The sequence below is a fragment of the Jeongeupia naejangsanensis genome, assembly GCF_016865585.1.
GTDB lineage: Bacteria > Pseudomonadota > Gammaproteobacteria > Burkholderiales > Chitinibacteraceae > Jeongeupia > Jeongeupia naejangsanensis.
In genome coordinates, this window is record NZ_JAESND010000007.1 from 115,344 (window position 1) to 212,078 (window position 96,735).

General features: G+C 63.8%; 103 protein-coding genes and 1 pseudogene (1 of these 104 cut by a window edge). 51 read left to right on the forward strand and 53 right to left on the reverse strand.

Annotated elements, in window-relative coordinates:
* The 7 genes from dagR to dagF form a co-directional block, all read left to right on the forward strand.
* On the forward strand, positions 1–1,113 hold the end of the coding sequence (gene dagR / locus JMJ54_RS13890; protein WP_203539157.1) for a transcriptional regulator DagR. It extends 1,701 nt beyond the left edge of the window; only the last 1,113 of its 2,814 coding nucleotides appear in the window; the start codon falls outside the window, past its left edge; it ends in the stop codon at positions 1,111–1,113.
* Positions 1,114–1,488: 375 nt separating this feature from the next.
* Positions 1,489–1,896, forward strand: a complete 408-nt coding sequence (locus JMJ54_RS13895) for a PTS sugar transporter subunit IIA (RefSeq protein WP_203539158.1) — start codon at positions 1,489–1,491, stop codon at positions 1,894–1,896.
* A 30-nt stretch (positions 1,897–1,926) separates the two neighbouring features.
* Complete coding sequence (locus JMJ54_RS13900) at positions 1,927–2,412, forward strand: PTS sugar transporter subunit IIB (RefSeq protein WP_203539159.1); 486 nt, start codon at positions 1,927–1,929, stop codon at positions 2,410–2,412.
* 25 nt (positions 2,413–2,437) lie between these two features.
* Positions 2,438–3,184: a PTS mannose/fructose/sorbose/N-acetylgalactosamine transporter subunit IIC gene (locus tag JMJ54_RS13905; RefSeq protein ID WP_070527780.1), complete on the forward strand. Its 747-nt coding sequence runs from the start codon at positions 2,438–2,440 to the stop codon at positions 3,182–3,184.
* Positions 3,185–3,186: 2 nt separating this feature from the next.
* Positions 3,187–4,041, forward strand: coding sequence for a PTS system mannose/fructose/sorbose family transporter subunit IID (locus JMJ54_RS13910; protein WP_189462114.1), 855 nt, complete (start codon positions 3,187–3,189; stop codon positions 4,039–4,041).
* Between the two features lie 10 nt (positions 4,042–4,051).
* Positions 4,052–5,185: a D-glucosaminate-6-phosphate ammonia lyase gene (gene dgaE, locus JMJ54_RS13915; protein ID WP_239000100.1), complete on the forward strand. Its 1,134-nt coding sequence runs from the start codon at positions 4,052–4,054 to the stop codon at positions 5,183–5,185.
* Positions 5,182–5,931 (forward strand): 2-dehydro-3-deoxy-phosphogluconate aldolase, encoded by a 750-nt coding sequence (dagF, locus tag JMJ54_RS13920; protein WP_203539160.1) that lies wholly within the window; start codon positions 5,182–5,184, stop codon positions 5,929–5,931. Before dgaE ends, dagF begins: the two co-directional genes overlap by 4 nt.
* Positions 5,932–6,001: 70 nt before the next feature.
* Here dagF and JMJ54_RS13925 read toward each other — a convergent pair whose 3' ends face one another.
* From JMJ54_RS13925 to JMJ54_RS13950, 6 genes are all read right to left on the reverse strand, one after another.
* Positions 6,002–7,231 (reverse strand): dicarboxylate/amino acid:cation symporter, encoded by a 1,230-nt coding sequence (locus JMJ54_RS13925; RefSeq protein ID WP_203539161.1) that lies wholly within the window; start codon positions 7,229–7,231, stop codon positions 6,002–6,004.
* Between the two features lie 387 nt (positions 7,232–7,618).
* Positions 7,619–8,407, reverse strand: coding sequence for a class I SAM-dependent methyltransferase (locus JMJ54_RS13930; RefSeq protein ID WP_203539162.1), 789 nt, complete (start codon positions 8,405–8,407; stop codon positions 7,619–7,621).
* A gap of 138 nt (positions 8,408–8,545) precedes the next feature.
* Positions 8,546–8,962, reverse strand: coding sequence for a GFA family protein (locus tag JMJ54_RS13935; protein WP_203539163.1), 417 nt, complete (start codon positions 8,960–8,962; stop codon positions 8,546–8,548).
* Positions 8,963–8,968: 6 nt separating this feature from the next.
* Complete coding sequence (locus JMJ54_RS13940) at positions 8,969–10,537, reverse strand: erythromycin esterase family protein (protein WP_203539164.1); 1,569 nt, start codon at positions 10,535–10,537, stop codon at positions 8,969–8,971.
* 224 nt (positions 10,538–10,761) lie between these two features.
* On the reverse strand, positions 10,762–11,163 hold the full coding sequence (locus tag JMJ54_RS13945) for a GFA family protein (protein WP_203539165.1): 402 nt from the start codon (positions 11,161–11,163) through the stop codon (positions 10,762–10,764).
* 37 nt (positions 11,164–11,200) lie between these two features.
* Positions 11,201–11,641: a hypothetical protein gene (locus tag JMJ54_RS13950; RefSeq protein ID WP_203539166.1), complete on the reverse strand. Its 441-nt coding sequence runs from the start codon at positions 11,639–11,641 to the stop codon at positions 11,201–11,203.
* Positions 11,642–11,945: 304 nt separating this feature from the next.
* Between JMJ54_RS13950 and JMJ54_RS13955 the strand changes: the two genes are divergently transcribed.
* Positions 11,946–13,397 (forward strand): MAC/perforin domain-containing protein, encoded by a 1,452-nt coding sequence (locus JMJ54_RS13955; protein WP_203539167.1) that lies wholly within the window; start codon positions 11,946–11,948, stop codon positions 13,395–13,397.
* Between the two features lie 188 nt (positions 13,398–13,585).
* Here the strand turns inward: JMJ54_RS13955 and JMJ54_RS13960 are convergent, their stop codons facing one another.
* The 4 genes and pseudogenes from JMJ54_RS13960 to JMJ54_RS13970 form a co-directional block, all read right to left on the reverse strand.
* Positions 13,586–14,593, reverse strand: coding sequence for a glycoside hydrolase family 18 protein (locus JMJ54_RS13960; RefSeq protein WP_203539168.1), 1,008 nt, complete (start codon positions 14,591–14,593; stop codon positions 13,586–13,588).
* Positions 14,594–14,627: 34 nt separating this feature from the next.
* Positions 14,628–14,759: pseudogene (locus tag JMJ54_RS19265) on the reverse strand (hypothetical protein); the annotation flags it as partial.
* Positions 14,760–15,277: 518 nt separating this feature from the next.
* Positions 15,278–15,649: a hypothetical protein gene (locus JMJ54_RS13965; RefSeq protein ID WP_203539169.1), complete on the reverse strand. Its 372-nt coding sequence runs from the start codon at positions 15,647–15,649 to the stop codon at positions 15,278–15,280.
* A gap of 406 nt (positions 15,650–16,055) precedes the next feature.
* Complete coding sequence (locus JMJ54_RS13970) at positions 16,056–17,129, reverse strand: linear amide C-N hydrolase (RefSeq protein ID WP_203539170.1); 1,074 nt, start codon at positions 17,127–17,129, stop codon at positions 16,056–16,058.
* 586 nt (positions 17,130–17,715) lie between these two features.
* Between JMJ54_RS13970 and JMJ54_RS13975 the strand changes: the two genes are divergently transcribed.
* A complete protein-coding gene (locus tag JMJ54_RS13975) occupies positions 17,716–18,114 on the forward strand; it encodes a RidA family protein (protein ID WP_203539171.1) in 399 nt (132 codons plus the stop codon).
* A 219-nt stretch (positions 18,115–18,333) separates the two neighbouring features.
* On the opposite strand, the gene JMJ54_RS13980 is transcribed toward JMJ54_RS13975, so the two are convergent.
* The 7 genes from JMJ54_RS13980 to ppa all read right to left on the reverse strand — a co-directional run bounded on the left by JMJ54_RS13980 (position 18,334) and on the right by ppa (position 24,186).
* On the reverse strand, positions 18,334–19,536 hold the full coding sequence (locus JMJ54_RS13980; protein WP_308438006.1) for an ammonium transporter: 1,203 nt from the start codon (positions 19,534–19,536) through the stop codon (positions 18,334–18,336).
* Between the two features lie 412 nt (positions 19,537–19,948).
* On the reverse strand, positions 19,949–20,257 hold the full coding sequence (locus JMJ54_RS13985) for a putative quinol monooxygenase (protein WP_203539172.1): 309 nt from the start codon (positions 20,255–20,257) through the stop codon (positions 19,949–19,951).
* Positions 20,258–20,469: 212 nt separating this feature from the next.
* Positions 20,470–20,820 (reverse strand): MmcQ/YjbR family DNA-binding protein, encoded by a 351-nt coding sequence (locus tag JMJ54_RS13990; protein ID WP_203539173.1) that lies wholly within the window; start codon positions 20,818–20,820, stop codon positions 20,470–20,472.
* Between the two features lie 71 nt (positions 20,821–20,891).
* Positions 20,892–21,194 (reverse strand): hypothetical protein, encoded by a 303-nt coding sequence (locus JMJ54_RS13995; RefSeq protein ID WP_203539174.1) that lies wholly within the window; start codon positions 21,192–21,194, stop codon positions 20,892–20,894.
* A 50-nt stretch (positions 21,195–21,244) separates the two neighbouring features.
* Positions 21,245–21,571 (reverse strand): hypothetical protein, encoded by a 327-nt coding sequence (locus JMJ54_RS14000; RefSeq protein WP_203539175.1) that lies wholly within the window; start codon positions 21,569–21,571, stop codon positions 21,245–21,247.
* Between the two features lie 538 nt (positions 21,572–22,109).
* Positions 22,110–23,249: a porin gene (locus JMJ54_RS14005; RefSeq protein WP_203539176.1), complete on the reverse strand. Its 1,140-nt coding sequence runs from the start codon at positions 23,247–23,249 to the stop codon at positions 22,110–22,112.
* A gap of 406 nt (positions 23,250–23,655) precedes the next feature.
* Positions 23,656–24,186 (reverse strand): inorganic diphosphatase, encoded by a 531-nt coding sequence (gene ppa / locus JMJ54_RS14010; RefSeq protein WP_070527721.1) that lies wholly within the window; start codon positions 24,184–24,186, stop codon positions 23,656–23,658.
* A gap of 170 nt (positions 24,187–24,356) precedes the next feature.
* On the opposite strand from ppa, the gene JMJ54_RS14015 reads away from it, so the two are divergent.
* Positions 24,357–27,032 carry a bifunctional acetate--CoA ligase family protein/GNAT family N-acetyltransferase gene (locus JMJ54_RS14015; RefSeq protein WP_203539177.1) on the forward strand — a complete coding sequence of 892 codons (2,676 nt, stop codon included), beginning with the start codon at positions 24,357–24,359 and terminating at the stop codon, positions 27,030–27,032.
* Between the two features lie 73 nt (positions 27,033–27,105).
* Positions 27,106–28,323: a class C beta-lactamase gene (gene ampC, locus JMJ54_RS14020; RefSeq protein WP_203539178.1), complete on the forward strand. Its 1,218-nt coding sequence runs from the start codon at positions 27,106–27,108 to the stop codon at positions 28,321–28,323.
* A 114-nt stretch (positions 28,324–28,437) separates the two neighbouring features.
* Here ampC and JMJ54_RS14025 read toward each other — a convergent pair whose 3' ends face one another.
* Complete coding sequence (locus JMJ54_RS14025) at positions 28,438–29,136, reverse strand: pirin family protein (RefSeq protein WP_203539179.1); 699 nt, start codon at positions 29,134–29,136, stop codon at positions 28,438–28,440.
* Positions 29,137–29,249: 113 nt separating this feature from the next.
* Between JMJ54_RS14025 and JMJ54_RS14030 the strand changes: the two genes are divergently transcribed.
* The gene (locus JMJ54_RS14030; RefSeq protein WP_203539180.1) at positions 29,250–30,161 is read left to right on the forward strand and encodes a LysR family transcriptional regulator; all 912 of its coding nucleotides are present in this window, start codon (positions 29,250–29,252) and stop codon (positions 30,159–30,161) included.
* Between the two features lie 46 nt (positions 30,162–30,207).
* Here JMJ54_RS14030 and JMJ54_RS14035 read toward each other — a convergent pair whose 3' ends face one another.
* The 5 genes from JMJ54_RS14035 to JMJ54_RS14055 all read right to left on the reverse strand — a co-directional run bounded on the left by JMJ54_RS14035 (position 30,208) and on the right by JMJ54_RS14055 (position 32,905).
* On the reverse strand, positions 30,208–30,663 hold the full coding sequence (locus JMJ54_RS14035) for a YgiW/YdeI family stress tolerance OB fold protein (protein WP_203539181.1): 456 nt from the start codon (positions 30,661–30,663) through the stop codon (positions 30,208–30,210).
* 175 nt (positions 30,664–30,838) lie between these two features.
* A complete protein-coding gene (locus JMJ54_RS14040; protein ID WP_203539182.1) occupies positions 30,839–31,405 on the reverse strand; it encodes a YceI family protein in 567 nt (188 codons plus the stop codon).
* Positions 31,406–31,420: 15 nt separating this feature from the next.
* The gene (locus JMJ54_RS14045) at positions 31,421–31,750 is read right to left on the reverse strand and encodes a DHCW motif cupin fold protein (RefSeq protein ID WP_189462094.1); all 330 of its coding nucleotides are present in this window, start codon (positions 31,748–31,750) and stop codon (positions 31,421–31,423) included.
* A gap of 2 nt (positions 31,751–31,752) precedes the next feature.
* Positions 31,753–32,322, reverse strand: a complete 570-nt coding sequence (locus JMJ54_RS14050) for a YceI family protein (RefSeq protein ID WP_203539183.1) — start codon at positions 32,320–32,322, stop codon at positions 31,753–31,755.
* Positions 32,323–32,356: 34 nt separating this feature from the next.
* Positions 32,357–32,905, reverse strand: a complete 549-nt coding sequence (locus JMJ54_RS14055) for a cytochrome b (protein WP_203539184.1) — start codon at positions 32,903–32,905, stop codon at positions 32,357–32,359.
* Between the two features lie 275 nt (positions 32,906–33,180).
* On the opposite strand from JMJ54_RS14055, the gene JMJ54_RS14060 reads away from it, so the two are divergent.
* Positions 33,181–33,843 (forward strand): carbonic anhydrase, encoded by a 663-nt coding sequence (locus tag JMJ54_RS14060; protein ID WP_203539185.1) that lies wholly within the window; start codon positions 33,181–33,183, stop codon positions 33,841–33,843.
* On the opposite strand, the gene JMJ54_RS14065 is transcribed toward JMJ54_RS14060, so the two are convergent.
* Positions 33,830–34,747: a LysR substrate-binding domain-containing protein gene (locus tag JMJ54_RS14065; protein ID WP_203539186.1), complete on the reverse strand. Its 918-nt coding sequence runs from the start codon at positions 34,745–34,747 to the stop codon at positions 33,830–33,832. The genes JMJ54_RS14060 and JMJ54_RS14065 overlap by 14 nt on opposite strands.
* A 107-nt stretch (positions 34,748–34,854) precedes the next feature.
* Between JMJ54_RS14065 and JMJ54_RS14070 the strand changes: the two genes are divergently transcribed.
* The 3 genes from JMJ54_RS14070 to JMJ54_RS14080 are packed head-to-tail and all read left to right on the forward strand — an operon-like array spanning position 34,855 to position 36,193.
* Positions 34,855–35,178, forward strand: a complete 324-nt coding sequence (locus JMJ54_RS14070; protein WP_203539187.1) for a carboxymuconolactone decarboxylase family protein — start codon at positions 34,855–34,857, stop codon at positions 35,176–35,178.
* A gap of 5 nt (positions 35,179–35,183) precedes the next feature.
* Entirely contained in the window at positions 35,184–35,600 is a 417-nt protein-coding gene (locus JMJ54_RS14075) for a tautomerase family protein (protein WP_203539188.1), read from the forward strand.
* Positions 35,597–36,193 (forward strand): DUF4865 family protein, encoded by a 597-nt coding sequence (locus JMJ54_RS14080; protein ID WP_203539189.1) that lies wholly within the window; start codon positions 35,597–35,599, stop codon positions 36,191–36,193. Before JMJ54_RS14075 ends, JMJ54_RS14080 begins: the two co-directional genes overlap by 4 nt.
* Here the strand turns inward: JMJ54_RS14080 and JMJ54_RS14085 are convergent.
* The 3 genes from JMJ54_RS14085 to JMJ54_RS14095 form a co-directional block, all read right to left on the reverse strand.
* Positions 36,172–36,636, reverse strand: coding sequence for a tetratricopeptide repeat protein (locus JMJ54_RS14085; RefSeq protein ID WP_203539190.1), 465 nt, complete (start codon positions 36,634–36,636; stop codon positions 36,172–36,174). The genes JMJ54_RS14080 and JMJ54_RS14085 overlap by 22 nt on opposite strands.
* Before the next feature lie 92 nt (positions 36,637–36,728).
* The gene (locus tag JMJ54_RS14090; RefSeq protein WP_203539191.1) at positions 36,729–37,526 is read right to left on the reverse strand and encodes a Cof-type HAD-IIB family hydrolase; all 798 of its coding nucleotides are present in this window, start codon (positions 37,524–37,526) and stop codon (positions 36,729–36,731) included.
* A gap of 124 nt (positions 37,527–37,650) precedes the next feature.
* Complete coding sequence (locus tag JMJ54_RS14095) at positions 37,651–38,301, reverse strand: DUF924 family protein (RefSeq protein ID WP_239000101.1); 651 nt, start codon at positions 38,299–38,301, stop codon at positions 37,651–37,653.
* Positions 38,302–38,390: 89 nt separating this feature from the next.
* Between JMJ54_RS14095 and JMJ54_RS14100 the strand changes: the two genes are divergently transcribed.
* Positions 38,391–39,566, forward strand: coding sequence for a BaiN/RdsA family NAD(P)/FAD-dependent oxidoreductase (locus JMJ54_RS14100; protein ID WP_275411116.1), 1,176 nt, complete (start codon positions 38,391–38,393; stop codon positions 39,564–39,566).
* A gap of 267 nt (positions 39,567–39,833) precedes the next feature.
* On the opposite strand, the gene dapB is transcribed toward JMJ54_RS14100, so the two are convergent.
* Both dapB and JMJ54_RS14110 read right to left on the reverse strand, forming a co-directional pair.
* Complete coding sequence (dapB, locus tag JMJ54_RS14105; RefSeq protein WP_203539192.1) at positions 39,834–40,634, reverse strand: 4-hydroxy-tetrahydrodipicolinate reductase; 801 nt, start codon at positions 40,632–40,634, stop codon at positions 39,834–39,836.
* A 4-nt stretch (positions 40,635–40,638) separates the two neighbouring features.
* The gene (locus JMJ54_RS14110) at positions 40,639–41,097 is read right to left on the reverse strand and encodes an outer membrane protein assembly factor BamE (protein ID WP_203539193.1); all 459 of its coding nucleotides are present in this window, start codon (positions 41,095–41,097) and stop codon (positions 40,639–40,641) included.
* Positions 41,098–41,235: 138 nt separating this feature from the next.
* Between JMJ54_RS14110 and fur the strand changes: the two genes are divergently transcribed.
* Genes fur through JMJ54_RS14125 form a run of 3 tightly spaced genes read left to right on the forward strand, consistent with a single transcriptional unit; the run spans position 41,236 to position 43,086 of the window.
* A complete protein-coding gene (fur, locus tag JMJ54_RS14115) occupies positions 41,236–41,655 on the forward strand; it encodes a ferric iron uptake transcriptional regulator (RefSeq protein ID WP_203539194.1) in 420 nt (139 codons plus the stop codon).
* Positions 41,656–41,671: 16 nt separating this feature from the next.
* Entirely contained in the window at positions 41,672–42,373 is a 702-nt protein-coding gene (gene aat / locus JMJ54_RS14120) for a leucyl/phenylalanyl-tRNA--protein transferase (RefSeq protein WP_203539195.1), read from the forward strand.
* Positions 42,370–43,086, forward strand: coding sequence for an arginyltransferase (locus tag JMJ54_RS14125; protein ID WP_203539196.1), 717 nt, complete (start codon positions 42,370–42,372; stop codon positions 43,084–43,086). Before aat ends, JMJ54_RS14125 begins: the two co-directional genes overlap by 4 nt.
* Here JMJ54_RS14125 and JMJ54_RS14130 read toward each other — a convergent pair whose 3' ends face one another.
* From JMJ54_RS14130 to JMJ54_RS14140, 3 genes are all read right to left on the reverse strand, one after another.
* Complete coding sequence (locus JMJ54_RS14130) at positions 43,087–43,410, reverse strand: hypothetical protein (RefSeq protein WP_203539197.1); 324 nt, start codon at positions 43,408–43,410, stop codon at positions 43,087–43,089.
* Positions 43,411–43,466: 56 nt separating this feature from the next.
* The gene (locus JMJ54_RS14135; protein ID WP_203539198.1) at positions 43,467–45,167 is read right to left on the reverse strand and encodes a M30 family zinc metallopeptidase; all 1,701 of its coding nucleotides are present in this window, start codon (positions 45,165–45,167) and stop codon (positions 43,467–43,469) included.
* Positions 45,168–45,400: 233 nt separating this feature from the next.
* On the reverse strand, positions 45,401–47,443 hold the full coding sequence (locus JMJ54_RS14140) for a M3 family metallopeptidase (protein ID WP_203539199.1): 2,043 nt from the start codon (positions 47,441–47,443) through the stop codon (positions 45,401–45,403).
* 94 nt (positions 47,444–47,537) lie between these two features.
* On the opposite strand from JMJ54_RS14140, the gene JMJ54_RS14145 reads away from it, so the two are divergent.
* The 7 genes from JMJ54_RS14145 to JMJ54_RS14175 all read left to right on the forward strand — a co-directional run bounded on the left by JMJ54_RS14145 (position 47,538) and on the right by JMJ54_RS14175 (position 52,163).
* Entirely contained in the window at positions 47,538–48,080 is a 543-nt protein-coding gene (locus JMJ54_RS14145) for a gamma carbonic anhydrase family protein (RefSeq protein WP_203539200.1), read from the forward strand.
* Positions 48,081–48,099: 19 nt separating this feature from the next.
* Positions 48,100–48,762, forward strand: a complete 663-nt coding sequence (tmk, locus tag JMJ54_RS14150) for a dTMP kinase (RefSeq protein WP_203539201.1) — start codon at positions 48,100–48,102, stop codon at positions 48,760–48,762.
* Entirely contained in the window at positions 48,759–49,790 is a 1,032-nt protein-coding gene (holB, locus tag JMJ54_RS14155; RefSeq protein WP_203539202.1) for a DNA polymerase III subunit delta', read from the forward strand. Before tmk ends, holB begins: the two co-directional genes overlap by 4 nt.
* On the forward strand, positions 49,787–50,155 hold the full coding sequence (locus JMJ54_RS14160) for a PilZ domain-containing protein (RefSeq protein WP_203539203.1): 369 nt from the start codon (positions 49,787–49,789) through the stop codon (positions 50,153–50,155). The genes holB and JMJ54_RS14160 overlap by 4 nt, the downstream gene beginning before the upstream one ends.
* Before the next feature lie 76 nt (positions 50,156–50,231).
* Entirely contained in the window at positions 50,232–51,008 is a 777-nt protein-coding gene (locus JMJ54_RS14165; RefSeq protein ID WP_203539204.1) for a TatD family hydrolase, read from the forward strand.
* The gene (locus JMJ54_RS14170) at positions 51,005–51,796 is read left to right on the forward strand and encodes an MBL fold metallo-hydrolase (protein WP_203539205.1); all 792 of its coding nucleotides are present in this window, start codon (positions 51,005–51,007) and stop codon (positions 51,794–51,796) included. Before JMJ54_RS14165 ends, JMJ54_RS14170 begins: the two co-directional genes overlap by 4 nt.
* A complete protein-coding gene (locus JMJ54_RS14175) occupies positions 51,789–52,163 on the forward strand; it encodes a DUF2237 family protein (RefSeq protein WP_203539206.1) in 375 nt (124 codons plus the stop codon). The genes JMJ54_RS14170 and JMJ54_RS14175 overlap by 8 nt, the downstream gene beginning before the upstream one ends.
* Before the next feature lie 57 nt (positions 52,164–52,220).
* Here the strand turns inward: JMJ54_RS14175 and JMJ54_RS14180 are convergent, their stop codons facing one another.
* The 9 genes from JMJ54_RS14180 to JMJ54_RS14220 all read right to left on the reverse strand — a co-directional run bounded on the left by JMJ54_RS14180 (position 52,221) and on the right by JMJ54_RS14220 (position 59,674).
* Positions 52,221–52,646, reverse strand: coding sequence for a DUF2541 family protein (locus tag JMJ54_RS14180; RefSeq protein WP_203539207.1), 426 nt, complete (start codon positions 52,644–52,646; stop codon positions 52,221–52,223).
* A gap of 128 nt (positions 52,647–52,774) precedes the next feature.
* On the reverse strand, positions 52,775–53,377 hold the full coding sequence (locus tag JMJ54_RS14185; RefSeq protein WP_203539208.1) for a PqiC family protein: 603 nt from the start codon (positions 53,375–53,377) through the stop codon (positions 52,775–52,777).
* Positions 53,374–55,014, reverse strand: coding sequence for a PqiB family protein (locus JMJ54_RS14190; protein ID WP_203539209.1), 1,641 nt, complete (start codon positions 55,012–55,014; stop codon positions 53,374–53,376). The genes JMJ54_RS14185 and JMJ54_RS14190 overlap by 4 nt, the downstream gene beginning before the upstream one ends.
* On the reverse strand, positions 54,998–55,642 hold the full coding sequence (locus JMJ54_RS14195; protein WP_203539210.1) for a paraquat-inducible protein A: 645 nt from the start codon (positions 55,640–55,642) through the stop codon (positions 54,998–55,000). Before JMJ54_RS14195 ends, JMJ54_RS14190 begins: the two co-directional genes overlap by 17 nt.
* Positions 55,639–56,271, reverse strand: coding sequence for a paraquat-inducible protein A (locus JMJ54_RS14200; RefSeq protein ID WP_308438011.1), 633 nt, complete (start codon positions 56,269–56,271; stop codon positions 55,639–55,641). The genes JMJ54_RS14195 and JMJ54_RS14200 overlap by 4 nt, the downstream gene beginning before the upstream one ends.
* A gap of 153 nt (positions 56,272–56,424) precedes the next feature.
* A complete protein-coding gene (locus JMJ54_RS14205) occupies positions 56,425–57,198 on the reverse strand; it encodes a MetQ/NlpA family ABC transporter substrate-binding protein (RefSeq protein ID WP_203539212.1) in 774 nt (257 codons plus the stop codon).
* Positions 57,199–57,261: 63 nt separating this feature from the next.
* Positions 57,262–57,930 (reverse strand): methionine ABC transporter permease, encoded by a 669-nt coding sequence (locus JMJ54_RS14210; RefSeq protein ID WP_203539213.1) that lies wholly within the window; start codon positions 57,928–57,930, stop codon positions 57,262–57,264.
* Positions 57,923–58,945, reverse strand: a complete 1,023-nt coding sequence (locus JMJ54_RS14215; RefSeq protein WP_308438007.1) for a methionine ABC transporter ATP-binding protein — start codon at positions 58,943–58,945, stop codon at positions 57,923–57,925. The genes JMJ54_RS14210 and JMJ54_RS14215 overlap by 8 nt, the downstream gene beginning before the upstream one ends.
* Before the next feature lie 171 nt (positions 58,946–59,116).
* On the reverse strand, positions 59,117–59,674 hold the full coding sequence (locus JMJ54_RS14220) for a DedA family protein (RefSeq protein ID WP_203539214.1): 558 nt from the start codon (positions 59,672–59,674) through the stop codon (positions 59,117–59,119).
* Between the two features lie 186 nt (positions 59,675–59,860).
* On the opposite strand from JMJ54_RS14220, the gene guaA reads away from it, so the two are divergent.
* Positions 59,861–61,450 carry a glutamine-hydrolyzing GMP synthase gene (gene guaA / locus JMJ54_RS14225; protein ID WP_203539215.1) on the forward strand — a complete coding sequence of 530 codons (1,590 nt, stop codon included), beginning with the start codon at positions 59,861–59,863 and terminating at the stop codon, positions 61,448–61,450.
* A 106-nt stretch (positions 61,451–61,556) separates the two neighbouring features.
* On the opposite strand, the gene JMJ54_RS14230 is transcribed toward guaA, so the two are convergent.
* Positions 61,557–62,444 carry a LysR family transcriptional regulator gene (locus JMJ54_RS14230; protein WP_203539216.1) on the reverse strand — a complete coding sequence of 296 codons (888 nt, stop codon included), beginning with the start codon at positions 62,442–62,444 and terminating at the stop codon, positions 61,557–61,559.
* 92 nt (positions 62,445–62,536) lie between these two features.
* Between JMJ54_RS14230 and JMJ54_RS14235 the strand changes: the two genes are divergently transcribed.
* A complete protein-coding gene (locus JMJ54_RS14235) occupies positions 62,537–63,466 on the forward strand; it encodes a DMT family transporter (protein WP_239000102.1) in 930 nt (309 codons plus the stop codon).
* 180 nt (positions 63,467–63,646) lie between these two features.
* Here JMJ54_RS14235 and JMJ54_RS14240 read toward each other — a convergent pair whose 3' ends face one another.
* Complete coding sequence (locus tag JMJ54_RS14240; protein ID WP_203539217.1) at positions 63,647–64,447, reverse strand: alpha/beta fold hydrolase; 801 nt, start codon at positions 64,445–64,447, stop codon at positions 63,647–63,649.
* Between the two features lie 146 nt (positions 64,448–64,593).
* Between JMJ54_RS14240 and JMJ54_RS14245 the strand changes: the two genes are divergently transcribed.
* Positions 64,594–65,505: a LysR family transcriptional regulator gene (locus tag JMJ54_RS14245; protein WP_203539218.1), complete on the forward strand. Its 912-nt coding sequence runs from the start codon at positions 64,594–64,596 to the stop codon at positions 65,503–65,505.
* A gap of 132 nt (positions 65,506–65,637) precedes the next feature.
* Here the strand turns inward: JMJ54_RS14245 and JMJ54_RS14250 are convergent, their stop codons facing one another.
* From JMJ54_RS14250 to JMJ54_RS14260, 3 genes are all read right to left on the reverse strand, one after another.
* Entirely contained in the window at positions 65,638–66,381 is a 744-nt protein-coding gene (locus JMJ54_RS14250; RefSeq protein ID WP_203539219.1) for a hypothetical protein, read from the reverse strand.
* A 123-nt stretch (positions 66,382–66,504) separates the two neighbouring features.
* Complete coding sequence (locus JMJ54_RS14255; protein WP_203539220.1) at positions 66,505–67,092, reverse strand: hypothetical protein; 588 nt, start codon at positions 67,090–67,092, stop codon at positions 66,505–66,507.
* Between the two features lie 93 nt (positions 67,093–67,185).
* Positions 67,186–67,791, reverse strand: coding sequence for a TetR/AcrR family transcriptional regulator (locus JMJ54_RS14260; RefSeq protein WP_203539221.1), 606 nt, complete (start codon positions 67,789–67,791; stop codon positions 67,186–67,188).
* A gap of 123 nt (positions 67,792–67,914) precedes the next feature.
* Here JMJ54_RS14260 and JMJ54_RS14265 point away from each other — a divergent pair, with 123 nt between their 5' ends.
* Positions 67,915–69,207 (forward strand): MFS transporter, encoded by a 1,293-nt coding sequence (locus JMJ54_RS14265; protein ID WP_203539222.1) that lies wholly within the window; start codon positions 67,915–67,917, stop codon positions 69,205–69,207.
* Between the two features lie 15 nt (positions 69,208–69,222).
* Here JMJ54_RS14265 and JMJ54_RS14270 read toward each other — a convergent pair whose 3' ends face one another.
* On the reverse strand, positions 69,223–70,440 hold the full coding sequence (locus tag JMJ54_RS14270) for a DUF1501 domain-containing protein (RefSeq protein WP_203539223.1): 1,218 nt from the start codon (positions 70,438–70,440) through the stop codon (positions 69,223–69,225).
* The gene (locus JMJ54_RS14275; protein ID WP_203539224.1) at positions 70,433–71,887 is read right to left on the reverse strand and encodes a DUF1800 domain-containing protein; all 1,455 of its coding nucleotides are present in this window, start codon (positions 71,885–71,887) and stop codon (positions 70,433–70,435) included. Before JMJ54_RS14275 ends, JMJ54_RS14270 begins: the two co-directional genes overlap by 8 nt.
* A gap of 539 nt (positions 71,888–72,426) precedes the next feature.
* On the opposite strand from JMJ54_RS14275, the gene JMJ54_RS14280 reads away from it, so the two are divergent.
* From JMJ54_RS14280 to JMJ54_RS14310, 7 genes are all read left to right on the forward strand, one after another.
* A complete protein-coding gene (locus tag JMJ54_RS14280; protein ID WP_203539225.1) occupies positions 72,427–73,089 on the forward strand; it encodes a DUF3302 domain-containing protein in 663 nt (220 codons plus the stop codon).
* A complete protein-coding gene (locus tag JMJ54_RS14285) occupies positions 73,089–74,240 on the forward strand; it encodes an HlyD family secretion protein (protein ID WP_203539226.1) in 1,152 nt (383 codons plus the stop codon). The genes JMJ54_RS14280 and JMJ54_RS14285 overlap by 1 nt, the downstream gene beginning before the upstream one ends.
* Before the next feature lie 12 nt (positions 74,241–74,252).
* Complete coding sequence (locus JMJ54_RS14290) at positions 74,253–75,650, forward strand: TolC family protein (RefSeq protein WP_203539227.1); 1,398 nt, start codon at positions 74,253–74,255, stop codon at positions 75,648–75,650.
* A gap of 279 nt (positions 75,651–75,929) precedes the next feature.
* Entirely contained in the window at positions 75,930–76,121 is a 192-nt protein-coding gene (locus tag JMJ54_RS14295; protein ID WP_203539228.1) for a hypothetical protein, read from the forward strand.
* A gap of 375 nt (positions 76,122–76,496) precedes the next feature.
* On the forward strand, positions 76,497–77,585 hold the full coding sequence (locus tag JMJ54_RS14300; RefSeq protein ID WP_203539229.1) for a sigma-54 interaction domain-containing protein: 1,089 nt from the start codon (positions 76,497–76,499) through the stop codon (positions 77,583–77,585).
* Positions 77,586–77,700: 115 nt separating this feature from the next.
* Positions 77,701–78,906: an MFS transporter gene (locus JMJ54_RS14305; RefSeq protein WP_203539230.1), complete on the forward strand. Its 1,206-nt coding sequence runs from the start codon at positions 77,701–77,703 to the stop codon at positions 78,904–78,906.
* 254 nt (positions 78,907–79,160) lie between these two features.
* On the forward strand, positions 79,161–79,496 hold the full coding sequence (locus JMJ54_RS14310; RefSeq protein ID WP_308438008.1) for a DUF2325 domain-containing protein: 336 nt from the start codon (positions 79,161–79,163) through the stop codon (positions 79,494–79,496).
* Between the two features lie 41 nt (positions 79,497–79,537).
* On the opposite strand, the gene JMJ54_RS14315 is transcribed toward JMJ54_RS14310, so the two are convergent.
* Entirely contained in the window at positions 79,538–79,930 is a 393-nt protein-coding gene (locus tag JMJ54_RS14315) for a VOC family protein (protein WP_203539231.1), read from the reverse strand.
* Between the two features lie 209 nt (positions 79,931–80,139).
* Here JMJ54_RS14315 and JMJ54_RS14320 point away from each other — a divergent pair, with 209 nt between their 5' ends.
* Positions 80,140–80,544 carry a VOC family protein gene (locus JMJ54_RS14320; RefSeq protein ID WP_203539232.1) on the forward strand — a complete coding sequence of 135 codons (405 nt, stop codon included), beginning with the start codon at positions 80,140–80,142 and terminating at the stop codon, positions 80,542–80,544.
* 66 nt (positions 80,545–80,610) lie between these two features.
* Here JMJ54_RS14320 and JMJ54_RS14325 read toward each other — a convergent pair whose 3' ends face one another.
* From JMJ54_RS14325 to JMJ54_RS14340, 4 genes are all read right to left on the reverse strand, one after another.
* Positions 80,611–81,954: an LLM class flavin-dependent oxidoreductase gene (locus JMJ54_RS14325; protein ID WP_203539233.1), complete on the reverse strand. Its 1,344-nt coding sequence runs from the start codon at positions 81,952–81,954 to the stop codon at positions 80,611–80,613.
* A gap of 82 nt (positions 81,955–82,036) precedes the next feature.
* Complete coding sequence (locus tag JMJ54_RS14330; protein WP_203539234.1) at positions 82,037–82,960, reverse strand: TauD/TfdA dioxygenase family protein; 924 nt, start codon at positions 82,958–82,960, stop codon at positions 82,037–82,039.
* Between the two features lie 124 nt (positions 82,961–83,084).
* The gene (locus JMJ54_RS14335; protein ID WP_203539235.1) at positions 83,085–84,050 is read right to left on the reverse strand and encodes a TauD/TfdA dioxygenase family protein; all 966 of its coding nucleotides are present in this window, start codon (positions 84,048–84,050) and stop codon (positions 83,085–83,087) included.
* A 26-nt stretch (positions 84,051–84,076) separates the two neighbouring features.
* A complete protein-coding gene (locus JMJ54_RS14340; protein WP_203539236.1) occupies positions 84,077–84,343 on the reverse strand; it encodes a hypothetical protein in 267 nt (88 codons plus the stop codon).
* A 69-nt stretch (positions 84,344–84,412) separates the two neighbouring features.
* On the opposite strand from JMJ54_RS14340, the gene JMJ54_RS14345 reads away from it, so the two are divergent.
* The 12 genes from JMJ54_RS14345 to JMJ54_RS14400 all read left to right on the forward strand — a co-directional run bounded on the left by JMJ54_RS14345 (position 84,413) and on the right by JMJ54_RS14400 (position 96,360).
* Positions 84,413–85,861 carry a putative porin gene (locus JMJ54_RS14345; RefSeq protein ID WP_203539237.1) on the forward strand — a complete coding sequence of 483 codons (1,449 nt, stop codon included), beginning with the start codon at positions 84,413–84,415 and terminating at the stop codon, positions 85,859–85,861.
* Between the two features lie 10 nt (positions 85,862–85,871).
* Positions 85,872–86,945 (forward strand): ABC transporter substrate-binding protein, encoded by a 1,074-nt coding sequence (locus JMJ54_RS14350; RefSeq protein WP_203539238.1) that lies wholly within the window; start codon positions 85,872–85,874, stop codon positions 86,943–86,945.
* Between the two features lie 82 nt (positions 86,946–87,027).
* A complete protein-coding gene (locus JMJ54_RS14355; RefSeq protein WP_203539239.1) occupies positions 87,028–88,089 on the forward strand; it encodes an ABC transporter substrate-binding protein in 1,062 nt (353 codons plus the stop codon).
* A 7-nt stretch (positions 88,090–88,096) separates the two neighbouring features.
* On the forward strand, positions 88,097–89,143 hold the full coding sequence (locus JMJ54_RS14360) for an ABC transporter substrate-binding protein (RefSeq protein ID WP_203539240.1): 1,047 nt from the start codon (positions 88,097–88,099) through the stop codon (positions 89,141–89,143).
* Positions 89,140–90,342: an MFS transporter gene (locus tag JMJ54_RS14365; protein ID WP_308438009.1), complete on the forward strand. Its 1,203-nt coding sequence runs from the start codon at positions 89,140–89,142 to the stop codon at positions 90,340–90,342. Before JMJ54_RS14360 ends, JMJ54_RS14365 begins: the two co-directional genes overlap by 4 nt.
* A 2-nt stretch (positions 90,343–90,344) precedes the next feature.
* On the forward strand, positions 90,345–91,190 hold the full coding sequence (locus tag JMJ54_RS14370; protein WP_203539241.1) for an ABC transporter permease: 846 nt from the start codon (positions 90,345–90,347) through the stop codon (positions 91,188–91,190).
* A gap of 17 nt (positions 91,191–91,207) precedes the next feature.
* Positions 91,208–92,071 (forward strand): ABC transporter permease, encoded by an 864-nt coding sequence (locus JMJ54_RS14375; RefSeq protein ID WP_203539242.1) that lies wholly within the window; start codon positions 91,208–91,210, stop codon positions 92,069–92,071.
* A 45-nt stretch (positions 92,072–92,116) separates the two neighbouring features.
* Complete coding sequence (locus tag JMJ54_RS14380) at positions 92,117–92,923, forward strand: ABC transporter ATP-binding protein (RefSeq protein ID WP_203539243.1); 807 nt, start codon at positions 92,117–92,119, stop codon at positions 92,921–92,923.
* Between the two features lie 25 nt (positions 92,924–92,948).
* A complete protein-coding gene (locus JMJ54_RS14385) occupies positions 92,949–93,767 on the forward strand; it encodes an NADPH-dependent oxidoreductase (RefSeq protein ID WP_203539244.1) in 819 nt (272 codons plus the stop codon).
* An 8-nt stretch (positions 93,768–93,775) separates the two neighbouring features.
* Positions 93,776–94,576 (forward strand): class I SAM-dependent methyltransferase, encoded by an 801-nt coding sequence (locus JMJ54_RS14390; protein ID WP_203539245.1) that lies wholly within the window; start codon positions 93,776–93,778, stop codon positions 94,574–94,576.
* 31 nt (positions 94,577–94,607) lie between these two features.
* Positions 94,608–95,225 carry a glutathione binding-like protein gene (locus JMJ54_RS14395; protein WP_203539246.1) on the forward strand — a complete coding sequence of 206 codons (618 nt, stop codon included), beginning with the start codon at positions 94,608–94,610 and terminating at the stop codon, positions 95,223–95,225.
* A gap of 91 nt (positions 95,226–95,316) precedes the next feature.
* On the forward strand, positions 95,317–96,360 hold the full coding sequence (locus JMJ54_RS14400; RefSeq protein WP_203539247.1) for an NADP(H)-dependent aldo-keto reductase: 1,044 nt from the start codon (positions 95,317–95,319) through the stop codon (positions 96,358–96,360).
* Positions 96,361–96,735 lie beyond the last annotated feature (375 nt).

The window sequence follows — 96,735 nt, forward strand, 5'->3', positions numbered from 1 at the left end:
CAGCGCCACGCGCACCGGCTGCAGCAGGATTGCGGCGTGATCCTGATCTCGCACGGCGACAGCACCGCGAGCAGCATGGCCGGTTACGTGAACCGGCTGATCGGCCGCGAACTGGTCACCGCCATCAACATGCCGTTCGAGCAGTCCGTGCACGACACGCTGGCGCTGTTCCTCAAGGAAGTGGCGCGCTACCAGTACAAGAAGCTGATCCTCGCGGTCGACCTCGGCTCGCTGGTGCACTTCGGCGCCGTGGTGCGCAAGATGTTCAAGGTCGAAACGCTGCTGATCCGCAACGTGACGATGCTGCGCCTGCTCGAGGTGGCGATGAACCTGTCGTACGAGACGACCGAGCTCAAGGCGCTGGGCGAACTGCTCGAATCGCAGGGCTTCGAATACGACCTGTACGACGCGTCCGGCGCCGACGAGGTGCGCGTGGTCGTCGTTTCCTGCGTCACCGGGCTCGGCACCTCGGTGAAGATCCGCAAGATGATCGAGGACGTGTTCGAGGACATGATCACCGACCGCGTGCGGCTGGTCACGCTCGACTACGCCGAGATCGAACAGCTCGACCGGCTGAGCCTGCACATCGGCGAAAACGAGCGGCTGGCCGGCATCATCGGCTCCTTCCTGCCCAAGCTGCAGGACGTGCCCTTCCTGTCGCTCGAAGAGCTGTTCTCCGAGCACGGCGCCGAACTGGTGATGGACATGCTCGACGTGGACATGGCGCCGGACGAGCGCGAGCTGATGCTCGAAAAGGTGTCGATGAAGTTCATTTCGACGGTGACGATCGAAAGCATCATCAAGCAGATTTCGGTGCTGAACCCGCATCGCGTGCTGCAGGAAATCGAGGGCGTCTTTCACCGCATCTGCGGCGAGCTCGACATCAAGCCGTCCCGGAAAGTGACACTGCGCTTCATGATCCACTGCTGCTGCATGGTCGAACGCATCGTCATCGAGCGCAAACCGTTACAGATGACGCTGCCACCCGGCGCCATCGTCAACGATGCGGCATTTGCCGTCATCAAGGCCGCATTCGCACCGATCGAGACCGCCTACAACATCCGGCTCTCGGATACCGAGCACTTCTACATCTACGAACTGCTGTTCCGCTAGGCCGGGCGCCATCCGGCCGGCATGGCCGCATGGCCGGACGCACCGTCCGCGATCCGGCCGCGCCGGCGGCTGACCCTGTCCCGCGCCGTCGCCGCGGGCGTCCACACCGATCGGCGTACGCCGGGGGCACGACACTAGGCCTGCATTTGCCCCTGTCGGCCCGTCTGCATCTGTCATGTTTCACGGCGCATCTGGCATCGAAGCGGTGTTTTCCGGTACCGGATGCATCCGTTTTGTTTGCAGGTGACTGATTTTGCTGGATTTTAATTGTCATCCCGAACGGGGTGACAGTAGCTGGCACGCATCTTGCCCTTATCGGGTCAGGGCGGCGCAACGATGCATCCGCGCTGCAACGAACCGATAAGGAGACCCGCAATGACCCAACCCGTATCCGAAATCCTCACGCTCACCCACGGTGGCTGGGGCGCAAACCTGATCGACTGCCTGAAGATGGTCGCCGGCGAAATCCACGGCGTATCCGATCTGGCACTGATGCCGGTCGACACCATGGGCGAGTTCTACGAGAAGGTGAAAGCCCGGGTCGAGGCGATGCCGGCCGGCTCGCTGATCATCGCCGACTTCACCGGCGGCTCGACCTCGAACGTCGCCGCGCGCCTCTCCGCCGATTTCGACATCGGCGTGATCACCGGCCTCAACGCCACGCTGATGCTTGCCGCGCTCGATATGCGCGACGAAGGCCGGCTGGCCGATCAGGTCGACGACCTCGTCGACGTCGGCCGCAACAGTTTCAAGAACATCGTCAAAAGCCTGCAGCAACGCTGAACCACTCATTCAATTCCAGGGAGAACCATCATGGCCAAAATCGTCCTTTGCCGTATCGACAGCCGCCTGATCCACGGTCAGGTCGTCACCAAGTGGGTCGGCCAGTCTCAGGCCAACCGCATCGCCGTGGTCAGCGACGAGCTCGACGCCGATCCGTTCATGAAGAACATCTTCATGATGGCCGCGCCGCCCAACATCAAGGTCGACTGTTTCGGCGTCGCCGGCTTCTGCCAGCAATGGCGCGAGGACCAGCTCGGTGCCGGCAACGTGCTGGTGCTGTTCCCGAATCTGGCGTCGGTGCGCCAGGCCGTGATCGACGGCTTCGACATCGCGCAGATCCAGGTCGGCGGTCTCGGCGGCGGCCCGGGCCGCAAGGTGGTGTTCCAGAACATCACGCTCGACGATGCCGACGAGACGGTGCTGCGCGACCTGCAGGAACGCGGCGTCGACGTGTACTTCCAGACGATCCCGGAAGACAAGCCGCAGAAGCTGGCCGACATCCTCAAGCGCCTGTAACCCACCCTGAACGAGGAGCCTCGTCATGAGTACCCTGATGCTCGCGACCCTGATGGGTCTGTACTACTGGTTCGCCCGCCTGCGGCTGGGTTACACCTTCTCCGGCATGCTGGTGCAGCCGATCGTGATCGCCGTGTTCGTCGGCCTGATCACCGGCGACATGCAGACGGCGATGATCGTCGGTGCCGGCATCCAGCTGGTCTACCTCGGCGTGACGTCGACGCCGGGTGGCAACGTGCCGTCCGACCCGGCGCTGGCGGCGTGCATCGCGCTGCCGATCGCGGTGAAGACCGGCATGGACGCCAATCTGGCGATCGCGCTGGCGATTCCGTTCGGCGTGATCGGCGTCTTCGTCGACCAGCTGCGCCGGACGATCAACGCCGCGTGGGTCCACATGGCCGACAAGCACGCCGAGACCTGCAACACCGCCGGCATCATGCGCTGCGCCTTCCTGTGGCCGGCACTGATGGGCTTCGTGATCCGCTTCCCGGTGGTGTTCGCAGCCAACTACTTCGGCCAGTCCGTGGTCGAGCAGTTCCTCGCCTTCATGCCGCGCTGGCTGACCCACTCGTTCGAGATCATGGGCGGCATCCTGCCGGCGCTGGGCTTCGCGATCACCATCATGGTGATCGGCAAGAAGACGCTGATTCCCTACTTCGTCGCCGGCTTCTTCGCCGTGCTCTACCTGAAGGTCGACATCATGGCAGTGGCCATCTTCGGCACCTGCATCGCCTTCCTGATCCGCAGTTTTGGCAAGAACGAGGAAGCATGATCATGAACGCTACCGTTACCGACAAAGCCGTCTCGGACGTCCAGCACGGTCCGCTGCTGACCAAGGCCGACATCACCAAGTCCTGGCTGATCTACTACATGGGCGCCGAAGTCTCGAATTCGTACGAGCGTCTGCAAAGCCTGATCTTCTGCGCGTCGATGACGCCGGTGCTGAAGAAGCTCTATCCGAACAAGGAAGAGCAGGCCGAAGCGCTGAAACGCCATCTGAACTTCTTCAATACCGAAGGCGTGATGGGCGGGATCATCCAGGGCGTGGCGATCGCGATGGAAGAGCAGAAGACCCGCGGCGAGCCGATCACCGATTCGTCGATCATCGGCATCAAGACCGGGCTGATGGGCGCGCTGGCCGGCGTCGGCGATTCGATCATCTGGGCGGCGCTGATGCCGCTGCTGATCGCGCTGTTCATCCCGTTCGCCGCCAAGGGCAGCGCCATGGGCGGGATTGCGCCGCTGGTGCTGTACACCGGCATCACCATCGGCATCAGCTACGCGCTGTGCCACAAGGGCTACAAGCTCGGCCGCGAATCCATCGTCACGCTGTTGCAGGGCGGCAAGATCAAGGAACTGATCTACGGCGCCAACGTGCTCGGCCTGATCATGATGGGCGCGCTCGCCGCCAGCTACGTCAAGCTCTCGACGCCGCTGAAGTTCAGCTTCCTGCAGGGCTCGGAAGTGGTGGTGCAGCAGGTGCTCGACTCGATCGTGCCGGGGCTGCTGCCGCTGGCCGCGGTGTTCGCGATCTACCTGTACATGCTCAAGAAAGGCCCGCGCTACACGGTGATCCTGCTGTCGGTCGTGGCCTTCAGCCTGGTCTGCTCGATCACCGGCATTCTCTAAGGGGATCATGATGAACATTTACGAGCGCATCGGCCTGAAGCGGGTGATCAACGCCTGCGGCAAGATGACCATCCTCGGTGTCTCGGCCGTCGACAGGACGGTGATGGACGAAGTCGCCGAGGCCGCATCGAACTATGTCGAGATCGACACGCTGATCGACCGCGTCGGCGAGCTGATCTCGACGCATACCGGCGCCGAAGACAGCTGCGTCACCTCGAGCGCATCGGCCGGGATCGCGATCTCGGTCGCCGCGGTGATCTCGAAGGGCGATCCGAATCTGGTCGAGCGCTTGCCCGACAGTTCGGGCCTGGCCAACGAGGTGATCCTGCTCAAGGGCCACAGCGTCAACTACGGCGCGCCGGTGACGACGATGGTCCGCCTCGGCGGCGGCGTGCCGGTCGAAGTCGGCCAGGCCAACGAGTCGGAAGCCTTCCATGTGGCGTCGGCGATTACCGGGCGCACTGCGGCCATCCTGTACGTGAAGTCGCACCACGCGGTGCAGAAGGGCATGGTGCCGCTGGCGGAGATGATCCGCATCGCCCACGAACACGGGCTGCCGCTGATCATCGATGCCGCCGCCGAGGAAGACCTGAAGAAGTACGTCGCCGCCGGCGCCGATCTGGTGATCTACAGCGGCGCCAAGGCGATCGACGCGCCGACCTCGGGCTTCATCACCGGCCGCAAGGCGCTGATCGCCGCGTGCAAGGCGCAGTACCACGGCATCGGCCGGCCGATGAAGATCGGCAAGGAATGCATGCTGGGTCTGGTCAAGGCGCTGGACCGCTACGCGGTGCACAAGCACGACGGCCGCGCCGACATTCCGGCGCTCGAAGCGGCGATTGCCGAGATCAACGGCATCCGCGGCCTGTCGGCCGAACTGGAGCAGGACGAAGCCGGCCGCGAGATCTACCGTGCCCGCGTCCGTGTCCATGCCGACGTGCTCGGCGTCGACGCGGCGGCGATCGAAGCGCAGCTGCGCGGCGGCAGTCCGGCCATCTACACCCGCAAGTACTACCTCAACGCCGGCGTGTTCAGCATCGACCCGCGACCGCTGCAGGGCGACGACCTTGCCGTCATCGTCGCGCGGCTGCGGCAGCTGGCCGGCGCGTGCTTGCAGGAGAACACCGCGAAGGAGAATGCATGATGCAGCAAGCCATTTCGTTCTATCACGATCGCGTCGCGATCAACGTGCTGGCGCGCGACCTCGACAACGCCGCCGCCGCGTTCGAAGCCGCCGAAGGGCATGCGGCCATCGGTCTGCTGTCGGCGCGTTTCGACACGGTCGAGGAAGGCGTCGTCGCCGCAAGGCAGTGGCAGGACCGGGTCTGCGTGTCGGTCGGCCTCGGCGCCGGCGATCCGACCCAGTTCTACAAGGCGGCGATGATCGCCGCGGCAACCGCGCCGGGCCACGTCAACCAGACCTTCAGCGGTGCCGGCTTCGCCGCCGGTGCGCTGGCGGCGCGCGGTGTCGCCAATACCCGCATCAACGCGCTGATCCGCCCGACCGGCACGCCGGGCAAGGTGATCGTCTCGACCGGCGTTGCCGGCAGCGGTGCCGAAGTCCCGGCGCTGGTCGATACCGACACCGCCGTGCTGATGATCCGGGATCAGGGCGCGCACGCGGCCAAGTTCTTCCCGATGGGCGGGCTGAAATCGCTGGCCGAGCTGGAAGTGCTGGCGAAAAGCTGCGCGCGCCACGGGCTGGAAATGATCGAACCGACCGGCGGGATCGACCTCGCCAACTTCGGCGAGATCCTGCAGGTCTGCCTCGACGCCGGCGTGCCGAGGGTCATGCCGCACGTCTACAGCTCGATCATCGACAAGGAAAGCGGCAACACCCGGCCCGCCGACGTAGCCGAGCTGTTGCAGATGGTGAAGCAACGGGTGTGATACCCCCCACGACCCGTGATTGACGCCGCCGGCCTTGCCGGCGGCTTTTTTTTTGCGCGCTGGGGACGCCTTACTCGGTCGCCTCGGCGTTGTAGGTGTTGCGGTCGAGGTCGCCCTCGCTGCGTGCAACGATGACCGCTGCCAGCGTATCGCCCGAGACATTGGTCGCGGTGTTCATCATGTCGATGATGCGGTCGACCGCGGCGATGACGGCGATGATCTCCAGCGGCAAGCCGACCGACGACAGCACCAGGCTCATCACGATCAGCGCGGTGCCCGGCACGCCGGCCGCGCCGATGGCCGCCAGCGTCGTCGTCAGGATCACCATCACCATCTGGCTGATGCTCAGGTGCACGCCGTAGGCGTTGGCGGCAAAGATGGCGACGGCGCCGAGGTAGGTCGACAGTCCGTTCATGTTCACCGTGGCGCCGAGCGGGAGCACGAAGGACGCGATCGAATTCTTCACGCCGAGCTGGTGTTCGGCGGTTTCGATATTGAGCGGAATCGTCGCGCTCGACGAACCGGTCGAATACGCGAACAGCTGCACCGGCAGCATCTTGCGGATGAAGCGCAGCGGGTTCAGGCCGGCGACGCGCAGGATCAGCGAGTACACGCCGAACAGCATGATCAGGCAGGCCAGATAGATGGTGCCGACCAGCGAGGCCAGCTCGCCAAGCACTGCAAAACCGTTGTCGGCGGTGACATAGGCCATCAGCGCGAACACGCCGATCGGCGCGAACGACAGCACCAGCAGGATCAGCTTGAACACCACCTCGTTGAGCGAGGTGAAAAAGCGCGCGACCGGCTCGCCGGCTTCACCGGCCAGATTGATCGACAGCCCGAAGAAGATCGAGAACACGATGACCGGCAACACGTCGCCATTGGCGAGCGAATAGAACACGTTGGACGGGAAGATCGACACGATGGTCTCGGTGAACGACACGCTCTTGCCGGCGACCGGTGGCGCGCCGGCGATCAGGTGGTTGAGCCCGGTGCCGATGCCGAACAGCGTGGCCAGCCCCATGCCGAGCGCTGCGGCGAAGGCCATGGTCAGTGCGAAGACCAGCAGGGTCTTGGCGGCGATGCGGCCCATTTTCGAGAGGTCGTGCAGCGACAGGATGCCGCACACCAGCGAGACGAAAATCACCGGCTGCACCGTCATGCGGATCAGCGACATGAAAATGTCGCCCAGCGGCTTGAGCATTTTGGCGTAGTCGCCGAAAAGCAGGCCGGCGCCGACGCCCAGTGTCAGCGCGATCAGGATTTTCTGCCACATCGGCATATGTTTGAGCTTGGACATGCGTCCTCCAGAATGTCGTTTGTCTTGTCGATTTTGCCGGCCGCAGCCTAGTGACAAAGCGGGGAGGACGCATTGAGGGAAACCGGCAACATTGTTGCAAATTGCAACATGTTCGGCGAAAGTCAACCGACGGATTGCCGCTGTTGGCCGGTAATCCGTCACGGTGAAGCGGGCCGCGGAAATATTTACGCCCGATGGGCGGGCGGCGCGGTCTCGGCCAATGGACTGACGTCGAAGAAGCGCGCCCGTGATCGTGAATCACGGCGCGCCGACCGGCGTCCGGCGATTACGTGGACGAAACCGCCGTTGCCGTCGTTGCAGAGGGTGACGCTGCGGGAGCGATTCCCCGCAACCGGTACTGGATGCCGCCGCTGCCGGCGGTGCCTCTCATGCAGGCCGGATGGCGCGCGTTGCCAGAAAGGTCGGCATGTACTGGTCGAGCAGGAAGCGCGGTCGCGGCTGGGTGTCTTCGTAGAAACCGGTGATCGCCAGGCCGGCATCGGTCTGGCCGGCGATCAGGTCGGTCAGGCTGTGGCCGAAGACCAGAGCCTCGCCGTTCTGCCGCTTGGCGTCGAGCGCTTCGGCATCCAGATCGGCGACGTCGGAATAGGGCAGGTTGTAGCGAGGTTTGACCACGCCCTGTGCCAGCCATGCCGGATCGCGGTCACCGACAAACACCACCGGGTTGTAGAAGCTGGCGAGCAGGGCACCGCCGGGCGCGAGCACGCGATGGCATTCGCGCCAGACCGGACGGACGTCGGGCACGTACAGGTTGGAAATCGGGTGGACGATCAGATCGAACGACGCATCGGCCAGCGCCGACAGGTCACGCATGTCGCCCTGCACGGTGGTGAGCTGCAGCCCGTCGCGTTCGGCGACGAAGCGGTCCTGCGCCAGCTGTTCGTCCGACAGGTCGAACACCGTGACCTCGGCCCCCGCGGCGGCCAGCACCGGCGCCTGCTGGCCGCCGGCCGCGGCAAGGCACAGCACGCGCCGACCGCGGACATCGCCGAGCCAGTCGGCCGGCAGCGGGCGCGGCGTGATGTGGATCTGCCATTGGCCGGCCTGCGCGGCGGCGATGACATCGCTGCCGACGGGAAGCGACCACTCGCATTGCTGCCTGGCCTGCCGGTTCCAGGCGGCGCGATTGTGGCTGCCGATTTCGAAGGGGGACATGGCGGCTCCGGTGTGCGTGGGCAAGCGGGCATCATAACCCCGCTGCTCCGCTTGCCGAACACCGGGCCGGCGGGCCGCTGTCGGTCTGGTGCAAGTGCTACGTATCGCGCGATATGCCTTGGTGCCGGACTGCCAGCTTCAGCCAAATTCGTGGTGCTGCGGCAGGTCGTCGGTGATCGTGAACCACGGTGCTTTCGAGCCGACGAACAGATGTGCCGACGGGCGTATGCCCGGCGTGTCGACCAGCGTGCCGAGCGTCACGTGCACGAAGGCGCCCTCGCGTACCAGCGAATAGAGCAGCGAGCCGCAACGGCCGCAGCGCACGTCGTGTGCAAGCGCTTCGCCATAGATCAGCAGTTCGTCTTCTCCCTGCGTGATGTTCAGCTTTTCGCGCTCGATGCCGGCAAACGCTTTGAATGCCGAACCGGTTGCGCGCCGGCATTGGGCGCAGTGGCAGTTGAGCGCATAGACGAATTCGTCGGCCACGGTGTAACGCACCGCGCCGCAGAGGCACTGGCCATTCAGGGAGAGGGGGGAGTGCGGGGTGGTGTGCATGGATGGTCAGTCGGTCTGGGTCTGGGTTTTGTGGAAAACGAGGTAGTCGAAGTCCCGGGACGGAAGCACCGTTTCAAACTGCCGCTCTTGCACGGTTGCATTGCTGTCAGCGGGAATGTTGCGCATCGCCATCGGATGGCTGAACCATCCGCGGGCTGGTTCCGGCAAGTCCGATAGCGGCAAGAGATACCCGGATTGCAGCGGCGAGCGATCAAGATAGCTTTCCAGTGTTTCTGGTGGCGGCGCAGCAGTCCGGTAGGTATTGACGCGATAGCCGCTCCCATATTCGATTGCGCTGAACTTGCCCCGTCCAAATGACCCGGCAATAGCAATGTAGCGTTTGCCGTATTTTTCGGACAGATGATTCCCGAGCCGGTTTCCGAGATAGCCCGTGTCCGATTTGCTGATATGAGCGTTATGGCACAACACCAACAGTATTTCCCGAGGGGGAAGCTTGCGTTCCAGACTTGTTACGACCTCCGCCATTGCCTTGTCGCGCAGGCTATACGACTCGGGAAATGGCTTGCGGTAGTCCGCTAGCATGCGGGTACGGGCATTTGTCGCGAGCCAGGCGTATTCGTATTCGACAGGGCTCGTTGCCTTGATCCAGTCGGTTTCGTTGGTGCTGAAGCTTGCCAGTAATGCGTTACCCTGAGCGACCGGCCCATCAAGCGCCTGTGCGTCTCCTGCGTTCCCTTTACCTTGCAGCAGCCGCACCGCCATGGAAGCCCATTGCGGGTCGAACAGTTTTTCGAATGCCTCTTTATCGGCGGGGCTGACTTTTGCAATGAACTGAAGCAACTGCTCGTTGTTGCCACTTGTTCGAGGGTCGATACCGACGAGCCGGACTTTGTTTTTTGTGCCCGTATTGTATTCCCGAAGTCCGTCGAAAAACGCCATGACGCCATCGGCCTGCCAGAGTGGGAACTGCAGTGCGGCTCTTGCTTTGCGCCGACCGACATCATCACCTTGGATGTAGCCGTTCATGGGTGACAGCTCATCATGCGGCAGCTCGATTGCGATTGAATGCAGTCGGCCTGTTCTTGCAAGCGCCAATGTCAAGGCGAGACGATCCTGCCAGAATTCTGTGCCGCCATGGCTGGGTTCGCCGAGGCCGACAATTCGTGTCGTGGCGAGCTGTTCAGTGGCAAGGTGTTGCCACGTTTCGCGGGTGAGTGGTTGCGCGGCATTGCTCAGCCATTTTTCGAAGTCGACCATTCGGGCCCGATGCTCGGCCGGGCCCTTTTGCTCGGTTATTTTCAGCATAAATGGCGTTGTTTCGGACGTGCTCCAATTCTGGACCGAAACGCCATACATGCCTGCATCTGGGGCAATGAACCGGCGGGTATAGGAATTCGTACCGTAGATCGATGTCGTATAATCGGCAAGACGGGTACCGTCCGGTGTTTTGGCAACCACATCCATGACCCAGCCCGGCGCAGCCAGATCGAGCTGCACCAGTTCACCGGCTTGAAGCGGTAACGTAAAAACGGCAATGCTTTTGGGTTCCAGTCGGCCACTTGTTCCCTCTGAAGGAAGCGGTTCGGCTGCGTGGACTAGGGTGATGGCCAACATACTTGTCCATATCGAATGTATTTTTAGCTGCATTGCCATTCAGTCCGCTTTGAAATTAAAACTTGATATGCATCGAAAACACCGAGGGCAGTTTCCATGGTAATGGCAACTGAGTGCGACAGGGTTTGTGTTTTTTATTGTTTTGACTTTTGCAAATTGGAAATTGAAGATTACATTCAATGATGCCCATCGTAGCCAATATCGACTCAGGGCGTTGATACGGATTACCGATGCCCGGGTTCCCATTCGGCGTGGCTCTTTATATCGGCCTCGTACTCCAGCCAGGGGACGGCATGGGAGGCCCAGATCCGGTGCGACGGCCGCTGGCCGGGGTCGTCGTCCAGAGTGGCGATCCGCAGGACCAGGTGCGCCTTGCTTTCCTTTTGTGCGACCAGATGGCTGCCGCAATGGCCGCAGAAGTAGCGTTTCTTGCCCGGCGACGATTCGTAGTGTTTCAGCAGCTCGACGCCCTTGAGCCAGCGGAAATGCGCGTGCAGGACGCCGGCGGTGGTGTTGAAGGCCGCCGCGTGCGCCTTGCGGCAGGTATGGCAGGCGCAATGGCCGATTCCGGTGTCGAGCCGGTCCACTTCGTATTCGATGGACTTGCAAAGGCAACTGCCGCGCATGGGGCGACTCCTGAGGGGATGAGTGGAAGAGGGCCCGCTAGGCGCGCGGCGGATCCTTGTCGTCGGCTTGTGCCGGTTTGTCCTGCTCGGCCAGGCGTTGCGCGCAGCGCGTGCGGGCCTGAACTTCAAAATGGTTGGACCAGTACGGATGACGACCCCGGCACAGCTGGATCAGGCTGGACGCCGGATAAGCCAGCAGGAACACCACGCCCCAGCGCTCGTACTGTCTCACGTGTTCCAGCTCATGCGTGCGGAGTTGCGCGAGTGTCGCCTTGCTGCCGCCGAGCACCACATGGCCGAAGGTGATCGCCCCGAGCCGGCGCCGCATGTATTCGGTGCCCGGTACGGCCACTTCCAGCACCCCGTGGCGGATCTGCGCCTTGCCGCCGAGGAGCAGGGCGGGCATCGCCAGCAGCAAGCCCAAAGCCGAACAGGGCGCGGCCCAGAGATAACGGAGCACATCAGCAAGCAGGCGCATTGCGTTCACTCGCGGATGGCGCTGGCACCGGGGCCACGCCGTGATGACGCCGGTACGCACGCGGGTTTCACCGCCAGTCCCTGCTGTTCGTCGGTTTGCGCTGGCGCCAGGCATGCGTCCGGCACCCCGCTATCCATTGCACGACAACGCCTGCGGCACGTTTGGCGACGCATCAGAATATAAATCACGAGAAAGATTTCAATAATTGTATTGCATGAGTTTATTTCTTGTTCATAAGCTTTTCCTTGCTTATGCAGAAAGCATAAGTCGATTGCACATCAATTTCACTTTCAAGGAAATCGTCATGCAGAACGTCGACTTGCCGAAGGCCCGCGTCAACTTCTCCGCCAACCACTCCCTGCAGCTGCTGCGGTTGCAGGCGGGTCTGGACGAAGCGGTGCTCCCCGGCGTAGAGGCCATCGGGCTTGGCTACAACCCGTTCCTGGGGTACGCGACCGTGAACAGTGGGACCGTCCAGCTGTTCGACTGGGCGAACACGAAAATGAAAAAAGTGTCGTTCAACCCCGGTTTTGTCGTGCCCGAAATCGTCGATGTGCAGCAGAACGACAGTGCAAGCTACACCAACGTCACAGGCAGCACGATCGCCGAATACCAGAAAAACCTTGCAACCAGCGTGGCCATCGAAGGCAGGTACAACTTCTTCAGCGGCTCGCTTTCCACCGACTACGAAGAGAATTCGCTGCGCAACGCCGAGAGCGAGTTCTCCCGCATCCAGCAGTCGATCAACCTCTGGTCGTTGCGACTGCCATCGGTGAAAGCGCTGCGTGATCTGATGCTGCCGTACCTGCGTGCGCAGCTCGACCAGCTGGACGTGAAGAACCCGGGGGCAATCAGCAGGTACTTCGACACCGTGGGCAGCCATTTCCTGACCGGGATCGTGATGGGCGGGCGCGCGGTACTGGCGTCGTCGACGAACAAGCTGAAGGTCAAGCGCGATTACTCGGTTTCGGTGGTGGCCAAAGCCAGCTACGAAGGACTGACCGGCCAGCTGAGCGCGGAAGCCAAGGCCAAGTACGGCGAATCCATCAGCAGCTTCACCCAGTACTCGAATACCCACCAGGAGGTCCTGGGTGGCGACGGCACCAAGGCGCAGGCCGTGTTCAGCGGCAAGGAAGGCTATCAGGCGTGGGTCGACAGCGTCGGCACGTCACCGGATTTCGTCGATTTCGTCCCGACGATTCCGATGCTGGAAATCTGGAGCCTGTGCGAGACCGACGAGCAAGCCAATGCAATGAAACTGCATTACGAACAGGTGTGGGCGCCTGCGCAGTCGGCCAAGTACCAGCTCAAGCCGAACTATATCGACCAGCTGGTGGTGATCTCTGGCGGCAATTCGTCCATCGAGCCGCCAGCCGGCTACTCGAAGATCCCGTACGACCTCAATACCGGTGCCGGCGGCGATTTCATCTACCTGTGCTATCACGAGCAGGCGTGGGACGCGGGCAATCCGAGGAAGGCGGTGACGGCGATCAAGATCATCTACAACCGCGAGCCGACGCCGGACGGCTACATCAAGCTGCCGCAGGACCTGAACAAGGGCGCTGGCGGTGACGACGTGTATCTCTGCTACAAGCCCGACGACTACAACATCAGCAGTGCGATCAACAAGGTCTCCGTCATTGGCGGCAACAATGCCGACATCAATGCTCCTTATGGCTATGAAAAAATCCCGGGCGACCTGAACAAGGGGGCGGGCGGTGAATTCATCTACGTCTGCACGTTTGTAAGCAAGTAAAACCGGACCCGCGAGCATGAGGCCCCGCTCCCTTTGGGGGCGGGGCTTTGCTTGAGGCGACTCCGTACGATGACTCCCTTTTCCCCGTCTCGTGACGGGGTTTTTTGTTTGTCGCAACCGGGGCCCGTCGCGGGTAGCCCGGTTGATGCCGCGGGAGTCCGGCCCGGCTTGCGCCGGGCCGGACAGGCTTACTGGCCGAGGTTGGTCAGGAAGCGGTTGGTGAACGCCAGATTGGCGCTGCCGTTGGTGCCGGCAATGTCACGGTCGAACGACCAGTGGTGCACGCCGGCCAGGCCGTTCTGCTTCACGAAGGCCGACACGACATCCGCATCGGCCAGGGTGAAGGTTTCACCGCCGACGTCATTGGCGGCGATCATCGGCGTCACTTCGATCTGGCTGTACGGCAGCTTGTAGAAGTTGTGCAGGTCCATTGCCGCCTGGATGGCCGACTGGCCCATCTGGCACTGGCCGCCACTGACCACGCAGATCCCGTTGGACGGCGGGTTGCCGTAGTCCATGGTCATCAGGTTGATCGTGTAGTTGGTCAGGCCCTGGCTCTGGATCGCGTTCATCACGACCTTGCCGGTATCGCCGAGCGGATTCGGCGAATTCGCACCCATGTCGGTGGCCACGGTGGCCCCGGCCGGGCTGGTCGCCAGCGTGGCGAGGGTGAAGCTGAAGCGCAGCTGCGGGTAGGTCTTCTGCGCCACGATCACCCGTTTGACCAGCTCGATGATCTGCGCCTGGCTCTGACCGGCTTCGATGTCGAAGTCGATCCCGATCATGTTGGCCGAGTAGTAGTTGTTGATGAACTTGGTGAAGCCGGCGTCGCTGCCGCAGGTGAACGCGCCGGCTGCACCGCCGGTCGACACCACGTACTTCTTGCCGGCGTTGACGAACATCGGGATGTTGGTCGCGGCAAAGGTCGCCGGCAGCATGCCGGCGAGGTTTTCACCGACCGGCGATGGCGACGAGGAGCCGCATTCGCCGGTGACGAAGGCCCAGGTCAGCGTCGACAGGTTGGCCGGCATGGCGCTGGTGACGTCCACGACGGTGCCGTTGGCATTGCGGCTGCGCATGCCGTCGGTATTCCAGTCGGTGTTGACGGTGACGTCCTTGTACGGACTGTCGATGAACTTCGGCGCCGTGCCGCTCGGCGTCGGAGCCGACGCCGACGCCGACACCGACGCCGACATAGGCGGTGTGGGTCACCAGCGCCTGATAGTCGTTACCGCTGTAGGACACGTAAGTGCCCGCGGTATAGGTCTGGCCTTCCTGCCAGACCGGGTACGCCGCGAATGCGTACGACGCTGCGATTGCGACAGGCAGAACGGCCCACGCCATCTTCTTGGTGTGCATCATTTCGAAACATCTCCACTCAGGTTTTTATGGCCAATCGTTTCCGTCTGCCTGCTGGCAGCGTCACCCGGAGCGGAATCGGAAAAGCCGTCCCGAAGCGAGATTGACCTTCGTTGCTTTCAACACCGGAGCACGGTGCCCCGCCATTAACCTGAAGTGGCTTGTAGTGCGTCAATGACCGCCGGCAGGAGACAAGCCGTGTCAACCAAATGCAGCGTTGCTTTGGTGTCTGCCCCTTGCGGGGCCCGAGTTGGGAAGCCGCGTCTTTTCCCGCGTTGCGGGCAGTGCCTCCGTTCCGGCAGATCCGGTCAGCGGCTGGCAGACGCGGGCGGCGACCGCCCATCCCGGACGGGTGGCAGGCCGGATGGGCGTCCTTGGGCGTTTGCGCAACAAGGCATCAACAGACCGGCGTGCGGCCTGATTGCCTTGAGATCGGCGGGCGTTCGGTTCGTTTGGTGAAGCCGGTCAGCCCGCCCGGGCACCGGTTGCCGGGTCGCCAGCAGTGGACTGCCCGGACTTGTCTAACCGCAAAGATTGCTGCCGAGTCGTTCGCCATCGAACCAGTTGAACACGCATGTCGTCGGCGGGCCGAGCGGCGCCTGTTGCGGATCAACGCCCGAAAGCTGCTGTACCTGAGCCCTGAACCAGCAGTGGAATTCTTCCGACGCATTGGCGTAGCACGCTGCCGCCGCTGCCGGATCGTCGACCATGCTGATCGCGATCACCCACGGGCCGTTCCCGGTCTCCTGCAGGTGCCAGGATTCGTGCGATACCCCGTAATGACGGAAGAACTGCTCGGCTTCCTGTTTGCGTTCACCGGCGAGCGCGGCGATGAACGCATTCATCGCTTCGACGGGCTGGAGCAGCGGAAAGGCGCGGACGACGATCGGCATGGGACCTCCTCGCAAGGGCTGGCGGGTACTGGACATCTTCCCAATCTAGCGGCTGCCGGGTGGCCATACGTCGCGTGATGCCGCCGGTGCGCGCACACCGGGGCCGCACAGACCGCGAACCTTGGTCAAGTTCGTTGAACGCTTCGGGATCGTCGGTGATTTTGGGTCATGGCGCTGTCGGTCCGGCGAACAGATACGCCGACGGGCGGATGCCCTGCGTGATCACCCGCTGTCGCGCACGATCTTCGTGGCGTACGGCGACCGAGGCAGCCATGCGAAGGGATAACGGACCGCCAGCGTCGAGCGCGCCGTCGCCCCTGTCGCCCCCGTCAGCCCTGCGGTACCGGATTGTGCGCGCGAGGCCGTGAGCGTGTGGTGCGGCGCTGTTACAAGGTCCGCTTCCGGTTCAGGTGCTCAGACCGAGGAAGCGGAACGGCTTGGCCGGTTTGAAACGGGCGGTTGCATCGCCGGCGTACGTGTGGTCCTGATCCTTGCCGAGGTCGAGTTTCAGTACCGGTGCGCCGGCCGACAGGTCGAGGCGCTTGAGGTCGACCCAGAAAGTGTTCGGCGTCAGCGCCGATTCGAAGAAGTACAGCTTGCGCTGGTGATCGACGACGGTGCGCCAGCGGGTGGACGAGATGTTCGGCTCGCCCGGCGTGCTGATGCCGTACGGCACCGAGACGTTGCGGATCACGCTGAAAACGCTGGCCACCGCGCGGTTGGGGTTGTCGTCCTTGGGAATCGCGTTGACGTAGAACGCTGCACGGGCAAAGCGGTCCGATGCGCGGTTGGTACCGGGCAGCATCACTGTGCCGCCGATCTGCTGCCAGTAGCTGTTGAGGGCGAGCTGCTGGTCGAACGTCGGCGAATTGGTCATGACCTGATACTGCCGGCCATGGTGGATGACCTGCTTGCCGCCGATGTATTCGATGATGGCGCTGTCTCCGTCGGCATCGGACAGCGACAGGTGCAGCGTGGTCAGGCGCTCCTCGCCGGGCACGTTGTCGGTGACGATGGTGAAGGGCTGCTTCTCCAGCGCGGCGACGGCTTCGGCCACGGTGGCGAAGTTGTCGAGCGCGTACTGCGCCCACAGTGCGATCGACAGGCCCGGTTTGCCCTTGCCGTCGTATTCGGGGTACTGCGATTCGGCCAGCCACAGCACATTGGCGACGAGCCCGGCTTCGTTGAGGCCGTCGGTGGTCGAGACGTCGTAGCCGGTGGCGATGACGCTGCCGTACTTCGAGGTCCAGCGCAGCGAATTCGGCCCGGCCTCGCCGGTCCGTGGCGTCCCGCGCGGCATGACCCACAGGTTGGTGGCCACGTCGCTCTTCCAGTCCATCGAGCGGGCGGTCACGACCTGACCGTGCGCGCCGAAGTAGACCAGCCGGGTGCAGGCGTCCGCCTCCTGCAGGGGCAGCAGCATCAGGCTGCTTGCGAGTACGCTTGCCAGCGCGGCACGGGGAAAACGGACGGCAATCATGAGCGGACCTCTTCAGACGGATGAGAGGCCTACCAGTATGCGACTGACCGGGCGATCAGGTCAGTTGCAGTCAGACAACCAGCTTCAAGTTGGTCATCGTGCTGTCGGTGCGTCAAGCCACCGCGTTCAGGGCTTGTGCGGTGTTATCAGCAGGCGGGTGAATTGTTGCCGGGTGAAAATTGACCGGACCCGCCTACTGCGGCCCGGTGAGCAGCGGCATCCCTAAAGGGGGCTTCCCGGTGGATACAGCGCCTGCGCGTCATCATCGGCCGGGTCACCCGCCCGGATGCCATGGGAATGCAGTACTGCGAATTCACGAGGTGCAATCGGGCGGGCGAATGCCCTGCAGCAAGGCGGTGTTCCCTGCGCTTCCCCATTGGCGCCGATCGATCGGCCGGTTGCGGCGTGGCGCCGGGCGTCGACGTGGCGCAAGGGGTTGCCGCTTTGGGAGGTGCTTCCGGTCCGGAGGGGCTTGGCGCGAGATTGCGCCGGTGAACTCTCGCGCAGCGGCCGGGTCTGCCGGTGGGGCGCAGCCGGGGGCCGTCCTCCATCGCTGCTGCGCCGACACACAGACCAGGAATCGATCATGACCAAAACCGTCCTCAATCCAGATAGCGTATTCAACACGCGGCAATACGGCTTCAGTCAGGCTGCCATTGTCAGTGGGCAGCGCCGGATGCTGCTGTCCGGACAGGTCGGCGTTGACGCCTGCGAGCGAACCGTCGGGCCCGGATTGCGGGAGCAGACCGAGGCGGCGTTCGACAATATCGAGCGCGTGCTGGCCGCCGCGGGCGCCGGGCTGGAACAGGTGGTGATGCTGCGGATCTACATCTGCGAAGCCGCGAGGGAGGAACAGGACGTGATCGTGGCGGCATTGCGGCAGCGCTTCCCGAACGATCCGCCGCCGTCGTCGTGGATCATCGTCAGCGGGCTGTCCTTGCCCGAATGGCTGATCGAAATCGAGGCGGAAGCCGTGCTCGACTAGCCGGTTGTCGCGTGCGGTCTTCGCGTCGCGTATTCATGGACATCGGCGCGACCGCCGCAATCATCCTGTCCCGCAGTCATTTCGCGTTGGCGCCCGGCCGGCGCATGACGATGCGGGTGGTCGGGTCGACGCGGCTGAACCGGATGGCCGGACACCGGGCGCCGCGCCTGTGTCGTGGGCAGCCCGCATGCCCGCGCCGGCCATACCCTTGTGACCGGCTTACCAGCTCGATTCGCGCTCCGGCGTTGCGGTGATCTTGTGGATCGACAGGTCGGCGCCGTTGAATTCCTCCTCGTCCGACAGCCGCAGGCCGACGGTTTTCTTCAGCACGCCGTAGACGACGAAGCCGCCGGCGAAGGCGATCGTGCAGCCCATCAGCGTGCCGACCAGCTGGGCGAGGAAGCTGACGCCGCCGGCGCCGCCGAGCGCTTCCAGACCGAAGAGGCCCGCTGCGATGCCGCCCCACGCGCCGCAGATGCCGTGCAGCGGCCAGACGCCGAGCACGTCGTCGATCTTCCAGCGGTTCTGTACCACCGTGAACAGCCAGACGAAGCCGGCACCGGCGACACCGCCGACGACCAGTGCGCCGAGCGGGTGCATCACGTCGGAGCCGGCGCAGACGGCGACGAGGCCGGCGAGCGGGCCGTTGTGGATGAAGCCGGGGTCGTTCTTGCCGGCCCACATCGCGGTCAGCGTGCCGCCGACCATGGCCATCAGCGAATTCATCGCGACGAGGCCGGAGATGCCGGCGATCTTTTGCGCGCTCATCACGTTGAAGCCGAACCAGCCCACGATGAGGATCCACGCACCGAGTGCGAGAAAGGGAATGCTCGACGGCGGGTGCGCGGCCACGCCGCCATCCTTGTTGTAGCGGCCGCGGCGCGCGCCGAGCAGCAGCACCGCTGCGAGGGCGATCCAGCCGCCGACGGCGTGGACGACGACCGAGCCGGCGAAGTCGTGGAAGGTCGCGCCAAAGGTGGTCTTGAACCAGTCCTGCACGCCGAAGTTGTTGTTCCACATCATCCCCTCGAAGAAGGGGTAGACGAAGCCGACCAGCAGAAAGGTCGCCGCCGATTGCGGGTGGAACTTGGCGCGCTCGGCAATGCCGCCGGAGACGATGGCCGGGATCGCCGCGGCGAAGGTCAAGAGGAAGAAAAAGCGAACCAGTTCGTAGCCGCTGTTGCTGGCAATCTCGTGCACCGGACCGAAGAAGTGCGTGCCGTACGCGATGCCGTAGCCGATGAAAAAATAGGCGATGGCCGAGACGCCGAAGTCGGTGAGGATCTTCACCAGTGCGTTGACCTGGTTTTTCTTGCGGACGGTGCCGAGCTCGAGGAAGGCGAAGCCGGCGTGCATCGCCAGAATCATGATCGCCCCGAGCAGGATGAACAGCACGTCGGTGCTGGTTTGAAATTGGCTCACTGCGTGCTCCCGGATGTTTTGGATTGGCGCATCGATCTTCAGACGCCTTGTGCACGTGCACCGAAAGCAAGCGGTGTGCCGATATGATTAATGGTCTGATTATTATGAATATTTGTTCGTATTTGTCGCGGATGGCCGGGCTGACTCGCCCCTTGATGGTGCGTTGGTGCGGGCGAGGTCTTGATGGGTGCACATTAACAGTGCCTGGTGGCTGAAATGGTGCGTGCACGGAACAGGCCTCTGGTACGGACCCCGCCGGCACGCGCGAGGTCCGTTCCTGAAGCCCATTTCGAAGGTTGCCGGCTTTGAAAATGAAGTGACAGCACCCGAATTGAGTCGTGCCGCGAACGACGAGGCTTGGGGCTCGGGCCTGAAACCGATGCCGCAAAGCGGCGTCGGCTTGAGCGAATGATCAGGCTTCTTTGGACCAGACCGGCGTCAGCGCCGTCACTTGCGGCGGGCCAGACAGCAGCGGCTCCACTTCTTCCAGATAAGCCGCATAACTGTCCGTTTTCAGGAAGGCAGCGGACGCCTCTGCACTTGCGTATTGCTGAAAGGCGTGGATTGAATCCGGGTCGGCATTGTCAAAACAATAGAAGTATGCGGTATGACCCGGATTGGCCGAAATGGCTGGGGCCATGTGTTTTTCCCATACTTTCCGGACCTCCTCCCGTTTTCCCGGGAGTGTTTTGTGCTTGATGATGAGTGCAAAAGAAGTCATTAGAACTCCATCTGTCGTGATGCTGGATAAGGCGCCTGACATTTGTATTCGGCGGGAAGAGTGGATGCGTAGGCAGTTTTCCACGTGTCGAAGTGAATTTCTGCAATCGAGCGAACATCTTCAGGTAGGGCACGCAGGATCTTCATGATGGCTAGCGCCCGAGTCAGGCCAAGGCGTGAAGCGGGTTCGGCGTGAATGATTTGTGAGGCCGCTTAGCCATGACGGCGATTGGCCTTCCTAGGACGAGTTATCGCCCAGGTATAAGACCATTCAATCAGCTCCTTAAGGTAGTCAACGGGAAAGGCGCCGACATCCACAATCGTGACCCAGTGGAATCTGGCCATGTAACGGGCCGGCTTGATACCGGGCACGTCAGTCAGCTCCAGAAAGCGCTCGGGGGTTGTGCGAATGCTGAAACGCCACTGCTCCGGTTCGCTGGTCTTGAAGTACGCAAACTTCTTGCCGCTAGCGTAATAGACGAGCACGTTGCTGGGCGGCCCGTACAACGTTGAAGTCGCGCCGGGAAAGCGGCTGCAATGCTCTTTGACAGCGGCAACATCCAATTTGCGCTCCTTGTGCAGCCTAACGTTTGAAGTGGCGGGGCCGCTTTTGCTGGCTCAGGTTGACTGCCGTGCTAGGCGTCATCATTCGCGCCACTTGGCTGAAAAAAGGACGAATCGAAATCATGACGTAGCTTAATTTCGTCATAGCAATGGGAGCAAACTACTGCATGATGGGTAAATGAACGAAAGCGCTCTGTTTTATCCTCTTCCTGCAAATAAACCAATTCACATGCATAGCACCAGCCTTGTTTGTTTTCCGGATCGTCACTATTTTCGATGAACCCCAAGGCGATGCCTGGGTTTTGTACAAGATGGCCACATACAGAAGATATTATCTGCGATCCCCCGTGGCAAGGGCAGTCAATTTCAAGCATGCCAGCTCCCTCCTGCTCTCATGACGCTAAACGTTTGAGTTGGGCTGCCTCTAGGAGGGGGCGCGACCGCAATGCCTGCATGGTAAACATTTTTCGAAACTAGAATAAACCTGTTTGATGGGCATGTTTTTACCATTTTTGAATTTAGCCAGATTTTTGTGGCAGTGAGGGCATTTCACAAAATGAAATAGGCTTATACGTGCAACTGTGTCGACAAGGAAGGCCATGCCGAAAGAACACAGGGCACCAATTGGTAGCTCAAGAACACCAGTATATGCAAGTATAAAAGACAGCAACAAGCCAACGATTAAAAAGAGGCGACTTGCCAGTTCCAGTTTTGGAATCCACTGTTTGTGAAGTAACTGCAGCGTATTCATTTAGGCCTAACGTGGTGTATACACCACGGTGCATAAAATAATATTTCGGTAACTGTTGGATAGTGCTGCCAACTCGCCATGACCTGCGCTTGCAGGTACAGGTGGAAGTTTGCCTGCGCTACCGTCGCTATAGCCCCTAAACCAATAAAGCTTACATTTACTACATAGAATACTTTATCAGGTTTGACGGGGCATGCCATCTGCAGGAAATGGGGCGGCCGGTGCGGGTGTGTTTTCTGGTTCACCCGTCAGTCGAGGGCCGTCTCCCTGGGGGGCGCAGACCCGGTGTTTCGGCGGGAGGATCAGTCCTCCGTCAGGATGGGGCTGGCTGGCCCCGATGGCCGACATGCGGATAAATTTTCGCGAGCCGATAGCGCAGCAGCCCGCATATGAGAAGACGATGGGTTGATCATGAGACCGCAGGCTGAATGGTCAGGGTTGCCGGAGATCTTGGCGTGTGCAAGGCGCAAAAAAAAAAGCCCGCGTGTGCGGGCTGCGGGCTTTGAAGTTGCGTGCATTTCCTCGAAACGGCGCTGGCTCAGAAACCCGTCCAGGTGCCGATCAGCAGCCGGTACGAATCGGTGCCCGGCTTGTACGACGTGCCGTAGGTGGCGCCGATGGTGCCATTGGTGTCGTTGGTGCTGAAACGGGTATCGAAGTAGGCCGAAGTGTTCTTCGACAGCGCGTAGGTGTAGCGCGCCAGCAGTGTCTGGCTGTCACTGTCGTCGATCCGGTTGCCGTTGATGTCCTTGGCGCCCCAGAAGTAGTTGTAGCCGACGGAGAAGCTGTGCTTGCCGGTGGTGTACATCCCCTGCAGCCAGGCTTGCTGCTGTTCCGGACCGGTGAAGTAGTTGCAACCGCCGACATTGTCGGCAAAGCCGTCGCCGGTGCCCGCTGCCGCGCCGGCCTTGGCCGAACCCGAGCAATCCCACCACTTGTAGCCGCCGCGAACGGTCCAGCCGCTGTCGCCGAAGGTGTAGCCGCCGGCGATGAAGGCGAATTTGTCCTCGTCGCCGACGCTGCCGTTTTGCAGCCGCGCCTTGGCTTGCTGGTAGCCGACGTTGATGCTGGCATTGTGGCCCGAGTAGCCGCCGGTGAGATCGGCAAAGTACTCGTTGCCGTCGCCCTGGTTTTGCTGGGTACGCAGTGCGTACATGCCCGAGAAGGTGAAGCCGTTCAGGTTCGGCGAATCGTAGACGATCGAGTTGTCGATGTTGAAACCGAGCAGGCCGACTTCCTCGACGTGCATCGAGCCGCCCTGGGCAGCGTACGGCCAGTCGAGCACCAGGTAGGACGGCGAATAGATCTTGCCGAGGCGGACGCTACCCCAGTCGCCCTTCCAGCCGCCCCAGGCTTCACGGTTGCCCCAGCTGCGCGAGCCGTTGCCGGAGTTGTTGTCGTTGTTGTGGGCGGCGTCGCTGCGGTAGTTCTCGGCGCCGGTCCAGATCTTCCAGATCACGCTCGAGCCGTTGTCGAGCTTGTCGTCACCCTGAAAGAAGATGCGCGGCTCGACGTCGAGCTGGACGTTGTCGCTGAACCCGTCGGCATTCGAGCCTTCGAGCAGGATGTCGGTTTCCATCGAGCCGCCGATGGTGACGGCGGCCATGGCCGGCGTGGCCAGACCGGCGGCGAGCAGCAGGGCGGACAGGGTGCTGAGGTAAGGTTTGCGGTGTTGCATGAATCGACTCCTTCTCTGTGCAGTTCGGTTTTTCGCCGCTTGTGCCGTAAAAAGCAGCGGTCGTTTGTGTAAAAAGTTGTTGAAACCAACAGAGTGGACTCTATGCCTGTGTAAATCTTGTTTCGTGTGTGATTAGATCGTGTTGAAACATTCTTGATAAACAACTTGTCATGCGATGGTGCTCTGGCTGCTTGCGGCCGAGGACACGAACGGCCAGCAATGGCGGGGCCTGGGCCGGGGTGCGGGGCAGAGGGGATGGGCATCCGTCCGCGGGCGCAGCCGGGAGTGGGCCGCGTGACGGGGCGTTTGAAGTCCCCGGGCGGGGCGTCATGCTGATGCAGCGGCACAACACGGACGTAAAAAAAGCCGGTCGATGACCGGCTTTTTCTGCAGGGCGGATATGCAATCAGCCTTTCTGGGCGCGCTCGAAGCTCGTGACGATCTCGGCCTGGGCTGCGGCCTTGTCGCCCCAGCCGGTGACCTTGACCCACTTGCCCTTCTCCAGATCCTTGTAGTGCTCGAAGTAGTGCTTCACTTGCGCGAGCAGCAGCTCCGGCAGGTCTTCCAGCTTCTGGATGTGGGCGTACATCGCGCACACTTTCTCGACCGGTACGGCGATGACCTTGGCGTCCTGACCGGCTTCGTCTTCCATGCCCAGCACGCCGATGGCGCGGCACTTGATGACCATGCCCGGCGACAGCGGGAACGGGGTGTGGACGAGGACGTCGACCGGATCGCCATCCAGCGACAGGGTATGCGGCACGAAGCCGTAGTTCATCGGGTACGACATCGAGGTGCCGACAAAACGGTCGACGATGATGCAGCCGGCTTCCTTGTCGAATTCGTACTTCACCGGCGGCGCATTGGCCGGGATTTCGATGATGACGTTGAAGTCGTTCGGCAGGTCCTTGCCGGCCGGGATCTTGCTGATGTCCATGCTGCTTCCTGATGCGGGTTATTTGGAAAACCCGAGAATTATAACGGTAGGTGATTTCGGCCGCATCCGGCGTGATCGGGCAATGGCAGAATGCGTCAGAGTTGATCCGTCGCAGCGCGTGCCACTTCGCTGCCATTAGAATGACGGCATAACCGGCAAAGGCTTGGGCCATGAAAAAACACTACCTGACCCCTCTGTTCGATCCGCGCTCGGTGGCGGTGATCGGCGCGTCGGACCGCGCCGGCTCGGTCGGGACCGTCGTCCTCGCCAACCTGCTCGAATCGGGATACGGCGGCAAGGTCTACCCGGTGAACCTGCGGCACGCAAAGGTGCAGGGTGTGGCGGCGTTCAAGCACGTGCGCGACATCGGTGCGCCGGTCGAGCTGGCGCTGATCACCACGCCGTCGAAAACACTGCCGGACGTGATCGAGGAGTGCGGCCGGGCCGGCATTCGCGCCGTGGTGATCATGAGCTGTGATTTCGTCGGCACCGACGCCAAGACCCGCAAGCTGCTCGACCGCATTCTGGTGCGGGCGCGCCAGTACGGCATCCGGCTGATCGGGCCGACGGTGTTCGGCATGGCGCGTGGCGCCAGCAAGTTTGCCGCGGCCAATTACATCGGCAAGATCAAGCCCGGCAGCATGGCGCTGGTGTCGCAGTCGTCGTCGGTGACCTCGGCCATTCTCGACTGGGCCGAGTCGCACGACATCGGTTTTTCCTCGGTGGTGTCGCTTGGCGTAGCCGCCGACGTCGATGTCGGTGAAACGCTGGATTATCTCGTCGCCGACAACAAGACCAAGAGCATCCTGCTGTACATCGAAGACGTGCATGACGCGCGCACGCTGATGTCGTCGCTGCGTGCCGCCGCGCGTTCCAAACCGGTGCTGGTGCTCAAGGTCGGCCGCTACGACGACGAGGTCAAGCTGGGGCGGACCCACTCGGAACGGCTGATCGGCCGCGACGACGTGTTCGACAATGCACTGCGCCGCGCCGGCGTGCTGCGGGTGCGCTCGATCAACCAGATTTTCACCGCCGCGCGGGTGCTGACCAACAACCAGCGGGTCAAGGGGCGCCGGCTGGCGATCCTCACCAACGGCATCGGCGCCGGGCTGATGGCGGTCGACCGGGCGCGCGACCTGAACGTGCCGCTGCCCAAGCTGTCGCCGGAGACCGTGGCGCGGCTCGACGCGATCATCCCGGGCCAGACCAGCCGCGACAATCCGGTCGACATCCTCGGCAACGCGCCGGCATCGCGCTTCGAAGCGGCGACCAGCATCATGCTCGAGGACCCGCAGATCGACGGCGTACTGGTGATCTTTACCCCGCAGGCCGGCACCGACGACATGGAAACGGCGCGGGCGCTTGCGGCGCTGCGCAAGGCGCATGAAAAGCCGATCCTGTTCGCATGGATCGGCGGCAAGAAGGTCGAAGCCAGCCGCAAGCTGCTCGCCAAGGCGGGGTGTGCGTATTTTCACGCGCCCGAGCAGGCGATCGAGGTGTTCTATTCGCTGGCCGCGTGGCAGTACAACCAGCAGTTGCTGCTGCAGACGCCGGGCCCGCTGGGCGAATGGGACGCGCCCGATCTCGAGACTGCGCGCATGATCATCGACGGCGTGCTCGCGGGTGGCCGCAGCGTGCTCGACGAGATCGAATCCAAGGCCATCCTGCGTGCGTTCAATATTCCGGTAACGCTGACGATGCGCGCCGCCAGTGCCGACGAAGCGGTCAACGCCGCGATGGGCATGGGTCTGCCGGTGGCGCTGAAAATCGATGCCGAAGGCGTACTGCACAAGACCGACGTCGACGGCGTGGCGCTGGGGCTGACCAGTCTGGTGCAGGTGGCAGCCGAGGCGAACAAGATGCTGGCGCGGGCGCGCGACCGGCTCGGCGACAAGCTCCGGGGGCTGACGGTGCAGCCGATGCACGGCAAGAAGAACGCCCGGGAGCTGATGGTCGGCGTCGCGCACGACCGCGCGTTCGGACCGGTGATCACCTTCGGCGCCGGCGGCATTGCCGTCGAGGTCTTCAACGATGTGGCGGTGGCTCTGCCGCCGCTGAACGAATACCTGGCCGAAAACCTGATCCGCCGGACCCGGGTGAAGAAAATGCTCGAGACCTTCCGCAACCAGCCGGCGGCCGATCTCGATGCGGTCAAGGGCGTGCTGCTGCGGGTGTCGGAGATGGTGTGCGAGCTGCCGCAGATCCAGCATCTCGACATCAACCCGCTGGTCGTCGACGAGGCCGGCGTGATCGCTGTCGATGCGCGAATCATTGTCGCGCCGGTGGACCCCGAGGCGCGCCGCTATGCGCACATGGCGATCCATCCTTATCCGTCGCATCTGGTACAGGTCACGCAACTGAAGACCGGCATGCCGGTGACGATCCGGCCGATCCGCCCCGAAGACGCCGAGCTGATCATTTCCTTCGTCGGCAACCTGTCGGAAGAGACGCGCTACAACCGCTACATGAGCACGCTGAAATCGCTGCCGCAGATCCAGCTCGCCCGCTTCACCCAGATCGATTATGCCCGCGAGCTGGCGCTGGTCGCCGCGGTCGAGTCGGGCGGCGGCGAGGCCATCGTCGCGGTCGCGCGTTTTGTGGTGAACCCGGATTACGACAGCTGCGAATTCGCCATCGTCATCGACGACGCCTGGCAGGGCAAGGGGCTGGGCAACCGGCTGATGAATGCGCTGTTTGACGCCGCGCGCGACATGCGTTTGTCGGAGGTCGAGGGCGAAGTGCTGACCAGCAACAAGACCATGCTGTCGTTCATGAAGTCGCTCGGTTTCGAGGTCAAGCCGCATCCGGACGACGACGGCCTCAAATGGGTAGTCAAGCCGCTCTGACGGTGCCTGGGGGGGCGGGAATTTGCCGGATTGTCGGTGGCGGGCAAACCGGTCACGCTTTGCCGCTCGGCGAATGGCGCCGACCGCCGAAGCCCTGCTGAAAAAGGAAACCAGCTTGACCGTCCTGCCCAAACTCCTTGGCCTGATCGCGCCCGTCGTCGCGGCCTGCCTTCCCTTCGTTGCTCACGCAGCCGACGACGACGCCAGAATCCGCAGCATCGTCGATGCGGCAATCCGCCCGGTGATCCAGCAGTACGACGTGCCCGGCATGGCCGTCGCGGTCATCGTTGACGGCAAGCCCCGCTTCTTCAATTACGGTGTCGCGTCGCGACAGGACCATACCCCGGTCAGCGAGAACACGCTGTTCGAACTCGGCTCCGTCAGCAAGACGTTCACGGCAACGCTGGCGTTGTACGCGCAGGAAACCGGGAAGCTGTCGCTGGCCGATCACCCCGGGCGATACATGCCCGCGCTTGCGGGCTATCCGGTCGACAAGGCCAGTCTGCTCGAACTGGGCACGTACAGCGCCGGCGGCTTGCCGCTGCAGTTTCCGGACGCCGTGTCGGACGACGCGCAAATGATCGACTATTTCCGGCAATGGAAGCCGGATGCCGAACCCGGCGTGCTGCGCCGCTATTCCAATCCCAGCATCGGTCTGCTCGGGCATGTCACCGCGATCGCACTGAAAAGCAGTTTTGCCGACGCGGTGGAAACCCGGCTTTTCCCGGCGCTCGGCCTGAACCAGAGTTATGTCCGTGTGCCGCAAGGCGAGATGGCCCGCTATGCATGGGGCTACGACAAGACGAACAAAGCCATCCGGGTGAATCCGGGCATGTTCGATGCGGAAGCCTACGGCATCAAGTCTTCGGCGGCCGACATGGCCCGTTTCGTGCAGGCAAACATCGATCCGGCCAGGCTTGAAGGCCCGATGCGACGCGCCGTCGAGGGCAGCCATACCGGCTACTTCAGGATCGGCGAGATGGTGCAGGGCCTGGGCTGGGAGCAGTATCCGTACCCGGTTTCGCTGCAGCGACTGCAGGCCGGCAACTCGCCGGAGGTGAGCATGAAGCCCAATCCGGCAGTGAAGCTGACCCCGCCGCGCAAACTGTCAGGCGCGACGCTGTTCAACAAGACCGGCGCAACGAACGGATTCGGCGCCTACGTGGCTTTCGTGCCCGAGGAGAAGATCGGCATCGTGATGCTGGCAAACCGGAACTTCCCGATTCCGGCCCGGATCGATGCGGCGCATGCAATCCTGAGCCGGCTCGCGCCCGGTTCGACGCAGCGCTGAACGTCGGGCGTGAACATCCGCCCGGTCGTTGATTCGGTCAGCGAAGCCCCCGGCTGCGACGGCCCGGGGTTTCGCCGGCCGACAACCTGAACCGTACGGGCCAGGCGCCGGTCGTCAGGCGAGGTCGAACACCAGTACCTCGGCCTGCTTGCCGGCCGCGACGGTGACCGACGTCTCGTCGCTGAGCATCAGTGCATCACCCGTCTCCAGTGCAATGCCGTTGACTTCGGCGTTGCCGCGGGCGACATGCACATAGGCGCGCCGGCCGGCCGCAATCGGCTGCGTCGCTGTTTCCTCGCCGTCAAACAGCCCGCTGTAGAGCCGCAGATCCTGGTGGATCGTCACCGAGCCATCGGCGCCGTCGGCACTGGCAACCAAACGCAGGCGGCCGCGTTTTTCGTCGTCGCCGAAATGCGTTTCCTCGTACGACGGCTTCACGCCCTTGCGGTCCGGGATGACCCAGATCTGCAGGAAGTGCGCGGCGTTCTGCTTCGACGGGTTGAACTCCGAATGCAGCACGCCGGTGCCGGCGCTCATGCGCTGAACGCTGCCGGGACGGATCACCGAGCCGTTGCCCATGCTGTCCTTGTGCTCCAGTTCGCCTTCGAGCACGTAGCTGATGATTTCCATATCGCTGTGCGGGTGCGTGCCGAAGCCCATGCCGGGGGCGACGCGGTCGTCGTTGATGACGCGCAGCGCGCCGAACTGGACATGAGCCGGATCGTAGTAACCGGCAAACGAGAAGCTGTGCCAGGAGTCCAGCCAGCCGTGGTTGGCATGGCCGCGTTCGCCGGCTTTGCGCAGCTTGATCATGGTGTACTCCTTCTAAGTTGTTGAACCAGTAACGCTATGCTATTCCTTGACTTAATGTGTTGATAGCGAAAAGATATGGATATCTTGTTCGAATTTATGAATGGATATTTTCCATGCTCAGGCTCAATCTCGAATCGCTGGAAATCATCGACGCCATCGCCCGCAAGGGCAGCTTTGCGGCCGCGGCCGAAGCGGTGCACCGGGTGCCGTCGGCGGTCACCTACATGGTCAAGAAGCTCGAGGATGAACTCGACGTGCAGCTGTTCGACCGCAGCGGCCACCGCGCCCGGCTGACGCCGGCCGGCGAGACACTGCTCGAGGAAGGGCGGCATCTGCTACGCGCGGCCGGCGATCTGGAGTGCCGGGTCAAGCGGGTGGCGACTGGCTGGGAAACCGAGCTGAATATCGCCATCGATGCGCTGATGCCGCTGTCGCTGATGCACGGGTGGATTGCCGAGTTCGACGCGCTCGAATCCGGCACGCGGCTGCGCTTCTCGCGCGAAACGCTCGGCGGTGTGTGGGAAGCGCTGGTCGACCATCGTGCCGACCTTGTGATCGGTGCATCGCTCGAGGGGCCTCACGGTGGCGGCTATGCCACGCACTATCTGGGCGACTGCGAGTTCATTTTCGCCGTTGCGCCACAACATCCGCTCGCGGCGCTGCCCGAGCCCTTGCAGGCCGCGCAGATCCAGCAGCACCGCTCGTGCGCGATCGCCGACAGCTCGCGTCACCTGATGCCGCGCACGGTCGGCATCCTTTCGGGGCAGGCGACGCTGACGGTGCCCGATCTGGCCGCCAAGCTGGACGTACAGCTGGCCGGGCTGGGCTGCGGTTATCTGCCGCACTGCGTTGCTGCGCCCTATCTGGCGGACGGGCGGCTGGTGCAAAAGGCGATCGAGGAGGTGAAGCCGCCGACCCGGCTCTACGCCGCCTGGCGTACCAGTGGCGCGGGCCGGGCCTTGCGCTGGTGGCTGGATGCGCTGGCGGCGGACGAGCGGATCGGTCGCTGGCTCGCCGGGCGCTAGGCCCAACAAAGGTGGCTGCCGGATCGGCGGCCACCATGCTGGACCATCAGTTGCCGGTTTTGGTCTTCTTGGCGACCACGGCGGGCTTCTTGGCCGATGTGGTCTTCTGCGGTGCCGATTTGGCCGGTGCGTCAGCGTCGGCCGGCACGATTTCAAGCGATTGCACCGAAACGCCGATGCAGCTGAGGGCACGGTCGATGTCGCCGATCACACGAACCTTGGTACGGTCGTTGACGGCTTCCTTCGGCCACTGCTCCTCGTCGATATCGATGCCGATGGCACCGCTCTTGTCGCGAAACTCGTAACGGTCGCCCTTGAGTTTGCGCAGGATGTAGCCTTCGAGGCTGACTGCGGTCTTGTCCGGCGCCTGCAGTGCGGCAGCGGCAGTGTCGACGTCGGTGGCTTCGCTGCCAGGGCCGTTGTAGCCGGCCTGGGCCGACGCTAGCCAGAGCCCCGACAACAGGGCCAGACAGACGATGGGGGTGTGCGTGCCTGTGCTCATGATGACCTCCTGGTCCCATACAGGGCTCGTACGCGCGTGTTTTTCGCTGCACTGTGAAAACTTGTCGCTGGCCCATGTGCTTACAGTGTAGGCAGCGCCATTGGCGGGGAAGGGGGCCGGAAAAGCAAAAACCCGCGGTGATCGCGGGTTTTTGCGGGCGGGCAGACAGGCGGTTTTATTGCTTGCCGGCTTCGACCTGGATCGTCAGTTTGACTTCATCACCCACGGCCGGCAGGTAAGCCTTCATGCCGAAATCGCTGCGCTTGAGCACGGCGGTCGCGGCGGCACCGCACCACGGCTTCTTCATCATCGGGTGCTGGCCACACTTGAAGTCGCCGACGGCCAGCGTCAGCGGCTTGGTGACGCCGAGCAGGGTGAAGTCGCCGTCGACTGCGACCAGCTTGTCGCCGTCGAACTTGAAGTTCTTCGACTTGAACGTCGCGGTCGGGTACTTGGTGACGTTGAAGAAGTCTTCGCCCTTCAGGTGCTTGTCACGCGCATCCCAGCCGGTGTCGATGCTGGCGGTGTCGATGGTGATGTCGACGCTGCCGGTCTTCTTTTCAGCGTCGAGCACGATGCTGCCGCTGGTCTTGTCGAACGTGCCTTGCTGGGTCGAGAAACCGAGGTGGTTGATCGAGAAGCTCGCCGCGGTATGCGACGGATCGATCGAGTAGGTTTCCGGTGCGGCGAAGGCGGCCGAGGCGACGGTGGCGAAGGCGGCGGCGATGATCAGTTTTTTCATGTGTGTACTCCAGGGTCAATCGACGATGAAAAGGGTGGCTCCGGTCCGGGTGGACGAGCGGTGCGGTTCGGCGTTGTCGGCCACCTGATAGCTCATGCCGGGCAGGAGCGTGTAGCGGCGGCCGTCGGCGAGTTCGGTGTCGAGCTCGCCGGATAGGCACAGCAGGATGTGGCCCTTGCTGCACCAGTGATCGGCCAGATAGCCCGGCGTGTAGCTGACGCGGCGCACGCGCACGTTGCCGAACTGGCGGGTGCGCCAGCGTGCTTCGCCGGTTTCGCCCGGGTGCACGGTCTCTTCGACCGTGTCCCAGTCGGTGACGCCGAAGGCGATCTGGTCCAGTTGCATGCTTACTTGCCGGCCTTGCCGTTCAGCACGAAGCGGTACTTGACCAGCACTTCGTCGGCCACTGCACCGGTATCGGCCCAGTCGCCGTCGCCAAGCTTGTACTGCAGGCGTAGCAACGGGAAGCTGCCGTCGAGCTGCAGGTCGGCACCGTTCTGCTTGGCGGTGAAGGTCGAGACGATGTCGCGGCTCACGCCCTTGATCACCAGCGGACCACGCGCTTCGAACTTGCCGTTGCCGAGCGATTTGACACTCTTGGCGGTGAAAGTTGCCTTCGGGGTGGCGGCCGTGTTGAACCAGGCCTTTTTCTTGGCCTCGTTGTCGCCATCCGGGCTGCCGGTGTCGATGCTGGCGAGGTCGACGCTGAACTCGGCCTTGGTGGCTTCCGGCTTGGCCGGGTCGAAGTCGACGCTGGCGGCAAAGCGCTTGAAGCTGCCGTCGCTCGGCGTGTTCATCTGCTTGAAGGTGAAGCCGATCTGGCTCTTGGCGGCATTCAGCGTCTGCGCGGCCTGGGCCGGAACGATCACGGCGGCGGCCAGCGTCGCGGCGATCAGCGTGGTACGGAAACGGGTCATCGTGTTCTCCTTGTTGTGGATGTCCGGGGCCGGATCAGCGGCCCCAGGGCAACATGCGCGACAGTGTGGCGTCGCGGTCGATCAGGTGATGCTTGATCGCGGCGGCGGCGTGCAGCACCACCAGTGCGAGCAGGGTATAGCCAAGGTAGTAGTGGACTTCGGCCAGCGTTGCGCCGAGTGTTTCGTTCTTGCCGACCAGATCCGGCAGTGGCCATTCACCGAACAGCACCACCGAGTAACCCTTGGCCGAACTCATCAGCCAGCCGATACAGGGCAGGGCGAACATCAACAGATACAGCAGGTGATGGATGCTGGCGGCCGCCTTGAGCTGCCAGGCCGGCTGGTTCGGCAACGGCGCCGGTGCGCCACGTCCGAGTCGCCACGCCAGCCGCAGGATCAGCAGGAACATCACGCTGATGCCGGCCCATTTGTGCCAGGCGATGACCTGGAACTTGAGCTTGAACGTCTGCGGGCCGAGTTCGAGGCTGTTGAAGTACCAGATCAGGCCGAAAGCCGAAAAGATCAGCAGCGCCATCACCCAGTGCAGCGCCATCTGCAGCGGGTCGTAACGATCTCGCGACATGAAGATTCCTTATTCAGATTTATTGACCTGAAGCAAATAGTATTGCCGTAGGCTCATCGATGGATAGCTAAAAATATGCAACTGATAGTTCAAAAAAATAGAATGAGATGGCCAGGGCCACCGTCACAATGTAGCGCCGGGCTTCGAATCATGTCGAGTGCTTACGACCGGCAAAAGGCGATCTTGCGCTGCAGCAGGTAGAATCCCCTACGTGGATGTTTGCATATCTCGCAGCGCGCCATTCCGGCGCGAGGCCTTTCAGGAATCTACTTGGCATGAAAGACATCGAAAAGTTCATTGGCGGCTTCCGCCGCTTCCAGCACAAGTACTTCGGCGAAGACACCAAGCTCTTCGAAAGCCTCAAACGCCGGCAGAAGCCGAAGACCCTGCTGATCGGCTGTTCGGACTCGCGCGTCGATCCGGCCATCCTGACCGATTGCGATCCGGGCGACCTGTTCGTCGTGCGCAACGTCGCCAACTTGGTGCCGCCGTTCGAAACGGGTGGTCAGTACCACGGTGTGTCGGCGGCGATCGAGTACGCGGTCAAGAGCCTCAAGGTGAGGCAGATCGTCGTCATGGGCCATTCGGCCTGTGGCGGAATCGGCGCGCTGATGGCGGGTGACGATGCGTCGAACGAAACCGACTTCATCGGCAGCTGGGTCAGCATCGCCAATCCGGCCAAGCAGCAAGTACTGGCCGAACTCGACTACAAGAGCCCGGAAGCACAAGTCCGCGCTTGCGAGCTGGCGGCGATCATCGTCTCGCTCGACAACCTGATGTCCTTCCCGTTCGTTGCCGAACGCGTTGCTGCCGGCGAGCTGGCACTGATCGGCTGGTACTTCGACATCCAGCAGGGCGCACTGTTCCAGTTCAATCCGGACGTGAACGCCTTCGAAGCCGTGGTCGAAGCGCCCGACAACGGCGTCACGGCCGAGTAAGCCCCGCCGCCACGCCGCCCGGCGTGGCATCGAACCAGCCGGCCAGCGCCTGCTGCAGCATGTGCTGCAGGCCGCGGACCGCCGGGGCCGGATCGGCTTCGGCGCGCAGCAGGCGCAAATCCAGTGCCGGCAAGGCCGGCAATCCCGTTTCGGCGGCGTCGAGCCGCCGTACCCGCTCCGGCAGACCCAACGGCGTGCGCACCGCCAGGCCCAGCCCGGCGCCAACGGCCGACCAGATGCCGGCCAGACTGGTGCTGGTAAAGGCAATCCGCCACGCGATCCCGGCGTGATCGAGCGCATCGGCGGCCGCGCTGCGCATCAGGCACGGCGCCTCGAACGCAACCAGTGGCAATGCCGCACCAGCCTGCCATGCGCGATCGGCGTCGGCAGGCCCGATCCAGCACATCGGCACCGTACCCAGCCGCTCGGCATGACGCGCCGGCGTTCCGTCGTCCCAGGACAAAGCTACGTCGAGTTGCCCGGTGTCGATCCCCTTCATCAGTGCGGCGTTGCGGCCGACCGTCACGTCAAGCCGGACGTCCGGATTCGCACGGGCAAATTGTCCGAGCAGCTGTGGCAGCAGCGATTCGCCGAAATCCTCCGGCAGGCCGAGGCGGACTTCGCTGCTCTGGTTCATGCCGTGCAGCGCATCGGCTGCCGCATCATTCAACGCCAGCAACCGCCTTGCGTAAGCCAGAAGCGTCTCGCCGGCATCGGTCAGCACCAGCCTCCGGCCGGACTTGCGCAGGACGGGCGTGCCGGCCTGATCTTCCAGCTTCTTCAACTGGGCGCTGACGGCCGACGTCGAACGCCCCAGCCGGTCTGCCGCCTTGGCAAAGCTGCCCAGCTCGACGCCGGTGACAAAGCAGCGCAGGACATCCAGATCAAAGTGCACGCGTCGCATTAATAGTCCTGTTTTTCAGGATTGTTTATCAAAAACATTCCAATATTCAGTATTAAATTGCGGCGCTAAGGTGGTGGTGTCAAGTTTTCCTGCCAAGGAGCAATGCCATGAACCTGCTGGATGGATTGGGCCAGCGTGCGCTGGGCCAACTGGCGCCGAAGCTCGCCGCGTTGTCCGACGAGGTGCTGTTCGGCGATGTGTGGCAGCGACCCCAGCTGTCGAAGCGCGACCGCAGTCTGATCACGGTGGCCACGCTGCTGGCGCTGGGCCGAAGCGAACAGCTGCCGTTCCATTTCAACCTGGCCCGCGCGCATGGCGTGAGCGACGACGAGTTGCGCGAGCTGGGTACGCATCTGGCGTTCTACGCCGGCTGGCCGGCTGCCGCATCGGCGCTGACCGTGCTGGGCCGTCCCGACCACGCACAGGAGTGAACATCATGCCTTTCGCACGGATATCGCTTTTGCAGGGCAAGTCGCCGGCCTGGCTGCGGGCCGTCTCGGACGCGGTGCAGCAGGCACTCGAACAGTCTTTCGAAGTGCCTGCCGGTGACCGTTTCCAGGTGATCGAACAACTGGCGCCGGGCTCGCTGGTGTTCGATCGCGACTATCTGGGCGGCCCGCGTTCGGACGATTTCGTCCTGATCGCGCTGACCGCCGGCCGGCCACGCTCGACCGAAACCAAGCAGGCGTTCTTCAGTTGCCTGGCGCGCTTGCTCGAAGCCTCGCCGGGCATCCGGCCTGCCGACGTCATGGTGGTGATCACCACCACCGAACTGGACAGCTGGTCGTTCGGCTACGGTCGCGCCACGATGATCGTGCCGCCCGATGCAGCTCATGGCGGGGCGCCGCAATGATCGCGATGCAGTACAGCATTCTGCTGCCGGCCAACTACGACATGGCCATCATCGACGCACGGATCGCGACCAGGGGCGGGCTGACGGATCGGCTGTCCGGGCTGATTTTCAAGGCTTACCTGAGTGCAAGGCGTAGCGAGGGGGCGCGGCACAATCTGTATGCGCCGCTCTATCTCTGGCAGGACATCGCCGCAATGAACGCCTTTCTGAGCGGCCCGGGTTTCGCCGGACTGTGCGCCGATTTCGGCCGGCCACCGGTGCAATGCTGGCCGGTCTGGCAGGCGGGGTGGACCGGGGACTTGCCAAACGCACGGTTTGCCAGCCGCACGCAGCTGGCAATGGCCCCGGCCGGGGGACTGGGTGACTTGAGGGCTGCCGAAGCCGGGATGTCACAACAACGGATCAGCGAGCACGGTGCTTGCGCCGCGCTGGTCGCCTACGACCCGATCAGCTGGACGCTGACGCGGTTTGCCTTGTGGACTGATCGACCGATGCCGGATGAAGTGGGCGATGTACAGCCGTATGCGGTCGGCCACGTCTCCGCGCCCGGACTGATGCAGGCGGCAGAGGGCTACTGCGCCTTGGCGCGGTAGGTGTCGATGGCGGCGGCGAGGTCGCGTTCCTCTTCGCAAGTGCCGCACAGCGTTTTCAACTGGTCGAGTACGGCTTGCGCCTTCTCGGGTTGTCCGGCCTGCAGCCAGGCTTCGCCGAGATATTCATGCGCACCGAGGTGGCGCGGGTTCAGTCGCAAGGCTTCGTCGTAAGCGGCAAAGGCCTGCTGCAGGTTGCCGCGCTTGCGCTCGCAATAGCCGGTCCAGTTCCACAGGTCGGCATTGCGCGGGTCGCGCTGTCGCGCCGCGTCGAGTACCTGCAGGGCCTGATCCCATTGCTGCTGGTCGATCGACTGGCGTGCGCTGGCGATGGCCTTGCTGGTCTCGCTGTCGGCGCTGCTTCTGGCCGGTGGTGATCCGCCGCCCGATGCCGATGCCAAGCCGGCGAGCATCAGGCCCGCCACCAAACAGAACGTCCGCCACATGGGTTTGCTCCAGACCGTCATCTTCTGAGCATGACAAAACGCGCCGGCAGCGGGGCTGCGGGCGCGTTGTCGGCGTGACGGGCGGTGCCGGGTCAGTCGAGCTTGAACAGCTCGCGCAGCTTCAAGGCGACCGAGGCATCGGTATTGCGGCCGATCTGCGGCACATCGGGCAGCAACGCGACGAGCTTGGCATTGGCATTGCCCATCAGGAACGGGTGACCCACGGTGCCGAGCATTTCGAGGTCGTTCAGGCCGTCGCCAAACGCAACGCAGTCCTTCATGTGCAGGTCGAGCTCATCGAGCACCACTTGCAGCGCGTGGCCCTTGGACACGGTCGGCGCCATGATTTCCAGGCAGTTCGGCAACGAATAGGTGATGTACAGCCCGTGGCCGAAACGCTCGTACAGCTTGGCTTCGATCTTGGCCAGATGCTCGGGGTCGGCAATGTACAGCACCTTGCCGACGCCTTCGCCGTCGTGATTGGGCAGGTCGGCAACGCGGTAGGTGAAGCCGGAGTCCTTGTGCATCTCCAGCAGCCAGTCGCACTCCTCGCCAACCAGCCACTCTTCGTCGAGGTAGAGGTTGACTTGGGCGCCGTCGCTGAACTCGGGCTGCATCATCTCGCGCACGATGGCCGGGGCGATGTTCTTGGCGTAGATCTGCCGGTTGTCCGGATCATGAATCCGTGCGCCGTTGGACGTGACCAGATGGGCACGAATGCCCAGCGCGGCGCGGATGCCGCGCACGTCGCAGTAATGGCGACCGGTCGCGATGATCAAGGGAATGCCGCGCGCTTCCAGCGTTTGCAGCGTCTGGGCGGTGAAGGCCGAGGCGGTATGGTCGCCGTCGAGCAGCGTACCGTCGAGGTCGGAGGCAATAACCTGATACATGGGAACTCCGGGCAGAGGAATCCGATCATTCTACGGCGCCGGCTTCCTGATGAGCAGTCAAAAATGCCGCTGGCGTGCCGCCGCGCCTAGCGGATTTCCCCGATGCGCGGTGGCGGCGGAGCGTTCAGAACCCCGATCCCGGTTGCGCCAGATAATCGAGTTCGTCCGGGGTGCACTCGCGACCGAGGACGGCGTTGCGGTGCGGAAAGCGGCCGAAGCGGGTGATGACGTCATGGTGCAGCACCGCGTAACGGTGGAATTCGCCGAGTACATCGTGGCCGAGCCATTCGGCGGTCAGCGCGAGCATGCGTTCCTGATCGGCCAGCGATTCGGAATGCTCGAACGGCAGGTAAAGGAACAGTTGCTCGACCGGCGTCAGTGCTTCGTGCCAGCCGGTCTCCAGCGCGGCGTGCGCGACTCGGCAGGCCAGCGTGTCTCCGGCAAAGGCCTTGGCGCTGCTGCGGAACAGGTTGCGCGGGAACTGGTCGAGCACGACGACCTGCGCCAGCGCGCCACGGGCGTCGGCGGCCCAGCTGTCGCAGCCACCGGCGAGGGCGGCATCGACGGTGGCAAGAAAGCGCCGGCGGATTGCGGCATCGAACACCGGGTCCTTGCGGAACCAGGCGGCACGGGGCTGCTGGTAATCCGGGTCGTCCGGGCAGCCGAACCAGAAGGCCAGCACCTCGTCCGGCGTGGCGATGGTGTCGTGACCGGCTTTGACCCGGCCGCTTTTCACTTGGCCTTCCGGGCTGGATCGGCGAATCAGTTCGGGCATTACGGCGGCCTCCGGGCGGTTGATGCTTCGCAGTGTAAACCGCTGGGCTTGCGGCGCGGCTACAATCGCCGCTCGCAGGGAGACGTGATTTGGAACGCAAGACGAAGGTAGACGTGGTGGTGCTGGGTGCCGGCGCGGCAGGGATGATGTGCGCAGCGACCGCCGGCATGATGGGACGCAGCGTGGTGCTGATCGACCACGCCAGCAAGCTGGCCGAGAAAATCCGCATTTCCGGTGGTGGCCGGTGCAATTTCACCAACCTCAATGTACGGCCCGAGTGCTATCTGTCGCAGAACCCGCATTTCGTCAAATCGGCGCTGGCGCAGTACACCCAGCACGACTTCATCAAGCTGGTCGAGTCGCACGGGCTGACCTACCACGAGAAGACGCTGGGCCAGCTGTTCTGTGATCAGGGCTCCGGCGCAATCATCGACATGCTGAAGGCCGAGGTCGACCAGGTCGGCGTGACGTGGCGCATGCAGACGCCGATCGGCGCGGTCCGGCAGGTTGAAGGCGGCTTCGAGGTCGACGCTGGTGATGAAATCTGGTGCTGTGCATCGCTGGTCGTCGCCACCGGCGGGCTGTCGATTCCGCAGATCGGCGCCACCGGCATCGGCTACGATCTTGCCCGCCAGTTCGGGCTGGCCATCGTGCCGACCAGTGCCGCGCTGGTGCCGCTGACTTTCCAGCCGCAGGACCTGTGGGGCGAGCTGGCGGGCGTGGCGCTCGAATCGGCAGAGGTCGGCGCCGGCAAGGCGCGTTTCCGCGAGGACGTGCTGTTGACGCACAAGGGCGTGTCGGGCCCGGCGATCCTGCAGGTCTCGTCGTACTGGCAACCGGGGGAGCCGGTCCACATCGATCTGCTGCCCGACGAGGATCCTGCCGCCTTCCTCGAAGAGGCCAATCGCGACGCCTTGTTGTCGACCGTGCTGGCCGAACGTCTGCCGCGACGCTTTGCGCAGGCGCTGGCGGCCCAGTTCGGCGAGATCAAACCGCTGAAGCAGTACTTGCCCCGACAGGTGGCCGAGGTCGCCACCCGTTTGTCGGACTGGCAGGTCGTGCCTTCCGGTACGCTGGGCTACAAGAAGGCCGAAGTGACCAAGGGCGGTGTCGACACCAAGGCCCTGAATTCCAAGACACTGATGGCGCGCGACGTGCCGGGCCTGTTCTTCATCGGCGAGGTGGTCGACGTGACCGGCTGGCTCGGCGGTTACAATTTTCAGTGGGCCTGGTCATCGGGCTATGTGGCGGGAATGAATGCCTAGTGCTACGGTGGAAGAGTAGGTAGGGGCGCGGGCCGGAGTTCTGCCAACGCCCTGTACTGCCGGTGAAGCAAAAGCCGGCCATCGGTCGAACTGCGGTTCGGCCCGGAACCTGCCGGTGGCAATCGAGGCGAATTCAACATGTGCCTGCGATTATGGAGCTGCCGGACTCGTTCCAGCGGGGCGCCATGCGGCGCCCTGTTTCTTTATGACGACCTGCAGGTCATGAAAAAGGGCGCCAGCGGCGCCCTTGATTTTGTCGGCCGGTACTCAGCGCAGGCCGAGTACGTCCTGCATGTCGAAAAACCCCGACTGCTTGCCGGCGAGGAAATGCGCGGCGCGGATGCTGCCCTGAGCATAAATCGTCCGGTTGCTGGCCTTGTGGCTGATCTCGATGCGTTCACCCAGACCGGCAAACATCACCGTGTGGTCGCCGATCACGTCGCCGCCGCGCAGCGTGGCAAAACCGATGGTGCCGGGTTCGCGTTCGCCGGTGATGCCTTCGCGGGCGTAGACGGCCGCTTCCTTCAGCGTACGGCCTTGTGCCGTGGCGACGGTTTCACCGAGCATCAGCGCGGTGCCCGACGGGGCATCGACCTTCAGCCGGTGGTGCATCTCGACCACTTCGACGTCGTAGCCGACATTGAGCGCCTTGCCGGCGACTTCAAGCAGCTTGATCAGCAGATTGACGCCGACACTCATGTTGTAGGCATGGACGATGGCGATGTCGGCTGCCGCTTCGCGGATCGCGGCGCTGCCGGCTTCGTCGAAACCGGTGGTGCCGATGATCATGTTGACGCCGTAGGCGCGGCAGGCGGCGACGTGCGCCAGCGTGCCCTCGGGCCGCGTGAAGTCGATCAGCACGTCGGCCCCTTCGAGTGCCGTCAGATCGGCACCGATGAGTACGCCGCTTTGCTTGCCGAGGAATGCGGTCGCATCCAGGCCCAGCGTGTCGGAGCCCGGACGGTCGAGCGCGGCATGCAGCTCGCAGTCGGTGGCGGCCAGCGTGGCTTCGACCAGCATCCGGCCCATGCGGCCGGACGCGCCGGCAATGGCGATACGGATGGCCATGGGATTACTCCTTGAGCAGTGGTTTGACTTCCTGGGTCGGGCTGTCGGCCGCACCTGGTGCTACGGTGCTTTGCAGGTTCTTGTTGTCGGCATCCGGACGCGAATCAAGCATCTTGCCGTCCTTCGCGCGAATCGCCTCGGGCAGCGTGTCGCCTTCCCAGCGGGTCAGGCTGTCGCCGTCGAAGAACACTGCGAAGGTTTTCTTCTGTTCAAGCTTGCCGCCGCGTGCATCGCTGTACACGTAGTCCCAGCGATTGGCGTGGAACGGGTCGTTCAGCAGCGGCGTGCCCAGCAGAAAGCGGACTTGTGCGCGGGTCATGCCGGGTTTGAGCTGGCCGACCAGATCGGCGGTGACTTCGTTGCCTTGGGGAATATCGAGTTTGTACGGGGTCAGCCAGTTCATGACACCGCAGCCGCTGAGCATGACTGCTGCGACCAGGGGGGCGATCAAGCGAAGTTGCATGGAGCCTGCAATCCGTGGAAATGGGCCAATCGGTGTGCCGGCACCCGGTTGGAGTCGGCACGGTAAACGCTATATCATACCGGTAGTCGCCCGGCCTCGCAGCCTTGGCGAATCTACCTTGCCCGGATACGGAACCCAATGAGCAAAGCTAACGAACTCAAGGGCATGGGCCTCAAAGCCACCGGCCCGCGCTTGAAAATCCTCAATCTGTTCGAGACCAGCGAACAGCGCCATCTGTCGGCCGAGGATGTCTACCGTGTATTGATGGCCGAACACACCGACATCGGGCTGGCCACGGTCTACCGCGTGCTGACGCAGTTCGAGCAGGCCGGCATTCTCGAGCGTCACCACTTCGAGACCGGCAAGGCGGTGTTCGAGCTCAATCAGGGCGGTCACCACGATCACCTCGTCTGTGTGAAGTGCGGCAAGGTCGAGGAATTCTGCGACCCGGAAATCGAGCAGCGTCAGGAAGCGATTGCCAAGTCGCACGGCTTCGAGATCCAGGATCACGAGATGTATCTCTACGGCATCTGCAAGGATTGCCAGCAGAAGAAGTGAGCATCGGCGCGTCCCGATGATCGCCTGGCTCGACGCTAGTCTGCGCTTTCCGCCGCTCGCGCACGCCCTGGCCGAACCCAACGGCCTGCTCGCCGCGGGCGGTGATCTCAGTGCCGCACGCCTGCTGGCGGCCTACCGCGCCGGCATTTTCCCCTGGTACATGCCGGACGAGCCCATCCTGTGGTGGAGTCCCGATCCGCGCATGGTGCTCGACCCCGATGCGCTGCACGTTGGCCGCTCGCTCGCCAAGGTGATCCGCCACCGGGATTATGAAGTCCGCTTCGATACCGCCTTCGACGCCGTCATGGCCGGCTGCGCCGCGCCGCGCGGCGCCGATCACGGTACATGGATCAGTGATGCCATCCTGTCCGGTTATGGCGAGTTGCATCGCCTCGGGGTCGCGCACAGCGCCGAATGCTGGATCGATGGTGAACTGGCCGGCGGCCTGTATGGTGTGGCGATCGGCCGGATGTTTTACGGCGAATCGATGTTCGCGCGGGCGCCGGATGCGTCGAAAATCGCCTTCGTCCATCTGGTGCGCTGGCTGCAGCGACAGGGGTTCGGGCTGATCGACTGTCAGATGCGCACCGAACATCTGGCGCGTTTTGGCGCACACGAAATTCCGCGCAGCGAATTTCTTGCTAGGCTGGAAAAACTGACAGCCCAACCAGATGTACCCGGACCGTGGTTGTACCGGGCGCAGGGGGAACCAAGATGAACCCGCGTATCCAGTCTCTGCAACTGCAGTTCTACGCCACTGCACCGTATCCATGCAGTTACCTGCCCGAGCAGCTTGCGCGCTCGCAGGTTGCCGTACCGTCCGAAGTCATCGACGCCCAGAGTTACAGCCAGCTGGTGCAGATCGGCTTTCGCCGCAGCGGCCAGTTTGTCTACCGGCCGCATTGCGACCGCTGTCGGGCTTGTGTGCCGGTCCGAATTCCCGTTGATGCTTTCGAGCCCGACCGCAGCCAGCGGCGTGCACAGCAAAAGCACGGCCAGTTGCGCGCCCGGCTGCTGGGTCTTGAGTATTCCGACGCGCATTTCATGCTTTACCAGCGTTACCAGGCTGCACGCCATGCCGGTGGCGGCATGGATCAGGACGGGCGCGAGCAGTACGAGAATTTCATCCTCAAAAGCAACGTTGCCAGCTTTCTGGTCGAGTTTCGCGAGGCGGGCCAACTGCGGATGGTCAGCCTGATCGACCAGCTCGACGACGGCATGTCATCGGTCTACACCTTCTACGATCCGGACGTGCCGGGCGCCAGCTACGGCGTGTACAACGTGCTGTGGCAGATCAGCCTGGCCCGGCAGTTCGGCTTGCCCTACCTGTACCTGGGGTACTGGATCGAGCGCTGCGGCAAAATGGCCTACAAGACGCGCTATCAACCGATCGAGGGGTTGGTGGACAGCGAGTGGCAGCGCTTGCCGTAGTTACTTGGCGTCGGTCTGCTCGCTGATCTCGATCACCTTCAATCGTGGTCGCAGCGCGCCGGACGACGGCGTGCGCTCCACGACGCCGCGAACCCGGACGGTTTTGTTCTGCAGTGGCACATACTGTGCTTTTTGCAGTGCGCTCAGCTCCCATTGTTGCGTTGTAGTCAGCAGTGTCGGCACCGGAAATGGCTCGTTGCCGATCAGCACCAGGGTCCCGTCGGCCGTGACGGTTTGACCCACGGTGTAACCGGGGGCCGCACAGGCCGCCAGTAGCGGAACTGCGGCAAGAACGGGTATGGCAAACCAGGCGAGGGTACGCATCGGACTGCTCCGGAAAAAACGGCCATGCCGGGGCAATGGCCGTTGGGAGATCGCGTTCAGTTCACAATAACGGAAAGCGTGGTACCCGGAGGGACGCTCAGCGTTTCCGAGTAGGTGACGCCTACCGGCTTGCGGACAATCGGGAAGTGGGCGTAGCCCTGCAGCAAGGTCGGCACCGTGGTCGGGAGCGTGCGCAGATTGGCGTAGTCGGGACCGTTGACGCCCGGCAGGGTAAAGCCGCTGTCGATCCGCTGCGGATAGCCGAAGCTGCCCGGTGAGGTGGCGGCCGGCATCAACGCGACGCTGGTACCCCAGCGACGAAGGGCATCGGTGTAGCCGAGGCCGCCAAACCGCTTGATCGAGTTGTCGAGGAGTTCGGCCGGCTGGCTTGCTGCACTGAAGCTGTTGTTACGCAGGAAGTGCTTGTAGAAGTCGATGCCGTACTGGCGCAACAGATAACCGCCAAAACTGCCGGCTACGCTGTAGCTGAAGCAGCTCGAATCGATGTCCGAATCCCACACCAGCAGGTTGCAGTTGTAGCCCCCCTGGCTCAGCCAGTCGGGGAAGCGGCTGTCGCGCGTTGCGTTGTAGCTGGCGTCGAGGCGGTCGCCGACGATGTCTTCCATCATCAACGCGCTCATTTCTTCCCAACTGGCAGCGAAGCGATTGTCCAGCACGATGCTGCGTTGATAGAAATTGATCATGTGCACGAACTCGTGCGCGAGTGTGCTGACCTGCGTCTTGAGTCCCCCAGCGCCACCGAGATAAACCGTTTCCGTATCCATGTAGAACGACAACGACTGATTGCTGTGGGCCAGATCCGGGTCACTGGGGTTCTTGACGAAGTTGTTGAGGCTCCAGAAGTAGCCCAGCAATCCGTAAGGTTTGCTGTCACGCTTGAAATTGACGAAGACGATGTCGATTTCCTGGCTACCGGGGATCAGGTCGCTATACGGGTGCGTGCCCCATGGCTGACCGGCGAGGCCGGTGACCATCGAGTAAACCGAGTTGGCGCCGTCGGCGAAGCGGCTGGCAATGGTGTCGAGCTGGGTTTGGGTCAGCTTTCCTGCGCCGAACTCGCCGTTTTCCACCCAGAAGTTGATGACACGCTGATCGCCTGCGGTGACTTTCTTCTGTAGTACCGCCGTACGCGTTTCGAATCCGCTATCGGCGTCCACTTCCCATGTACGGCTGCTACCCAGTACCGACGCAGCAGGGGCCTTCATTGCCCGCAACGCACCGGCAGCAGCGAGGTGTTGCGGGCGCTGCGCGAAGTTGCGGACGGCTGCAGGGATGTGGTTCTGAAGGTCGGGGGCTGTTGTGGTCGCTACCGATTTGCGCGAGGCCAGCGAAGCACTCAGCGTGATCGCCGGCATGGCGACCGGGGTGGCGCGTTGGTTGGTGTAAAGCAGCGTTACGCTCTTGCCGGCGACGCCGCCCAGCGACACGGTGACGTTGGCATTGCTCGCGGTCGTGTTGGTGTAGCGCCAGGCGCCGACGCCGCTCCCCGAATAGACCGGGCCGCTGGCACCGCAACCGGGGCCGGCGCAGTCCACGCCAAAGGTATTGTCGCTGACAAACGGAGGCGGGTTGACCGGTGAGGGCGTGGGGGCCGGCGTCGGCACCGGTGTGGGTGTCGGCACGGGTGTCGGTGCTGGCGCCGGTGCCGAACTGCCACTGCTCCCGCCACCACCACCGCAGGCTGCGACGAGGGATGCGGCGAGGAGGGCTGCGAGTGTCCGGTTCTGGAGGGGCATGGTGGGTCTGCGGGAAATGATCGAGCGTGGGCCGTGTTGCGGCATTCTGAGCGGATACTAAATTCGAGTAATTTTTGTGTAAATAAATATCGAAAACGCAGGTCACGAGTGGCGTATTTCTGTGTCGGGTGGTTGTGTTTCCGGCCTTTCCCAAGCCGATTGCTGACGTGCCGGAGGTGTAGAAAAACAAAAAACCCGGCTTGTGCCGGGCTTTTTCTGATGGAGTAGCGGATTCAGCCGGACAGGCCGTTGTGGCGCAGCAAAGCGTCGATGTCGGGTTTGCGGCCACGGAAGGCAGTGAAGCTTTCCAGCGCCGGGCGGCTGCCGCCACGCGCGAGAACTTCGTGGCGGAATCGGGCGCCGACGGTGGCATCGACCACGTTGCCACTGGTTTTGGCGGCCTCCTCGAACGCCGCGTAGGCATCGGCACTGAGCACTTCAGCCCACTTGTAGCTGTAGTAACCGGCCGCGTAACCGCCGGCAAAAATGTGGCTGAAGCTTTGCGGAAAACGGTTGTAGTCCGGCGGTGTGGGCATGCCGAGTTCCTGCTGGATCTGCAGTGCCTCGGTCTGCGGGTCGACTTCGCCGGTGTTGCCGTGCAAGGCCATGTCGAAGATCGAGAAATACAGCTGGCGCTGCATGCCCGAGCCGGACTGGAAGTTTTTGGCGGCGAGCATCTTGTCGTACAGCGATTTCGGCAGCGAATCCCCGCTGTCGACGTGCCGGGTCAGTTGCGGCAGCACCTGCCATTCCCAGGCGAAGTTCTCCATGAACTGGCTCGGCAGCTCGACGGCATCCCACTCGACGCCGGAAATACCCGACACCGACAGCTCGTCGACTTCGGTCAGCAGGTGATGCAGCGCGTGACCGGTTTCGTGGAACAGCGTGATCACGTCGTCATGCGGCAACAGTGCCGGCTTGCCTTCGACGCCCTTGGCGAAGTTGCAGACGATCAGTGCCACCGGTGTCTGGACCGAGCCATCGGCGAGTTTGCGACGACCGCGGACGTCGTTCATCCACGCGCCGCCCTGTTTGCCTTCACGGGCGTACAGGTCGAGGTACAGTCCGCCGACGAGCGAGCCGTCCCTGTTCTTCAGGTCATAGAAGCGCACGTCCGGATGCCAGACCGGTGCCGCGCCCGGGACGAACTGCAGGCCGTACAGCTGTTCGACCAGCCGAAACAGACCGTCGAGGACCTTCGGTTCGGTGAAGTACTGCTTCACTTCCTGTTCGCTGAACGCGTACTTTTCCTCGCGGATGCGTTCGGAGACGAAGCCGACGTCCCACGCTTCCAGCGTGTCGTAGCCCAGACTGGCTTTGGCCCAGGCTTCCATTTCGGCACGATCGGCCTGCATGTGCGGCTTGGCACGTGCGGCAAGGTCGCGCAGGAAGCCGAGCACCTGCGCCGGCGTTTCGGCCATCTTGGTCGCCAGCGATTCTTCGCTGAAGCTGGCGAAGCCGAGCATCTGCGCGCCTTCCTGGCGCAGCGCATGGATTTCCTTGATCAGCGGCGTGTTGTCGCGTTCGGCCGGGCCGAATTCGGACGCGCGGGTCACATAGGCGTGGTACAGCGTCTCGCGCAGCTGGCGGTTTTCGGCGAACTGCATCACCGGCAGATAGCTCGGCATTTTCAGCGTGACCTTCCAGCCGGTTTTACCATCGGCTTCGGCGCCGGCGCGTGCGGCGGCTTTCCAGTCGTCGGGCAAGCCGGCGAGTTCGGCCTCGTTGTCGACATACAGCGCGAACGCGTCGGTCGCGTCGAGGACGTTCTGGGCAAACTTGGTCGTCAGTTCGGACGAGCGCTCCTCGATCTGCATGAAGCGTTCTTTCTGATCGTCAGGCAGTTCGGCACCCGACAGTTTGAAGTCGCGGATTGCGTGTTCGACGATGGTGCGGCGGGTTTCGTCGTAGCTTGCAAACTCCGGGCTGGCCGCCAGCAGTTTCCAGCGTGCGTAGAGGTTCTCGTTCTGGCCCAGCTCGGTATAGAAATTCGAGATGCGCGGGATATTGGCGTTGTAGACCTCGCGCAATTCCGGTGTGTTGACCACCGACTCCAGATGCGCGACGGCGCCCCATGCGCGGCCCAGCTGCTCCATCGCATCCTCGGACGGTGCGACGAACGAATCCCACGTTGGCGATTCGACGGTTTCGGCTTGGGCGACCGCTTTGCGTGCCGCCTCGAGCAGCACGTCCAGCGCCGGGTTCACGTGTTCGGGGCGGATGGCGTCGTACTGGGGCAGGCCGGTCAGGTCGAGCAGCGGGTTGGTCTGGGTCATTGTGAGGTCTCGGGTAGAATCGTCTTAACAGCGTAGATGCGCCTTGCGCGCGTGCTTTTCAAGGTCAAACCACGACAGGATTTCAAGGATAGTCATGGCAATCGAACAATTCGACGGAATCACGCCGGTACTCGGTGACGGAGCCTGGGTGCATGCAAGCGCGCAGGTCATCGGCGACGTTTTTCTTCGCAGCAATTCCTCCATCTGGCCCGGTGCGGTGCTGCGCGGCGACGTCAACCACATCCAGATCGGTCACGATTCGAACGTGCAGGACTGCAGCGTGCTGCACGTGACGCACAAGCGTCCGGACGATCCGGAAGGCGCGCCGCTGATCATCGGTGACCGCGTCACCATCGGCCACGCGGTGATCCTGCACGGCTGCACCATCGGCAACGAGGTGCTGGTCGGCATGGGCACGATCATTCTCGACCGCGTCGTGGTGGAGGACCGGGTGATGATCGGTGCCGGTTCGCTGGTGCCGCAGGGCAAGGTGCTCGAGTCGGGCTATTTGTATCTGGGTCGGCCGGTGAAGCAGGTGCGGCCGCTGACAGAGGAAGAACTGGCGCATTTCAACTATTCGGCGGCGCACTACGTGCGGCTGATGAAGAAGTACCGCGATCAGCCGGCAACGTCCTGAGCGTGAGACAATCGGCGTCATGTCCGAACATCTTTCCGAACTGAGTTTGTTGCCGGCGCGCTTCATCAGCGTCGAAGGCGTCGATGGCGCCGGCAAGAGCACCCAGCTGGCGTGGCTGGCAGACTGGCTGAATGGCCGCGGCATCACGCCGGTGCTGACGCGGGAGCCCGGTGGCACGCCGCTGGGCGAGAAGCTGCGCGCGCTGCTGCTGTCCGAGCCGATGGATCTGGAAACCGAGGCGCTGCTGATGTTTGCCGCGCGGCGCGAGCATCTGGCGACGGTGATCGAGCCGGCGCTGGCGCGCGGCGAGTGGGTCGTCAGCGACCGCTTCACCGATGCGACGTGGGCATTCCAGGTCGGCGGGCGCGGACTCGATCCGGCCAAGTTCGCCGCGCTGGAAAACTGGGTGCAGCAACGCGGCGAAACGCTGCTGCAACCGCATCTGACCTTGGTGTTCGACGTGCCCCCCGACGTCGGTCAGGCGCGCATGGCCGGGCGCGATGCGCTCGACCGTTTCGAGCAGGAAGCCGCCGATTTTCATGCCCGCGTCCGCGCCGCCTATCTGCAACGCGCCGAAGCCGATCCGCACCGGGTCAAGGTGATCGACGCCGCGCGCAGCATCGAGGCGATTCAGGCCGATCTGGCCATCGACGTGCCGCGCTGGCTGCGGGGCGAAGCATGAGCGATTACAGTCTGTACCCGTGGCAGGCCGTGCCGTGGCGGGCGCTGACGGCGAATCTGTCCCAGTTGCCGCATGCGCTGCTGCTGACCGGGGCGGCCGGTATCGGCAAGCGGCGCTTTGCAGAGCGGCTTGCCGCGATGCTGCTGTGCGAATCGGCCGACCGGCGTGCCGCACCGTGTGGTGTCTGTGACGGCTGCCGGTGGTTCGCTGCCGGCAATCATCCGGACTACCGTGTGCTGGCGCCGCAGGATGAAGCCGACGAAACGGCCGAGGATGCCAAACCGGCGAAGAAGAAATCGGCACTGATCACCGTCGACGACATCCGGGACCTCGGTGACTTCGTCAACCTGACCGCGCACCGTGGCGGCAACCGGATCACGCTGGTCTACCCGGCCGAGGCGATGAATACGGCTGCGGCCAATGCCTTCCTGAAAACGCTCGAGGAGCCGCCGGCCGGTGCGCGCTTCATTCTGGTGTCGCACCAGTGGCGCCGGCTGCTGCCTACGATCCGCAGTCGTTGCCGGGTTTTCCCGCTGCCGATGCCGGTGCCGGAGCTGGCGGCACGCTGGCTGGGCGAGCAGGGTGTCGTCAATCCGCAGCTGCATCTGGCCCACAGCGGCGGTGCGCCGCTGGCGGCGCTCGACGATGCGTCGGCCGAATGGCTGCCGTGGCGCACCAAGCTGCTCGATGCGCTGGCCAGCCCCGGCGGGCTCGACGTGATCGGGCTGGCCGCCGAATACGACCGGGCCAAGGTCGAGATGACCCTGATCGTCGATTGGTTGCAGAAATGGGTGCACGACCTCGTCGCGTTCTCGATGGCCGGCAAAGTCCGTTATTATCCGGATCGGTCCGAAGCGCTGGCCCGACTGGCGCCGCGTGCTGCCGAACTGCCGCGCTTTGCCGAACGCCTGATCGATGCACGCCGATTGGCGACCCATCCGCTGAACGCACGCCTGAACATCGAGGCGCTGCTTTACGATTATCTGGCCGCCCTCAAGGGCGCCACGCTCAAGGGAGAGCGACGATGAGCGAAGATTTCCGCCAGCAGGCTACCTCGCGCCCCGGGGTGCTGTCGCTGAACATCAAGGAAAAGGCCGCGCTCTACGCGTCCTACATGCCTTTCGTCAAAGGTGGCGGCATCTTCATTCCGACCGGCAAGCCGTACAGGCTGGGGGACGAAGTCTTCATGCTGCTTTCCCTGCTGGACGACCCGGCCAAAATCGCCGTGTCCGGCTACGTGGTCTGGCTGACACCGGCCGGCGCGCACAATAATCACCAGCAGGGCATCGGTGTGCGTTTTTCCGGCAACGAGGCCGGCGCGCAGGCCAAGGCCAAGATCGAGGGGCTGCTCGGCGGCTATCTGCAAAGCGCCCGGACAACCCACACGATGTAGCCCGTTCTGGATACGGGACCACGATGATTTACACTCAGGGCTGCATTGCAGCCCTGTGCCGTTTCAAGAGATAGCCATGTTTGTCGATTCGCACTGCCACATCAATTTTCCCGAGCTCGCCGAACGCCGCGAGGAACTGCTCGCCGCGATGGCCGAGAACCGCGTCAGCCATGCACTGTGCGTGTCGGTGAACCTGCCCGAGTGGCCGAGCGTGATCGCGATGGCCGAATCGGCACCGAACCTGTTCGCCTCGGTCGGCGTGCATCCGGACTACGAAGACGTGGACGAGCCGACCGTCGAGGGGCTGGTCGAGCTGGCCAGGCATCCGAAGGTGATCGCGATCGGCGAAACCGGGCTCGACTACTACCGGCTCGAAGGTGATCTCGAGTGGCAGCGCGAACGTTTCCGCGTGCATATCCGCGCCGCGAAACAGACCGGGCTGCCGCTGATCATCCATACCCGTTCGGCATCCGACGACACGATCCGCATCCTCAGGGAAGAGGGCGCCGATATGGTCGGCGGCGTGATGCACTGTTTCACCGAGAGCTGGCAGGTGGCGCAGGCCGCTATGGAACTGGGTTTCTACATCTCGTTCTCCGGCATCGTCACCTTCAAAAAGGCCGAAGAACTCAAGGAAGTAGCGAAGCTGGTACCGCTCGAACGGATGCTGATCGAGACCGATTCGCCGTATCTGGCGCCGATGCCGTTCCGCGGCAAGACCAACCAGCCGGCCTGGGTGCGTCACGTCGGCGAGCACATCGCCGACCTGCGCGGTATCCCGGTCGCTGAAGTCGCCGAGGCCACGACCGCGAACTTCTTCAAGCTGTTTGCCAGGGCGCAGGCCGCGGCATGAGTAGCAAGGTCGAGGTCACGCTGCTCGGTGTCGGCTCCAGCGGTGGTTCGCCGGCACTCGGCTGTACCTGCCCGACGTGCGTATCGGATGATCCGCGCAACCGGCGCACGCGTGCCTCGGCAGTGATCCGTGCCGGCGGGCAGACTTTCCTGATCGATACCGGACCTGACCTGCGGTTGCAGGCGCTGCGTGAAAACCTGCTGCGGGTCGACGCGGTGCTGTACACGCACCCGCATGCCGACCATCTGAACGGCATCGATGACCTGCGTGCCTGGTGCTGGTTGCAGAAGGCCGCGCTGCCGGTGTTCGGTAACCGCTTGATGCTGACGCACATCCGCGAACGCTTCCCGTACACGCTGTTCGCGCCGAACGAGTACTGGGACAAACCGGTGCTGCAGCTGCACGAGGTCGAGCACGAACCGTTCGAGTTCAACGGCGTCACCGTCGTGCCGATTCCGCTGCTGCACGGCAAATGGCCGATCCTGGGCTTTCGCATCGGCGATGTGGCCTACCTGACGGATGTCTCGGATATCCCCGAATCCAGCCTGCCCTTGCTGGAAGGGCTCGACGTCCTGTTGCTCGACTGCCTGCGCAATCAGCCGCACCCCACGCACCTGAGCGTTGATCAGGCGCTGGCTGCCGCAACGCGGATCGATGCGCGTCAGACCGTGCTGATCCACATGACGCACGAACTCGAATACCACGCCCTGTCGGCTCGTCTGCCAGAGAAGGTTGTCGTTGGCTACGATGGCATGACACTTGTCAGCGAGAGGGCGGGCCATGGCTAATGGTCGATTCAACGTACTGGGCGAGCCGCTGGTGCCCTGCAGCATCACGCCGCTGACCGGCTTCCGGCGCGACGGTTGCTGTGCCGAGCATGCCGATGATCCCGGCCAGCACACGGTGTGTACGCGCCTGACCGGTGATTTCCTCGCGTTTTCCCGCGAGCAGGGCAACGACCTGAGCACGCCCCGTCCCGAGTACGGCTTTCCGGGGCTCAAGCCCGGCGACCACTGGTGCGTGTGTGCCGCGCGCTGGGTCGAGGCCTTGCTGGCCGGGCATGCGCCGCCGATCATTCTGGCGGCGACCGACGAGTCGATTCTCGACGCGGTGTCGCTGGAAACGCTGGTCGCCTACGCCGTCGACCGGCCTTGAGTCGATGTGAAAACGGCGCCTTGCGGCGCCGTTTTCAATTGCACTGGTTCGGGCGGATCATTTCATTCCGAACAGGGTGACGTCGGCCTTGCCATGCCCCTTGCCGCGGGTGTCGTACCAGAAATCAACCCGGCGCACGCTGCGCTTGCCCGCGCCACGCAGGTCGATGATCCGGCTTTCACCGCCCTGGGCGATCGCCTGACGAACTTCGATATTGTCACGGCCGCCGTTGTCATAGGTGACGGTCATGTGCTGCATGTTCAGCGGTGCGTCCGAGACGCGGAATTTGAGCCGGCGGAAATTGTCGTAAGGCCCCTGGACCACAATGGTGTCGTGATCCTGGCCCAGACTGGCGTGGGTGGTGCCCAGCACACGCCAGCTGCCCGGTGCGCCCGGATTGGGCGAATTGGCGTGGGCACCGGTCGAAACCAGCGCGCCCAGCATCAGCAGCAGGCCGGCGGTACGGCGGATGGATGGCAGCATGGATGTCCCCTTGTGGTGTCGTTTTTAAGGGGGGCCATTGCACCGTTCCTGCTTGCCGCGGGCAAGCGCAATACGAACTTGACCGCGGCTTTTTACTTCTCTATAGCAACCAGTTTGAGCGCCGGTCCTTACTTCGCCGGTGCGGCCATCAACGGTTTGAGTTGCGTGCCGATCTGTTGCGAAAGCTTGGCCACGAGTCGCCCGTGTGCGGCGATCAGGCTGTCATAGCCGCCATCCTTGGCCGCCTCGCTGGCACTGAAGCGGCCGCTTTTCACCGGCTTGCCGCTGGCGTCGCTGACACGCCAGAGCGCATCGAGCGTGGCCGAGCCGCCCAGAACCGAATCAAAACGCTGGATGTCGATCGCCAGACGGTACTGGGCTTCGGCACCGGCGGCCTGGTTCGGCGTGGCAACCTGCGTCCCGAGCTGGCGACCCAACTGGTCGGCCACCGCTGCGGCCAGGTCACTGCGCAGCGGCTGGATCCAGCGTCGCTGATCCTGGATGCGCAGCTCGCCGGACTGTTGGACGACGAGCTGCGGCCGGTCGACGGCTTCGGGCAGCGTGACCGCGCTGATCGCGACCGGCACGCTGGTGTTGCCGCCCACGGCAGGTGCATCGGTCAGTGCCGTGCTGCCCAGACTGTAGAAGTACTCCTTCGGTGCGCTGGCGCAGCCGGCAACGACGAGGGCGGTGATCCCGGTGGCGAACAGCGTTCGGGTAAAGCGGGTCATGGTTGGTCCTCCGGTTTGCCGCGCAGCAGCGACTCGGGATGGCGTTCGAGATAATCGGTCAGGCTGCGCAGCGATTCGGCGGCACGGCTGACTTCCTTGAGGGTGTTGCCCAGATTGGCTTGCAGCGGCGAGCCTTCGGCCAGCACTTGCTGGGCGGTGGCCAGCGTAGCCTTGGCCTGGGCCAGCGTCTTGCCGGCTTCGACCGCGACTTCGCCATCCAGCCGGTCGATCAGCTTGTCGGTGCGGGTGATGGTGCCGTCGAGGTTCTGCAGCGCCTTGCGCAGGTCGTTGCTGATGCCTTCGAACGGAATGCTGTCCACCTTCTTCAGAATGCTGGCCGCCGTATTCTGCATGTCGCCAAAGCTGCCCGGCGTGGTCGGGATCGCCACCAGTTCGGTGTTCCAGTCGACCTTGGCTTTTTTGGCACTCGGGAAGAAGTCGAGGGCGACGTAAAGCTGCCCGGTCAGAAGGTTGCCGGTGCGCAACTGTGCGCGCAGGCCATGTTCGACAAAGGCATCGATGATCTTGTGGTGAGCAGCGCCGTTCTCGTCGAGCGGATTGCCGGTGCCCTTGCGGTAGCGGGCCTTGAGCCGGTTCGGGTAGATCAGCACTTCGACCGGGAACAGCAGGTTCTTGGCCTTGCGGTCGTACTCGAGGCTGATCGACTTGACCTCGCCGACCACGATGCCGCGGAAGTCGACCGGCGCACCGATCGACAGGCCGCGCAGGCTTTCCTGGAAATACATCACGAAAGTCTGGGCATCGGCCTCCGGCGTTTTCATCGCCAGCACCTGATCCGGGAACAGCTTGAACGCGGCATTTTCCGGCGCACGTGCCGTGCTGCTGGCGTCGTCCGGCTCCTGGAAGGCAATCCCGCCGGCGACGATGCTCGCCAGCGATTCGGTCCGGACCCGGAAGCCGTTGGCGTCGAGGCTGACGTCGAGGCCGCTGGCCTGCCAGAAGCGGCTTTGCAGCGTCACGTACTTGTCGTACGGCGCGTTGACGAAGACCGCCATCGAGACGCCCTTGCCGTTGTCGTTGAGCTTGTAGCCGGTCACCTGACCGACCAGGATGCGGCGGTAATAGATCGGTGAACCCACATCGAGCGAGCCGATTTCATTGGTGTTGAGCACGAATTGCCGTCCCGGCAGACCCGAGGTGACGATGGGCGGGGTTTCCAGTCCGGTGTAGTGCCGCTGGTTGTCCGGGCTCTTGCCGATGTCCATGCCGATGTAGGCCCCCGACAGCAGGGTGTCGAGCCCCGAGACGCCGCCGGCGCCCACGCGGGGGCGGACGACCCAGAACCGGGTGTCCTTGACCAGCATGCCGTCGGTGTCCTTGGCCATCTGCGCGGTGGCGACCACCGACTTGCGGTCGGGGGCGAGGGCAACGCTCTTGATGACGCCGATGTCGACGTCCTTGTACTTGAGCTTGGTCTTGCCGGCTTCGATGCCTTCGGCAGAGCGGAAACTGATGGTGATCTCGGGACCGCGATCCATCACGGTCTTGACCGCCAGCCAGCCGCCGACCAGCGCTGCGATGATCGGAATGATCCACACCAGCTGCAGCGTGCGCTTTTTGGGCGGGTCTTCCTTGGCCTGCGGCAGCTCGCCTTGCGGGTCAGTGGTTTGCGTCATGGGTTTCTCCTGGTATTTCTTGTTCTTCGTCGACCGGATCCCAGATCAGCCGGGGGTCGAAGCTCATGGCCGACAGCATCGTCAGCACGACGACAATGGCAAAGGCAACGGCGGCGGGGCCGGCGGCAATCGATGCGAGTGACTGCACTTGGACCAGCGCGGCGAGGATGGTGACGACGTAGATGTCGAGCATCGACCATCGGCCGACGAATTCGACCAGACGGTACAGTCTGGTGCGCTGTTGCGGTGCCCAGCGCGAGCGGCGCTGGCAGGTGATCAGCAGCAGCAGGATGGCGATCATCTTCAGCAGCGGCACCATGATGCTGGCAAAGAACACCAGTGCCGCGATCGGCCAGTCGCCGGAGGTCCACAGGTAGACGACGCCGCTGAGGATTGTGTCGGACTGGGTACCGACGATCGAACCGGTAATCATCATCGGCAGGGTATTGGCCGGGATGTAGAGGATCATCGCCGCGATCAGCAAGGCCCAGGTCTTGGCCAGACTGCCGGGTTTGCGAAAGTGCAGCGCGCCGCCGCAGCGCGGGCAATGGCCATGTTCATGGGGCAGGCGCGCGAGCAGGCCGCAATCGTGGCAGCCGGCCAGGCGCATCTGGCGGGCGGTGGTCATGACAGCTGCTCCAGTCGTCGCCAGATCTGGTCCGGGTGCAGGGTGCCCATCATCGCGGCCATCAAGGGGATCAGCAGCATCAGCGCCCAGAGCGAGGGGCCGGGGATGACCGCCGCGTAGGCCATCAGCTTGACGATCGAGACCAGGATGCCGAGCAGGTAAACCTCGATCATTCCCCAGGGCCGGGACAGGTGCAGCAGCCGCAACAGCTCGGCTGCACCGGGCGGGCGATAGCCCAGCTGCAGCGGAGTCAGCAGGTAGACGAGCAGCAGCATCGTCAGCGTGGGCACGACCAGCGTGGTCAGCGCGACCATGATCGCCACCACCGGCACATGGGTGGTCCACAGGTGGGCGATGGCGCCGAGCATGCTGGTCGACAGCACGTTGCCCTGCATGTCGATCGCGACGATCGGGAAGGCATTGGCGACGATGAACAGCAGTAGCGACGCCGTCGTCAGCGCCAGCGTGCGGTTCAGGGCATCGGGGTGGTAGCGGTAAACGACTGCGCCGCAGCGGCAGCAGCGAACAATGCGCGAGGCTGGCGGGTAGCGCAGCTGCTGGAGTTGATCGCATTCGTGGCAGGCGACCAGCTCCTGGGTCTGGGTGACCGGATCGCGGTCATCAGGCACTGGCAACGGGCATCTCCAAATCAGAGTAAGCGGTTTGCGAGAGGGTATGCCGGTGGAATCGGACTTTGGTGTAAGCATAACCGATGCATGCTACGAGTGATGCAACAAAAAGCCCGGCTGACGCCGGGCTGTTTTTACGCTAGGAGCCTGGCATTAAAACGCCGGCACCACGGCGCCCTTGTACTTGTCGAGGATGAACTTCTTGGTGGCCGGGCTGGTCAGTGCGGCCGACAGCTTCTTCAGCGCGGCGCTGTCCTTGTTGTCCGGGCGGGCAACGAGGATGTTCACGTACGGCGACTGGCTGCCTTCGATCGCCAGCGCATCCTTGGTCGGGTTCAGCTTGGCTTCGAGTGCGTAGTTGGTGTTGATCAGGGCGATGTCGACCTGGTTCAGCACGCGCGGCAGCATGGCGGCTTCGAGTTCCTTGATCTTCAGCTTCTTCGGGTTCTGCACGATGTCACGCTGGGTGGCGGACAGGTTCGACGAATCCTTCAGCTTGATCAGGCCGGCCTTTTCCAGCAACAGCAGCGCGCGGCCGCCGTTGGTGGCGTCGTTCGGGATCGCCACGGTGGCGCCTTCCTTCAGGTCGGCCAGTTTCTTGAGCTTGGTCGAGTAGATGCCGAACGGCTCGATGTGCACGCCGACCACGGTCACGAGGTTGGTGCCCTTGCCCTTGTTGAATTCGTCCAGATACGGCTTGTGCTGGAAGAAGTTGGCGTCGAGCTTCTTCTCGGCGACCTGCACGTTCGGCTGCACGTAGTCGGTGAACACCTTGACGTCGAGCTCGACGCCTTCCTTGGCGAGCTGCGGCTTCACGAACTCGAGGATCTCGGCGTGCGGCACGGCGGTTGCGCCGACGACGAGCTTGTCGGCTGCGGTGGCGTTCAGTGCCACGGCGGCAGCGATCAGAGCGAGGATCTTTTTCATTGCTTTCTCTCCTTGTGGGACTTTCGATGAGCCGGGCGCATCCGGATGGGGAGGCCCGACGGTTTACTTGCGGGAAAAATGGGTGACCAGACGGTCGCCGGCCATCTGCAGCGCCTGGACCAGCACCAGCAGCAGGATGACGGTGACGACCATCACGTCGGTCTGGAAGCGCTGATAGCCATTGCGGACGGCAAGGTCGCCAAGGCCACCGCCGCCGACGAGGCCGGACATGGCCGAGTACGACACCAGCGTGATCGCGGTGACCGTTGCAGCGGCGAGGATGCCGGGCAGGGCTTCGGGCAGCAGCGCGCCGAACACGATCTGCCGTGTCGTCGCGCCCATGGCCTGCGTGGCTTCGATGATGCCGCGGTCGACTTCGCGCAGTGCGGTCTCGACCAGACGGGCAAAGAACGGCGTCGCGCCGACGACCAGCGGCGGCACCACGCCGGCCACGCCGAACGACGTACCGGTGATCAGCGTGGTCAGCGGGATCATCACGATCAGCAGGATCACGAAGGGCACCGACCGCAGCACGTTGACGACGAAGGACAGCAGGCCGTAGACCACCGGTTGCGACAACAGCTGGCGCTTGCCGGTCAGGAACAGCAGCACGCCGAGCGGCAGGCCGAGTACCAGCGTGAACAGCAAGGACCAGCCGAGCATCGAGAACGTGTCATGACAGGCTTGCCACAGGTCGATCCAGTCGACGTTGGGGAGCAGGGTTTCAAGCATCGCGCAGTGCCTCGACGGTCAGTCCTTCGGATTCGAATCGGGCCAGCGCGGCATCAATGTCGCCGCCGGTCAGGGCCAGCGTCAGCTGGCCGTACGGCGTGTCCTTGATCCGGTCGATCCGGCCGGCGAGGATGGAGAAATCGACGCCACAATCGCGGGCGACCTTGCCGAGCACCGGCTCGTACGTTGCTTCGCCACGGAACGTCAGCCGGACGATGCGGCCGGGCACGTGGGCGAAATCGTCGTTCTGTTCGTTTTCGTCGACGTGTTCGGATTCCTGCACGAAGCGCTTGGTGGTGATGTGCTTCGGATGCAGGAAAACGTCGGCAACCGGGCCGTGCTCGACGATCTTGCCGCCGTCGAGCACCGCGACGCGATCGCAGATCGTCCGGATCACGTCCATCTCGTGCGTGATCAGCACGATGGTCAGGCCGAGTTCGCGGTTGATTTCGGCCAAGAGCCGCAGCACCGATTGCGTCGTTTGCGGGTCGAGCGCACTGGTGGCTTCGTCGCACAGCAGGATTTTCGGCTCGGTCGCCAGCGCGCGGGCGATACCGACGCGCTGTTTCTGGCCACCGGAAAGCTGGCTCGGATACTTGCTCGCGTGCTCGGACAGGCCGACGCGCGCCAGCAGCTCCGCGACGCGGGCATCGGTTTCGGCGCGGCTTTTCTTGCCGGCAAGCCTGAGCGGGAAGGCCACGTTGTCGGCGACGGTCTTGCTCGACAGCAGGTTGAAGTGCTGGAAGATCATGCCGATGCGGCGGCGCAGTGCCCGCAATGCATCGTCATCGAAACGGGTGATGTCGTCACCGTCGATCAGCAGCTCGCCACCGCTGGGGCGCTCGAGCAGGTTGATCAGGCGGACCAGCGTGGATTTGCCGGCGCCGGAGTGGCCGATCATGCCGAAAATTTCACCGGGATTGATCGTCAGGTCGATGCCCGACAGTGCCGGGATGTCTTGTCCGCTGACGCGATAGGACTTGTGGATGTTCTTGAACTGGATCGTGGTGGTCACAAAGCAACCTTGTGGGCGCGTGCGGTCTTGGGTGTCTCGGCTTTTAGCCGCAAGGGCGGTATTTTAGCCAAGCGCTATATAACGGCAAAATCTTTCTGGAGATAAACAAATCTCACAAGGGAATTATGCACTTCGGTTGTAATCCGGGCCGAGGCTGGCAGTCCTGCCGGACTAACGGTTGCGGCGCCAGCGGTGGCGCAGGACTGCGACGAGCAGTGCCGCACCAATGACACTGATCACGGCAATGGCTTCATAGTGGCTGGCGCCGGCGAACAGCCACTGTACGGACTGGCCGAAGGCGTAGCCGGCGCCGCCGACGACGGTGGCCCACAGCGCCGCCCCCAACAGATTCAGCACGACAAAGCGGCGGATCGGGATGCCGCTGCTGCCGATCATGATCGGGCCGACGATGCGCAGGCCGTACATGAAGCGGATGCCGATGATCAGGCCCGAATGATAACGGCGAAGCAGCGCGCTGACGCGCTCGGCCGCCGGCTGCCAGCGCGGAAAACGGGCGATCAGCTGCGGGCCGAAGCGGTGGCCGAGCAGGAAGAAGACCTGATCGCCGAGCGTGCCGCCGCACAGCGCCGTCAGCAGCACCAGCGGCAACGATAGATAACCTTCGTGCGCGGCAAAGCCGGCGAGGATCAGCACCGTTTCGCCTTCGAACAGGCATCCGATGAACACGGCGAGATAGCCGTATTCGGACAGCAACTGGGCAATCGACATCCGAAGGCCTTGAACCGGAAACCGAGATGCTGTCAGCGTAGATTGCCGTGGCAAAGGGCGCTGAGGCTTGCATCGGCGGGGGCACACAAGGCGGCGGACTGAGGCCGGTAATCCGGCATGCTCGCGGCCAGTGCTTTATCGCGTTAAAATAACGGGTTACCCGTCACCTGAAATCTGGAACCGGCAATGGATCAAGCCCTGGACAAAATCCTCATCCTCGACTTCGGCTCGCAAGTCTCCCAGCTGATCGCACGGCGCGTGCGCGAAGCCCATGTGTACTGCGAACTGCACCCGTTCGACATGTCGATCGACGACATTCGTGCGTTCAACCCGAAGGGGATCATTCTGTCCGGCGGCCCGAACTCGGTGTACGAGAGCGACTATCAGGCCGACCCGAAGCTATTCGAACTCGGTGTGCCGGTGCTCGGCATCTGTTACGGCATGCAGTGGATGGCGCAGGAACTGGGTGGCAAGGTGGAAGGGGGCGACAAGCGCGAATTCGGCTACGCCGAAATCCGCGCCCGCAATCATTCGCAGCTGTTCAACGGCCTGCAGGATCGCACCAACGCCGAAGGCCACGGCCTCTTGGACGTGTGGATGAGCCATGGCGACAAGGTCACCGCCTTGCCGGCCGGCTTCCAGATGATCGCCGAAACGCCGTCGTGCCCGTACGCGGCGATGGCTGACGAAACGCGCCACTTCTACGGCGTGCAGTTCCACCCTGAAGTGACGCATACCAAGCGCGGTACCGACATGCTGCACCGCTTCGTGCTCGGTATCGTCGGCGCACAGCCCAGCTGGACCATGCCGAACTACATCGACGAGGCGGTGAAAAAAATCCGCGAGCAGGTCGGCAATGACGAAGTGATTCTGGGCCTGTCCGGCGGCGTCGATTCCAGCGTTGCAGCCGCGCTGATTCACCGCGCGATCGGCAGCCAGCTGACCTGCGTGTTCGTCGATCATGGCCTGCTGCGCCTGAACGAAGGCGATATGGTGATGGACATGTTCGCCCGCGGTCTGGGCGTGAAGGTGATCCGTGTCGATGCCCGCGATCAGTTCATGGGCCATCTGGCCGGCGTGACCGATCCGGAAGCCAAGCGCAAGATCATCGGCCGCGAATTCGTCGAAGTCTTCCAGGCCGAAGCCCAGAAGCTGCCGGCCGCCAAATGGCTGGCGCAGGGCACGATCTACCCGGACGTGATCGAATCGGCTGGCGCCAAGACCAAGAAGGCGCACGCGATCAAGAGCCACCACAACGTGGGCGGTCTGCCGGAAACGCTGAACCTCCAGTTGCTCGAACCGCTGCGCGACCTGTTCAAGGACGAAGTACGCGAACTGGGTGTCGCGCTGGGTCTCTCGCACGAGATGGTCTACCGCCACCCATTCCCGGGCCCGGGTCTGGGCGTGCGCATCCTCGGTGAAGTGAAGGCCGAATATGCCGAGCTGCTGCAACGTGCCGACGCCATCTTCATCGAAGAGCTGCGCAACACCGTCGACGAACACAGCGGCAAGACCTGGTACGACCTGACCTCGCAAGCCTTTGCCGTGTTCCTGCCGGTGAAGTCGGTCGGCGTGATGGGCGACGGCCGTACCTACGAATGGGTGGTGGCGCTGCGCGCCGTGGTCACCAGCGACTTCATGACCGCGCACTGGGCCGAGCTGCCGTACAGCCTGCTGGGCCGCGTGTCGAACCGCATCATCAACGAAGTCCGTGGCCTGAACCGCGTGGTGTACGACGTGAGCGGCAAGCCGCCGGCAACGATCGAGTGGGAATAAGGCTGAAAGGCCGTCACCCGAAAGCCCGCCGCATGGCGGGCTTTTTCATTGTGCGTTACCCGCACGTTGTGCCGATGTACGGATACATCCCCTCGTGATCCGTCGGCTACAACGTCAGCGCGCCGGCCCGCTCGAGTTGCAGCGCGATCTTCACGAAGGCGCGGGCTGCCGGCGAGCACTTGCTTTCGTCGAGCATCGCCAGCCCGATGCTGCGCAGGGCTGGCGGCGTCAGCGGCCGCGCGGTCCAGTTCGCACCGGTCTGGCGAGGCAAGGCACTTTCGGCGACCACGGTCACGCCGTCGCCACGGGCTACCGCGTCAAGGGTATTGAGCAGCTGGGTGTAGCGGTAGCGGATGCGCGGTGTGCAGCCGGCCTGCGCAAACAACGAGGTCACGAGTTCGGCCGAGCCGGCTTCGGTCAGGATGAAGGCGTCGTTGCACAGGTCGGGCAGGGTGACCGAGGCCTGTGTGGCCAGGGGATGGCCGGGCGCCAGCAATGCGACCAGCTGGTCCTGTGCCAGCGCGTGCGTGTCGAAGCGCTCATGCGGCAAAACGACGAACCCGAGGTCGATGCGGCGCTCGTCCAGCCAGTGCAGGATCTGCCGGTCCGGTCCCTCGTCGATGAACACGTCAATGCCGGGGTGGGTGGTGCGAAATGCCGTCAGGATCGTCGGCAGCAGACGGACCGACGAGGTCGGACCGAAAGAGCCGATACGCAGCGTGCCGCGCTGCAGACCGCGTGCTTCGGCGGCGGTTTGCCGCATGGTTTCGGCAACGCCGAGCAGGGTCCGTGCCTGGTTCAGGGTCTGCTGGCCGGCTTCGGTCAGCGTGATGCCGCCATGTCGTCGCTGCAGCAATTCGATGCCGAGTTCCTGCTCGAACGCCCTGAGTGCGTGCGAGACCGCGGATTGCGAGATGCCGAGGCGGTTGGCCGCTGCGGTGAAGCTGCCAAGATCGGCGATCAGCGCAAAGATTTCCAGCTGCGTGAGTGTCATGCTGCCGCGCCATTCATGAGTTATTGCTCATTTTACTATTGCATTGCATGAGCATACTTTCGTCTTCCTGATCATTTCACCGGAGCGGTTCGATGTCGGAGATGCAAGCGAGCCTGGCCGGGCCGTCCGGCCCTTGGTCCAGCTATGCACAGCTGACGCTGGTATCGGTGATCTGGGGCGGTTCGTTCGTCGCCGGGAGGCATCTGGCTGGCGAGCTGGCGCCGTTGCTGGCGGCCAGCCTGCGCTTCATCGTCGCCAGCGCGATGCTGCTGGGCTATCTGCTGCTGACCCGGCAGCGGCTGGTGATGCCGGATGCACGGCAATGGGGGCAACTGGCCTTGCTGGGGCTGTGCGGCATTTTTTTGTACAACCTGTGCTTTTTTCTCGGGCTGCAGCAGACCACGGCATCGCGTGCGGCGCTGATCGTCGCACTGAATCCGGCGGCGATCGCGCTGCTGTCCTGGCTGTTCTTTCGCGAACGGCTGACACGGCTGCAGGGCATCGGCATTGCACTGTGCGTGTTCGGCGCCGCCTGGGTGATCGTTCACCGTGATGTACCCGGCAGTCCGGCACCACAGAACCGGGCCGGGGATGCACTGATTCTCGGCTGCGTGCTGTGCTGGGCGTTGTACAGCGTGTTGTCCCGCAGCGTGTCGACGGTGATCGGGGCGTTGCTTACGGTCTGCTACTCGATCTGGATCGGTACGGCGATGCTGGTTGCGACCGCGGGCTGGTTCCTGCCGGCCGCCGCCTGGACGGGCGTCGCGAACCTGAGCCTGGCGCAGTGGCTCAGCCTGCTCTATCTCGGCGGGCTCAGTTCGGCGCTGGCCTACATCTGGTACTACGACGGCATCCGCCAGATCGGCGCCAGCCGTGCCGGTGCGTTCATCGCGCTCAACCCGGTGTCCGCCGTACTGCTGGGCAGCCTGCTGTTCGGTGAAGTGATCACACCGGCCATTGCTGTAGGCGCGATTCTGGTGGTCGCAGGGATCATGCTGAACAACCGGTTCAGCGGGCGCTGACGCCCGACTTCCGCAGCATCCGGGCGGGCGTCAATCCGTCAAAGCGGCCCCGATCAGGGGTGCCGCCGGCACCACTGCCCGCAATCGATGCCGATAGGCGCCTTCATCAGCAGCGTGAGCGGATCGCGCGCGCCGGCCCGGGTTGCGAGGCCGGCGAGCCGTTGCAGCTCGACGGCGCGATCAGGTGGCCGGTCTCAGAAAGGCCATGACACTGGCCATGAACGCATCGGGCAACTCGACATTGGTGATGTGCACCGCCGGCAGGACGACGAGTTCGGCGCCGGGAATGGTGGCTGCGATTTCCTCGCTGTGGCTGGCGAGCGTGACCGTGTCGTACTGCCCGGCGATGACGAGGGTCGGGCGATCCACAAGGGCGACGGTGCGGCGCAAATCCATGTCGCGGACGGCGGCGAAGTTGCCGGCGAGGCCTTGCGGCGACGTGGCCAGCACCATGTTGCGGAAGCCGTCGACCACGGCGTTCGGCGTTTCCCGCATCGCAGGCGGAAACCAGTTGCCGATGAACATATCGGCCATGTCCGACATGTCGTCGGTGTCCGCCAGCCCGCGAATCATGGCGTCGAACTGTTCGGCCGTTTCAAGGTAAGGCGAGGTGTTGCACAGGATCAGCCGATCGATCCGGTCGGCGGCATGGATGCCGAGCCACTGGCCGACCATGCCCCCGAGCGACAGGCCGCAGAAATCGACACGCCGGATGTCCAGCGCGTCCAGCAGCTCGACGACATCACGGCCCAGCCTGTCCAGCGAGTAGGCACCGGCCGGTGCGGCGGATTGTCCGTGACCGCGCATGTCATAGCGCAGCACACGGAAGTGGTTGGCGAGACTGGCGATCTGCATGTCCCACATTTCCAGCGCCGTGGCGATCGAGTTCGACAGCATCAGGACCGGCTTGTCCGCCGGTCCGTCAAGGCGAAAGGCGATCCTGCAGCCGTCGCCGGTCGTGAAGAAAAGACGATTTTCCATGTTGCCGCATCCTTTTGATGGCGTTGTCGGACGGGACGTCGTGGTGGCGCATCCGCACCACCGAGCACCCGGCGAAACGAAGCCTAGTTGCGGTCTTGCCCATAAAAAATTACAAAGATTCTAGATTCTTTGTAGGTATTTCAAACATGAGCGATTTCACGCTGCACGAGCTGCAATGTTTCGATGCCGTGGTCAGTACCGGGGGCTTCCAGTCGGCGGCTGCGGTGCTGCATCGGACCCACCCGGCAGTGTTTGCCGCGGTCGCCAAGCTGGAGCGCCAGCTCGGTCTGCGCCTGCTGGATCGCAGTGGCTACCGCGTACAGGCGACCGACGCGGGGCGATCGTTCCTGCTGCGTGCGCAGACCTTGCTGCGGGAAATGGAGGGGCTTCAGGCGCATGCGTCCCAGCTGGCGATGGGCGAGGAGAGCGTGCTGCGTGTGGTAATCGGCGACGTGTGTCCACGGCCGCCGATCCTGGCGTGGTTGAGCCGCTTTTTCGCGCGCTGCCCGGTGACAAGGCTGGACTTGCATTTCGAAGCGATCGACGGGCCGCAGGAACGCCTGTTCGACAACGATGCCGACCTGATCCTGCACCACGCGGACCGGAGCGACCCGCGGCTGGAATGCATCGCACTGGGCGAGATCCCCTTCATCCTGGTGGTCGCAGCCGGCTTTTTGCCGTTTCCGGTCTCGCGCGACATCACGCCGGCCCGGATGCGCGGCTTTACCCAATGCGTGATCCGCAATACCGCGCAGCATTCGGTTGCCCGCAACTATTTCATCATCGAAGGGGCGCACCAGTGCACGGTGGCCGATCAGCCGATGAAAAAGGAGCTGATCCTGCATGGTATGGGGTGGGGGCATTTGCCCCGCTTCCTGATCGACGAGGAGTTGCGCGACGGCCGGCTGCTGTCGATCGCCGGGGACTACCTGCCCGGCAATGTTGTCGAGCTGGTCGCGGCACGCCGTAGAGACCGGCCCCACGGGCCGGTCGCGCGTCGGCTTTGGGACGCCATTCACGCGCACTCGGCGTCGTTGCGACAAGACATGGCGATTTAGATGCGCCGTGCAAGGGTCGAACGCCGAGGCCGGCGCACGATCCATGCGGCTGGTTGCCTCCGGCGCATCCATTGGCCGGCGCGGCAGTGGCGATCGCCGGTGGAATGAGTCCGGTTCGGATCCGATGAGGCGCTAGGATGCCCGCAGCCAGATCCGCAGCGGCCCCACCGGCCGGAAGCCGTGACGGATCGCGGTATGCAGATCGGCGCCGGATTCGTAGCCGACGACAGCCCGGCCCGGCCACAGCGTTGCGATCAGGGCCAGACTGCCATGCCAGGCAAGATCGGCCGGGATGCCGTCAGTGGCGAATACGTTGGAGAGGCCGACGACATCACCGGTACGGTTGGCCACGGCGCCAGCAACGATGTGCCCGCTGGCGTCCAGACCTGCGAGGAAAGCGATCTCCTTGGTCAGCAGGGCGGGGCGGAACAGGCCGGTACTCTCGGTGCCGCCCCAGGCCGCTTCCCAGTCCGCCAGTCCGGTGGCCGAGCTGATCCGGCGCCATTCAAGCGGGATCGCCGACGTGGTGGCAGCGGGCATACCCGCGGATGCATTCGCCGGGCGGTGAGTCCATTGCGCATCGAAGAGGATCTCGAAGCCGGCCGGCGCCAGATCGAGGCGGGCGAAGCTGTCCTTGACCGAACAGCCCGGATTGCCGGTGTCGATGCGGGCCAGAACCGACGCTTCGGATGCGGTCGGGTTCAGCGTTACCGCGTCGGGGTAATAGGGCGGGGTACGCCGGGGGCTGGCCCAGACGTCTCCGTCGAGCGCGCTGTCCAGCCCGTGCGCGCGGCAAACGGCATCGCACCACTGCGCGTTGTTGCGGGCGGCCTGCAGGACGATGCCATCGATTTCTTTCGCAATCATGCTGTGCATCGGGCTTTTCCCCTCGGATTGAAAAGGCGTGGCACACGTTTCGGCAAGCAAAATAGCGTGGATGACCGTAGGCATTCAAGCCATTGTCTGAAGACAACAACTCCGACCAAATTCCGGATTTGGTCAGACTTTGGGGCCGGTATACGGATCCGGCTTGTTCAATTCCTTGAGCAGGTCCTTGCTGCAAACATCGTACGGTTGCGGTGTTACTGCGCCATCGATACCGATTACATCGATCTTGAGGTAGCAGCGTTTGTTCTCGAAGTGCAGAAACGCTTCGTAATTCTTGCCGGGTTGCGGTGTGAACGCTGCAGGAGGCGGGAAGCAATAGCTGTTTGGCGAGCCGAAATGCATTACCACTGTCAGTGGAGCGCTGGCGGGAATGACCTTCTCGGTAATCGTTTCCCCGTACCCCAGGTTCTTTGAGTGTGCCGAGTCAGGCATGCCGATGCTTTTGACCTGATGATCGCCAAGCATGGACTTGAAACTTTCTAGATGACTACCGGAACCGCTGACGACATCAGCCTTGGTCGCGGTATTGCAGTCCTTGCCGGGGTAGAGCCGGATTGAACCACCGTTGTTGCCGTACAGGCGTACGCGTGCGGTGGTGTCCGGGTTGTACTTGTCCCTTTCCGCAGTGTCGAGGGTGGGGGCGGAACTGCAGGCTTGAAGGAGCAGGCTTGCTGCGAGCAGGCCGATCTGGATACGCATGGTTTTTGTCCGTGTAGGGCATGGAATCAATCCGGACAAAATATTAGCGGTTGTTAATTCTTGAATCCAGAAAGCATCACGAAATGTGTTTGCTTACGACAGCATCGCGGCGGCGATCAGAAGATCGGCCGTCGCCGGTAGCGCTGAAAGCAACTCGGTTTCGGGAGCGTAGGTCTGGCTGGCCGCGTAGGCACCTTCGATCAGCAATGCCAGACCCTTTGCCAGCGCGGCCGGATCGCGCGCGCCGGCGCGGGTCGCGAGTTCGGTCAGTTTTTGCAGCAGCTGGCGTTTGTTGTCGGCAACGAAGACGCGGGCGAAATGCTCGCGCTCCGGGTACTCGACCGCGATGTTGACGAAGGGGCAGCCGCGATAGGCCGGGTTGCCGGCGCGCTCGGCCAGATCGGCGAAGAACTGCCGCAGTGCGGCGGCGGCGTCATGAGGGTGCAGCTCGAGGCTGGCGTCGACATAGCCCCAGAAACGGTCGTCGCGACGTTGCAGGTAGCGCCGCAGCAGCTCGTCCTTGGAGCTGAACTGCCGGTACAGGCTCATCTTGTTGACGCCGGCCTCCTTGACCACGGCGTCGACGCCCACGTTGCGCGAGCCTTCGCGATAGAACAGCGTTTCGGCGGCATCGAGGATGCGGGCTGCTGCAGTGTCGGCGTCGACGATGGTGCGGGGCGGTTTGGCGGTGGTGTTCATGGCAACGGACTGGATGAACGGACGAGAGTGTCGCTTGACATGTTACCGCTCGGTACATAGCATCGGCAAGGTGATGTTACCGGTCGGTAACATCGTCAATTCCACTGCATTCAGGATGTGCCGATGAAACGCATCGCCCACAGGTTCGAAGGCCGGCTGCACTACGGCTGGATCGTCATCGCCGTCACTTTTCTGGTGATGCTGATCACCGCCGGCACGCGGGCGACGCCGAGCGTGATGATGGTGCCGCTTGAGCACGAGTTCGGCTGGAGCCGGGCAACGATCTCGGCGGCGCTGTCGATCAATCTGGCGCTGTTCGGGCTGATGGGGCCGTTTGCCGCGGCGGCGATGCTGCGCTTCGGCCTGCGCCGCACGGTGCTGACCGCGCTGACCATTCTGTCCGCCGCCATCGCACTGTCGAGCCTGATGCAGGCGACGTGGCAGCTGCAGCTGATCTGGGGGCTGATCGTCGGCTGTGCGACCGGCGCGACGGCGATGACGCTCGGGGCGACCGTGGTCAACCGCTGGTTCGCGCAGCGGCGCGGTCTGGCGATGGGGCTGCTGACCGCCAGCTCGGCCACCGGCCAACTGGTGTTCCTGCCGCTGCTGGCGGCGCTGACCGAGCACCAGGGCTGGCGCCCGGCGGTGCTGACCGTCGCCGTGGCAGCGGCAGTGGTGATTCCGCTGCTGGCCTTCCTGCTGCCGGAAAAACCGGCCAGCGTCGGCCTCAAGCCCTACGGCGCGCCGGAGGATTTCAGTGATGTGGCGGCGGCCAGGCGCAATCCGATCGCCATTGCCTTCGGTGCGCTCGGAAAGGCGGCGAAAACGCGCGATTTCTGGCTGCTGTTTGCCAGCTTCTTCATCTGTGGCGCCAGCACCAACGGTTATATCGGTACCCACTTCATCGCCATGTGCGGCGACTACAACATCACCCCGGTGAAGGGCGCGAGCATCCTCGCGGCAATGGGGCTGTTCGATCTGGTCGGCACGACGATGTCGGGCTGGCTGTCCGACCGCTACAACGCCCGGACCCTGCTGTTCTGGTACTACGGCCTGCGCGGACTGGCGCTGCTCTACCTGCCGTACGCTTTCGGTTTCGGCCTGATGGGGCTGCCGCTGTTCTCGATGTTCTACGGGCTGGACTGGGTGGCGACAGTGCCGCCGACGGTGAAGTTGACGACCGAACGCTTCGGCAGCGCCGACGCGCCGGTGATCTTCGGCTGGATCGTCGCCGGCCACCAGCTGGGTGCAGCGTTCGCGGCGCTGGGCGCCGGACTGCTGCGCGGCAGCCTCGGCTCGTACACCGCGGCGACGTGGATTTCGGGCGGCCTGTGCCTGATCGGCGCGGTGCTGGTGCTGCGGATCAATCGTGGCCGTCAGCAACCGGCGAGCGGGCTGGCTGCACAGGGGGCCTGAAGCACCCGCGCGGTTTCAGAGCCGCTTGAGGTCGAGCAGCCCGAGGTCGAGCGGCGCGGCACCGGGGAATACTGCCGCCAGTTGCCTGTCGTTCAGGCGGTAGTGCGTTTTCAGCACGCCGCCCAGCACACCACGGTACTCGTTCAGCACCGGATAGTCCCGGTTCTGGAACAGCGTTGCTTCGCTGAGCGCAATCTGCCGCCCGGCGATCTGCCTGCCGCGCACGCTGCCGCCCATGACCCAGTACACGGTGCCGTGGCCGTGGTCGGTGCCCCGGTTGCCGTTCTCTCGGAAGGTACGGCCGAATTCCGACATCACGACGACCACGGTATCGCGCCAGGCCGGCGTGCCCAGCTCGTCGCGGAATGCCGCGAGGCCGCGGCCGAGGTTGCCGAGCAGGCCGGCCAGCTGGCCCTGTGCGCCGCCTTGGTTGACATGGGTGTCCCAGCCGCCGACATCGACGAAGCCGAGCCGGTACTGGTCGCGCATCAGCGTTGCCATCCGCCGCGCCTGCTGTTCGAACGCGGCCGACGATACCGCGCCGCGGCTGGCCGCCTGCATGTCGCCGGCCAGCATGCGTGCGACGTCCTGGCGCATTTCCAGTCCGGCGCGGACGCGGTCTTCGAGCGGGTGTCCCCGGTACAGATCGGCAAGCAGCCCGCTCTGGCGCGGATCGAACGGCGCGGTCGCCGCGTCGCGCAGCGCCAGATTGGGGATGCGATCGCCGCCGGCAAACACCGCCGGCAATGCGGCGGTGAAGGCGATACCGGGCGTGGTCTGCAGCACGCGGCTGAGCCGGCCGAGAAAGCCGCTGTGCGATGCCAGCGAGGCGGTGTCGGGCAGGCCGGCCTCGATCCGGTCCTGCGTTTCGAAGTGGCTGCGCGAGGTGTCGTCGGTGCCGACAAACGGGACGAAGGCCAGCTCGCCGGCCTGCCAGAGCGGGTACAGGCTGTCCTGCAGCGCCGGATGAAGCCCCCACTGGTCGTCGAGCTGCAGCGCCGCTGCCGGATTGTCCGTATCGGGCGTGGCGATGGCGATGTTCGGCCGCAGCCGGTAGTAATCGTCGCTGCGGTAGGGCACCAGCACGCTGGTGGCGTCGTAGGCGCCGCGCAGGAAAACCAGCAGCAGCCGCGGCGCGGCTGCCGGGGCGGCCCAGAGTTGCGCTGGCAGTCCACCGGCAAGCAGGCCAGCGCCGAGCCCCTGCAGCAGCCGGCGGCGGACGAGGTCAGTCATGGTTCATCTCCGGGGCGGACAGCCACAACAGGTTCCATTCGGTCGGCGTGGTAGCGCGGTCGAGCACGCTGCGGGTCTGCACACCGACCGATTGCGCGAAGCGCCACTGGTACGACGGCGCGGCGGCAGTACTTGCCGCCAATGGCGCCCGGCCGCCGGCGAGGGAACGGGCGACTTCAAAGCGCTTCACCATCTGGCCGTCGCTGGCCCACGCGTCGCCATCAATCGGGTAGCCGTCCGGCGTCAGCCGGCCGTACAGCGGTTCGCCCTGCTGGTTCAGCCAGTTGATCGCCGGCTGCACATTGCCCAGCGTCTGGCCGGCGTAGCCCTGGCGCAGCGCCGAGACGACATAGCGGTAGGGGTCGGTGTAGAACGGCGGTGCGCTGCGGGCCTGCGGCGAGAGGAACAGCACGCGCACCGTGGCGGCGATGTCGCCGTCGCTGCGCAGGAAGGCCTCGGCCATCCGGGCGACAAGCTTCGGGTCGGCCGGGCTGCCGAGCAGATAGGTCGCCAGTTGCTGCGAGATGTGACGCGCTGTGGCCGGCTGGCGGCACAGCAAGGTCACGGCGGCCTCGACCTCGTCGAACCCGGTGCCCTTGATCGTCTGCCCCAGCAGCACCTTGTCGCCCCAGTCGTGGCGGCGCGGAATGAATTCGAATCCGCCTTCGTGCAGATAGCCGGTCTGCATCGCCGCGCGCGGCCGTACTTCGCCGCGCAGGTTGACGCCGACGCCGGTGAGGATGCGTGCCAGCGCCTGCACGTCGGCCTGCGTATAGCCGCCGTCGACGCCGAGCGTGTGCAGCTCCATCAGTTCGCGCGCGTAGTTTTCGTTCAGCTTGCCGACGGCGTTTTGCGCGTTGTCGAGGTAGACCAGCATCGCAGGGTGCTTCAGCGTCGCCATCACCAGATCGCGGAAACGGCCGAGCGCGTAGGGACGGATCGCGTTCTCCTCGTAATCGGGAATCAGCAGCCGGCCGTTGCCCTTGCCGGAAAACACGTTGAATTGGTTGAACCAGAACCACACCAGCTTCTGCCGCAGCGGATCGGGCGAATGGATGGCGCGCAGCAGATTGCGCTGCATTGCCTGCTGCAGCAGGTTTTGCTCGAAGGCGCCGTGGGCCTTTTTCGCCGCCTGCTTGTCGGTATCGCTTTGCGCGGCGTCGATGGCGGCCTTGAGCGCGTCGGCCTGCGCAAAGAGGGCGGGGATGCCGGTGCTGCTGATCTGCATCGCATCGATTTGTGCCTGCACGGTGACGGGCAACGGTTGCTCCGGGCCGAGCTGGGCATCGAGATAGCGATTGATCCCCTGCGCGCGAAGCGCATCCAGCGCCTGTGCATCGACCCCGAAGCCGAGGCGTCGCAGCCAGACGAAGTCGGCGTCCGCGGCCTGCAGTGCCTGTGCACTGATCAGGCCGGCCAGTGCCAGTACCCAGACAGGTTTCAGCATCATGGTCTCCGACGATGTGTCGCGCTACAACGCGGTCGCTGCAATCTGCGTTGACCTTGTTTACATACCGATCACAATTGGCTTGATGCAAATTGACGGCAGCCGCGGCGCAAATTCCGGCTGCCGGGTTGGAGGCCTGGATCGGCAGCCGACCCGAAGGTGTCCCGGGCGTGAGCCGGGCTATGCGGCCTTGGCACCACGGCATTGCGCACAGGCTCGTCGGTCGTGCTCCGGCCGCAGTCATTGCCGGGCGCCCGGGGCACCGCCAGTAGCAGGCAGGCCAAGGCTAATCGGCACAGCCGAAGTCGCCAATTCGAGAAGGCCGGCCGGCAGGTCCGTTCAGCGTACGCCCAGTCTTTAGCAGGTTTTTCCGCACGATCAGCCAAGGGCGCTGCCGCAGTGCGGACTAGAGACTGCTATCCTGCGTAAAAAAGTGCAGACAGTGCATAATCCGGAATTGACCGCGGTCGTCAAAATCAAACGGTCGGTAGACGTGAATTTGCCTAGACTAGTTTATTTATTGATTAAAAAGAAAGTGGTTGATTGAACCGATCCGCCTGTTGTGGTGTCATGATTCGGGTAGGCCGGCGATATCATTCATTGGTTTTATGTTTCAACGAGAGTATCTGATTGCTCTTGCCAAATATCACATATTTGCCGTTGCGAGGTTTAAGGGTATGAGGTCAAAAACGAGAAATGCAATACAAGCTGCAGGCCTGGCAGCACTGCTTGCGATTCTGCCGATGCGGGCCTGGGCAATGGCCGGAATGGAAGAAACGATCGCCGACGTAATGGTGTGGGTCGTGATCATTGTCGTCCCGATCGGGGCGCTTTACCTGTTCTGGAAAGTACATGTACTGCCCGAGGTTTATGCGGAAAAGCACAATCATCCGCAAAAGCACGCCATTCAGGTACTGTGCCTTCTGTCGCTGGCCTTTGGTGGTTTGCTGTGGCCGATTGCCTGGTTATGGGCATTTACCAAACCGACCAGCTACAAGCAGGCTTACGGAACCGACAAGCATGATGATTATTTCCTGAAGCCGGATGGCGAGCATGGCAGCAAGCCGATGGATCTGGCCATTGTCGATGACGAATTGATGCTGTTGAAAGAAAAAATGGATGGTTTGAACAAAAAACGGGATTTGATCCTGAATACGCAACGCAAGGATTCGGCACCGGTCAATTCGGAAGGGGCACAATAATGCTGGAAATCATTATCGGCGGTTATGCCTTTCTGGTCTGGCTTCTGTGCATCAAGTTGAAAGTACTGCCGTGGAATATCAAGACGCAGGTGGGCGCCGTTGCCGGTGCGCTGGCGCTGGCGGCTACGATCATTTTCACCATCAACGTGGTGACACCGTCGACCAGCGACGTGCGTGCGGTCAACTACGTGGTCGAAGTGGTGCCCCGCGTTGCGGGTACGGTGACCCGGGTTGCGATCGAGGGTAACCAGATGATCAAGAAGGGCGACATCCTGCTCGAGATCGACAACACCCCGTATCGCCTGAAAGTCAAGGAACTGGAAGCACAACTGGTGGATGCAACCGCATCGGCCAAGACGCTGTGGCAGGATCTGGATACCGCGAAGAGCACGACCCTGTCGGCGCAGGCCCATCTGGACCTGATGAAAAAGCGTCTGGCCGAATCGCAAGAACTGGCCAAGGCCGGGGCCGGCAATCAGTACGATGTCGAGCACTTCGGCACCGAGGTCAAGAAGGCCGAGGCGGATCTGGCGACGACCAAGACGGCTGAAAACAAGGTCCAGACCAAACTCGAAGGCGTGGTTGGCCCGGATGTGGCGAGTGTAGCCAGGATCAAGGCGCAGCTTGAATCGGCCAAGTACGACCTTGAATCGACGGTCATCCGTGCGCCGACCGATGGCTATGCGGTCAATGTCTCGGTACGTCCGGGCAATTTCCTTGCCGCGCTGCCATTCCGGCCGGCAATGAGCTTTGTCGAACACGAGCAGCGGATTGTCGCGTTCTTCGAACAGAACGAACTGCGTTATATCAAGCCGGGCAACAAGGCTGAAGTTGCTTTTCTGAGCCTGCCGGGCGAAGTGGTTTCGGCGAAGGTCGATTCCATCATCTGGGCCAATAGCCAAGGTCAGTACATGCAGGGCGGTGCGATTCCGGATACGCCAATGGAAAAACTGCACGCTCCGCTGGCGCAGAAATATGCCGTCAAGCTGGATATCGTCGGCAAGGAAGGCGAGCCTATTCCGTTCATTCCGATGGGCGCACGGGGTGGTGGCGCGATCTATACCGACAAACTGGCCCCATTGCATCTGGTTCGCATGGTGATGATCCGTGCGCAAGCCAAGCTCAATTACCTTGTGCTGAAGTTGCACTAAGGGCGGGCGGCAATGAATTCGAAATTGCAAACACGACACTTCACAACCCTGGCGCTGGCTGTTTCGCTGGTGCTGGGCGGTTGTGCCATTCCGCAGCCGCCGGATCAGGCCGAATTGCAAAAGCGGGCGTTGGGACAGGTCGAGATGCCGGCAGGCTGGAAGCAGGCCAAAACCGCCGGCGAGTTCGATCGCGAAGCCCTGGGCTTCACGCTGCCGGCCGAGCTGCAGCAGCTGATCCGCGATGCGCAAGCCAACAACCCCGATCTGCAACTGGCCGCGACCCGGGTCGAACAGGCGCATAGCGCCACCAAGGCCGCAGGGGCCGCACTGTTGCCGACACTGGGTATCGGTGCGCAGGCGGGGGATTCGGCGGTGCCGTCGTCGACGCTGGCGCTGAACGGCCTGGCGCTGGTGGCCAACTGGGAGCTGGACGTCTGGGGCAAGAACCGCAGCGCCCAGGCGGCCAGCAACGAGCGGGCGATTTCGGCCGAGCTGGATGCGCTGTATGCGCGTCAGTCGATCGCTGCCGCGGTCGTCAAGGCCTGGCTGGCCGCGGTCGAGGCGCGCGGGCAGATCGCCCTGGCGCAAGCGATGGTGGGTCTGGCGGACAGGCAACTGGGGCTGGTGCAGGTCGGCAAACGGGTCGGTCGCAATGCACAGCAAGACGTCGTCATGGCCCAGATTGCTTTGCGGAATTACCGCGCGCAGTTGATCCAGAGCCAGCAGGCGCTCAATGCGGCGCAGCGGGCGCTCGACATTCTCGTCGGCCGCTATCCGGCTGCGGACGCGGAGGTGGCCAGCCGGCTGCCGGTGCTGAACCAGCCGATTCCGGCCGGCTTGCCGTCCGCACTGGCGGAGCGCCGGCCGGACCTGCGGGCGGCCGAAGCTCGCTTCCGTGCGGCCTTCTATGACGTCGAGGTCGCCAAAAAGGCCAAGCTGCCATCGATCTCGCTGATGGCAGGCTTCGGCGTGGTCGACAACAACCTGCTGGTGCTGCAGGAAGACCTGAGCAATCCGCTCTGGGGCGGCACCGCGCGGGTGCTGGCACCCCTGTTCATGGGGGGCGCACTCGATGCGCAGGTTGAAGTCAAAACCGCCAAGCAGCAGGAGGCGACGATCGCATACGCCAAGGCCATGCTCAACGCGCTGAACGAGATCGAAGGCGGGCTGTACGCCGACCAGAAACTCGAGGAGCGTCAGACGCTGTTGCAAGCCGTGGTTGCCGACCAGCAGCAACTGGTCGATCTGCAGCGGGTGCAACTGAAGGTCGGCAAGAGCGACCAGTACCAGTTGAACCAGCAACAGCTGGCGCTGGCCACGAGCCGGATGAATCTGCTGCGTGTCGAGAACGAGCGGCTGATTCAGCGCGTCAACCTGCACCTCTCCCTGGGCGGGGTATACCGGCTCTGAGCCGGGATCCATGAAAAAAGCCGGGCGATGCCCGGCTTTTTTCATGGCCTTGTCGTGCTGGGCCGCGTGGCTCGGCGAGGCTGTCGCATACAAGCCGCAATCGGCGCAAGCTGCGCATTTGCAATCAGGCTGCCATATTTAGAGGGCAGTCTGATCGGGCCGCAGCACAGGCCCGCGGTGTCGCATCGCCGCCCAGTTTGCAATGCAGGAGGCGAGTCAGGCGTGGTCGGGCTGCGGGATCGGTGTAGGCTCAAGTATCTCGACTCCCGGAGACATGGCATGAAACCCAGTACGGAGTTGTACCTCGATACGCTATACGGTGCTGCGATCAGGAAGGAACGGGCGCTGTCCAGCGAAGATCAGGCCAAAGGCCTGCTGAAGAAGGAAGCCTTCCTCAAGATCCGCCAGATGCGCTGGGCGCATGAGGATCGGCGCCTCGCCACCGCGCCGCAGGAAGTCTGGGAAGAGTAGCTGCCTTGCCGTCCAGCGCACGGACGGCCTGTTCTTCCGCCTGAACCGGCCGGGTCGATCCCGGCCTGCGCTACCGTTGTCGCCATCGCCGCCTGCTTCGGGTTGGCCCCCGTGGCGCGTGTCCTTACCCTTGCGTGTGGTACCGCAGGGGTTTTCGTTTCCGACAGATCGTTCGTATCGATACCTTGTGCATGAGTTCCGGGTGCCGCCGCAGCGGCCTTTCCTTGCTGACGATGCTGCTTTTATATTCCTAATCGAAATTTGTTATTGGTTTGTAATTATTTGTTGGAATAAAGAAGCTGCGGTAAATTGCCTTACGCAACAATCGTAGGGCGCAGCGTCGCAAGACCGGTCGCCTGAACCCAGGAGACCCGAATGGACGCCAGCCCGACCCTGCTTTCTTTCCCCGGTGGCGATACGCCGCTGTCGATCCGCGCCAAGGCCGCGGTATTTGCCGACCAGACCTCGCGTGCACTGTTGCAACAGCTCGAACGGATCGCGCCGTCGACAATGCCGGTGCTGGTGATCGGCGAAACCGGGACCGGCAAGGAGCTGATTGCCCGACACATCCACCAGCTCAGCGGCCGCAAGGGGCCGTTCGTTGCGGTCAATTGCGGCGCAATCAGCGAACAGCTGGCCGAGAGTGAACTGTTCGGCCACGAAGCCGGCGCTTTCACCGGTGCGGTGGCGCGGCGCGAAGGCTGGTTCGAAGCGGCCCACCACGGCACGCTGTTCCTCGACGAAATCGGCGATCTGCCGCTGCCGCTGCAGGTGAAGTTGCTGCGGGTGCTGCAGGAAGGCGAGGTCGTTCGTGTTGGCGCACGCAAACCGATCCCGGTCGATGTCCGCCTGCTGGCGGCGACCAACGTCGACCTCGGGGATGCGGTTGCGGCCGGCCATTTCCGTCTTGATCTGCTGTACCGGCTGAACATCGCCCAGCTGCAGCTGCCGCCGTTGCGCGAACGGCGCGGCGACATCCTGCCACTGGTCGACTACTTCATCGGCCGCTACAGCCAACGTCTGCAACTGGCGCAGCCGCAACTGTCGGACGATGCCGCGCAGGCGCTGCTCGGCTATGCCTGGCCCGGCAACATCCGCGAACTGGAGAATGTCGTGCATTTCGCGCTGCTCGTCGCCAGTGGCGGCGAGATCCGCGCCGAGCACCTGAAGCTGGCGGGAGCACCGACACGGACGGTAGCACCGTCGGGCGTCGAGGTGCATGCAACGCCGCTGGTGGCGATGGGCCAGCAGCTGCGGGCGCTGTTCGCGGCCGGGCAACCGGGCCTGTACAACGAACTCGAACGGCTGATCCTCAACGAGGCTTACCGCCACAGTGGTTACAATCAGGTCCGCGCGGCAGCGCTGCTGGGTATCTCGCGCAACGTGCTGCGCACGCTGCTCAAGCGCCACGGCATGCTGCGCGACAGCGAGCCGGCGTGGCGTGGCGATGCGGTCGCCGCCTGAGGCGGTGCAGCCGGTAGATGGTTTTATTGTTTATTGTTGCATCGGGTAACATGTCAACCTTACCCGCAGCCGCATCGTTAGGCGGATATCCATCCGCCTGACGCCGTCCAGATCCATGTCCGCCGATTCCCTGCGTCACCACCGTCCCTTCCTCGCCTTCTGGTCCGCCCAGGTCATGACCGCAGGCGGCTTCCAGGTTCTGACCGTCGCCATCGGCTGGCAGATGTACACGCTGACCGGCAGTGCGCTCGATCTGGGGCTGACCGGTCTGTTCGAATTCCTGCCGCGCGTGCTGTTCATGCTGCAGATCGGCCATGTTGCCGACAAGTACGAGCGCCGGCTGATCTGCGCGCTGACCAAGGCGCTGCAGGTGGCCGGGGCGCTGCTGCTGTTTGCCGGCAGCATCGGTGGCTGGCTCAACCGTGAAACGATCTTTGCTGTCGCCTTTCTGCTCGGCACTGCACGCGCCTTCGAAATGCCGGCCATGCAGGCATTGCTGCCCGGCATCGTACCGGCGCCGCTGTTGCCGACGGCAGTTGCCGCAGCCGCGTCGGCGCGTCAGGCTGCCATCATCATCGCGCCGGCGATCGGCGGCTTTCTGTACGCGGTCGGCCCGGACCTGACCTATGGCCTGTCGGCGCTGGCCTATGCCGTTGCCACCGGCCTGATGTTCGCGTTGCCGCAGCAGAAACCGCAGGGCGGGGTGCAGAAGGCGACGCTGGACAACCTGCTGGCCGGCATCCGCTTCATCCGTTCGCGGCCGGACATCTTCGGTGCGATCTCGCTCGACCTGTTTGCGGTGCTGCTCGGCGGAGCGACGGCGCTGCTGCCGATTTTCGCCAAGGACATCCTGCATACCGGGCCGTGGGGGCTGGGGCTGCTGCGCTCGGCACCGGCGGTCGGGGCGATCGCGACCTCGATCTGGCTGGCGCATTTCCCGCTCAAACAGCGGGTCGGACGGACTATGTTCATTGCCGTCACCGTGTTCGGTGCCGCGACCATCGTTTTCGGCCTGTCGACGCAGTTCTGGCTGTCACTGGCGGCGCTGGTCGTGCTCGGCGTGGCCGACATGATCAGCATGGTGATTCGCGGCACCTTCGTGCAGCTGGAAACGCCGGACACGATGCGCGGCCGGGTCAGCGCGGTCAACGGCCTGTTCATCGGTGCATCGAACCAGCTTGGCGAGTTCGAATCCGGCGTCACCGCCGCGCTGCTCGGACCGATGCTGGCGGTCGTGCTCGGTGGCGTCGGCACTCTGGCGGTGGTCGTGATCTGGATGCGGCTGTTCCCGACGCTGGCCCAGCGCGACACGCTGCACTAGCGAGACTCTCGGAGCGACCCTCTGCATTCGACGTGCTCGGGTTCCGGCTTAGGTGTTCCGCTTGCCCGGCACCCCGAGTGCGCAGCACCCGGCACGATTGCACCCGGATTTTGTCAGTTGTCCGGCATGGTCGTACTTTGCTGACAGTCTGATTTGATTATTGATTGAATGGAATATTGATCTGAATTGATATTCTTTGTTGTTCTATTTTGACACGGCTAATCTGGCTCTACAGCCCGTGCAAGGACAACAAAATGACCGCTCACACTACGCATGCTGCGGCGCGCGCCGATGCGCTGCAGGCCTACATCGTCGGCGCCGACTCACTCGGCAACATCCCCGACGTGCTCGCCGATTACGGCATCCGCATCGGCCACCACATCACCGGCCGCAACCCCTCGCACCAGCGCCGCCCGAGCGGCATCAAGGGCATGGACATCGTCATCCTGTTCACCGATTTTCTCGGCCACAATGTGATGCGCAATTACCGCTCGGCTGCGCAGGCCGAGAACGTGCGCTTTGTCGCCTGCCGCCGTTCGACGTGCGCACTGGCGGCGTCGCTGGACCGGATCGGCGCGCAGGCGCGCTGAAACGGTTGCCACCTCCGGTGGCGGGGCCGGCCCGGCCCTCGCTAGCCGGCCATCGGCGTGCACAGCTCGACGAGGATGCCGTCCGGGCAGCGCACATAGGACACCGTCTGCCCCCAGGGCTTGTCGGTCGGTGCTGCCAGCTCGGTCGCGCCGGCACCGATCGCTGCGGCGTGCGCGGCCGCGACGTCGTCGGTGACCAGCGCGATCTCGAAGCCCAGCGGTTTGGGCGAATCGTGCGCGGCGACATGGCCGCCGGGGAAATTGGCATCGCCGAGGGCATGGTCGGCAAACGCCAGCGCGGTTTCGCCGGTCTCCAGCTCGCCGTAGCTGCCCGATTCGTGCAGGAAGCGGCGGCGCAGGCCGAAGGCCGATTCGAAGAACGCCAGCGATGCCGCAACGTCCGGCACGTAGATGATGGTGTAGCCGAGTTTCATGTGCTGCCTCTGTGTCGATGATCGGAATGGGGGGATTGCGGCGAGCGATGGCCTTGGCATCGGCTTGCATCCAACGTATTAGAACCTGGAAACAACTTTTATAAATTCCAAAATTCCATGAAAGAATCGGGCTGGCCGGCAATGACATTGTGATAAAAAGACACACCGGGAGCCACGACGGCGCCCGTTCCTACCGAAAGGATGCGTCCATGGCCCAGCTAGTGTTCATCAATCTCGCGGTCGACAACCTCGAACGTTCCAAAACCTTCTTCGCCGCGCTCGGTTACACCTTCAACGAGCAGTTCACCGACGAAAATGCAGCGTGCATGGTCATCAGCGACACGATCTACGTGATGCTGCTGGTCAAACCGTTCTTCCAGAACTTCACCGACAAGGCCTTGATCGATGCGCACACGCATGTCGAAACGCTGACCTGCCTGTCGTGTGAAAACCGCGCCGAGGTCGACGCACTGGTGGCCAAGGCGGTTGCCGCTGGCGGCAAGACGCCGCGCGAACCGAAGGACTACGGCTTCATGTACAGCCATGGCTTCGAAGACCTCGACGGTCACATCTGGGAACTGATGTATATGGATCCGGCGCACGTACAGCAGTAATCGCCGAGCCGGACAACAAAGCCCCGACACGTCGGGGCTTTGCTTTTGCGGGCCGGCGGGCAAGTCTCAGGCGGCGATGGCCTGCGGCCGGGCGTGACGGCTGATAGGGCGAGGCAGGCCCAGATGTTCGCGCAGGGTCTTGCCCGCGTACTCGGTCCGGAAAAGGCCGCGCCGCTGCAGTTCGGGGACGACCAGATCGACGAACTCGTTCAGGCCGGTCGGCAGTACCGGCGGCATCACGTTGAAGCCGTCGGCGCCGCCTTCCCTGAACCACAGTTCGAGCTGGTCGGCGATGCTTTCCGGCGTGCCGACGACGGTCCAGTGGCCGCGTGCGCTGGCGACGCGCTGCGCGAGCTGGCGGATCGTCAGCCCGTCGCGGCGCGCCAGCGCGACCACCAGCGCTTGCCGGCTCTTGTGGCCGTTGGTTTCCGGGATGTCCGGCAGCGGGCCGTCGAGCGGGTAGCCCGACAGGTTGAAGCCGAGCTGGCCCGACAGCAGCGCGACGCCGATGCGCGGATCGATCAGCGCCTGCAACTCGGCGAACTTCTGCTGGGCTTCGTCCTCGGTGCGGCCGATGATCGGCGAAATGCCGGGCAGGATTTTCAGCGAATCCGTACTGCGGCCGTAGCGCGCCAGCCTTGCCTTGACGTCGGCGTAGAACGCCTGCGCGTCGTCGAGCGTCTGTTGTGCGGTGAAGATCACCTCGGCGGTTTGCGCCGCCAGTTCGCGTCCGGCCTCGGACGAGCCGGCCTGGACGACGACCGGATGCCCTTGCGGCGGGCGGGGGATGTTCAGCGGGCCGCGCACGCTGAAGTGCTCGCCCTTGTGGTGCGGCGCATGCAGCTGGGTGGCGTCGAAGAACTGGCCGCTCTGCTTGTCGCGGATGAAGGCATCGTCGCCCCAGCTGTCCCATAGGGCGGTGACGACGTCGTAGAACTCGCGGGCGCGCTCGTAACGCACGCCGTGGTCGAGGTGGGCTTCGCGGTTGAAATTGCGCGCTTCGGCATCGGTCGCCGACGTGACCAGATTCCAGCCGGCACGGCCGCCGGAGAGGTGGTCGATCGACGCGAACTTGCGTGCAAGGTGATAGGGCTCGTTGTACGTCGTCGACGCGGTTGCAATCAGGCCGATACGCTCGGTCACGGTCGACAGCGCCGACAGCAGGGTCAGCGGCTCGAACTGGCCGATCTGGCCCGAGCGGCCGATGACTTCGGCCGGGTAGTCCCAGACGGCGACGCCGTCGGCGAAGAACACGCCGTCGAACTTGCCGCGCTCGGCGGTCTGCGCCAGCTGCTTGAAGTGGGCAAGGTTGAGGCCGGCATCGGCCTGGGCATCCGGATGGCGCCACGCGGCAACGTGATGGCCGCTGGTCAGCAGGAAGGCATTGAGGTGAAGCTGGCGTTGGCTCATGGCAAGCTCGTCGGGGAAGGGCGCATTGCTGCGCCCGTAGAGGGAAAAGCCGGGCCGTCGGGCCCGGCGTGTTCGGTCTGCCTCACGCGGCCTTGTCGGCCGGAATCTGCTCGTTGTTGGCCGCCGGTGCGAACTTCGGCACCTTGCTGATCGTGCGGCTGGTCTGGCCGTCGACCGACACCGCCGGTACGCCGGCAACGGTGACCCGGTGCAGCACGCGGTGCGCATCGCCGTAGTCGTTGATCGCATAGTGCTGGGTTGCACGGTTGTCCCAGATCGCCACGTCACCGGCCTGCCAGCGCCAGCGCACGGTGTTTTCGAGCCGGGTCACGTGGCTCTGCAGTACCGCGTAAATGTGCTGCGAGTCGGCACTGGTCAGATCCTTCAGCTTCTTGAAGAAGTGGCCGAGCAGCAGGTTGCGTTCGCCGGTTTCCGGGTGGACGTGGACGACCGGATGTTCGGTCTCGTACAGGGTCGACGTGAACACGTTCTTGTAGCGCTCGATCGCTTCCGGACTGACGTTCTGGCGATAGCTGGCGTAGTCGTACTCGTTGCTGTGCACGGCCCAGAGGGTGTCGGCCAGTTCGCGCAGCGACGCCGGCAGATCCAGATATGCGGTGTGGGTGTTGGCCCAGACCGTGTCGCCGCCGTGCTCGGGGATCTTGATCGCACGCAGGATCGACGCCTTCGGATAGGCGTCGACGAAGGTCACGTCGGTGTGCCAGCTGTTGGCACGGCCACCGTGGGCCGAGTCGAGCTCGAGCACGTAGTCGGTACCGTCGACCGTCGGCACGGTCGGATGCGCGACCGGATCGCCGAGCAGGCTGGCGAAGGCCTGCTGGCCTGCATCGTCGAGCGTCTGACCGCGGAAGAACACGACCTTGTACTTGATCAGCGCGGCGTTGATCTCGGCGATGACGTCGGTGGACAGCGTGCCCGACAGCTGCACGCCACGGATTTCGGCACCGATGCGACCGGCGACCGGATGGAGGGTGATCTGGCTCATGACAAACTCCTAAGTAGTAGGGCGAACACTCGGACTGCGGGGGTAAAGCGCTGGTACTCGAACTGCGAAGGATTCCGTGCCGCATCCGGGCGCAGCCGGCGAAGGCATGCGCCCGAAGGCCGGATCAGAACGGGCGCGAGCCGGCGAGGCTGACGCGTTTCAGGACGCGGCGTTCGTTCTCCGGGAAGGCCGTGCGCGAATGCAGCGTGGCGCGGTTGTCCCAGAACACGATGTCGCCGAGCGTCCACTTGTGCTCGTAGCGGTATTGCGGCTGCTGGATGTGCGCGCGCAGCCGGGCGATCAGCGCCGCGCCCTCGGCCGGATCGATGCCGAGGACTTCATCCTCGGTATGTGTCGACAGCCACAGCACCTTCTTGCCGCTCTCCGGGTGGGTACGGACCAGCGGTGCCGGGAAGCCCGGGCCCAGCGGTTCGCGGTCCGGCGTGCGGTAGGCCGGCCACTCGGGCGACTGGCCGCGCTGGACGAGGCGGGCGTTGTCGACGATGCGCAGGAAGGGGTTGTAGGTGATGTGCTGCAGCCCGGCGATCTGCGCCTTGGTATCGGCGTCGAGGTCTTCGTACGCCTGATGGATGTTGTAGAAGCTGGTGTCGCCGCCGGTGCTCGGCAGCTCGACCGCATACAGCAGCGAGCCGGCCGACGGGATCGGTGTCCACTGGTGGTCGGCGTGCGGTGTCAGCTCGCCGTTGCCGGTGTAGCCGCCCGGTGCGTTCGATACCGGGACCACGTCCGGCGTCTTGCCGCCATCGCTCGACGCCAGCACCGGCACGTCCTCGGGCGGGTTGAACACCGAGCCGAAGTAGGTCGCGAAGGTCAGCAGCGCCGCTTCGGACAGCTGCTGGCCCTTGAAAATCAGGATGAAGTGTTCGTGCTGCGCCTGCTTGAGCCGCAGGAGGGTCTCGGCGGCCTGCGGTCGGTTGGCGTCGAGGCCTTCGACAATGGCGCCGAGCGCGCCGTCGTTCTTGCGGATGGTGATCTGTTCGGGCGGCTGGATCGCATCGGGGCGGCCGGTGGCATTGAGTGCATAGAAAGCACGCGAGAGCTGGCTGGTCAGCGGCGGTACGGCGGTCATGCTGTTCTCCTGTTCGGTCGTGGCCCTCACCGGGCTTGCCACTCCTTCAGCGAAAAGCGTGCCAAACGCAACCAATCCAGCGTTGACGCGGCTTGCGCCGTTTCCGGTGCCGCGCAGCCGGAAAAACGTTGTTGAAATCCGGACACCGTGGTCAGCAGCGCTGCTGGATTTGCAGCAATGGCGCGGCCTGCGGGGTGGTTGCTGATTTCGCAGCAGGCTGTTGCGCGGTCATGTTGCAAACCGGGCAGTCCGGATCTTTTATTGCCGATTTTTCTAATGAATTTTGCTGGCATGCATTTCGCTTATATGAATCCGACGACATTCCTGCATAGGAGTGCGCATACGGATCAAGGGAGATCACCATGCAACAGCACAGATACTGGCTGGGTGCCGGATTGCTGGCACTGGCCAGCGCCGGTCATGCCGCCGCGCCGAGCAACGAAGAACTGCAAAAGCAGATTGCTGCCCTGAAGAAGGCGGTCGAGGCGCTGCAGCAGCAGCTCGACCAGAACGCGCAGGCCAGCAAGGCTGCGCCGGCGGTACCGGCCGCAACGGCGGTTGCCGCCAGCGATGCGGCCGGCGCGCCGGCAACGCGCGAAGACCTGCAGGGCGTGCAGGCCGACCTCGAGAACTTCAAGTATCAGGTCCAGCGTGATCGCGACACCGCGACGGCGACTAGTACGCGGGCACTCAACGTTGGCGGAACGATTCAGGCGCGCGCCGCCTACTCGACCCAGAACACCAGCACGCCTGCCGCCACGCCGGCCGGTGTCGTCAACGACCGCAATTCGAGCTTCGACGTGCCGACGGCGATCCTCGCGTTCACCGGCAACCTCTACAAGGATTACGACGAAGGCCGCAACCTCGGTTACCGGCTCTCGGCCGGTGCGTCACAGCAGACGGCGAGCAACAACAGTTTCCTCAACCTGCTCGATGCCTATCTGACCTACTCGGTGCTGCCGACGATCGATCCGGCGACCCCGCGTCTCGACGTCGCCTTCGGCCAGCAACTGCTGCCGTTCGGTCTCGAAGTGCCGGCGACCGAAGACCTGAAGCCGGTCATCCTGAACGCCCAGTTCACCACCCGTCTCGGTCTGGCGCAGCGCCAGATCGGCCTGATCGCCCGCGGCGACTTCGATCCGGTGGTCGATTACGGCTACAACTACCGTGCGCCATTGCTCTCGTACGCCTTCGGCGTCGTCAACGGCAACGGTCCGAACACCTCGGACAACAACAGCGCCAAGGACTGGGTCGGCCGGCTCGCGTTCACCGTGCCCTCCGATTACAACTCGTGGTGGCGTCAGCTCACCGTCGGCGGCTCGTTCTACCGCGGCAAGGCCAACCTGTTCGTACCGGGCAGCAGCACGCTGGTCGGCACCGGCGACCGGGTCCGCTACGGCCTCGACGTGACCTACAACCACGAACCGTTCGGCATTACCTACGAATACATCCAGGGCCGCGACGACACCCCGATCGGTACGACACAGGCCAACACCAAGGTCGCGTCGATCAAGAGCGATTCGCACACCGCGACCTTCTTCTACAACTTCGGCGAACAGTTCGTGAAGGGCTTCCGCGCCCAGGGTCGTTACGACGACTGGTGGCCGAAGTCCTACCAGCCGTTCTTCCGCTATGACCGCTTCGACCCGAACACCGACAAGACGAGCGACGAATCGACCGTCTACACGGCGGGCCTGAATGTGTTCTTCGCCCAGACGACCAAGTTCCAGCTCAACGTCAATTACACCGACGACAAGGCCAAGAGCCTCTCGTACAGCGACTTCCTCGCCCAGTTCCAGTTCGGTTTCTAAGGAGATGAACATGCAACGTAGACATTTCCTTCTTTCCACGCTGGCTCTGGCGCTGGGACTTTCGCTGCCCGTGGCGGGCCGCGCCGACGACAAGCCGGCGGTGATCCGCATTGGCGTCGCATCGGTCGGGACCGGCAACCGGCCGGTATTCGGCGGCTCGTCGGTCGCGCTCGCCAACGTCAAGGGCGTGCTCGAGGAGGAGTTCAAGGCCGACGGCATCAAGGTCGAGTGGAACTTCTTCAAGGGCGCGGGCCCGGCGGTCAACGAGGCGGTGGCCAACAAGCTGATCGACTTCGCCTGGCAGGGCGACCTGCCGTCGCTGATCGGCAAGGCCGGCGGACTCAAGACCCGGCTGCTGATTGCCGACGGCACGCGCGGCAACGCGTATCTGGCGGTGCCGGCCGACTCGACCGCGAAATCGATCGACGACCTCAAGGGCCGCAAGGTGGCGCTGTTCAAGGGCACCAACGCACAGCTCGTCGTCGCCAAGGTGCTCGATGCGCGCGGTGGCCTGTCCGAGCGCGATTTCAAGTCGATCAACATGGACGGCGCGACGACGCAGGCGGCGATCGCGACCAAGGACATCGACGCCGGCTGGTTCGGTGCCGAGGTCTACGGCCTCGTCGACCGCGGCATCGCGCGCATCGTCTACACGACCAAGGGCCAGTCGCCGAATCTGGCCCGGCAGACGCACTTCCTCGTGACCGAAGACTTCGAGAAGAAGTACCCGCAGATCACCCAGCGCGTCGTCACCGCGCTGGTGAAGCAGGCGGCGTGGGCGTCGGACGACAAGAACCGCGAGCAGGTACTGCAGCAGTGGAGCAAGTCCGGCGTGCCGTACAGCGCGTGGAAGCTGGACTACGACGGCACGCCGCTGCGCGTGCGGCTCTCGCCGCTGTTCGACGACTACTTCGTCCAGCACTACCGCGATGCGCTGGCGCTGTCGAAGAAATACAAGCTCGTCCGCGGTGATGTCGACATCGATACCTGGCTCGAGCCCAAGTACCAGCGTCAGGCGCTGCGTGACCTGAAGCTCGAAGGCTACTGGCCGGACAACGACGCCAAGGGCACGCCGAAAAAATAGTCGCTACCAGCTACGGGCCGAACCGGCCCGGACAGACCGGTGGCGCCCACAAGGCGCCGCATCCACCGCAGGAGAGAAAACCATGAAAACACTGTTCCGTTTCGCCGCCGCCGCACTGGCCTTTGCGCTGGGCGCCGATGCCATCGCGGCCGGCGCACCGAAAGTCATCCGTATCGGCGTCTCGCAAGTCGGCACCGGCAACCGCCCGGTCGTCGGCGGCAGCACCATCGGCGTCGTCGCCAGCCGTGGCGAGATCGAGGAGGAGTTCCGCAAGGACGGCATCAAGGTCGAGTGGAATTACTTCAAGGGCGCCGGTCCGGCCGCCAACGAGGCGCTGGCCAACAAGCTGCTCGACTTCATTTTCCAGGGCGACATGGCCTCGCTGGTCGGCCGCTCCAGCGGACTCAAATCGAAAATCATCGTCGCGCAGACCCGCAACGGTCCCGGCTACATCGCCGTGCCGACCGGTGGCAACGAGCAGAGCATCGATGACCTGAAGGGCAAGAAGCTGGCGGTGTTCAAGGGTACGGCCGGCCAGCTTCAGCTGGCGCGGGTGTTCGATCAGAAGGGGCTCGCCGAGCGCGATTTCCGCACCATCAATATGGATACCGCGACCACGCAGGCGGCGATCGCGACCAAGGACATCGATGGCGGGCTGTTCGGCGCCGACATCTTCCCGCTGGTCGATCGCGGCATTGCCCGCGTCATCCAGAAAACCGGCCCGGAGTTCGGCCTGACCAGCCACGTGCTGGTGACCGAGGACTTCGAGAAACAGTACCCGGAAATCGTCCAGCGCTTCGTCAACGTGGTGGTGAAGACGCAGGCGTGGGTCGGCGACGAGAAGAACCGTGATCAGGTGTTCCAGCAGTGGGCCAAGTCGGGCACGCCGTATTCGGCCTTCAAGCGCGATTACGAGGGGACCTCGCTGAAGGAGCGCCAGAGCCCGCTGCTGGACGAGAACTTCTACGCCCACTACCGCGATTCGCTGGCGCTGGCGAAGAAATTCAAGCTGGTGCGCGGCGATATCGACATCGATCAGTGGTTCGAGCCCAAGTACCTGAAGCAGGCGCTGAAGGAACAGAAGCTCGAAGGCTACTGGGCCGAGCTGAACGTGGCCGGCAAGCCCAAACTCGCGGCCAAGTGAGGCGATGATGAAACGCGCACTCGTCTCCTTGCTGTTCGGTTTTGTGTCGGCGTTCGGTGTCGCTGCCAACCCGGCGGTGATCCGCGTCGGCGTGTCGACCGGTGCCAGTGGCAGCCCGGCCACCTTCGGCGGTGCGGCCACGGCGATCGCGCAGCAGCGCGGCGTGCTCGAGGCCGCGTTCAAACCCGACGGCATCAAGGTCGAGTGGGTGTTCTTCAAGGGTGCCGGCCCGGCCGCGAACGAGGCTCTGGCCAGCAAGCAGCTCGACTTCATCTGGCAGGGCGATCTGGCCGCGATCACCGGCAAGGCCGGCGGCCTGAAAACACGCATCCTGCTCGGTGACAGCCGGCTGGCGCCGAGTTACCTCGTCGTGCCGGCGAAATCGAAAGCCGCCTCGCTCGAAGACCTGAAAGGGCAGAAGTTCGCGCTGTTCAAGGGCACGACGCAGCAACTGACGTTCAACCGGATCGCTGCGCAGCGCGGTCTGGCCGAGCGCGACTTCCGGACCATCAACATGGACGGGGCGACCACACTGGCGGCGCTGGCTGCCGGCGATGTCGACGGCGTCTATCTGCCGGTGAACGCATTGCAGCTGCAGGAGCGCGGGCTCGTCCGGGTGATCGAGGACACGCGCCGCGATCCGCTGGTTGCGGCCCATACGCACCTGCTGGTCGACGCCGCATTCGAGCAGCGTTATCCGCAGCTGGTGCAAAAGCTGGTCAGCGCCCTGGTGGCCAACGCAGCGTGGACGAGCGACGAGGCCAATCGCCAGCAGGTGTTCACCGGCTGGGCGCGCGCCGGCGTGCCGGTTTCGGCGTGGCAGCGCGATTACCAGCCCGATGCGCTGAAGCAGCGGCTAACGCCCTTGCTCGATCCGTTCTTCTACGCGCACTACCGCGATGCGGTGCGCTTCGCGCGCCAGTTCGGCCTGATCCGCAAGGATGTCGACGTCGACGCCTGGATTGCGCCGCAATACCTGCGCGAGGCGCTGAAGGCGCAGAAGCTCGAACAGTACTGGACGCCGCTGGCGGCCGACGGCAAGGGGGCGGCGTGAATCCGTTGCACGCCTTTGTCGCCCGGCACCGCTTCCTGCTCGGCTTCGTGCTGCTGACGTCGACGGCGGGGATCAGCGTCGGTCTGGCCAAGGTCACGACCTCGTTGTACGCGTTGTCGCTGGGCGCCAGCGCGACCAGCTTCGGGCTGATCGCCGGCGCGCAGAGCATCGGCATCCTGTTCATGAGCCTGGCCGTCGGCGTCATGGTCGACCAGTACGGCCCGGGCCGGCTATTCCGCATCGGTTGCGTGCTGGTCGGGCTGGTGTATCTGGCGGTGCCGTTCTTCGCCTCGGTGCCGTGGCTGCTGACGTGCACGGCGCTGGTCAGCTTCGTGATGCCGCTGCGCTTCGTCTCGCTCAACACGGTGTTCATGCAGCAGCTCGAACGCGTCGGCGAGACCAAGGCCGGCTGGTTCCGCGGCTCGCACATGCTCGGCATGTTCCTGCTCGGCCCGGTGCTGGCGGCGGGCATCGTCGACTGGATCGGTTTCGCCGCGAGCTACTGGCTGATCGGCACGACGTTTGTCGCGGCGGTGCTGCTGGCACCGCTGGTTTTCGGCCCGGCGCGCTACCGCGCTGAGGCGCCGAGGTCGCTGAACTGGCGAGAGCTGCGCAGCCAGATGGCGCTGCTGGCTGATGACGTGTCGCTGCGCGATGTCAGCGTGATCGAGTTCGTCGGTGGCGCGGCGCATATGTATTACAGCTTTTTCATCGTCGCGGTCGCCGTCCACGGTTTCGGCCTCGGCGCATCGCATGCCGCCGGGCTGATCTCGCTGCAGGGCGCGGCCTATATCGCAGCGCTGTTCCTGCTCGGTGCCGGGCTGCCGCGACTGGGTGAAGCCCGTTTCTATCTGGGAGGCTTCACGCTGGCATCGGCCGGCCTGCTGCTGATCGGCCTCGCGCGTGCACCGGTCCTGCTGTGGCTGGGTGCACCGCTGCTCGGCCTGGGGCTGGGCATCCAGCAGATCGCCAATCTGGCGCGCTTTGCCCGGATCGGCGCGCGGCTCGGTCGCGGCAAGGTCGCCGGCCTGATGGCCCTGGTCGGCCCGGCGGGCGGCCTGTTCGGCAGCGTCGCCGGCGGCGTGCTCGGCGAGCTGTTCGGCCTGCAGCCGCTCTTCCTCTGTTTCGTCCCGTGTTTTCTCTGGTTCGCCTGGCGCGTGTTCGCGCGCCGCGATGCCGTTCTTGTACAAGGAGTCTGATCATGTCTTTGACCGAAACACTGCCCGTACCGGCGCTGGCGGCTCCCGCTGCCGCCGCCCGGACCGCGCAGTTGCTGGCCGGTTTGCGCAGCCGGATCTGGCGCGGGGCGCTTGCGCTGATCCTGCCGCTGGCGGTTCTGGCGTTGTGGCATGCCGCCACGCTGAACGGCTGGGTGGCGCAGCAGATCCTGCCTGCGCCGACGCTGGTATGGAGCACGCTGTTCGATCTGTGGGATTCGGGCGAACTGTGGACGAACCTGTCCATCAGTCTGACCCGCGTGGCGTGGGGCTTTTCGGCCGCACTGGTGTTCGGGCTGGCACTGGGCGTGGCGATGGGCTTGTCGAAAACTGCCGAGGCGTATCTGTACCCGAGCTTCAAGGCGATTTCCGAAGTGCCGGTGCTGGGCTGGATTCCGCTCCTGATCATGCTGGTCGGCATCGGCGAGGCGATGAAGATCCTCGTGATCGCCAAGGCTGCAGCGGTGCCGATCACGATCAACACCCAGCAGGGCATCCGCAACATTCCGCAAGCCTATCTCGAGGTGGCGCGCGTTTACCGCTTCAACCCGCGCCAGCTGTGGCTGAAGGTGATCTTCCCGTCGACGCTGCCCAGCCTGTTCAACGGTTTCCGTTACGGGCTGACCAATGCCTGGCTCTCGCTGGTGACGGTCGAACTGCTCGCGTCGAGCGAGGGCATCGGTTACCAGATGGTCTGGGGCCGGCAGCTGTTCCAGCTCGACGTGGTGATGGCGTGCATGGTCGTCATCGGCGTGGTCGGCCTGGCCATCGACCTCGTGCTGCAGGTCATCGAAACCCGTTTGCTGCGCTGGCGGCGCGCTGCGTTCTAATTCATAGGAAGACCGGTATGAGCAATCCGACCATCCAAACCGTTCCGGCCATCGTCCCCGACGAAGTGCCGGCCACGCCGAGCGACTCCCGCCCCGGCATCCTGCAACGCGGCCTGCAATTCCTGTGGCGGCGAGACTGGCGCGGCTTTGTCCTGCCGTTGCTGGCGCTGGCGCTCTGGTGGGGCGTGACGCATTTCAAGCTGGCCAATACCGAAGTACTGGCGCCACCCGGTGCGGTACTGATCGAAGGGCTGCATCAGGTCTTCAACGGCGGATTCGTCTGGGACCTGACGGCGAGCATTTCGCGCGATCTGGCCGGTTTCACCATCGGTGGCCTGGCGGGGTTCGCGCTCGGCACCTTGCTCGGCACTTCGCGTCTGGCCGAGCTGCTGGTGGCGCCGAGCTTCAATGCGGTCAAGCAGATCGCGCTGTTCGCGTGGATTCCGATGATCTCGGTCTGGTTCGGCATGGGCGAGCCGGCCAAGGTGGTGTTCATCTCGCTGGCGGCGTTCTACCCGGTGGCGATCAATACCTTCGAAGGCATCCGCAGCGTCAACCGCGACTACGCCGAAGTGGCGCGCGTCTACGGGTTCAGCCGGCTGCAGCTGTGGCGCCGGGTGATCCTGCCGGCAGCCAGCCCGCAGATCTTCACCGGCCTGCATCTGGCGCTGATCTACGCATGGCTGGCGACCATCGGCGCCGAGTATTTCCTCAAGTCCGGCTACGGCGTCGGCAACTCGATGATCGACGGCCGCGAGCATTTCAACATGGGCTCGGTGCTGTTCGGCCTCGTCGTCGTCGGCAGCATCGGCGCATTGCTGAACCAGCTGGCCGTCCGTCTCGAACACCGTGCGCTCAAGTGGCGCAACCGCAGCGCCTGATTCCGGACGGCACCGTCCGATCCAATCAAAAAGGGGAACCCCAAAATGAGCACGCTCAGTCTCAATCACGTCGGCAAACAGTACAGCGTCAAGGGCGAACAGCTCGACGTCCTCGACGACATCAATCTGCACATCCAGCCGGGCGAATTCGTCGCCATCGTCGGCAGCTCGGGTTGCGGCAAATCGACGCTGCTGCGGCTGGTGATCGGCCTCGATGACGACTATCGCGGCGAGATCCGCATCGACGGCCAGAAGATCAGCGGCACCAGCCTCGATCGCGGCATCGTCTTCCAGGAGCACCGGCTGTTTCCGTGGCTGACGGTCGAGCAGAACGTCGGGCTGGCGCTGGAAAATTCGCCGCTCTCGCAGGCGGAGCGCAGGCAGACGATCGCCGATCACCTCGATCTCGTCGGCCTCAAGGGCTTCGAGACCGCGTACCCGTACCAGCTGTCCGGCGGCATGAGCCAGCGCGTGGCGATCGCGCGCGGCCTCGTCAACCGTCCGGGCGTGCTGCTGCTGGACGAACCGTTCGGCGCGCTCGATGCGCTGACCCGCGCCAACCTGCAGGCCGAGCTGCGGCGCATCTGGCAGCAGGAGGGCATCACCATGATTCTGGTGACCCACGACGTCGAGGAAGCGGCCTTCCTCGCCGACCGCGTCATCGTGCTGCAACCGCGTCCGGGCCGGATCAAGCGCATCGTGCCGGTGACGCTGCCGCATCCGCGCAATCGCGCCGATCCGGCCTTCGTCGCGATCAAGGACGACGTGCTGTCGGAGTTCGGCCACGAGCCCAAGCCGCAGCTGCTCGAACCGGTCGCCCGGCCGTTCGGTGATTACGTTTTTGCCTGGTAACCCCGGCCCCGGAGATCAGAACACGATGAGCGCACTTTTCCAGTTGCTTCATGACCGTTACGGCAGCGAACAGGATGTCCGCGTCGACGGCAACGCCGTGCTTGAAAGCCTGCTCGGCCACCGCTCGGTCCGTGCCTTCCTGCCGGACGACCTGCCGGCAGGCACGCTCGAAACGCTGATTGCCGCCGCGCAATCGGCCCCCAGCTCGTCCAATCTTCAGGCGTGGAGCGTCGTCGCGGTCGAGGATCAGGCCCGCCGCTACCGGTTTGCCGACTGGACGGGCGGCCAGCAGCACATCCGCGATGCACCGCTGCTGCTCGTCTGGCTGGCCGATCTGTCACGGCTGGAGCGGCTTGGTACGCAGCTCGGCGAGCCGGTGGCCGGGCTCGACTATCTCGATTCCTTCCTGATGGGCGTGATCGACGCGGCGCTGGCGGCGCAGAACGTCGTCACCGCGGCCGAATCGCTCGGGCTCGGCACCGTTTACATCGGTGCGATCCGTAACCGGATCGATCAGGTCGCCGCCGAGCTGGCGCTGCCGGCCAAGGTGGCGCCGGTGTTCGGTCTGGTCATCGGCCATCCTGACCCGACAAGGCCGGCCGCGATCAAGCCAAGGCTGCCGCAGTCGGCCGTGCTGCACCGCGAGCAGTACGCGGTGAGCGAGCAACAATCGGCGGTCGACGTGTACGACGTGGTGATGCGCCGCTTCTATACCGCGCAGGGATTGCCGCCTCAGGCGTGGTCGGCGCATTCGGTCGCCCGGGTACGCGGGCCGGAAACGCTGTATGGCCGCGACCGCTTGCGCGAGCAGATCGAAGCGCTCGGCTTTTTCATCGACAACTGAGGATCATCATGCCCAGTCTTGTTCTCGATACGCAGGAGCTGGCCGAGCAGTACGACGCCGTCAGCGATCTGCAATACGAGCATGGCCAGCATCTGCTGAACGCGCTGCAGCTGCGCCCTGGCGAAAGCCTGCTCGACCTAGGCGCCGGTACCGGCCGGCTGACCGAGCTCGCTGCACGGCATCATGTCGGCCCGACCGGGCGCGTCGTCGGCCTCGAACCGTTGCCGCTGCGCGTCGACATTGCCCGCAAGCGTGCGTCGCCGTGGCATCACGCCGAAGTCGGCCGCGCCGAGGATCTGTCACGCTTCGCCGCCGGTGCGTTCGATGCGGTGATCCTCAACAGCGTCTATCACTGGCTGCAGGACAAGGACACGGTACTGCGCCAGGCATGGCGGGTGCTGCGTCCCGGCGGCCGGATCGCCATCAGCAGCGCCAGCCGCGAACGCCCGCACGACGTGCAGAAGCTGGTCGCCGACGTGCTGGCGCAAGCCGGGCTCGGCCGGCGCAGCGGGAGCGGCAGTACACCGCATCCGGTGACCTTCGCCGAACTCGCGGCCCAGCTCGAAGCCGCCGGCTTCCATGTCGACGACGTCCGCCTGCGTCGCTTCGCCGACCGCTTTGCCGATGCCGATGCGGTCCGCGTGTTCAGTCAGGCCAGCTCCTTCGGCAATTTCCTTGGCGAGTTCCTGCCGGACGTGCGCGACGGACTGCTCGTTGCGCTCGATGCCCGGCTCAATCAGCACCGGGACGGGAACGGCATTCTGCTTCACCGAAACCTGTTGTTCGCGCTTGCCCACAAACCGGCCTGAAGCCGGAATACATATAGATAAGGAGAAAAACATGAGCACACTGTTTACCGCCCGTGACGCCTGCTCGTTCGGCGCCCACGTTGTCGTTCGCGAACTCGACCTGCCGGTTGAAGTCGTTCGCGTACCGTTGCGCACGGCCGAGTCGCCGATCCATGCGGTCAATCCGCTCGGCCGGGTCCCCGCGCTCCGGCTCGACGACGACACCGTCATCACCGAGAACGGCGCGATCCTGCCTTTCCTCGCAGACCTGAAACCGGGCACGACGCTGTTTGCGCTGCCGGGCGATCCGGAGCGCGCGCAGATCCAGAGCTGGATCAGCTACATCAGCACCGAAATCCATGCCGCCGGTTTCCGTCAGGTCAACCGCCCCGAGCGCTATTCGGCCGATCCGGCGGCGCACGACGGCATCCGTCAGCAAGCCGCGAAAACCTTGCATGCCGCCGTGGCACATATTGACCGTCACCTTCAGGGCCGAGAATGGCTGGTCGGCAACCGTTTCACCATTGCTGACGCCTATCTCGGCGTGTTCGTGCGATGGACTGCCCGGCTCGGGCCGGACTTTACCGGCTTCGACGCGCTGAACCGCTTCCGTGAAGCCTATCTGGCGCGCCCGAGCGTTCAGGCCGCGCTGGCGGCGGAAGCAGGCTGATCCGGCGGCGCATTATATATACACGTCGACAGACGTCTGATTGGGCGCAGCCGCGGTGTGGTGCTGCGGGCTGTGCAAGGAGGAGGGAAGCATGGAATACCGGAAGCTGGGCCGTAGTGGCCTGGAGGTCAGCCTGATCGGGCTGGGGACGATGACCTGGGGTGAGCAGAACACCGAGGCAGAGGCGCATGCGCAGATCGACTACGCACTCGATCGCGGCGTCAATCTGCTCGACGCCGCCGAGATGTATCCGGTGCCGCCACGGCCGGAAACGCAGGGACGTACCGAGCAGTACATCGGCAGCTGGATTGCCAGAACCGGCCGGCGCAAGGACATCGTGCTGGCGACCAAGGCGGCGGGACCGGTGCGGCAGTCGCACCAGCCTTCGCATATTCCGGCGGGCGGCTTTACCGCCGCCAATCTGGAGCGCGCACTCGACGCCAGCCTAAAGCGGCTGCAGACCGATTATGTCGACCTGTACCAGCTGCACTGGCCGGATCGCAGCACCAACACCTTCGGGCGTCTGGGCTATCCGTGGATCGAGGGCGAGGAAAGCGTCGCGATCGAGGCAACGCTGGATGCGCTGGCCGCTTTCATCAAGGCGGGCAAGGTAAGGGCGATCGGTGTCTCGAACGAAACACCATGGGGGCTCTCGCGCTTTCTCAATGCAGCCGACCGGCTCGGGCTGCCGCGCGTCGCCAGCATCCAGAATCCGTACAACCTGCTGAACCGGACATTCGAAATCGGCCTGAGTGAATTCAGCCATCGCGAGGAAGTCGGCCTGCTGGCGTATTCGCCGCTGGCTTTCGGCGTGCTGAGCGGCAAGTACCTCGACGGTGCCAAACCGCAAGGCGCGCGCCTCAGCCTGTACGAGCGCTTCTCGCGCTATACCAATCAGCAGGCTGAAGCGGCGGCACGCGAGTACGTCGGACTGGCAAAGCGTCTTGGACTGACACCGGTGCAGCTGGCGCTCGCCTTCGTCAACAGCAGGCCGTTCACCACCAGCAACCTGATCGGCGCGACCACCTTGGCGCAGCTAAAGGAAAACATCGACAGCATCGATGTGAAGCTGGGTGAAGTGGCGTTGAAGGAAATCGAAGCGATCCACACCCGCCAACCGAGTCCCGCACCGTAAACGCAAACCACGTTGAACCCAGGGCGGCCGTCAGGCCGCCCTGGGTGTTTTGGGGGCGGTGAAGCGGGATCTGCCGGTGTTTGACGGACCGGCAGCGGCGTTCGGGCCGGTTTGGCCTGTCTGGTTGGGGCAAAACTGACGGATTTCATGCGTATGGCATGAGTTTGTCAGCTTTGACGGGCGCTGTTGGCCGGTGTCGCAGGGAAGCTTGGTTTTTGTTTGATGAAATTTCACTGTCCGATCAACGATTTATCGGTTCGGCGTGAAATTTGTTCGGGCGGGGTGTTGACGGGGGAAGGGGAAGTGCTTAAAGTTGCGTTCTCTGCTGATGACGCAGCGAAAGAAACGAAGCGAAACCCGCCGAGTTTACCGAGC

Bases quoted from the DNA above. Each gene is read 5' to 3' on its own strand.
- JMJ54_RS14135 (WP_203539198.1), bottom strand. From the start codon at position 45,167: ATGCCCCTCCAGAACCGGACACTCGCAGCCCTCCTCGCCGCATCCCTC.
- JMJ54_RS14025 (WP_203539179.1), bottom strand. From the start codon at position 29,136: ATGATCAAGCTGCGCAAAGCCGGCGAACGCGGCCATGCCAACCACGGC.
- JMJ54_RS14315 (WP_203539231.1), bottom strand. From the start codon at position 79,930: ATGAAACTCGGCTACACCATCATCTACGTGCCGGACGTTGCGGCATCG.
- JMJ54_RS14090 (WP_203539191.1), bottom strand. From the start codon at position 37,526: ATGTATCAGGTTATTGCCTCCGACCTCGACGGTACGCTGCTCGACGGC.
- JMJ54_RS13995 (WP_203539174.1), bottom strand. From the start codon at position 21,194: ATGCTTGAAATTGACTGCCCTTGCCACGGGGGATCGCAGATAATATCT.
- ppa (WP_070527721.1), bottom strand. From the start codon at position 24,186: ATGGACATCAGCAAGATCCCGGCCGGCAAGGACCTGCCGAACGACTTC.
- JMJ54_RS14070 (WP_203539187.1), top strand. From the start codon at position 34,855: ATGAACCTGCTGGATGGATTGGGCCAGCGTGCGCTGGGCCAACTGGCG.
- dapB (WP_203539192.1), bottom strand. From the start codon at position 40,634: ATGGCCATCCGTATCGCCATTGCCGGCGCGTCCGGCCGCATGGGCCGG.
- JMJ54_RS13945 (WP_203539165.1), bottom strand. From the start codon at position 11,163: ATGCGCGGCAGTTGCCTTTGCAAGTCCATCGAATACGAAGTGGACCGG.
- JMJ54_RS14300 (WP_203539229.1), top strand. From the start codon at position 76,497: ATGGACGCCAGCCCGACCCTGCTTTCTTTCCCCGGTGGCGATACGCCG.
- JMJ54_RS14385 (WP_203539244.1), top strand. From the start codon at position 92,949: ATGAGCGCACTTTTCCAGTTGCTTCATGACCGTTACGGCAGCGAACAG.
- JMJ54_RS14360 (WP_203539240.1), top strand. From the start codon at position 88,097: ATGAAACGCGCACTCGTCTCCTTGCTGTTCGGTTTTGTGTCGGCGTTC.
- JMJ54_RS14075 (WP_203539188.1), top strand. From the start codon at position 35,184: ATGCCTTTCGCACGGATATCGCTTTTGCAGGGCAAGTCGCCGGCCTGG.
- JMJ54_RS14080 (WP_203539189.1), top strand. From the start codon at position 35,597: ATGATCGCGATGCAGTACAGCATTCTGCTGCCGGCCAACTACGACATG.
- JMJ54_RS14335 (WP_203539235.1), bottom strand. From the start codon at position 84,050: ATGACCGCCGTACCGCCGCTGACCAGCCAGCTCTCGCGTGCTTTCTAT.
- dagF (WP_203539160.1), top strand. From the start codon at position 5,182: ATGATGCAGCAAGCCATTTCGTTCTATCACGATCGCGTCGCGATCAAC.
- JMJ54_RS14055 (WP_203539184.1), bottom strand. From the start codon at position 32,905: ATGTCGCGAGATCGTTACGACCCGCTGCAGATGGCGCTGCACTGGGTG.
- JMJ54_RS14165 (WP_203539204.1), top strand. From the start codon at position 50,232: ATGTTTGTCGATTCGCACTGCCACATCAATTTTCCCGAGCTCGCCGAA.
- JMJ54_RS14140 (WP_203539199.1), bottom strand. From the start codon at position 47,443: ATGACCCAGACCAACCCGCTGCTCGACCTGACCGGCCTGCCCCAGTAC.
- aat (WP_203539195.1), top strand. From the start codon at position 41,672: ATGATCGCCTGGCTCGACGCTAGTCTGCGCTTTCCGCCGCTCGCGCAC.
- JMJ54_RS14375 (WP_203539242.1), top strand. From the start codon at position 91,208: ATGAGCAATCCGACCATCCAAACCGTTCCGGCCATCGTCCCCGACGAA.
- JMJ54_RS14290 (WP_203539227.1), top strand. From the start codon at position 74,253: ATGAATTCGAAATTGCAAACACGACACTTCACAACCCTGGCGCTGGCT.
- JMJ54_RS13955 (WP_203539167.1), top strand. From the start codon at position 11,946: ATGCAGAACGTCGACTTGCCGAAGGCCCGCGTCAACTTCTCCGCCAAC.
- JMJ54_RS14265 (WP_203539222.1), top strand. From the start codon at position 67,915: ATGAAACGCATCGCCCACAGGTTCGAAGGCCGGCTGCACTACGGCTGG.
- JMJ54_RS13985 (WP_203539172.1), bottom strand. From the start codon at position 20,257: ATGACTTCTTTTGCACTCATCATCAAGCACAAAACACTCCCGGGAAAA.
- JMJ54_RS14345 (WP_203539237.1), top strand. From the start codon at position 84,413: ATGCAACAGCACAGATACTGGCTGGGTGCCGGATTGCTGGCACTGGCC.
- JMJ54_RS14270 (WP_203539223.1), bottom strand. From the start codon at position 70,440: ATGACTGACCTCGTCCGCCGCCGGCTGCTGCAGGGGCTCGGCGCTGGC.
- JMJ54_RS13925 (WP_203539161.1), bottom strand. From the start codon at position 7,231: ATGTCCAAGCTCAAACATATGCCGATGTGGCAGAAAATCCTGATCGCG.
- JMJ54_RS13950 (WP_203539166.1), bottom strand. From the start codon at position 11,641: ATGCGCCTGCTTGCTGATGTGCTCCGTTATCTCTGGGCCGCGCCCTGT.
- JMJ54_RS14145 (WP_203539200.1), top strand. From the start codon at position 47,538: ATGGCAATCGAACAATTCGACGGAATCACGCCGGTACTCGGTGACGGA.
- JMJ54_RS14220 (WP_203539214.1), bottom strand. From the start codon at position 59,674: ATGTCGATTGCCCAGTTGCTGTCCGAATACGGCTATCTCGCCGTGTTC.
- JMJ54_RS13930 (WP_203539162.1), bottom strand. From the start codon at position 8,407: ATGTCCCCCTTCGAAATCGGCAGCCACAATCGCGCCGCCTGGAACCGG.
- JMJ54_RS14030 (WP_203539180.1), top strand. From the start codon at position 29,250: ATGCTCAGGCTCAATCTCGAATCGCTGGAAATCATCGACGCCATCGCC.
- JMJ54_RS14095 (WP_239000101.1), bottom strand. From the start codon at position 38,301: ATGCCCGAACTGATTCGCCGATCCAGCCCGGAAGGCCAAGTGAAAAGC.
- JMJ54_RS14325 (WP_203539233.1), bottom strand. From the start codon at position 81,954: ATGAGCCAACGCCAGCTTCACCTCAATGCCTTCCTGCTGACCAGCGGC.
- JMJ54_RS14005 (WP_203539176.1), bottom strand. From the start codon at position 23,249: ATGCAACACCGCAAACCTTACCTCAGCACCCTGTCCGCCCTGCTGCTC.
- JMJ54_RS14175 (WP_203539206.1), top strand. From the start codon at position 51,789: ATGGCTAATGGTCGATTCAACGTACTGGGCGAGCCGCTGGTGCCCTGC.
- JMJ54_RS13910 (WP_189462114.1), top strand. From the start codon at position 3,187: ATGAACGCTACCGTTACCGACAAAGCCGTCTCGGACGTCCAGCACGGT.
- guaA (WP_203539215.1), top strand. From the start codon at position 59,861: ATGGATCAAGCCCTGGACAAAATCCTCATCCTCGACTTCGGCTCGCAA.
- tmk (WP_203539201.1), top strand. From the start codon at position 48,100: ATGTCCGAACATCTTTCCGAACTGAGTTTGTTGCCGGCGCGCTTCATC.
- JMJ54_RS14190 (WP_203539209.1), bottom strand. From the start codon at position 55,014: ATGACGCAAACCACTGACCCGCAAGGCGAGCTGCCGCAGGCCAAGGAA.
- JMJ54_RS14045 (WP_189462094.1), bottom strand. From the start codon at position 31,750: ATGCAACTGGACCAGATCGCCTTCGGCGTCACCGACTGGGACACGGTC.
- JMJ54_RS14310 (WP_308438008.1), top strand. From the start codon at position 79,161: ATGACCGCTCACACTACGCATGCTGCGGCGCGCGCCGATGCGCTGCAG.
- holB (WP_203539202.1), top strand. From the start codon at position 48,759: ATGAGCGATTACAGTCTGTACCCGTGGCAGGCCGTGCCGTGGCGGGCG.
- JMJ54_RS14050 (WP_203539183.1), bottom strand. From the start codon at position 32,322: ATGACCCGTTTCCGTACCACGCTGATCGCCGCGACGCTGGCCGCCGCC.
- JMJ54_RS14400 (WP_203539247.1), top strand. From the start codon at position 95,317: ATGGAATACCGGAAGCTGGGCCGTAGTGGCCTGGAGGTCAGCCTGATC.
- ampC (WP_203539178.1), top strand. From the start codon at position 27,106: ATGGCGCCGACCGCCGAAGCCCTGCTGAAAAAGGAAACCAGCTTGACC.
- JMJ54_RS14240 (WP_203539217.1), bottom strand. From the start codon at position 64,447: ATGGAAAATCGTCTTTTCTTCACGACCGGCGACGGCTGCAGGATCGCC.
- JMJ54_RS14275 (WP_203539224.1), bottom strand. From the start codon at position 71,887: ATGCTGAAACCTGTCTGGGTACTGGCACTGGCCGGCCTGATCAGTGCA.
- JMJ54_RS14185 (WP_203539208.1), bottom strand. From the start codon at position 53,377: ATGACCCGCTTTACCCGAACGCTGTTCGCCACCGGGATCACCGCCCTC.
- JMJ54_RS14255 (WP_203539220.1), bottom strand. From the start codon at position 67,092: ATGCGTATCCAGATCGGCCTGCTCGCAGCAAGCCTGCTCCTTCAAGCC.
- JMJ54_RS14390 (WP_203539245.1), top strand. From the start codon at position 93,776: ATGCCCAGTCTTGTTCTCGATACGCAGGAGCTGGCCGAGCAGTACGAC.
- JMJ54_RS14205 (WP_203539212.1), bottom strand. From the start codon at position 57,198: ATGAAAAAGATCCTCGCTCTGATCGCTGCCGCCGTGGCACTGAACGCC.
- JMJ54_RS14330 (WP_203539234.1), bottom strand. From the start codon at position 82,960: ATGAGCCAGATCACCCTCCATCCGGTCGCCGGTCGCATCGGTGCCGAA.
- JMJ54_RS13935 (WP_203539163.1), bottom strand. From the start codon at position 8,962: ATGCACACCACCCCGCACTCCCCCCTCTCCCTGAATGGCCAGTGCCTC.
- JMJ54_RS14245 (WP_203539218.1), top strand. From the start codon at position 64,594: ATGAGCGATTTCACGCTGCACGAGCTGCAATGTTTCGATGCCGTGGTC.
- JMJ54_RS14350 (WP_203539238.1), top strand. From the start codon at position 85,872: ATGCAACGTAGACATTTCCTTCTTTCCACGCTGGCTCTGGCGCTGGGA.
- JMJ54_RS13905 (WP_070527780.1), top strand. From the start codon at position 2,438: ATGAGTACCCTGATGCTCGCGACCCTGATGGGTCTGTACTACTGGTTC.
- JMJ54_RS14230 (WP_203539216.1), bottom strand. From the start codon at position 62,444: ATGACACTCACGCAGCTGGAAATCTTTGCGCTGATCGCCGATCTTGGC.
- JMJ54_RS14130 (WP_203539197.1), bottom strand. From the start codon at position 43,410: ATGCGTACCCTCGCCTGGTTTGCCATACCCGTTCTTGCCGCAGTTCCG.
- JMJ54_RS13965 (WP_203539169.1), bottom strand. From the start codon at position 15,649: ATGCCGATCGTCGTCCGCGCCTTTCCGCTGCTCCAGCCCGTCGAAGCG.
- JMJ54_RS14060 (WP_203539185.1), top strand. From the start codon at position 33,181: ATGAAAGACATCGAAAAGTTCATTGGCGGCTTCCGCCGCTTCCAGCAC.
- JMJ54_RS14355 (WP_203539239.1), top strand. From the start codon at position 87,028: ATGAAAACACTGTTCCGTTTCGCCGCCGCCGCACTGGCCTTTGCGCTG.
- JMJ54_RS14210 (WP_203539213.1), bottom strand. From the start codon at position 57,930: ATGCTTGAAACCCTGCTCCCCAACGTCGACTGGATCGACCTGTGGCAA.
- JMJ54_RS14160 (WP_203539203.1), top strand. From the start codon at position 49,787: ATGAGCGAAGATTTCCGCCAGCAGGCTACCTCGCGCCCCGGGGTGCTG.
- fur (WP_203539194.1), top strand. From the start codon at position 41,236: ATGAGCAAAGCTAACGAACTCAAGGGCATGGGCCTCAAAGCCACCGGC.
- JMJ54_RS14040 (WP_203539182.1), bottom strand. From the start codon at position 31,405: ATGAAAAAACTGATCATCGCCGCCGCCTTCGCCACCGTCGCCTCGGCC.
- dgaE (WP_239000100.1), top strand. From the start codon at position 4,052: ATGAACATTTACGAGCGCATCGGCCTGAAGCGGGTGATCAACGCCTGC.
- JMJ54_RS14170 (WP_203539205.1), top strand. From the start codon at position 51,005: ATGAGTAGCAAGGTCGAGGTCACGCTGCTCGGTGTCGGCTCCAGCGGT.
- JMJ54_RS14285 (WP_203539226.1), top strand. From the start codon at position 73,089: ATGCTGGAAATCATTATCGGCGGTTATGCCTTTCTGGTCTGGCTTCTG.
- JMJ54_RS14110 (WP_203539193.1), bottom strand. From the start codon at position 41,097: ATGCAACTTCGCTTGATCGCCCCCCTGGTCGCAGCAGTCATGCTCAGC.
- JMJ54_RS13940 (WP_203539164.1), bottom strand. From the start codon at position 10,537: ATGTTGGCCATCACCCTAGTCCACGCAGCCGAACCGCTTCCTTCAGAG.
- JMJ54_RS13970 (WP_203539170.1), bottom strand. From the start codon at position 17,129: ATGATTGCCGTCCGTTTTCCCCGTGCCGCGCTGGCAAGCGTACTCGCA.
- JMJ54_RS14295 (WP_203539228.1), top strand. From the start codon at position 75,930: ATGAAACCCAGTACGGAGTTGTACCTCGATACGCTATACGGTGCTGCG.
- JMJ54_RS14035 (WP_203539181.1), bottom strand. From the start codon at position 30,663: ATGAGCACAGGCACGCACACCCCCATCGTCTGTCTGGCCCTGTTGTCG.
- JMJ54_RS14395 (WP_203539246.1), top strand. From the start codon at position 94,608: ATGAGCACACTGTTTACCGCCCGTGACGCCTGCTCGTTCGGCGCCCAC.
- JMJ54_RS13960 (WP_203539168.1), bottom strand. From the start codon at position 14,593: ATGTCGGCGTCGGTGTCGGCGTCGGCGTCGGCTCCGACGCCGAGCGGC.
- JMJ54_RS14000 (WP_203539175.1), bottom strand. From the start codon at position 21,571: ATGAATACGCTGCAGTTACTTCACAAACAGTGGATTCCAAAACTGGAA.
- JMJ54_RS14250 (WP_203539219.1), bottom strand. From the start codon at position 66,381: ATGCACAGCATGATTGCGAAAGAAATCGATGGCATCGTCCTGCAGGCC.
- JMJ54_RS14065 (WP_203539186.1), bottom strand. From the start codon at position 34,747: ATGCGACGCGTGCACTTTGATCTGGATGTCCTGCGCTGCTTTGTCACC.
- JMJ54_RS13975 (WP_203539171.1), top strand. From the start codon at position 17,716: ATGACCAAAACCGTCCTCAATCCAGATAGCGTATTCAACACGCGGCAA.
- JMJ54_RS14085 (WP_203539190.1), bottom strand. From the start codon at position 36,636: ATGTGGCGGACGTTCTGTTTGGTGGCGGGCCTGATGCTCGCCGGCTTG.
- JMJ54_RS14380 (WP_203539243.1), top strand. From the start codon at position 92,117: ATGAGCACGCTCAGTCTCAATCACGTCGGCAAACAGTACAGCGTCAAG.
- JMJ54_RS14320 (WP_203539232.1), top strand. From the start codon at position 80,140: ATGGCCCAGCTAGTGTTCATCAATCTCGCGGTCGACAACCTCGAACGT.
- JMJ54_RS14370 (WP_203539241.1), top strand. From the start codon at position 90,345: ATGTCTTTGACCGAAACACTGCCCGTACCGGCGCTGGCGGCTCCCGCT.
- JMJ54_RS13900 (WP_203539159.1), top strand. From the start codon at position 1,927: ATGGCCAAAATCGTCCTTTGCCGTATCGACAGCCGCCTGATCCACGGT.
- JMJ54_RS14340 (WP_203539236.1), bottom strand. From the start codon at position 84,343: ATGCCAGCAAAATTCATTAGAAAAATCGGCAATAAAAGATCCGGACTG.
- JMJ54_RS14260 (WP_203539221.1), bottom strand. From the start codon at position 67,791: ATGAACACCACCGCCAAACCGCCCCGCACCATCGTCGACGCCGACACT.
- JMJ54_RS14235 (WP_239000102.1), top strand. From the start codon at position 62,537: ATGTCGGAGATGCAAGCGAGCCTGGCCGGGCCGTCCGGCCCTTGGTCC.
- JMJ54_RS14195 (WP_203539210.1), bottom strand. From the start codon at position 55,642: ATGACCACCGCCCGCCAGATGCGCCTGGCCGGCTGCCACGATTGCGGC.
- JMJ54_RS14015 (WP_203539177.1), top strand. From the start codon at position 24,357: ATGAAAAAACACTACCTGACCCCTCTGTTCGATCCGCGCTCGGTGGCG.
- JMJ54_RS14305 (WP_203539230.1), top strand. From the start codon at position 77,701: ATGTCCGCCGATTCCCTGCGTCACCACCGTCCCTTCCTCGCCTTCTGG.
- JMJ54_RS13895 (WP_203539158.1), top strand. From the start codon at position 1,489: ATGACCCAACCCGTATCCGAAATCCTCACGCTCACCCACGGTGGCTGG.
- JMJ54_RS14125 (WP_203539196.1), top strand. From the start codon at position 42,370: ATGAACCCGCGTATCCAGTCTCTGCAACTGCAGTTCTACGCCACTGCA.
- JMJ54_RS14180 (WP_203539207.1), bottom strand. From the start codon at position 52,646: ATGCTGCCATCCATCCGCCGTACCGCCGGCCTGCTGCTGATGCTGGGC.